Source organism: Paenibacillus aceris, from assembly GCF_017874035.1.
Classification (GTDB): domain Bacteria; phylum Bacillota; class Bacilli; order Paenibacillales; family NBRC-103111; genus Paenibacillus_E; species Paenibacillus_E aceris.
Genome location: NZ_JAGGKV010000010.1, coordinates 57,672 through 167,997, shown reverse-complemented (window position 1 = coordinate 167,997; position 110,326 = coordinate 57,672). Strand labels below are relative to the sequence as shown.

Sequence of the window (110,326 nt, the reverse complement as noted above, 5' to 3'; positions counted from 1 at the left end):
CGAGTTCCAGGCCAAGATCGGTGTTTAGCAGCGTTTCATAGCCTTCGCGGCCGCCCCAGAAAACGTAGTTTTCAGAGCCAAGTTCTTTCGCATGATCCAAAGCTTTCTTCACTTGCGCAGCAGCGTAAGCAAAAACGTCAGCGTTATTCGTTGTAGCAGCGCCATGCACGAAACGTGGGTTCGTGAACATATTTGCAGTGTTCCACAACAATTTTTTGCCGGTAGCTTGCATTTTGTCTTTGATCAGAGCAACGATTTCATCAAGGTATTGGTTCGTTTCTTGCAACGTGCTGCCTTCTGGCGCAATGTCGCGGTCATGGAAGGCAAAGTAGTCGACATCGAGAATGTGCAGAAGCTCGAAGCAAGCGTCAACGCGTGCTTTAGCAAGTTCAAGGCCGGCGTATTGATCCCAAGCGCGAATCGCCGTGCCGCTGCCGAACGGGTCGGAGCCATTAGCGGAGAAAGAGTGCCAGTAAGCGATTGCAAAACGCATATGTTCGCGCATTGTTTTACCTAGAATCACTTGGTCAGGGTTATAAAATTTAAAAGACAGCGGGTTCGTCGATGTGCGGCCTTCGTACTTAATTTGTTGGATGTTCTCAAAATAGCTCATAAATTCAGCCTCCAAAATTGGATTAATAAATGCTTATGAAGCCATCATAACATCATTCATAAAGTTTGTAAATTCATTAAACAAACTTAGTTAGTGCGTGTGGAAGTCTTTCGTGTTAAAATCAGTTCAATTACTTAAGAGAAGCTATTGGAGCGTGGGGGCTAGTTATGAAACAAACAGGCGACTTGAATTTAGTGAAGAAAATAAATAAATCCATCGTGCTCCACCATATTCGCACGGATTCGCCCATATCCCGCGCACGGATCGCGGAGATTACAGGGCTAACGAAAGCGACGGTATCCAGTCTCGTAAACGAGCTGATCGAAAGCAATCTAGTCGATGAAATCGGTGCAGGCGAGTCTAGCGGCGGACGTAAGCCAATGATGCTGCTATTCAATGGGACGGCGGGATACGCCATCGGTGTGGATCTGGGCGTTCATGATATTCTCGCAGTTTTGACTGACTTAACCGGTAAGGTGATCAGCGAAAAAAGGGTCCTGCATGACAATGCGTCTGTTGAAGCGGTCATTCAGCTCTTGAAAAAGACGATCCGCGAGCTGATCGATAGCGCGCCGGAGAGCGTCTATGGGATCATCGGCATCGGGATCGGTGTGCCAGGCATATGCGATGAGGACGGCAATCTGCTGTTTGCTCCGAATTTAGGTTGGGAGAATGTGCCGCTGCAGAAGTATATCGAGGATACGTTTAATATCCCTGTCGTCATTGATAATGAAGCCAATGCAGGAGCTGTTGGAGAGAAGCAGTTCGGCGCGGGAAAAGACACGGCGAACCTGGTGTATATCTCTATCGGGATCGGGATCGGCGCCGGCATCATCATTAAGGGGGAGCTGTACCGTGGCGCGACTGGCTTCTCCGGAGAGATCGGACACATTTCGATCCAGCATGACGGACCGAAGTGCCGCTGCGGCAGCTTAGGCTGCTGGGAACTGTATGCATCCGAGCATGCGCTGCTGGAGCAAGCCCGCCAGGAGCTGGGTGAACCTGCTCAGCTTGATACGCTGTTAATCAAAGCGGAAGCCGGAGACAAAACGGTGATCGCCCTTTTCGAGCGGCTGGGGTATTACCTCGGTGTGGGCGTCGTCAACATCATCAACGGCTATAATCCCGAGTTCATCATTCTCGGAGGCCGGTTGGCCGGTGCCGAGAAATGGCTGATGAAGCCGCTGTTGAACCTGTTGGAGAAGCGTTCCCTGCCGCATCCGCGCAAGCTGCTGAACGTGGAGTTCTCCCAGTTGAGCGACCGTTCGACCGTGCTTGGTGCCGCCTCCTTTGCGGTGGCAAAGTTTTTTGCCTCAACGACCGTCTCCGTAGACCGGAATTAACCCTGAAAATTGCAATTGACCATCCTCTTGGATCTTAGGTAAAATAAGAAAGGCTTAGTAGCAGGCTGAGGCTTGCTGCTTCTTATTACTTACCACAAAGGACGGGAACCAACGATGCTTCTGCGTTCATTCATCATTTGCTGCTACTTAATGGGAGCTTATTGGGCATCCTACCATTTTCCATCGCTGAAGATGGTTTTTTATCCGACACTAGGTGCGTTCAGCTTCCTGTTCATGCATCGCGTAGACCAAATTAAAGATGTCGGCCGAATTACAATAGGTGCTATTATTGCTGTAACAATCGGGAGTGTGATGTACAGCGTGAATCACGGCGCCGTCTCCTTTTTCCTTACGGCCATTGTTACGATCTCACTCATACAACTTTTCAAATGGAATGCAGCTCCGATTTTGGCTGTGTCGTTCGTGCCCTTTTTTGCGCATCCGACTTCAATTTGGGCTCTGCCATCGGCCGTTCTGGTTTCATTGCTTGGTCTAATGGTGTCTGTGTGGCTCATTGGGAAGGTGGAGCAGATGCCGGTCATCTCCAAATGGTCGGAGGCCCTTGCGCTGTTCCGCAGTAAAGTAACGCCAACGCCTGTCAAAAAAGAATTGTAAACAAATAAAAGCGATCAGCAGAAGAACTGCTGTCGCTTTTTCTCATAAAGGAGACCGAATATGAGGCTGCACAAAGGAGAGACGCTGTTCCGTCAAGGGGAAGCAGGAGGCCTGTTTCGACTAAAAAGCGGACTGCTCAAAATTGTCCGTGTCCACGAGGACGGCCATGCCACACTCGTCAACATTATTGTGCCGGAGGAGACGATCCCGCATCATTCTTTGATCAGTCCCAAACCTTACTATGGGACAGCCATCGCGCTTGCGGCTTGTGAAATTGAAATCATTCCGGCTGAGGAGTGGTACCGTCAATTGGAGAGCAACCCCGAGCAATACCGCAGGATTGCCGAGCAGCTGCAGGATAAGCTTAGAATGATGCAGCAGCGGATTGATCAATTGACGGAAGTGACTCCTGCTATGAAGCTTAAGAAGCTGGAGCGTTGGGTACACAGCTATCTGGGCACCACCGTTTTGACTGAGGTGTTAACGCAGGAAGAAATCGGCCAATTGATCGGGCTTCGCCGAGAGACTGTGAATCGCCTTTTGCGAGAGCAGGCCACCAAATTCTAAAGTCATAAACTTCCGGCAGGGCCGAAAAACTCATAATGCCGATCCTCTTCAGGGACCCCCCATTCGCGCAGCGCGCTGTTTACAGCCTTCATGAAGGGAACGGGACCGCAGAAATAGAAGCTGGCCGCTGGTGTAGGCACCACGCTTTGAAGCCAATCCAGATGAATGTGGCCTTCTCTATGAAAAGCATTCTCTGCCCGATCTGAGGCTGTCGGTTTATCGTAGCACCAATAAACACTCAGTGCAGGATACTGCAAGGCCAGCTCCTCGATTTGCCGCTTGAAGGCATGATGTTGGCTATTCTGAGCGGCGTGAATGAATGTCACTTGGCGCTTCGGATTAGTGGCCGCCAACGTATACAGCATGCTGACCATCGGGGTCAGTCCGACACCGCCGCTAATGAGAACGACAGGCCGGGTATCTTGCTGCTCCAGTGTGAAATCTCCGGCTGGCGCGGATAGCAGCAGTACGTCACCTTCCGTTGTCTTCTCATGCAGGAACACCGAAACCTTGCCGGCGGGGCGGTCCGCCATCAGATCCTCCCGTTTCACGGAAATCCGGTAGTGAGGCTTACCTGGCGCATCTGAGAGGCTATACTGCCGAATATGCGTATACTCGTCACCGGGAATCTCAATTTTGACACTGACATATTGCCCCGGTTCAAAAGCAGCGAGTGGAGCTCCATCCTCAGGCATAAGATAGAACGAGGTAATCACATCGCTTTCTTTCACCTTCCGAACAATTCGAAAACGTTTGAAATCCGCCCAACCGCCCTTTTGAGCTTCCGCCTGATGATACATATCCGCTTCAACTCCGATAAAAGCATCGGCAATGATGCCATAGGCTTCGCCCCATGCCTGCAAAATATCCGGTGTAGCCGCGTCACCAAGCACATCTTGTATAGCGGCAAGCAAATGCTGTCCGACAATTGGATAATGTTCTGGTTTCACCCCTAGGCTGCGATGCTTGTGTGCGATTTGTTTCACAACCGGCAAAATGGCCTCGAGCCTGTCGATATGCAGCGCAGCCGCATAAACGGCATTGGCTAGAGCCGTTTGCTGCTTGCCTTGTTTTTGATTCGCATGGTTGAAGATGTTCAGCAGTTCCGGGTGCGAGGTGAACAACATGTCGTAGAAGCGTTTCGTAATGGTTGTGCCATGTATCTCTAACACGGGAACAGTAGACTTAATGATGTCGATCGAATGTTGACTTAGCATAGAGACTCGCCTCACTTCAGAAAGTTTTGATGGTTATGAGGTAAGTATAGTAGAAGGTAAGCGCTTGGGGAGTGATTGTAATCACACGAAAAGACAACAATCTGTGTCTGTATTCATTTTCAGCCTTTTCGCGTTATACTAGAATGAAGAAATTTCCATATCATTATAAGAGACAGGAGCGCTTCGATGCCTGACTGGTCTTATCATTCGATATTTAAACCACTTTTGTTTGGTTTGCCTCCCAAGCTCGCAAGAAACCTTACCTTACAGGCGATGGGCGGCTTAAGCCGCATGCCCGGAGGAGCCTTCGTGATCAAAACGATGGGCCATTTCGAGCAGTCGGCAGTGCTCCACGACGAAATCGCGGGCGTGCAGGTCTCGTGCCCCGTCGGCTTGAGCGGCGCGCTCGATCTTCAGGGTACAGCGCACAAAGCGCTGGCGCAGCTCGGGATCGGCTTCATCGAGCTCGGCCCTGTCACGGTGCGCGAAGTGCGCTGCGACGGTCCGATCGCGCGCGTCCCCGAGCAGGAAGCCATCGTGTACCCCGATGGCTACGCTAACACAGGCGCGGATGCGATCACCGCGCGCCTGCGCAAGGGCACGGGGCATCGCCTGCCGCACTTCGTGCGGCTTCGGCCGATGCCGGGCAGCACGCCGCGCGAGGCGCTGCTTCAGCAGCAGGAGCTGCTGGAGAAGCTGGCACCGTACGCGGCGGGCTTCTACATCGATGGCCTTGCCGAAGGCTGGCCACCGGATGAAGCCATGGCGTACCTCACGGAGGTACGCCAGCTGGCAGCAGCAGCGGGCAAGCCGGCGCTGCTGTACGTGCCGCCGCAGCTGCCCGAAGGCACGCTGCGGGAACTCGCCGCCCAGCTGTCGAGCTGGAGCGGGGTCGTCGTCGGCGAAGCGCTGCGCGAGGAGGGCAGCCGCCGCGTCCGCGTTGGCGGGAGCGATGTCCTCAGCGCCCAGCTGAGCCTGGTTCGCCGGCTCCGCTCGGCAGGGGCGGCCACGATCGTTGCGGCTGGTGCTGTCAGCCAGCCACAGGATGCTCTGGAGCTATTGGCGGCTGGCGCGAATAGCGTACAGCTGCACAGCGGGCTGGTGTATGCCGGGCCTGGACTGCCTAAGCGAATTAACGAAGCGATCTTGTATGATCGCATTCGCGAGACGGAAGAGCCCCAGCCACCGTCATTTTGGGCGAATTGGGGCTGGATGAGCCTGCTCGGCTTCAGTATGATCATTGGTGGTCTACTGGCATGGCTCATTGCCGCGACCAGTGTGCTTTTGCCTTACGATGAAACCTTTCTTGGCGTAAGCCGAAGTGTCATAAATCGATTTAACGGGCATATTATACACTTCATGTCCCATGACCGTATCACCTTGGCCGGGACGATGATTTCACTCGGCATCTTTTACAGCCAGCTAGCTAAGCATGGTCTGCGCTTTGGCTTGCATTGGGCACGCACCGCACTGCTGGCTTCGTGTACGGTCGGCTTCAGCAGCTTCTTTCTTTATCTTGGCTACGGCTATTTTGATCCGCTGCATGCTACTGCTGCCGCCGTGCTGCTTCCGATGCTGCTGCTCACGCTGCGCGGTTTGAAGGACTACCCCTCACGCAAGCCGCCCGGCTTGACGAATGACATCGTCTGGCGCCGGGCTCAATGGGGGCAATGCTGCTTCGTTGTGCTTGGAATCGGTCTTGCGTTTGGAGGACTAACGATCGCTTTCGTTGGAATTACGAGCGTCTTCGTGCCGACCGACTTGGCTTATCTCGGCTTGACCGCCCGTCAGCTCGCTGAATGGAATGAGCATCTGATTCCGCTGATCGCGCATGACAGGGCGGGCTTTGGCGGGGCATTGTTTTCGCTGGCGGTCGCTATAGCGGCTTCCGCGCTCTGGGGAGTCAACCAAGGCGAAAGTTGGCTGTGGTGGACGTTTCTTTGGGGCGGTACCCCGGGCTTCGCTGCCGGGTTGCTGGTGCATTTTCATATCGGCTATACAGATTTCATTCATTTGCTTCCTGTTTATATAGCTGTGCTGCTGTATGTGGCTGGCCTGTATCTGATGCATCCTTTTCTGGTTCGAGGGGCAGGCACGGGGACGGAACGAACGAGAACGACAACAGCGGAACCATTTTAACATAAAGGCGGGTGCGGCTTGATGGAGAAAATAGCCCTTATTTCAGATATCCATGGTAATATGCCTGCATACGAAGCGGTGATGAACGATATTCAGGAGCGGAATGTAACGCAAATCATTTGTCTCGGAGACCTCGTCGGCAAGGGGCCGCATTCTGAGCAGATCGTGGACCGTGTGCGGGAAACTTGCGAGATCGTTATCCAAGGAAATTGGGATGATTTCATTGGGAACAAGGCGACAGATCCGGTTTTACTTTGGCAGCAGGAACGGTTGGGGCAAGAGCGGATGGCGTATTTGAAAGAGCTGCCGTTTTGCTGCGAATTTTGGATGAGCGGTAAGTTCGTGAGATTGTTTCATGCTTCGCCAAGAAGCGTTTATGAGCGCATCCAGCCGTGGGATTCTATGGAGAGCCGCTTGTCGATGTTCGAGTCCTCTGAAGCCTGCGGAGAGCAGCGGGAAGCGGATGTAGCGGGCTATGCCGATGTCCACAATGCTTTCCTGCAAATTCTCAAGGGCCGGATGCTGTTCAACACGGGGAGCGTTGGTAATCCGCTGGATATGACGCAAGCTTCCTATGTGTTGGTGGAAGGGCATTATGCCAGCAAGCAGCCCGGTATGTTCAATCTTCAGCATGTAAGAGTTCCTTATAACATCGAGCTTGCTGTACAGCATGCCAAAGATGAGCGGATGCCTGACGCTGAGGCTTATATTTTGGAGCTGCGGACTGGGCAGTACCGGGGGCGGAAGAAGTAGTCAAAAAAGCTAAGCAGACCCGTGTCACGGGATTGCTTGGCTTTTTCTTATGGCGTGGAGCGGTGGGCACATTGCAACGCCGCTATTCCTATGTCCGAAAGAAAAAATGTGAGGCTGGTTTTCATCCGCCAGTCTGTCTGCGCGAAAAGGTCTGTTCACCGATGGTGAAACAGACCTTTTTAAGACCTTTTTAGTACCTCGCCAGAAGCACTTCGTTAGAAGCTCTTCGCCAAATCCTTCGCACGAGCGATCGCTTCTTCTTTTATTTGCTGCGCCTTATCAGGGAACTGGTTATGTCCTTCCACAAAAATCCCCTGGAAGTCGGTAATTCCGAAGAATCCCATAATAATGCTTAAATAACGATGCCCCATTTCCATAGCTGCTGCGGGGCCCTCCGAATACACACCGCCTCGGGCTTGGATATGCAGCGCCTTTTTGCCAGGCAGCAAGCCGACAGGACCGTTTTCCGTATATTTGAACGTTTTCCCGGCTGTACACAGCGAGTCGATATAAGCTTTCATGATTGGAGGAAAGGAAAAGTTCCACATCGGTGTAACAAAAACATACTTATCCGCCGCGACAAACTGATCGGTTAATTCCCCGAGACGGGCTACTTTGGACTGTTCATCTTTGCTGAGCGAGGAAAAGTCCTGACCGCCACGTAATTTCCCCCATCCGCTGAACACATCGGCATCAATGTGCGGTACCGAAATGCTGTACAAATCGATAGGAATGACTTCATCGTTAGGATTGGCTTCTCGATAAGCATCGATAAAGGCTTTTCCTACAGCCATACTGTAAGAGGTTTGATGATCATGAGGGTGTGCGGTAATGTGTAAAATAGTTGCCAAGTTCGTCCATCCTCCCTATTGTGTGCTGCGCTTTTCAAGCCTTTTTAATGTTCATTTAACGGGAGCAAACTATACAAAGCGAATTTTGGATGGACTTTTGCCGGACATTGGAAGGACCCTGGCAGAAGATCGTTGCTAAAATTGTAAAGCTCTGTACATTGAGCGAAGGCTTCTTTTGTTATATGATGAAAGACGGTGCATTTTGGCCTCAAATTCGTATAATCAGGATCAACCCAATAAATTAATATAAAGTGAGATGGATGAAAAACATGAAACCTAAGGATTTACTCTATAAAATGCCGGCAGAATGGACAACACATAAACGTACTTTCATTTCCTGGCCTGTACAAGCTTCCATGGTGTACCCAGAGGATCATGCCGTTGTAACAAAGGGATATGCCGATTTGGCAAAAGCCATCGCTGAGTTCGAGCCAGTAACTGTGATCGTAAACCCTGCGGATGCGGAGCAAGTGAAAACGATGTTTACAGAGCCTAACGTAGATTTCCTGACAATTGAGCATAACGATGCTTGGTTCCGTGATAATGGCCCAACCTTCTTGTTGAATGAGCAGCAGGAGCTTGCCGCGGTCAATTGGAAATTCAATGCATGGGGCGGCAAATATGCCCCTTGGGATCTGGATGATAATGTGGCCCCGCAAATATTGGAGCATCATGGGGTGAAACGTTTTGACGCTCCGCTCGTGATGGAAGGCGGCTCCATTCATGTCGATGGGGAAGGCACACTTTTGACAACAGAAGAATGCTTGCTCAATACGAACCGGAATCCGGAGTTGAGTCGTTTGGAAATCGAGGAGCTCGTTAAGAACTTCGTCAATGTTGAGAAAATCATCTGGCTGAACAAAGGACTCGACGGTGACGAAACGGACGGCCATGTCGATAACATCGCATGCTTCGCCGCTCCGGGCAAAATCATCCTGCAAGTATGCAACGATCCATCGGATGCGAACTATGCGATCACACAGGAAAATCTAGAGATTCTACGCAATGCGACAGACGCAAAAGGTCGTTCCTTCGAGATTATCCAAATCGAACAGCCTCCGATTACGTTCTTTGAAGAGCAGCGTTTAACGCTAAGCTATCTGAACTTTTATTTCGTAAACGGCGGCATTATTTTGCCGGTGTTCGGCGGGACTGCGGAAGAAACGGATCGCAAAGCAGAAGAAGTGCTGAGCGCGGCGTTCCCGGATCGTAGAATCCGCAAAATCAACGGTATGTCCATTATCAAAGAGGGCGGCAACGTTCACTGCACAACGCAGCAAATGCCAGCAAGCCAGAAAGGGTGATTGATCGTGAGAAACGTAAAAGTAGCAGCAACGCAAATGAGCTGTTCCGATAACATCGAAGAAAACATTCGCAAAGCCGAGGCACTGGTTCGTCAGGCGGCCGCGAAAGGTGCGCAAATTATTTTGATTCAAGAGCTTTTCGAGACGCCTTATTTCTGCCAAAAAGAAAAGTCCGACTACTACCGCTACGCGACGGAGCTGGAGAACAACAAAGCGATCAATCATTTCCGCGAAATTGCCAAAGAGCTTGGGGTCGTTCTGCCGATTTCTTTTTATGAGAAAAAGAATTATGCACGCTACAACTCGCTAGCTGTGATTGACGCCGATGGCCAAGTGCTCGGCACTTACCGCAAAAGCCACATTCCGGACGGTCCGGGGTATGAGGAAAAGTTTTATTTTAATCCCGGCGACACCGGCTTCAAAGTGTGGAAAACACGCTACGCCAAAATCGGCGTCGGCGTTTGTTGGGATCAGTGGTACCCGGAAGCTGCGCGCGTTATGGCTCTGATGGGCGCTGAGCTGCTGTTCTATCCGACCGCAATCGGCTCAGAGCCTCAGGATGGCTCTATCGACTCGAAAGATCACTGGCAAATGTGTATGCGCGGACACGCTGCGTCGAACCTGATGCCGGTTATTGCATCGAATCGCATCGGTAAAGAAGAAGACGAGGATTCCAGCATCGACTTCTACGGATCTTCCTTCATTGCAGGCCCGCAGGGCAATATGATTGAAGAAGCAGGCCGCACGGAAGAAACGGTGCTTGTCGCCGAATTCGACCTGGATCAGCTGGAAGTTCAGCGGATCGAGTGGGGCATTTTCCGCGACCGTCGTCCGGATCTATACAAAAAAATTGCTACCTACGATGGAGACCAGGTGCTGTAAACCATGCTCATTCCATTGTTGAAAGGTATTTTACTAGGGCTCTCGATCGCAGCGCCGGTCGGGCCCATTGGTATTTTGTGCATTCGGAGAACGATCACCTTGGGGCGGTTGCATGGCTTTTTGTCAGGGCTGGGGGCAGCGACGGCTGATGCTTTCTATGGTTTTATCGCCGGTTTCGGTCTAACGCTGATTACCTCCTTTCTCTTAGATCAAAAAGTGCTCTTGCAAGCGGTCGGTGGATTATTCTTATGCTACTTGGGTGTGCAAACCTTTCGCTCCAGGCCTGCGACCGAGGCGGCTAAAGCCTCCGGCGATACGCTGTTCAAATCGTACGCGTCGACCCTAATGCTCACCATTACTAATCCGATGACCATCATGTCTTTTCTCGGCGCTTTTGCCGGTTTAGGCATGGGCGGCGCACAAACCGGTATGGCTGCGGCCATTGCTCTGGTGGTTGGCGTATTCACAGGCTCTGCCTTGTGGTGGTTGGCACTGAGCTTCGTGATCGGGATGTTGCGCGATCGTATCCATGCTTCGGTCTATCGGTGGATTAACCGGATATCGGGTGTTACATTAACCATATTTGGCCTCGTGGCCATCGTTGGGCTGCTCCTTGGGGAGTAGCCTTTTTGGTTTTGATTTGCTGTTGTAGCATCGATTAACGCAATGCAGTCTGGACGAGGTGAAGCTCAGCAAGAATTGCCTGAGTAATTCATTTGAGGGAACTATGGTCCGTTAAATATGGAATCATGCGGTTTTTATGAGTTCGCGAGGAATTACAGGGTTCTATTTCGCCGATTTCGGGTGAACCGCAACCTTGGAGGTAGAAATAAGGGAATAGGGGCTCCATAAATGCTCAAAAGTGGCAGTTTTAGCGGGAATAGCGGATTACAGTGCCCTTTATCTAACCTCCGAGCCCGAACATGGGCTAAAGTTGAGGCTGTTTCCGCCCGCAACCGCGTCCCCAACCCGCGCCCCAACCCAACCCCAGCTCCGCCCGCCTTTAGACTAGTCACCCGTAACCTTATCCCCAGTCCCCTGTGATATGGATTTAGCCGAGTGCATTTGATAGTGGTATAATTGGAATAAAATAGTGGGTGGAGCCTATTAGGAGGGGATTTGACTGAGTGCTAAGCTGCTAAGTTTCTTGTTTTGCTGCGCCTTGCTTCTTTCCGCCTGCGGTAAAAACATTGAAAAGCAAATTGAAGAGGATCTTGTAACTATTACGACGGATCCTAAGTTGCAGTTTTCCAGCAATCCATATGTTAATATTACAAATAACAAGAAATCCTATGATGATATCGTTAGACATGGAGAGCCTGCCCTTCCGTACTTGGTCCAAACTCTTAAAGCCAGTGAGAATAATGGCCTCAAAGAGTGGGTTATGGCTTATGCTTGTATGGACATTTTAGGAGAGAAAAACCCTGTCAAAGAATGGGCCACCGGCAAGGAATGGTTGAACAGCTACGAATTAGGGAAGTAAGGGTGAAGCCTTGAGCTGTCCTTTTCCACCAATTAAGAATGGAGTGATCGCGAATGGACGCTTCTAAATACCAAAAATATTTCACGCCGGACGGCTTCTGGTCCAAGTTAAAAAAAGGCGCTAAAAAAGCAGGCAGCAAGGTAATTTATAGCGGCTTGCTGCTCTTTTACGCGGTGGAAAGTCCCAAAACACCACTTCGGGTAAAGGTTCAAATCTACGGAACACTCGGGTATCTCATTCTGCCGCTAGACCTCGTGCCCGATTTGCTGCCGATTGTCGGCTATGTCGATGATTTAAGCGCGCTTGGATTAGCTCTTGCCGTCGTCGCCAAAAGCATCGACGAGGATGTGAAGCTGAAAGCAAAAAATAAGCTGCGCGATTTTCTTGGGGAGGATGCGCTAAAATCCAAGGATATCATCGACATTGACGGAAAGCTCGTGGTTGATAAAGAGAAGGACGTCGATACTGAGCGGCGGTGAAGCTGGGTGGGGAGGCCGACGCTTCTTCGGCATTGAGAAGCATCGCTGGAAGCCTGACCGTGCGAGGAACAAAAAACCTTTCACTCCACGAAGTGGAGTGAAAGGTTCTTCATCGTTCTATATGATCTAACAAGTAACCATCCAACCATGCTTATCCGCGATCCGGCCATATTGAATGCCTGTGATCGTGTCATAAAGCCGATGAACGAGTTCCCCAATCTGCCCCTCATTAATGACCATCGGCGTTCCTTGCCACAATAGGCTGCCAATGGGCGAAACAACAGCGGCCGTACCGGTGCCGAAGGCTTCTTCCAGCGTTCCGTTTTCGTAAGCATGAACGATTTCGTCGATGGAAATTTTCCGCTCTGTGACGGGGATCCCCCAATCATTCAGCAGATGAATGATACTTTTGCGGGTGATTCCCTCCAAGATGGAGCCGCTAAGGCTTGGCGTGACAACTTCACCGCCAATTTTGAAAAAGACGTTCATGCTGCCGACTTCTTCCAAGCTTTTTTTGTCGATGGCGTCTAGCCACAGCACTTGCGCACAGTCATGCTCCTTTGCAAGCACTTGCGCCTTCAGGCTTGCCGCGTAATTACCCGCTGCTTTGGCACCGCCGGTACCGCCTTGAACGGCTCTGGCGTAGTGGCTCTCCACAAGAATTTTGACGGGCTGGAGTCCTTCCTCATAGTAAGCGCCCACTGGCGACATAATGACAACGAAGGAATAGCGCGATGAAGGGCGTACGCCTAACCCGGCCTCGGTAGCAATGACGAAAGGTCGAATGTATAAGGAAGCGCCTTGTTTGCTCGGTACCCAGTCCGCATCTACACGAACGAGCTCCAGAATGGCGTTCACAATAAACTCTTCATCGATAGCCGGCATATTTAGCCGCTCGCTGGAGCGGTTTAACCGTTTGGCGTTTTGGTCGGGACGAAAAATTTGGATCTCATTGCTATCTGTTCTAAAAGCTTTTAATCCTTCAAAAACAGCTTGCCCATAATGAAAAATCATCGCGGCGGGGTCATAGGACAGAGGCCCATAAGGAATAATGCGCGGGTCATGCCAGCCTTGCCCATCTTCATAGTCCAACACAAACATATGGTCTGTAAAATGACGCCCAAACCCTAAATCATCATGAATACCGGGTTTTGTTTTGCCTTGCGGATTGCGTTCAAATCGAATCTGTCCATACATTGCGAGCAACCACCTTTCGTTTACGATCCTAATCGTTATTCTATACTATAGAAAAATAACAATCATTGATCAATTATGAAATTTCAATTACGATCATAGTTAATCGCTATGAACGGGGGCTTACGAGGATGGATTATCGGTTATTGGAATATTTTTTGGCCGTTTGTGAAGAACTTCATTTCACGAAAGCCGCCGAGAAGCTGGGCATCAGTCAGCCGACGTTAAGCCAGCAAATTCGCGCGTTAGAGCAGCGAATCGGATCACCTCTTTTTCAGCGCCTCGGTAAAAAAGTTTACGTGACAGAAGCGGGAGAGATTCTGCTTAAGCACAGCCGGAACATTTTCCATGAGCTCGAGCAAGCGCAGGCTGCTTTCAACGAGATTCAAGGGATGCAGAGAGGAAGGCTGCGAATCGGTTGCTCCGGCAATCATTTGCTCACCGAGACGATGATGGCTTTTCATGCCCTATATCCGAAAATCGAACTGTCGGTAGCTGAACTGGCAACCGAGGAGACGATAGAGGGTCTGTTAAACAATCAACTGGACTTGGGCGTTGTATTTTTGCCTGAGGCGGATGACCAGCTTGTTCGTATTCCGTTATATAAGGAAAAACTGCTTTTCGTAGTTTCGTCAAATCATTCATTGGCAGGTAGCGAGGCGATCCGTCTGGAGGATCTTGTTCAGCTTCCGGTAGCGATGCTGCCCAAAAAATTTTACGTCAGGCACATGATAGAGGCATGCTGTGAGCAATCAGATTTGGTGTGTAAGCCAATATTAGAGCTTTCTACCTTGGAATCTTTGCTGCAAATGGCCAAAAACAATGTCGGCGGAGCCGTTTTGCCCGGTTCGTATATGGAACATATTCAGAGCAGTGATATCCGGTGTATTCCGATTGTAGACCCTGTGCCTCAGAAGGACGTCGGCATTGTGTATCGCAAAGACATGTTCCTGTGCCAGACGACCAAAACGTTCATGAAGCAGGTCATGCACCAGTTCCTTGGCGAAAACAATAACGCCCCGGCATAAAATAGATTCAAATGAGGGATATGACAAACATGGAACACTTATATATTTACGCCTGCCACGAAGACGAGCAGGCGTTGTGTCAGTTAGAGCTGCGCACCTTACTAGGCGCAGAAGCCGTGCTCGGCGCGGGCTTCGCCGTCAGTGCGCACCGCGTGGAGCCGAGCCGCAGCCCGTTTCTGAAGCTGCGGCTGGATGTTTTGTTCGAGGCCGGCAGTTTGCCGGAGCTGGCCTCGCAGGTTCAAACGTTGACCGTGCGCGGGTCAACGTTCAAGGTCGCGTTCGCGGAGACGGACACGCCGGTCAGCTATGACCGGCGGCGTGAGATCGAACGCGAAATAGGCCGGCATCTCCGCGGCAAAGCCGAGATGCGGAAGCCGGAGCAGTGGTTCGCCGTGACGGAGCTGGGAGGCCGCTGGTTGTTCGGCGACTGCGTTCACGGCGAAGCCGTTTGGCTGCTGCATCAGCAGAAGCCGCAGAACTACTCCACCGCCCTCAGTACGCGCGTAGCGCGGGCGGTGGTGAACATCGCCGTGCCCTTCACGGAGGGCACGCGGGTCATCGACCCGTGCTGCGGCATCGGCACGGTGCTGGTGGAGGCGATGTCGATGGGCATCGACATCGTTGGCAGCGACATGAACCCGCTGGCGGTGCGCGGCGCGCGGGTGAATCTGGCCCACTTCGGCATGCCGAATGTGGTCACGCTGGCGGACATGCGGACGCTGGACTTGCCCGTGCCAACGGATGCCCTTGCACCTGCCCTTGCACCTGCCCTTGCGCCTGCCCTTGCACCTGCCCTTGCGCCTGCACCTGCGTCCGCACCTGACGCCAGCTCGCAGAACCGCTACGACGCGCTCATCCTGGATATGCCGTACAACCTCTGCTCTAAGCTGCCGGAGGACGAGCAGCTGCAAATGCTGCAGTCTGCCCGCCGATTAACGCAGCGTGCGGTTATTATTACGACGGAGCAGATTGATCCGCTCATCGAGCAAGCAGGCTTTCGCATCGCAGAGCGCTGCGCTGTCCACAAAGGGAAATTCAGCCGGCAGATTATCGTCTGCGTTTAGCTGAACATTTTCCCCAGCGGACCGTCCTCGGCGATGATGTCTTGGAGGGCGTACACGGAAATAGGGAAGTAAAGAAAGCCATACACATAAGCGGCCAACTCATAGACTTGGAAATAAATGACCAATGATTTATCTGCGATATAAAAATCCTGATCAGGCCGAATCGCCTTAAAATCAACCAGCAGCGGAATATTTCGCACTTTAATTTCTGCTTTAATGATTTCGCTTAGCTTGCCGATATAATCGCTGCCTGGCTTAAATAAGTCTTTTAAAGCGTAAGTCTTACCTGTTTCTGTATTAAAAGTTAAGGCGTTTTGGATCGTGAGACCGTGCGCACCGCCCGAAAACGCATAATTCCATAACGTCAGACTGAGCACGCCCCTTTGATTGTTTTTCAGTTCATAATAGGCGGTAACGTCTGTCATCGGATTTTTCGGATAGCCTTGATCGTGAAGCTGCTTATTAACGGCATTAACAATCGTCGTGTTCATGGCATGTTCTGCCGTGTATGGCGTGTGGTGTATAACGGCGGGATACAGAAGCTTCAATTTATCGTGAAGCACTTGATAGGTTTGTATACTAACGGGGTGATCCAATTCGTCCATGCTGCTCATCCATCCCTAACATTTTTCCTACAATTTATTCGGCGGTTGGGCGTTTGGTTCATTGTGTAGCCACGGTAGTCATCGTAAGCCATCCTACATACAAAAAGAGCTCTCCCTCGGTCCAGAAGGACCTGCTGGGAAAGCTCTTTTTATGTCTGCGCTTAGGGCAAACGGTCTCATGTAAAAATAGCGGTGTGACTACTCTTCAGAGGACGTATCCTCGTTGGCATTAGCGGTTGAGCTTTGAAGCAGAGAGCTTAGCTCCTCTACCTGCTGCTGCGCTTGGCTGTCTTCCGCATTGGCCTCGGCGGCATTAATGGCATGACTTACTACATCATTTTGATTGTTCGCTGACATGAACACTCACCTCCTCGTTTTTCAACTAACTAAGTATGCCTCCATATGGGCGAAATCATACAAATAATTTCCATGTATCTGAATTTGGATCAGAGCGACTCATAGGTTTTAACTATAGAGGTCGTCTAATTAATGTATTTCACAAATATAGTGAGGAGGAGCATAATAGAAGAAAATGGAAAGGTGGCGAATCTTGATGGGAAAATCATTCAAGTCCATACTGCCGGAGCATGTGGCATTTATTGCGAAGCAGCACATCTTTTTTGTAGGGTCGGCCCCTCTGTCGGGGGAAGGGCACGTGAATTTATCACCGAAGGGCCATGATGTGCTGCGCATTTTGAACGAAAATGAAGTGGCCTATTTGGATTTAACCGGGAGCGGCAACGAAACGAGTGCGCATCTCGAAGAGAACGGGCGAATTACCATCATGTTCACTGCATTCGAAGGACCTCCGATGATTTTGCGCTTGTATGGACAGGGGCGCGTCGTCTTGCCGGAAACCCCGGGGTGGGAGACATTAGCACCCAAGTTTACCTTGCTGCCTGGAGCTCGGCAAATCATTGCTGTGAAAGTCCATGAGGTCAAGACTTCCTGCGGCTTTAGCGTTCCCTTTTACAACTATGAGGGTGAGCGGAATACGCTGCAGAAATGGGCTGTCAGTAAAGGAGACGAAGGTCTGCTAGCGTATTGGCAGGATAAAAACATGACCAGCATGGACGGCATGCCAACGCCACTTGGGCAAAAGTTATCCACAAGCAACCTGTAAATCGTTCTTTTTTAGCTAAAATGTTTCCGCAGCGCTTCCGGCGCTTCCACGCTTTTGCGTGTCGAGCTGTCCATGGTGACGCTGGTTACCAAAGCATCCGCGCATAGCTCTCCATGCTTGTTGTAGATCTCTTGCTTCAGCACGTAGCTGGAACGTCCTATTTTGTCCGGACGGCAGGTAATGGTTAGGTGTTCTCCCTGTTTGCACTCTTTTTTGTAATTAATATTGATGTTCACGGTAACAGTCTGGATGCCCATCGAGCCAAAAGTCTCATAGGACAGCTCGGAGAGCTCGTACCACTCCTCACGTCCCCATTCCAGATACTCCAAGTATTTGGCATTGTTGACGTGGCCGTTCACATCGATTTCCGTCGAGCGGACGATGATCTCAAGTCTGGATTCCATGTGTGAGAGCTCCTTTGTTGTGTACCTGCTCTAGGCACGTGTTTTTGTTACCTTAATTATAGCTCGTTTGCTGTGGCGAAAACCAGTTTATGGCTCATAGTGCTCCATCAATTGGGTAAACTATGCTTCATGTGTTTGACGCTAGTCAGCGATGGGTTAACAGATAGTAACGGCGTGCAGCGCCTATAAAGGAGGATATATAGATGGAGCAGCAATACCGGATTGAACGAGATACGATGGGGGAAATCAGAGTACCTGTGGATAAGTTGTGGGGCGCTCAAACGCAGCGCAGCTTTGAAAATTTCAAGATTGGCACCGAGCGGATGCCAGAGCGGTTGATTGGGGCTTTTGCTTTGTTGAAAAAGGCCGCGGCACAAGTGAACCGTGAACTTGGCGGATTAACGCCGGAGAAAGCGGCGGCCATCTCGCAGGCAGCGGACGAAATCGTACAGGGCCGCTGGAGCGGAGAGTTCCCGCTCGTCGTTTGGCAGACCGGCAGCGGGACGCAGTCGAACATGAACGTCAATGAGGTGATTGCGCATCGCGGCAGCGAATTGCTAGGGGATGGCGCGCGTATTCATCCCAATGATGATGTGAACCGTTCGCAGAGCTCGAACGACACGTTCCCTACCGCGATGCACGTCGCCGGCGTCCTCGCAGTGGAGCAAGAACTGCTGCCTGCTCTGGAGCTTTTGCAGGCGACGCTTCACAGTAAGATGGAGGCCTATGCCTCCATCGTTAAGATTGGCCGCACCCACCTGCAGGACGCGACCCCGCTGACGCTGGGGCAGGAAATTAGCGGCTGGTGGGCGATGCTGGAGCAGAGCTCGCGCATGGTGCGCAGCAGCGTGGATACGATGCGCGAGCTGGCCATTGGCGGCACGGCGGTCGGCACCGGGCTCAACGCGCATCCGGAGTTCGGCGCGCGCGTTGCCGAGCAGCTCACGAACGAGACGGGCACGCGTTTCGTCTCGGCCGCGAACAAGTTTCATGCGCTGACCAGCCATGATCAGATCGTTTACGCTCACGGCGCGCTGAAGGCGCTCGCAGCGAACTTGATGAAGATAGCCAACGATGTGCGGTGGCTATCGAGCGGTCCCCGCTGCGGGATCGGTGAAATCACGATCCCCGAGAACGAGCCCGGCTCCTCGATTATGCCGGGCAAGGTCAACCCGACCCAGAGCGAAGCGATGACGATGGTCGTGTGCCAGGTCATGGGCAATGATGCGGCCATCGGCTTCGCCGCCAGTCAGGGCAATTTCGAGCTGAACGTGTTCAAGCCCGTGATCATCCACAACTTCTTGCAGTCCGTGCGGCTGCTGGCTGATAGCATGCGCTCGTTCAACGACAACTGTCTCGTCGGGATGGAGCCGAATCGCGAGGTGATTCAGCGCAATCTCGAGCAGTCGCTCATGCTGGTTACAGCGCTCAACCCGTATATCGGGTATGAGAAAGCGGCCAGCATTGCCAAACAAGCCCACAAAGAGGGGCTGACGTTGAAGGAGTCAGCCGTGCGCAGCGGCCACTTGACGGCGGAGCAGTTTGACAGCTATGTGCGGCCGGAGGATATGGTGCAGCCGAAGGCTTGACGCGGCGGCGTGGTACCGATCCTCGATTTCCCATCTAATCCTGCATAAGGTACATCAAATTTAGCGGTTTGCGCCCCTACTTGGGGCTAAACGGGCGAGTTTGATGTGCAATTTGCGGGATTTCTCTTTGAAATCGAGGGAAACACGTGTTCTGCTGCACTTTTTGCATTTGCTTTGCTTGCGTTTGGCACGTGTTACTTAACCGGAGAGAGCGGGCACAAGCTGTATCTCGTGTACCCCGTGTACCCCGAAGCGGCTATGCAGCCCTTCAGAGGGAACTATGGTCCTCTATTTGCTCCCATAGCAGTCCCTTTGGCTTTGAGGGGGAACTACGGTCTGCTATTCCCCTTTTTTTGGAAAAAAGGCTGCTTCGGGAGCAAATAAGGTCCTGTAGTTCCCAATTGGTGTGGAAATAGGCCGATTTTGCCTAAATAGAGGACCACAGTTCCCTCGGCGAGAAGTAAGAAGCCTGCATAACTGACTGGACGTAAAAAAGGCTGAACAGGAGGATTGTCCTGTCCAGCCTTTTTCATTATTGAATCGGATCCGGGATCAGATTCTTCTCCATTAGCTCGCTGTTGGTCTTCATGTGTTTCATTTCATTGCCGAGCTTCTTCATTTCGTCCAAATCCTGGGCCATGGAGCCGTTGTTGGCTTCTTCCAGGGATTTGCCGGAGGAGCCGTTGCACAGCCGCTCTAATTCGATCAGCTTGTCCAGCGCAGCACGACGGACTTCCAGCGGAACGAAGGTGTTCTCTGGAAAGTTGGCCTCGTGGAAGTGCACGGTAGTATTTCCATGCTCTGAGGTAAGTACCGTTAACGTAAGCGGATAGGAGGCAGCTGTAGCCTCATACTTTTATCCATCCCAACCCACTCCTTTCAAATGATAGCCGGCAGTTTAGTGCCGAATGCTCAATAAGCCGGTTTAGCCGATTTTGGCAGACGCTCGGCAAACTCCTATGCCTTACCACCAGCCATCTCTATCGCTTTATCGCCTGCCGTCCTAGCCATCCCTCGCGTACTATCGCCGACTTTTTCGCCGACTCCAGCACCTTAGTTGTCCAGCTTCCTCAGCAACTCCTACGCCTTACCACCAGCCATCTCTATCGCTTTATCGCCTGCCGCCTCAGCCATCTCTCGTGCTCTGTCGCCTGCAATCCCAGCGACCTCCCGCACTTTAGCGCTAGTCTTCTCACCAAATTCTTGGACTTTGTCACCAGCCATCTCAGCCATCTCCTGGGTTTTCTCGCCCAGCTTAACAGCTGCTTCTTCGGTTTTGTCACCTGCTTTGGCAGCTATTTCCTGTGTTTTTTGACCTAGGGCTGCGGCGAATTGGTTCGTTTTATCATAAAAGGTGCGATAGGTTTCCGATAGGTCCTCACGCAGCTCGGCTCCCTTTTTAGGTGCTAATAACAATGAGGCTACAGCGCCAACAGCACCGCCGATTACTAAGCCTAACCATAGTCCGTTTTTGTTTGCTCCGACTGTTTCACTCATGAGTCATCTCTCCTTTAATTGGGGTATAGTTGGTCATGCCTTATACTAGGATATAACCTAGTCACGACTTTTTGAAACAGGCAGGGTATTTTTACTGGGTTTGTTCTGTTTAATCTTGTTCTTGTCTTGTTCTTGTCTTATTCTTGTCTTGTTCTTGTCTTATCTTGCCTTGTTTGTTCTTGTCCTGTCATTCTTGATTGCTTTATTTAACTTTGTCTTGTCCTTCTTGGTTGTTTTTTTGTCTTAACCTTCTTGATTGAAGTTTTCACGAAACGGGTAGTAGAAAGGGAAGATCTTTATTTTTGAACTATGGTAAACTAGGTGAGGGTTCCTGTTAACTTTTACCCGAAAGGGGTTATGACGACGATGAGTATTGTCATTGTGGACGATAACGCGACCAATTTGTTGATAATTGAAAAAATCCTGCTCAAAGCCGGATACACAGATCTCTTGACGGTGTCCTCGGCGAAAGAGTTGTATGCTTTATTAGATATGAATTCACCCCGTCCGGCTGAGGTGCCGGTGGATTTGATTTTGATGGATATGATGATGCCGGAAATCGACGGGGTGGAAGCTTGCCGCACGATTCAAGCTGACGAAAGGCTGCGGGATATCCCGATTATTTTTGTGACGGCGATGGGAGATTCGAATAAGCTTGCTGAGGCGTTGGATGCCGGGGCGCTTGATTATGTGATGAAGCCGATTAATAAGGTGGAACTGCTTGCCCGAATCCGTTCGACGCTCCGCTTGAAATATGAGAAGGATTGGCACAAGGAGCGGGATAAGCGGATAAAATATGAGCTGGACTTGGCGAAACAGGTTCAGCGCAGCGTACTGAGCAATCCGATCGAGAAGGAAGACATTCATATTTCAGCACTCTATAAGCCCTCGTCCGAATTGGCAGGAGACCTCTACGCATGGTACCCGATTGGGCCGAATCGGTATGGGATTATTTTGCTGGACATGATGGGTCACGGTATTTCATCTTCGCTTGTGTGTATGTACATTTACTCGGCTTTGAAGGATACCATTACGCAGATTTGCGATCCGGAAGGCGTCATGCGCGAGCTGAATGGCCGGATGCATCAACTGCATCAATCGGATAGTCTGATTAATTATTATTTTACGGCGATTTACATGGTCCTGGATACGGAACAGCGAACGATTGAGTATGTGAATGCGGGACATCCGGCTGGCATTGCGATGTTGGACGGCGAGGTCAAGCAGTTGACGGAAGGCTGCTGCGCCATTGGTTTTTTTGAAAGCATTGAAGTGGCAAAAGGTGTGTTTCAGTACGAACAAGAAGCTCGTATTGTTTTATTCACAGACGGTCTGTCGGAATGGCTCGATGATGAGGAGCAGGACGGTATCGTGAAAATAAAGCAAGGCCTGCAGTCCGCAAGCAGCCACGATCCGATGGATTTCGTGGAACGTATCTCTCCGTTTGATAAAAGCGAACCCCCGCAAGACGACATGTGTTTGGTCATGGTCAGTATTCCTTAACGGTCTAAATAAAAAGATGCACAAGTTCATCCTAAAAACAGGGGAACTTGTGCATTTTTTGTTTCAATAGCCGCGAATGGGTGTAATAACTTTATAAATGCAACAAGCGAGGAGGAAAAGGGATGTCAACCATGGCCTCGGCACCCAGTTCTGACGCTTTATATTTGTTACATGAGGGGACGCAATATCAGAGTTACCGGTATCTGGGCTTTCACTTGGAAGAGAAGGATTCCGTGAGGGGAGTCCGTTTTGCCGTCTGGGCGCCCAATGCGAAACAGGTGAATGTATCGGGCAGCTTCAACGGCTGGGATGGCCGGAACATGGCATGACGATGTCAGAAGGGGTGTGGACGCTGTTCGTTCCCGATCTGGACGAAGGCACGCTCTACAAATATGAAATCGTTACTCTGGACGATGAATGTTATTTGAAGTCGGATCCGTATGCTTTTTCTTCTGAGCTTCGTCCGGGAACCGCTTCCATTGTCACATCGCTAGACGGTTACGTATGGCAGGATGAAGCGTGGTTGGAGGGGAAAACCCCGCATCAATTTTTGCAACAGCCGCTCCTGATCTATGAGGTGCATTTGGGAAGTTGGAAGCGCAAGCAGGACGGCGGCTTTTATAGCTACGGGGAAATGGCTGAGCAATTGGTCGATTATGTCGTGGAGCATGGTTTTACGCATATCGAACTTATGCCGCTCATGGAGCATCCGCTGGATAAATCCTGGGGCTACCAGGTAACCGGATACTACTCGGTGACGAGCCGCTTCGGAACGCCGAAGGATTTCATGTATCTGGTTGACTGCTGTCATCAGCAGGGGATCGGCGTCATTCTGGACTGGGTGCCGGCGCATTTCTGCAAAGACGCTCACGGACTATCCCGATTCGACGGGACGCCGCTCTATGAATATGGTGACAGCCGTAAAGGAGAGCATCCGACGTGGGGGACCCGCATTTTCGATTATGGGAAGCCCGAGGTTCTCAGCTTTTTAATCTCCAATGCACTGTTTTGGATGGATGTTTATCATATCGACGGCTTGCGGGTGGATGCGGTGTACAGTATGTTGGTGCTGAATTTCGACAGGCCGGAGGAAGAGTACATTACGAATGACGAGGGCAGCGAATTCGGTCAGGAGCAGGAATGGAACTCGGAAGAGGCACTCCAGTGGGAGCTCCTGCAGGAGCAGGAACATGGTCGGTTTCAATTTTTCACGAAAACACTGCATCATTTTTACATAGCGGAAAATGCTTTATGGGAGGTGGACTTCTCCCCCAGCGGATTTGAGTCCATTGACCTTGAGGATACGACGGACGGCTTGGTGCTGTTTGGCCGGAAGGCGAAGCCTGGTCGTGTCAGGATCGTCCATACAGCATGACGGTAACCATACCGCCATTGGCGGCTGTCATATTCCAAAAAATCAAAGCGAAAGGATGAGATGAGGATGAAAAAGCAGGAATGTGTAGCTATGCTGTTGGCTGGCGGTGAAGGCAGCAGGCTTCGCCCGTTAACGAAGGAGATGGCGAAACCGGCCGTTCATTTTGGAGGGAAATACCGAATGATTGATTTCTCCTTAAGCAACTGCCGTCATTCAGGAATCGGTACAGTCGGTGTGCTGACGCAGTATAAGCCAGCAGTGCTGCATGCGCATATCGGGAGCGGGGACATTTGGAAAGTGGATGGTGACTGTGAGGGCTTATCTATTCTGGAGCGGCAGCCCAGTGCGCCTAATGCGTATTCGGGGACCGCAGATGCCATTTATCAGAACTTAGCCTATCTGGAAGCACATAACCCTAGATATGTGTTAGTTCTCTCAGGCGATCACATTTATAACATGGATTATCGGACGATGCTGGCACATCATCAGGCAACCGGCGCGGATGCAACGCTTTCGGTTATTCCTGTGAAATGGGAGGAGGCGAGCAGGTTTGGGATTGTTAGCGCGGATGAACAGCACAGGATTACCGCTTTTGCGGAGAAGCCGTTCAAACCGGCCAGCAACTTGGCCTCTATGGGGATTTATATATTTAACTGGGAGGTCCTGAAGTCCTGTTTAGAGCAGGATGCGGCAGATCAGGCGTCGAGCCACGATTTCGGCCACGATATTATTCCCGGACTGCTAGCCTTGGGGGCGCATGTGTCCGCCTTTCCTTTCGAAGGATACTGGAGGGATGTCGGAACGATCGAAAGCTTCTGGGAATCGCACATGGATTTACTTGGTTATCATCCGACGCTGCAATTAAATCAAGAGGCATGGCCTGTGCTGACGGCAAAAAGCAACTTCCCCCGAAGCCATGTAGGTCTGGATGCACGAGTTAATAATGCAGAGCTTGGAAACGGCGTCTCCATCTACGGCAATGTCAGTCATTCCGTATTGTTCGATGGGGTGACGGTTGGTGAGCACAGCAGGGTGTTAAACAGCATCATTATGCCCGGCGTTCAGATTGGGAGGCATGCGCTTATCATCAATGCCATTATCGGAGAAGGCTCAATCATTAAAGATGGTGCAATCGTAGGGAAGCCGGAAGATCCGGGCATCACTGTGATAGGCGAGAAAGCCGTGATCGGACGGCATTATCCGGCTACCATCCCTGCTAAGCTGACCGGTACGAGGCTGAATTTCGTTTAAGCTTTTGTCCAGGCAAAATTCGTAGGAGGAATGCCTTATGGAGAACGTTCTCGGTATGATCAATCTCATGAATGAACAGGATGATGATTTATCCGCGCTTACGCGTGACCGGTGTGTGGGGGCTGTGCCTTTTGCCGGACGGTTCCGGTTGGCGGATTTTGCACTTTCCAACATGAGCCATGCAGGCATACAGCAAGTCATGGTGCTGGCGAGTCCGAAGGCGGACTCGCTGCTCCGCCATATCGGAAGCGGGCAGCACTATGGCCTGAAGGCGGTCGAGGCGCTGACGGTAGAACATGGCGATCTGCTTCATCTGTACAGCCGACTTGATTATTTGAAATCGCGCCCGGAAAAGTACGTCTTGCTTGCGCCCAGCAGCGTTATTTATCACTCTCATTACGAGCGAATGGTCGATTACCATGTTAACAGCGGAACGGACATTACGGTTCTCTTCAAGCCTGTAAGCGAGATGGACGGGCATGCGCATATAGGACAAGCCTATAGCTTGGAGTTGAATGATCAAGGACGCGTTGTTGGCGCTAACCCGACTTTCCATGCGCTGCCGAGTCTAGCCTCGCACAATATCGATTTGGACACGATGGTATTGGAGCGGGATCTGCTGATTGATCTCATCCTGAAAAGTATGAAGCAAGGAAGAGATATTTATCTGAAAAATGTCATCTGGGCGCAGCTGGACCTGCTGCATGTGCAAGGGTATGCGAACCATGGATATATGGCTATCATGGACTCTGTCGACAGCTACTATGCGCACAGCATGCAGCTTCTACAGCCGCAAGGTTGGAGACAATTCATGAGGCATCAAGAGTCTGTCTATACGCGCAAAGAAGACGAACCCGCGATTGCATGTCACCGGCAAGCCTTGATCCGCAATGCGTTCGTCGCTCCCGGCTGCCGAATCGAGGGCTGCGTGGAGAACAGCATTTTGTTCCCCGGCGTGACCGTTCATTCTGGCGCACATGTCAAAAATAGCGTCATTATGCATGAATGCGTCATCGAGGCAGGGGCATATTTGGACAAGGTTATTTTGGACAAACAGGTGATTGTAGAGCAGGGGGCAATGATTTGCGGCCAATACGCCCATCCTTTTGTAGCTGAGAAGAGCGGTGTGTTATAAATGGAGCTGGCCAGCTTAGCCGGCTTCTCAGCATGTCCGCAAATGCCCGGAAGATCAGGCCTTTGGGCGTGAAGCTTGTGTAATACTTAAGCGCTTGTTACACTTAAAAGAGCAAATCACGTAAAAGGAGTGTGACTCATGCCAGTAGAAAAGTTCCAGATTGATCAAGAAGAGTTGGAGAAATCTATACAGCTTCATATCCGTGGGGAACTCGATTTGGCAGCGGCATTAACGTTCCGTCATGCGCTTGAAGCGGTCGTTCATCGGAAGGATAAAGCGCTAGTTATAGACGTAGGTGAGTTAACATATATCGACAGCACGGGGATTGGTATTGTGGTCTCCGCTATGAAAATTCGCGATGAGTTGAAGGCACCGTTCGCTGTCCGACATATTCCGCCCGGCATTAAGCGGCTTTTTGACCTTACGGGCATCTCCGGATTTCTAAACGAAGGGATCGAAGGAAGCGCATGAATGACGTACGCCTGCACATCCCCGCAGCAGCGGAGTATTTGGATATCGTCAGACTCAGTCTCTATGGGATTGCTTCCAAGTTGGGATTCTCATATGAGGACATCGAGGATATGAAAGTAGCGGTTTCGGAAGCCTGCAATAATGCGGTGCTTCACGGGGAGACGTCTGCCACTCTGGGGCAAATCCAGATTAGCTATGAGCTGGGTGACGGCAAGTTGACCGTGAAGGTGAAAGATGATGGCCCAGGTTTTGATTACGAGGCTCAAATTGGGCATTCGCAACCGCCGGTGGGCGATTCGCTTAGCGAGCTGCAGTCTGGAGGCCTCGGCATGTATCTGATGCAAGCGCTGATGGATGAGGTGACGGTGAACACCGATCAAGGCACCGAAATCACGCTCGTTAAATATGTAACAAACGAAAGGGACGGTCTCTAGAGGTCAGGAATGACCTGATAGAGATAGTCCCTTTTGTCGTGTAGGAACAAAGGATAGGCATTCCCAGAAGACATACTGTGAACGCAAAAAAAAAGGAGCTAAGCATGCATAAGCCGCTTAGCTCCTTTTTCCTTTAGCTGCCGAGGAAAGCCTCCAGCATCCAACTGTGCTTCTCTAGCGAAGCGCGAATCCGGATCAGCATATCAGCCGTCGGCTGGTCCTTGCTTTCTTCGGCTATCGCGATGCCCTCGGTCAGCTCCGTGCAGACCAAGGTGAAGTCGCTTGCCAGCTGCTTCACCATCTCTCCTGCGGAAGCCCCTTTGCCTGCCTCTTTGATGGAGGCCAGCTCTAGATGCTCCCGCAGGGTGGCTGTCGGCACGGCTCGCAGCGAAAGCATCCGTTCTGCGATAACGTCCAGATGCTGCGCAGCTTCCAGGTATAATTCTTCAAATTTTACATGCAGTGTGAAGAAATTTTGGCCTTTTACATACCAGTGATAATGATGCAGTTTCGTATAAAGAATTGAGAAGTTAGCAACCTGCTTGTCTAATAGTTCGGTTAGGGCATTTACTTCCGTTGCGGTTTTCACCATGGGGAATTCCTCCATTTCAATTGTAAGATAGCTTGATACTATTGCATTACCCGGCCTTGTCCTTGTTGAAACGGAAGACAAGAACTTTTGAACAATTATGGAGGGGATGTTTCATCTGTGGAGCATGAGGGTAACTATAAGTAATTAAGCAAACAGGGGTGATTGAAATGTTAGTCCAACTGAGCGCAGTCCTTGCTGCCATAGCTTTCGTATTCCTTGTCTTCTATTTAATTCAAACGTTGAAATCACTGAAGCTTTCCTTGGATCAGATCACGCTGACGATGGGGCAAATGAAGGATGAGGTGACACAAATTTCTTCGGAAGTGCAGGATGTTATTCTCAATACCAATGAGATGGCCATAGATGTTCGTGCCAAGCTGGCTAAGCTTAATCATCTGTTTAGTTCCGTGAATGATGTCGGTCAAGCCATTCATGAGCTGACGTCTTCGGTGAAACAATCGGCCACAGGCTTCATCGACGCGGTGAAACAAACCCGTATAACGAAAAAAACGCCGACACTCAGCCAGCGATGGCAGACCATTTTGCATGGCGCGGCGGTTTCTATGGAGATGTGGAAGCATTTAAAAATGAAAAAGTCACCGTCGATCAACGGCATGGAATAGAAAGGGGTTATCTTTGTGAACATACGTAAATTTACAGTGTATAAGCAATCGAATGGGAAAGAAAATATCATATACTTAAGTGGGGAGCTCGATTTGTCCGCAGCGTCTGAGCTGGCAGTCGTATTAGACTCCGTCGTAACACAGGGCGATCAGCAGCTAACCTTGGATTTAAAAGAGTTGCGTTACATTGACAGCACCGGTATCGGCATGTTCGTCTCTGTACTCAAAGTAAGAGCTGCGATGGGTGCAGCCTTCCGCATTCAGCATATCCCGAGCAGAATTCAGCGTTTATTCGAAATCACAGGTGTTGCCCGTTACTTTGAAAATGGGGAGCTGCAAATTCATAATCAAGGCAAAGCAGAAAGGAAAGAAGAAATCATATGAGACCATACATTGGCCTTACGATCCCAGCACAGGCGGAATATTTGGATATTGTTCGACTTACTCTATACGGTGTGGCCTCTAAAGCGGGCTTTTCGTTTGAAGACATTGAAGATATGAAAGTGGCTGTGGCGGAAGCTTGCAACAATGCAATCCTGCATGCGTATGAGCACGACCAGCCAGGATCGGTAGACATTCAGTTCGAGCAGCAGGATGGTTTTCTGCAAATTACCGTTAAGGATGAAGGCAACAGCTTTCATTATGTGCAGACGGATTCCGAAGCGGTTACTTTGCATCATAAATCCATTAGTGAAGCGGCGGTGGGGGGCTTAGGTCTGTTCCTGATGCAAGCTTTAATGGACGATGTTCAGGTGCTAACGCACAGCGGCAAGGGCACTGAGGTTGTTTTGAAGAAGCAGTTGGCAGGGCAGCTGAATAGAAAAGAGGAAATGGTATGAATGTAAATGCATCATCCTCCAAGCCTCTATATGACATGTATGTGAAGATGAAGATATATAAAGAGACGGCTTGCCAAGAGACGGCTACGGCACTTCTGCTGCACTACGAACCTATCGTTCGTATGGCGGTAGGTAAGATGTCACGGAGCCGTCCGGATTTATATGAAGATCTGTTTCAAGTCGGGCAGATGTCCCTCCTAAGGCTGTTTACCCAGTATGACAGCACGCTGGAAACCCCTTTTGAGGCTTATGCGATGAAAAGCTTAATCGGTCACCTCAAAAATTATTTGCGTGACAAGTCATGGTACATACAAGTTCCAAGACGAATTAAGGAAAAAGGCGCTCTCGTCCAGCGTACTCTGGATGAACTCACTGTCAAGCTTGAACGCTCGCCGAATATCGATGAAATGGCGGCTTATTTGGAGCTGAGTACGGAAGAGACGATTGAGATTTTGGCCGGCCGTGATTATTATCACTACACTTCGCTGGACACCCCGCTTACAAGCGAGGGAGACAGCGCGACGATCGGCGATATGATTGCCGGGTCAACTGATGAGTATCAATCGCTGGAAAGACGCATGGATCTGGAAGAAGCGATGACTTGCTTGAAAGAGGAAGAACGGAAAGTCATTCATCTTATCTATCAAGAAGGAAAATCACAACGTCAAATTGCCGAGCAGCTGGGGATATCCCAGATGAGCGTCTCCCGTATCCAGAAGCGGGCCATCGTGAAGTTAAAGACGGTTTTAACCCCAAACGTGTAGAAGGAGGGGGCCGGGATTGGGCCGTACTGAAAATAGCTGTAGAAGCGCAAAAGTGCATGAATTTAGCGTATCCGGCATCTGATCCGGAGCTTGATTTATTACTAGAGGAACTACAGGAATAGGGCAGTCTTTTTCTCTCAACCTCCGCAACTATGGTATAGTGAGAGTAGTAGAATGTTAATATAACGTTCTCTATGAACTGTACGAGGAGGTAGCTATGGGTAAATTTTTTCGTATGAATATACGATCAAAAATCATAATGGGATATGTATTTATTATCATATGCTTAGGGATTGCCATTCTAATCGTAAGCGGTCGTGTCAGCGCACTGCAGAAGGAAGTGGATTTCGTATCGACCCACGATTTGGAGGCGCACGATCTGATCAATGCGATACAAAAAAACATGGTGGATATGGAAACGGGCATGCGGGGCTTCGTCATTACTGGAGATACCCAGTACTTAGAACCGTATGATACTGCTAATAAAACATGGCTCGATAACTATAATCAGCTTCTGCAGTTAGTCAGTTATAACGCTGCTCAAAAGGAGAGCTTGGAGCAGATCAAGCCGACGATCCAAAGTTGGATTCGTACGGGCGGCGATAAAGTCATCCAGTTAAAGAAAGAAAACAATCAAGCGGCCGTCGAAGAATATTTCAAGCAAAACTCAGGGAAAAAACTGATGGATCAACTGCGTACGCAGTTTGACACTTTTCTTAAAGCCGAAAAGCAGCTCACGACGGCCAGAGCCGAACAGCTTGCTCAAAGTAACAATAATCTTAGAATTGTCCTTTTTACCCTTTTGGGCATCATTTCTATTTTTGCTATTGTAGTAGCACTCATTCTGTCCAACTCTATTACTAATACAATAAAGCAAGTTACGAGAATGATTCGTTATATTACCTCTTCCGAAGGGAATCTGGCGTCCAGAATTGAACTGACCAGCCATGATGAAATAAGGGAGCTGGCAGAAGCGACCAATGATATGCTGGAGGGCTTGGAGAAAGAAAACTGGATTCAAACGAATATCGCCGAAGTCGCCACTTTGTATCAAGGGATTAGCGATATCGGCAGTTTGAGCAGGACCTTTATCAGCAAGTTGGCACCAATGCTTGAGAGTGTGTACGGTGTTGTCTATCTTCGTGAAAACGTCGGGGACGAGGCTCGTTATGTTAAGATAGCAGGTTATGCGGCGTCCGGCCAGGACCCTTCTGCGGCTGCTTTTCGACTGGGGGAGGGTCTGGTTGGCCAGTGTGCGTTGGACCAGCGCATTTTCCTTATCGATAACTTGCCGGAGAACCACGTGAAGCTAACATCCGGATTAGGGGCCTCTGCACCACGCAGCCTGCTGGTGGCTCCTATTCTTGTGGATGGTCAAACAGAGGCTGTAATTGAATTAGCCTCTCTGCATCCGTTCCAGGCGCAGCATCTGACGTTAGTTGATTCACTGCAGGAGAAATTCGGCTCGGCCATTACGAATGTACGCGGTCGAATGGAAGTGGAACGCCTGTTGTCCGAGTCGCAGATGCTGACCGAAGAACTGCAAGCGCAGTCCGAGGAATTGCAGACGCAGTCGGAAGAGCTGCAAATGCAGCAGGAGCAGCTGCGGATGACGAATGAGTTCCTTGAGGAGCAGAATCACTTTTCCGAACAGAAGGCGTTGGAATTAAAGAAAGCAAAAGACGAGTTGGAGGAGTATTCACAAAAGCTGGAGACAAGCTCGCAGTACAAATCCGATTTCCTTGCGAATATGTCGCATGAGCTTCGAACGCCGCTGAACAGCATTATGATTTTGTCCCAGATGCTCGCGGAAAATAGTGGCGACTTGCAGATGTCGGAGATTGTGGAATATTCGCGCGTGGTCAATGCAGCTGGCAAGGATCTGCTCGCGCTGATCGACGATATTTTGGATTTATCCAAGGTCGAGGCAGGCAAAATAGAAATTATGACGGACGATTTCAATGTGACCGAAATGCCGCAATTGATGAAGCTCATGTTTGCCCCTGTTGCGGAGAAAAAGGGATTGGATTTCGATGTCATTCTGGAGCCGAATGTGCCGAATGTCATTCTGACGGATGGTCAGCGCCTTCAGCAAATATTGAAGAATCTGCTCTCTAACGCGTTTAAATTTACTGAAAAGGGCTCCGTCACGATGAAAATAGCGCTGGCCGACCCGGTTCGTGTCAAAGAACTCCTGCACCGGGATCCGGAAGAAAAGGTGCTTGCGATCTCGATTACGGATACCGGCATAGGGATACCGATCGACAAGCAGCAGGTTATATTCGAAGCGTTCCGTCAGGTCGATGGCACTACGAACCGCCAATACGGCGGGACAGGGCTTGGTTTATCCATATGCCGGGAGTTTACGCGCCTGCTTGGCGGCTCCATTGTTGTGAAAAGCGAGCTGCACAAAGGCAGTACGTTTACGCTATATGTGCCAAATGCAAGTGAAGCGGAGCCGGAAACGCCTGGGAACGGCCGCCATCAGGGAGAGATTGCAGCCACCTTCGAGGAGCGTCCCATCGTTTCCACGCAACCGGTTGCGCAGACTACAGCTGAAGCGCCGCCGATGGAGTTGATCGTGTCGGAGGTCCAAATCATCCATTCGGATGCGCAATTGTTCCACGGCAAAAGAGTGCTGCTCGTTGACGATGATGCGCGCAATGTCTTCGCGCTCGTTACAGCGCTGGAGACGAAAGGAGTTACCGTAGATGTGGCGGATCACGGGAAGGATGCCCTGGAAATGTTGGGGGCACACGCCGACTACGATCTCATCTTAATGGACATCATGATGCCGGTTATGGATGGCTATGAGGCCATGCAGGCGATTCGAGGCGATCTGAACTTGCGTGATTTGCCGATCATTGCCCTTACCGCCAAAGCGATGAAGAGTGAGAAAGAAAAATGTCTGGAAGCCGGCGCTTCCGACTATATTACGAAGCCGCTAAATATGGATCAGCTATTTTCGCTCATGCGCGTATGGCTAACGAAGCAGGTGAAGAAACATTGAGTCTTACGTCCATAGAGGAGCCTGAAGATTTCGCGAAACCGTCCTATGAAGACGAATTGCAAAATATTGAGATTAATCTGCTTTTGGAAGGCTTGTATCAAATGTACGGGTTTGATTTCCGCCATTACGTGCGGTCTTCCTTGCGCAGGCGGGTGCTCAATCGCATGAAAGCGGAGAAGCTGCCCAATGTTACCGCACTTTTGGAGAAAGTTCTGCATGAACCCGGTTTCGTGGATCGCTTGCTCAATGACATGTCGATCCGGGTCACTGAGATGTTTCGGGACCCTAGCTTTTTCCGCGCTTTTCGCAGTTTGGTCGTGCCCCAGCTGAGGCAGTATCCCGAGATTCGCATCTGGCACGCTGGCTGCGCAACGGGAGAGGAAGTATACTCCATGGCGATCCTGATGCAGGAAGAGGGGCTGGCGGAGAGAACGAAGATTTATGCGACGGACATGAATGAGAAAGCGATTGAAGCCGCGCAAAAAGGGGCTTTCCCGCTGAAGCAAATGCAAGCTTTCACCAAAAATTATTTGGACTCCGGCGGAATGAAGGCCTTCTCGGAGTATTACACGACAGACCACCAGTACGCCTATTTCCAACCGCTTATGAAAGACAATCTGATGTTTGCTCAGCACAACCTTGCAACGGACGGTTCCTTTAACGAATTTCATGTGATTCTGTGCCGCAATGTCATGATCTACTTCGATAACAAGCTGCAGACGCAAGTACACAGTCTGTTTCATGGCAGCCTGGTATCTGGAGGGTACCTGGGGCTGGGCAAGAAGGAGTCCATCTTATTCGTGCCTGAAGGCGTGCACTATGAGGAGTTTGTTCCACTGGAACGCATATACCGTAAGCGATAAAATCATTTTGGACGATGTTGTGATCGTCCAAAATGGTTTTTTTTGCTGCAGGCAAGTGTGCCGTGAGGCAGCGGCAGTCCCACTGTTTCGCCCGCAGCGCCGGCGGTTAAATGATGTGTATACGCCGCAGAAAGAAGGGAACCCAATGAGCGAAGAAGGTGGAAAGAAATCTCCCAGTGAACACATGCCGGAGAAACTTTTTCGAGAGCTCGATAACGATACGAATACGAAGCTAAACATAGAACAATTAGCCCGGATCACCGCTATGGTCAAAGAGTATCAGGGGAATATCAAGTCGCATCTGACGAAGCAGCAGGCCATTCTCGATTTTGCGATTAATTACCGGGCGGAGCAGGAGAACATGGAGATGAAGGAGCTGCTCGAAAGGTTGGACCAGAGGCTGGAGAGAATTGAACGGCAGGTCTTAAAGCAGGAAACCCCCTAATTTATGGTGATTTGTGTTTCATTTTAGGGCCAAGCGGTTAATAGATATCATAGCCAAGCAACATAAATTAAGATGAAGAGAGGGTGTTTCCTATGTTAGGCTGGGCTGTTATGTTTCTAATCATTGCGCTGGTAGCTGGAGTATTCGGATTTTTTGGGATTGTTTCAGCGGCTGTAGGAATTGCCAAAGTACTTTTCTTCGTATTCCTGATTATGTTTGTCGTATCGCTGATTTTCGGCAGACGCCGAGACTTCTAGCCCGCATCTCTCCCACAGCTACAACTGCTTAACCCTATACAAACAATCGAAAGAGGAGGAATTACCATGAGTATTTTTACGAGAGTGAGTGTGACGTCCAATCTTCAAGAAGCGCAGAATAAAGTGCAGCAATTGTACAGAGAAGGCTTTGCGAGAGAGCATATTTATGTGCTGACTCACAGTGCTGAAGGTACCGATTTCGTCGCGAACTATACGGGTGCAGAGCAAATTACGATGGAGGAGGAGGGCATGCTTGCGGCGATTGCGAATCTTTTCCGTTCTCGCGGTGAGGAGCTGCGGGCCAAGATGAAGGCGCTCGGCGTGCCCGATGTAGAGACCAGTCGTTTGGAAAGAGAGCTGGATAAAGGAAAAATCCTCGTTCTGGCGAAGCCTTCCGGTGAGTACAGGGCCTATGATGAAGCCGATTTTCAACGTACGATTTTATAAAAATGGACAAGGGACCCCTTCGCGGGTCTCTTTTTCATGAGAAAAGCCCTATTTATCTCCAAGTACGGAGACAAAAAGGGCTTCGGGTACTGCCGTAGGCTGCTATTACTTATTATCGCCTGCTGCTTGTGTTCGATAAGGTTGGGAGCATCTTTGAATCCTTGACCATGGCAGAATGACAAATCGGGCATTCTGGACTTTCGGCGAATGAAAAGTTATCTCTCATCCAACATGAGCACTGTTCTGTGCTGCAGGTCCAAATGTTGGTTTGCTCTTCAGGCACAGGTTCCATCGATTTCTTTGAAAAGTACATGTGAACTCCTCCTTGTCATAGTAGACTCAGACTCGCAAGCAGTTTATAGCAATATGTGGTAAGGACTACAGCTTGACTACATTTTCAGCTTGCGGTCCGCGGTTACCTTGAACAACTTCAAATTGTACGCGTTGGCCTTCATCCAAGCTTTTGAAACCTTCCCCTGTGATTGCACTGAAGTGAACAAACACGTCATTGCCGCCTTCCACTTCAATGAAACCAAACCCTTTTTCTGCATTAAACCATTTTACCGTACCTGTTTCCATGTAGACATAAACCTCCAATAATTTGTTCCTGCGTATTGCTCTTGGTTCATGTAGAACCTGACAGCTTGTTAACGCAGCTTTGATAATATATCCAATTGGAAGGGAGCTTATTCCAATTTCATGAAAATTTCATTTCCACACGGATTAATACATTACCATAAATTCCCTATATCGAGGCAAAATACAGCCGCATCACATAATTTCATAGTTCGTATAACCTCGATAATTCGCAACCAAAAAAGCTCGCGCTTCAAGGTCTCTACAGACCGGATGAGCGCGAGCTTTCTTTTTAGGCAAGCAATAAAATAACTAACAATTCAAACAGAACTAACGTCAGAATTTGATTGTATTGAGCCGGTGTATAAATAGGTCTGAGGTGATCGTGATGATGGCCGCTGATTTGCAGATGAGCATGGTGCCCGTCTACGTTAATCAATACACCTTCAAATGTATGCCCATCGATGGTCGTGACGCGAATCGTACGCCCGACATGGGGGTGAAGCGCACCCATGATCATATCTCTCTTGTGCCTCATTTGATGCTGCCAATTAGGCTCTGCTTGATAAATCATTTGGGGTCCGTGATGCCCGGGGTGTTGCGATGGATTCATATACATAGCGTTCGCTCCTTTTTCGTTCGGCTGCGCGCAGCGGTAGGCATTTTGCCTAAGTTCACTACTAGACTATTCAGCCGTCCGAAAAAGGTGCAATTGCCTAAACAACTAAACTGACATGCTAATCGCGTTTAATCGTTACCACGCGAGTCTCATCGTTGAATGATACCTTGCCGCCAAGCGACTCTGCGATGAAACGAATCGGCACGAACGTAGATCCATTATGGAGCGTCGCCGCACTTTCGAGCTCAATTGCAGCACCATTAACACTGGCAATCTTACTGTCCAGCTTCAGGATAATCGTTGTTCCGGATAATAGGTCTTTAATGGTAACTTCCTGCAGATCGCCATTCCAGCCGACCTCCGCACCAAGCTTCTCAGAAATAAAACGTACGGGCACCATCGTTTTGTTATCTTGATTAATAAATGGCTGTGGCGTATCACTTGTCGAACCCGCATCGCCGGCATTCAATTTCAGGTTAACTTCTTTCTTCGTCACTTTCACATCTTCGCGCAGCATTTTGTAGAAAAGGGATTGCTTATCCAAATTATTCAGTACGTGATAAATAGAGGAAGCTTCCGTCCCAATTTGGACGGCACCGCCAGAGATATCAATCGTTTGTGCCGTTACCGGCTTATTCGTATTCCAAGTTTCACTTACGAAGGAGAGTTTAAGCTCTGCAACGCCAGTGCCCCGATCTGGAAGAGGCATGCTCAGCGCCAGTGCTTGCTTGCGAACCAGCTTGTCGCTATCTATGTAAATATCAGCCTGCAGCGTGGACTTGCCGTCAAATAAGCCATGAACGGGCAGTGAGCCCTGCTCGTCATCTTCGGCAATGGCTTTCTCTAAGGAGCCAGCCGTTGTCTCCAGGAAGTCACGGATTGGCTGATAGACCAGTCCGACCGCTAATTGTTTATTGCTCAAAATCTTTAAGGCAAAATCGGCCGATCCAGCCTTAATCTGATCTTCAATTACAGGTGACAGGGCATCGTACAGTTGGCTAAGCAGGTCTTTCAATCCGGCTTCATCCGCAAGAATGTTGCTGAAAAGCTTACGGAGCAGGGAGGACAGTTCAGTGCCGTTTAGTTCAATATGCGCTTTTTGGAGTGAGAGGTCGGCACCGTTCACTTTGTCCGTGACGGCAGAGACCGAAATGTTTGAAGGATTTGCTATATTCGCTAAAATAAGTCCGATAATCGCGGGCTTAACCTCCGCTATTTTACTTCCGAACTGTTCTTGAATCACTGCAGGCAGCAATTTCATGAACGAAACGTTAGAACCTCCAAAGAGATCAATAACAATCGGTTTTTTAGCGCCTTCGATACTCAAGATGAGCTTTGAGTTTTCCGTTGCAAGTTTGAATGGAATAGCGCCTTTCCCGTATGTAATCGAACCATCTGCCGAAAGCTGCTGTGCATTCTGAGTCTTAACGTTCGTAAGCTCGATTTTCACGTTTTGCAAAGCGCTGAGCGACTTTTGCTCGTCCGCAGTCAGCTTGGAGGTGTCGCCGGGTACTAACTCGATTTGCAGAGTGCCGTTGGATTCGGAGGACTTTACAGCTGCACTGTTCTTAATCGCCGCAGCAATGTCTAAGCCTTGTACAGCTTGGCAACCTGTCAATGCAAGCAGCAGGAGTACCAGTGCGGCGGATAACCACCAGGTCATTTTCTTTTTGTACATGTGCTAATCTACTCCTTAGGTTTAATAGAAATAACAAATAAGATGTCCAATGATTATACGCGACGTCAAGAAGAAGGATTCGCATGCAAACGGATATTTTTTGTGCGAAACCTTTTATTACCAATTTCGTCTATATTTATTAGATGTAAAATGCTTCCTTAAGGAAGCCCGAAGGAGGTGACATCTATGATGACTTTGTTTGCCGTATGTTTTTTTGTAGGTCTTGTACTTACGGTTCTTGTTACATTTTTTGGCGGCGATTTCTTTGAGATTCATGGGGATACCGGGGGATCCCATAGCCATGGGGGACCGTCTTTTTTTAATTTGTCTTCCCTCTTGGCCAGCCTGACGGTATTCGGCGGAATCGGGTATATGCTGAATGAGTTAGGGATGACCAGCAGTTTATTTATTCTGCTTATTGCCGCAGGTGCAGGTCTTGTCGTGGGATGGCTGTTCTTCCTCTTTTATGCCAAAGTCATCTATAAGCATGACGACAGCATGAGGGAAAGCGATTTTGACCTGAATGGGCAGCTTGGGAAGCTGATTGTGCCGATTAACGGGAATGGCATCGGTGAAATGGTGATTGTGATGCAGGGAACCAAGCGGTCCATCAGCGCACGATCGGAGCTCGGAGAATCAATAGCCAAAGGCGCGAGGGTAGTTATTTTGCACATGGACAAAGGTGTTGCTACAGTCAGTCAATTCAGTGAATGAGCTTGCAGGTACGAATAACTTCTGGGAGGTAATACAGTTATGTTGACAGTTTTGTACTTGGTTGTTGCTATTGTAATTGTTGTTTTCATTTTACTTACTACGATTGTTAGGGCTTATAAAAAAGTACCGCCAAACGAGGCTATGATTGTATTCGGTTTAGGCGGCAAACGCGTCGTACAGGGCGGGGGGACCTTCGTAATTCCGGGCTTTCAGAGCTATAAGACGATTTCCATGATGCTCATGAGCTTTGATGTAAAGCCGGATCAGCCCATGTTTTCTCAGCAGGGGATACGGCTCAAAATCGAGGCGGTTGCCCAAATCAAAATTCAAAGCGACCCCATCGCTATAGCGACAGCCTCCGAGCAGTTCCTGGACCATACGCTGCTGGAGCGGGAGATGATGATTTTGCATTCCGTAGAAGGACATCTGCGTGGCTTGGTAGGACAATTAACGGTGGAAGCCATTCTCAAAAATCCGGATGAACTGAATAGCAAGATGAGGGAAACGTGCTCGGAGGATTTGGATAAAATGGGGTTGAGCCTGATCTCCTTCGTACTCAAGCGTGTGGCCGACGATCAAGGCTACATAGAGAACCTTGGCGTGCCGGAGGTTGAACGTGTCCGCAAAAGCGCCAGCATTGCCAGAGCCGAGGTGGAGCGGGACATTCAGATCCGACAAGCCGATACGGAAAAGGAATCCGCCATTCGCATCGCTGAGGCGCATCAGCTCAAAATCGAGGCGGAAACGGTTGCATCTGCGAAAGAAGCGCAGTACCGCAAAGAGCTCAGCATGAGGGAAGCGGAGTTTAAACAGGAAACGACGAGCCGGCAGGCTGAAGCGGATTTGGCGTATGAACTGAAGCAGAAGCAAATCCAGCAATCGCTCGTAACGGAACAGGTGAAGATTAGACAGATGGAAGCTGAAGCCAATAAGACCGTTCGGCAGATTGAAGTTGAGCTGAAGCAAAAGGAACTCGAGGCATCTGTCATCAAGCCGGCCGAAGCGGAAAAGCTGGCAGCGATTATGCGTGCCGAAGTGAACAAGCAGCGGCAGATTCTCGAAGCCGAGGCTGACGCTGAGTCGACGAGAAAGCGCGGAGAAGCGACGGCGGAAGCGGAGCTTGCCAAAGGAAAGGCGAATGCGGAAGTCGTTCGCTTGGCAGGGCTTGCGGAAGCCGAGGCGCTGGAGAAGAAGGCGGAGGCTTACAAGCAGTATACGCAGGCGGCGGTGACGGTGGAGATTCTTCGTATTTTGCCGGAACTGGCGGAGAAAATTGCGGCACCACTTAGCAACGTGGATAAAATCACGGTGATCTCCCAAGACGGCGCGACGTCCGGCGTAAACCGGGTGACAGGCGACATTGCCAAAATGATCGCCCAAGTGCCCGAGATTACACAAACGTTAACGGGCCAAAGCGTTACGGAGCTTGCGCGCGCCTTCCTCGGCAAGGAGAATTTGCCTAATTTGAATAAAGAAACGGAATGATTCCAGACAGCAAATGTCCTCGGCCTATAAGCTATAAGCCGGGGGCTTTTTTTAACAAAGCACGCCAGGCTTCCCCTTATTCCATGCGGCGGCGATGGCTGGTTTCGAGGTAGCTCGGACAGGTAGGGGAACTACAGGGCGCTATTATGCCCAAAACAGCCCCTTGAGCGAGGTAGCGGGAACTAGGTTCCGCTATTTCTCCGTTCTAGACAGTTATTTGGGCGCCTGGGGTGAAATAAGATCCTGTAGTTCCCCTTCCGAGTCTAAAGTTCTGCTTTTCGCATAAATAGGAGACCGGAGTTCCCTTATTTATGGCGGGGCATCCATGCACTAGTCCGAACAGTAGTTCCACGCACACGGATTAGCTGCAGGACGGGGTAAGCGTATAAGTTTTTTGCTCTTGCTTCGCATCAACCTTGACAAACGCGATCGTCCTAAAAGGACGATGAAGTCGTTTTTCCTTGTAAGCGCAAAGTGTCGAATCGCAGTGGGATCCCCGGTACGCGCAGACGTTTATTGACGCTTTCATGCAAACGATTCCGAATCATGCTAAAAGGACATCAAATGCAAGCTAAGCTGGTGAGTTTGGGAGCAAATGAACAAATCATGTAGAAGTCATATTTTCCATAAAAAGGGTCTGTTCCCAGCTAAACTACATAGCTGGGGAACAGACCCTTTAATGTTTATTCGCTTAACGCTACACGATTATCCGTATCCGGCGTTAAATAACGGTCAACCTTGTCGATCCACTCTTCAACGTAATGATCCGTGGCCCACTGTGCCATAACGAGCTGCTCGCCGGGAAGCAGATCCAGGACTAGCTGCGGATCATTGCCAGGTGCCTGGCCGTAAGGATAGAACTTGAGCTTGCTGTCTTCAAAGATGACGAGCATATCGTTCATCGGAGAAGTCAACGCGTCGGTCGCTTTGGGCCAGGAGGACTGAATGCCGCTCCAGGTGCAGCACAGGTCGTCGTGGTTTACGACTTTGTCGGGCAGCTCCCGAGGGAAGTCGTGCAGCACATAGCTGTCCGGCGCTGCAGATCCGGCCTCAGCATGCGGCGTTTCGGCGACCTTGCCGACCCAGTGGCCCGGTTCGCGCTGAACGGTCCAGCTTTGCCCTGAGATCTCTCCACGCAAGCTGCTGGCTACACTAGCCAGCACACCGCTGACGTTCGTATTGGTTCCGTAAACATCGGAGATGGATACATGATTCTTGTCCACCGGCTTGTTATAGAACTGTACGGTGTGGCCTTCTTTTAATTGAGGCAGCGTGCGGACCCAGATGCGATCCGCCTGATAAGCTGCGCCGCCTCGCAAGGTTGTTTCCGATTCGGCAATGGATACATATTGATTTCCTGCAAACAACAGGGTTTCTGTACGGTTTAACTGTCCGCCCTCTTGCTCAGGAAAAGCTTCCGGCTTCATGGGCTGATCCGCCAAATGAGCGGATAAGTAACGGAAATCCTCCGTTTTGGTTCGATGAACTTGCGAATCAATTTTCCAAAAATTTTGTTTGTAAGGCATGAGAATGCCTGTTCCCTCGGCCGTTTTTTGCAGCTGTCCGCGGACAGGCGCGATCAACATCGTGCGATAGGTGCTGTAGCGCATGGGTTTCAGCGTGCGTCCAGGCTCGCTGCCGGCAGGCTCATGCTCAGTCCTTAAACCGATGAGCAGCGCCGTGGTGATAGGCGCAGGAGAATGGCTTAAGGACGCTGCTGTTGCCGTAACCGCTGCATCCGTCGCGGGGGCGGCATCACTTTGGGTATGTAGCGTACTCCAAGGGAAAAGCATGACCGCAGCAGCGATCGCGCCGACTCCGGCGAAGCAAAGCACGGGCTTGACCCTTGGCTTGGCTCGTTCCTTGCGTTCAACCGCTTCTTCAATGTCACGCTGAAGCTTGGAAGTAAATCCGGGGCGCTCAAGCGGTCCTGATTCCAATTGCTTGCGTAAATCATCCGGATCAGGATTGTTCAAGAGCCTCACGCTCCTTCAATTTAACCACCTTGAGTCTGGCGTGATGAAGCCGTGATTTAACGGTTCCCTCCGAGATGTTGAGGATAGACGCCATTTCTTTGGTTGAGAGCTGATAGTGGGCATGCAAAATAAGAATTTCCCTATATTTCGGAGGAAGGGAAATTACCTTTTTCCAAATATCGCTGGCATATAATTTCTCCATGGCTTCTGTTTCAGCAGAGTTGGATGTGCCTGTTGATTGAATGAAGCCAACAAGCGTAACTTTGCGCCAGAAAGCTTTGCGTAGATAGTCATAAGTTGTATTGCGTGTAATGGTAAGAAGCCAAGTTTTGACCGAAGCCTCGCCGCGGAATGTAGTAAGATTGCGATAAACTTTTAAGAAAGCGTCTTGGGTAATATCATCGGCTAAATCCGAGTTGCGACAAATGCTGAAAGCATAGTTCCAAACGTCGTTTCCATAGGTCTCCATCAAATTGCGAAGAATTACTTTTTGATCAGTTGTTTCAGATACGTACTTTAAATATTCAAAAACATGGACACCGGTCGTCTCCATTCTCTCACCTCTCTGAATTAGACGCTCGAAGGTTAAAAAAAGTTCGAAATGCGCCCAAAAAATATATGATGGCATAATCTCATACCTATAAGATTCGTAAGAACGTTAAAACATGAGTCGTTATGGATGAATATTGTAAAACGTGTAGAATTTCGTCGAAATTAAAAGGATTTTCTTATTGAGCCATAGAATAGTTTTCGTTAAAATTCGGAAGGCGGTGGTCCTCTTGACTTCTTTTGTACATTCCATAAGGTTAAAGTTTCTGATTAGTTTTATCGCTCTGATCTTGCTGTTCATAGCCTCAGCTGGGCTTTCCTACCGAATGATAAGTTCCACGAAGCTTAGCGTGGAGGAACAGACGGAAAGTATGAATAACGAGAAGCTGGCTCTTTCCTTGAAAAGCATGGTGGGCGTCCTGTACAGCAATCAGGCTGACTTGAAAATCAACAACAATAGTGAAGTCATAGAGGATTATAAGAAGCAGTTGAAGCCATACGAGGAACTCGTCGAGCGAATAACCGCATCGGCGCAGACCGAAGAAGAGCGGCAGAGGGCGCAGGAGATTGTAAAGCAGAGTCAACAACAATCAAAATAAGTATACAGTGCAGCAGTTAAAAGTGGAATACAAAAAAGTGGATGACGAGGCGGATGAAGCCAAAAACCGCATCTATGAGATGACAGGCGCTATGGTCGCAGCCTACGAGGGAAAGCAAGAGGCATCTCAAAATCAGTTGAATGCCGACATATCTCTTATGGTAAAAACTTTGCTGATCTCCGGCGCAGCGATCGTAGTTATCGGGTTAACCCTTGCTTTTATATAAATACGGCTTCGGTTCAGCAATCGGGCGGCGAGTTGGGGACGCAAGCCCGGCGCAAGGTGCTCGCCAGCAGCGAAATCGCGCATGCGGTTGATAGGGTTGCTGCAGGGACTGCGGCTCAGGATCATGGCGCATCGGAGAGCGCGAGAGCCTTGGAAGAGATGGCGGCAGGAATTCAGCGCATGGCGGATTCTACGGCTGCGGTAGCGGCCGCAACGATCGATGCCAGAGAAGATGCGATACGGGGTGATGTCTCTATTTCGGAAACGATCCAGCAAATGATGCGCATCGAGCATTCCGTAGAGAATTCTACGCACGTCATCAACCGGGTAGGGGACAGGTCGCAGGATATTCATCATATCGTGGATATCATCGCAGGGATTGTTTCGCAAACCAATTTGCTTGCGCTAAACGCTTCTATATAAGCTGCACGCGCAGGGGAGCATGGCCGCGGCTTTGCGGTCGTAGCGTCTGAGGTCAGGAAGCTTGCCGAGCAGGCGATCCGCTCCAATTACTTGCGATGGAAGCGATAGATGGCTCGGTCATTCACTTGGCCGAATCGGCGGAAGCGCTGCAGCGCGTGGTTCAACAGTTCAAGGTGCAATCATAGTTCGCGGGCGCTCGATTTTACCCACCGTAATAGCTTTGTAGCGCCAAAATGTTTGTTGGATGAAGGAAGCCTCTTCTTCATTTAGATACTGTACAAGCACCGTCACTTCCGGAAGCTTATGCTTTTGACGGGGGAGACGGTGCTTGGATTTGATCATGTGACCGAGGCCAAATCCAAGCAGGAAGCCGCCGAAACCGAAAATGAGCCCCCAAATAATAGGGCCCCATTCTAAGACAAAGCCAAGGCTGATCCCCAAGACACCGCAGGCTGTTGCGCTGGCAAAGCCAATTTCAACGGATTTTGCCGTGCCATCAAAGCGTTGATCAACGATTGTTAACGATTTGTCTGCATGGGCGTCCATGAGGACGGGTTGGATCCGGCTTGGATGAATGCCGCTATGTTCCAGTATGCTTAAAGCTTGTTCTATTTCCGTGCAATGCTCAAATGTGCCTATCATCCATAAAGGGGAGTTACGTTCGGTTCCATTCATTGAATCTATCCTTGCTTTCTCATAATAATCGGTTAAATATTGGCGCTGGGTAATGCGGAAAAGCCGATTTTGTTCAATCGCGCTTGTATATGAGTGGTACATAGCTCCTCCGAGCACGGATGGCATGAACATGAGCCACTGCGGATTCAAAATACTGACAACCATGCGGTTATGTCCCAAGATGAGAGCCATCAGCGCTTCATAGAAGTGGGAAAATGTGATATAAATCCACCACCAGAAAATCCCGTAGAAACCAAGCCAAATATGCTTATTATATAGCTGTCCAAGACCTGGAAAAATAAGCGAGCAGTAGGCCGCAACAAGAGGTCTCTTCTTTTCAAGAAATTGGATACCGGTTGAACGCATTAAATGCACAGGAATTCGTCCATTTTCCAGTATAGCGAGTTCGTAGTGTTTATTGGCTTCAATGGAGCAACGGTAGCTGTCCCAGATCGCAAAGAAATAAATAAACATATAACCGAATAGCCATTGTGGATGCAAGACTTGCTTCGCCATGGCGAAATTGCCGCTAAACGAATACACCATAGCTAAATTGATTTTTGCCAATGAATTAATGATGACTTCAGAAAGCGTTAACAGGATACCTGTCGTATTTTTGTACATGAGCAGATGACCGAAGCCAGGAAAGGATGCAGACCACCATGCGACCATAAGGGGGTTTCGTCGCTGCACGTAGATAATATCGAACCTTCTGACAGCAGCCATCGTCCATCGGGGTGTGGAATTTGTTGGCAAAAGAAATCCTTCCTCTTCACTTCAAAATGTCTTTGGACTAGTATCGCAACAATTGGTACTTTTTATGTAAATAATGGAACGCATATGAATTGCGGTCTTGACAATAGAAGGCGTTAGCACGCAATATGAAGGAAGGATACTGAGGTAAAACAGGTCCTTCGGAGAGGAAGAACACGATGAATTTCGTTGAGTATATCATGGATCACCTGCGATCTGGTGTCATAAACAATTACCCTCAGCCGGTTGCTTTGAATATGGGCTTAGCGTACACCGTTAAACTGGAAGACAGGAAGACGAATTTAATTTGGCTGCCATTCGAATATACAGGTCTTGCCTATGTCGATATGGGACGCCAGGTGAATGTATATCCTTATTATAGAGGCGTTATTTTTGAGGAGATTGAGCTCTCTCGGGGAACGGATCTTCATAAGCCGCAAACGGAAGAGGCCTTTGTCAAAACATTATTTTTGAAAAGCTGGGAGATGCATCAACTGCTGCAAGAGGAGAAATACAGCTATCTGCAGGGGAGTGCGCCGGATTTCTTAATGAAAATGTTGTATATAACTGATTGGCTGCGTTATTATAATTCAACGAAAACAGTAGGCGCTGGCAGGAAATTAGGCTAGTTGTTGAATAGTAGGACCATATTTTCTGCATGTGTAGATAAATATGGTCCTTTTTGATGCGCAGAAAGACGGATTTGGCGTTATTCGAAAAAGCTGCTTCCTGCGGCTATAGACCCAAGTCCAATAGTGCTTGCAGCGCTTTCTTTCTAGGCTTTAAGCCTGTTCTCAAAGGCGAATAGAAGGATTATTCTATAGAATGGTACAACTTGGTATCAAAAAATGTAGAGAAGCGGAGAGTTTTATGATGAGGCAGTTAAATAAATGGATAACCATAGCAGCGGTATGCTGTGTAATGACAATAGGTGTTGGACAAGCACGAACGGAAGCGGCAAGTATGACCGACGTGCGAGGTCACTGGGCTGAACCGACAATTACCCTGATGGCGCAGCAGGGGCTGCTGGACGGCTTTCCGGATGGGACATTTCGGCCTGATGATGCAGTGACGGCTGACCAATTCGTGAAAATCGTATTGCTGGCTTTTACAGATAAGTTTCCGAATGGCGAGCGCAATTGGAAACCAAGTTTTCTGCAAGCGCTGAGCGCGGGCAATAAGAGCATTCTGCAGCAGGATTACCGGGACTTCAATTTCAAGCCGAGCACCGTCGGGTATTGGGCGAAACCGTATTTGGATTTAGCCAGCGATCTTCATTTCATCAGCAAAGGCCAGTTCACGGACTACAAGGCGAAGCTGAAGCGAGAAGATGTAGCGGAGATTTTGTATTACTTACTGAAGGAAACCGAGTATTTGGAAGATGAAGTATACAGCCTCAAAGCGGCTTCCCAATTTGGGGATCTGCAAAGCGCGACAAGCAGGCAGCAAAAGTTTATCGGCGAAGCGATGACGAAGGGCATCATGGAAGGATACCCGAATGGGTATTTTGGTGTGGGACGAGATGTTACTCGTGCGGAAGCACTGCAAATCATTGCCCGACTGCAGACGAAGTCCAAGCGGATCAGCGTGAAAAACGAGGGAGAGGCTTTCGTTAAAGTCGTTCCTACTAAGGATGGCAGCTATAAAAAACTGATATTCCCTGACCAGCGTATGCTCGATGCTTATGGTGTCATGGAGGATGCCGGCAAGCTGCGGGGTACGAATTACGACCTGGAAGAAACAACACTGCGACTGTTCCGGGATGCGGATGCCAAAGCGCTCGCCGTAAACGGCGCGACAGCCGGTGTGCGCAACAGCAATGAGGCCTCGTTGTGGCTGGATCCTCAATTTCTGACTTATGGTGTGACCGTTCGTCTTGAGGATGGGACACTGGCACGCAATATGGAAAGCATCCGGAAGTTTACGGATTTCCTCTTTGGCTATGATGCGGACATCTTCTACCGTCATTTTACGGATGCGTGTGAGCGTGCTGCAGCGAAAGGCGTTTTGGAAACGACGACGAAGCAAATCGGCAGTTTCTCCGTAGAGACGCGTCTGGAGTCGGATGGCAAAACGATTATTTTTTCGATCATCCATACTTAATCATTAATGGCATAAAATAATGAGGTGTACATACAAGTTGTACGCCTCAAACTTTATCTCGCGACTATCTAGATAACATGTACGTACAAGTGTATAATAGAACATTATACGTTCATTCATTCGGAAGGTGTTGAGAGAGAGTGTTGGAAAATTTGAAGCAAGCGGTGCTGGAAGCGAATTTGGATCTGCCCAACTATCGTCTCGTTACGTTCACATGGGGCAATGTCAGCGGGATTGACCGGGAGCAGGGGCTCGTCGTGATCAAGCCCAGCGGTGTACCTTACGAGGATTTGAAGGCTGAGGACCTAGTCGTTGTCGATTTGGAAGGCAGGATCGTTGAAGGCAAGCTGAAGCCTTCCTCGGATACGCCGACCCATCTGGCGTTGTACCGCGCATTCCCGACGATTGGCGGCATCGTGCATACCCATTCGCCGTGGGCGACAAGCTGGGCACAGGCCGGAAGAGGCATTCCGGCGCTGGGTACAACGCATGCGGACTATTTCTATGGGGAGGTCCCCTGCACGCGTCTCATGACGGAGGCTGAGATTAAGGGAGCCTACGAGCTGGAAACGGGCAACGTCATCATTGAGACGTTCAAGGACTTGGACCCGGCCATGGTTCCGGGTGTGCTGGTGAACTGCCATGCGCCGTTCAGCTGGGGCAAAGACCCGCACAATGCGGTGCATAACGCAGTCGTGCTGGAGGAGGTAGCGAAAATCGCTTACCACACCTTCCAGTTGAACCCGGCGATTCAGCCCATGGACCAAACGCTCCTGGACCGGCACTTCCTGAGAAAGCATGGAGCTAAAGCATATTACGGGCAAACATAATGAAAAAGACAGTTGGCATTTTCGATCATGCCGGCTGTCTTTTTTAACATAGATGCCCATAACTAACTGCCTGTCACTGCCTGTCACAACACAACCCATCACAACCCATCACAACCCATCACAACCCATCACTGCCAAGAGGCACAGCTGCAGGCGACAACCTTCGTTGTACATTGTGCAATAAAAATACTGCATTCCCCCTGCAACCTCTCCCTCCATTGTATAAAATACAATCATTTTAGCGGAAAAAGCCCAAATCAGTCCTATTCCCGCCAAAATGTTGTACATAGTACAATGAAGAAGAGTTCTAGGGACCATTCTTAGCAATATCGTTGTACAAAATACAATATAACAAGGCTGTTCAATGCCGGCCGTTGCTCACGTGAGTGAATTAAATCAACACAGCTGTCCTCGAGCACGCAACGAAGCTGCAGTTGCACTTCAACATTAGAAGTTATTTCCTGGTGATCTTACCCTTTGGCGGGATCAGGCTCTTTTTGGTATGATGAGAGTGAATGATAAGGGGAAGAAGGGTGATCATCGATGTTTGCGAAGTCAAGCTACGAAGGAACAAGAGAAGACAATTATACCTTGCTGATTCAGCAAGTTGAAGCATTGATACATGACGAACCGAACCGAATTGCCAATTTAGCGAATGCAGCGGCGCTGCTCGGACAATTTTTGACCGATATCAATTGGGTGGGGTTCTACCTGCTGGACACTGACCAAGAGAAGGAAGAGCTCGTTCTGGGGCCTTTCCAGGGCTTGCCGGCTTGCGTTCGGATTCCGCTCGGTAAAGGAGTATGCGGTACGTCTGCCGCGCGTCGGGAAACCGTGCTTGTACATGACGTTCATGCATTTCCCGGCCATATCGCCTGCGACGCCGCCTCCCAATCGGAGATCGTCGTTCCGATCCTTCGAGGGGAAGAGCTGATCGGAGTGCTGGATATCGATAGCCCAAGCCTGAGCCGTTTTGATGAGATCGATCAGCGCTACCTGGAACAGTTCGTCCAAAAGCTTGCTGCCGCTATGTAATGTCGTAGGTCGTTGAGAAAATGTCCGACATGTCTGCATCGGAGCAGAAGCTGCAGCTAGCCAGTACGTTGGTATGCCTTAAACGAGAACCTAACAGAATCAGATGACTAGTCAGCTGCTGCTCGAGAGTCGGATCTGCGATGCTGAATTCAATCCCATATTCATAGAGGGAGGGCTTCAGCATCGTTTTTCGTTTAATGACACCTAGTATTTTCATTTCCTGATGAAACAGATGAAAAGTAAATTCCAGCAGCAGGCTCATCTCGGTAGGAAGGTTCAGAGGGGTATGCATTCGAATACCGCCGGAGCTGATATCCTTGATCATGATTTTGGAGTGTTTGGTGTCGGTGGCTTTATTTTTGATCCCTATAATTTTGAATAGGGCGGTTAATGGTATTTGGAGATGAATTCTGAAGCTGGAGCGTTTATTAAATTGCGTCATGGAGATGCTCCTCTATGTTAATAGGTATATTATACTATAAAAGTAGATATTTTGGACCATGATTATGAAAAGAAAGCCCCCTATTTGAGCTTAGGGAGCTTGGCTATGAAAGCATTCAGATCTTCCTCTCCATTAACAAAAAGCCGTTTCAGCAGGTAAGGGGACTGCTCGTTCGTCGCAAAGCCTTGTTCGGTTGTAAAGGCATATCGAAACCCGTGATGCTTAAGAAGTTTAAGCGTCGTTTTGTTATGTTCGCCATACGGGTAGCAGAAGACATCCGCTTTGGTTCCGAGCCGCTCTTCAATTTGCTTTTTGGCCTCCACGATTTCATAGGCTTGCTCGTCTGCCGAAAGTTTGGGGAGGTGTGGATGCGACATGCCGTGCGGCTGAATATCCCAGCCTCCTGCTTGCATTTTCTTAATCTGCTCCCAAGTGAGATAGCCGTCCTGTTCGGTCATGCCAGGGGAAACGAAGAGGGTGGCGCGGAAGCCGTATTTCGCCAGAATGGGCATCGCCTGCTCGTAATTATCGAGGTAGCCGTCGTCGAATGTGAGCAGCACCGGTTTCTCCGGGGCTTTTTCGGAACTGTCTCCTTCCAGGAGACGTATAAATGCTTCCAGTGAAAGCGGCGTGTAGCCATGATCATGCAAGTACGCCATTTGGGCATCCAGTTTGTCAGGGGGAATAACGACGATATTCCCTGGATCTATCGCTACACTGTGGTAGTTGAGCACAGGAATGCTGATTTTTGACGAAGGCTTGCCCGACTTGTCCGGTTTGCTCGCAGGCGGAACTATAGGAACGTAAGTATCCGAAGTAACGGTAGGCATCGCGGGTTTCGTGTCCGCTGCGAGCGGAAGAAACAGGGTGTATCCTACGTTTGAAGCTTGCTCGGGTCCAGCGCCAGGTTCATTTCCAACGGGAGGGTCAGCTTCGGGCTCGGACTTGTCCGCTTTTAAAGCGGGGAGCTCTTCTGGCATGTCTGATAGAGCTTCAGTTTCGGTCGGGATCAGGGCTTGGCCTGCATTCGTGTATGAAGCGGCAGGTAAGGCTCCCTTAGTCCCGTTGTTCGCAGCCGAAAGGCAGCTGGTTAAGAGCAGCAGAGTTATCGTGAAAACCGCGATAAATAACGAATACCCTAGGATTTTCTTTCTAGGAAAGCTCATCGGCACACCAACCATTTCTAGAGGAATATTCTATTACTCTATTTGTAAGCAATGGTTGGGAGAATTATACCTGAGCGGCAGGGGGAGAATTCTGGAAATAAAAAACTGACAGCCAGTCGGCAGTCAGTCCCAATATCAGTTATGTAGAAGAAATGCTGTTGCATTCGCATATATGGATGCGCGCGGTTAATCTTTGCTTTGAATGACAAGAAGAAGGCCTGTTTGAAGCTCGATAAGACCTTCCGGCTCTTGGAGAATATTGCTGATGCCGAGAGACTGGCCGATCTCGAGTGTCGCTTCGTGAAGCGGATATGCGAAGCCGTGCAGCGTGATGCCTGTTACTTTTAAACTAAGCGGAAGCAGAGAGATGTGTGTGTAGCTCCCGCGTTCAATGCGAGTCGGTTGATTCATAACGAGGATTTGATTGTTAGAATCAATAATAGAGCACGAAATGCCAAGCTCCGTACCTTTGCGAAGCAAATGTACATTAGCTAGCGAGTGATCAAAGCGGGTGCCTAGCGCCCCTAGCAGGATAATCTGTTCCGGCTGTTCGGCGAGCGCCCAATTGAAGGCCATCTCTGTGTCCGTCAAATCTTTGTAAACCGGGTCGCATTCGATGAACGAAAGGCTTGAAGAGCGAATGAGGCTTAATTCCTCAGCCGTTACCGAATCAAAATCCCCAAGTGAAATATGCGGCTTATAGCCATGTTGAATCAAATACAAAGCGCCGCGGTCAGAGCCCACCAATATATCGTTCTTTTGAATGACTCCCAGGGCCCAATCGCCAAGTGTGCCGCCAGTCACTATAATAATGCGTTTCCCGTTCATGCTTGTTCCTCCAGCGCTTAATATCATCCCCTTAGTATACCATAATGAGGCAAAAAACCGAGCCGCATTCGTCGCAGCCCGGTTCTAAGATTAGGTTCGGTTATCCGCACGCTTGCGCATCGGATTCAGCTCCGTTTGATCGTGGTCAATTTCGGCCTCTTCCGCAAAGCCCTGTAAATCCCAAGTTGTGCGGCCCAGTACGAGGTCCGCAGGAAATTCATCACCGCGTTTGAGAGTAACCTCTTGCCCTGCCTCATTGGCATAAATACCGTCTGTCTCCACCGTATCGCCTGTCATCGGGTCCATCGATTTGTCTTTAGACATGCCGTATTCCTCCTTTCCTGTTGCTTATCCATACCATTTCCAAGGAGGGAGGAAATTATGAGTCGAATCGTGTAGAATGATAAGGTTGTCATACACGGATTACAGACTTTGTTAGACAGAAGGGAAATGAACAGAATGGCGTTATGGGGGACGATAGTGAATGCTATCGCCATTATTGTTGGGGGATTATTAGGGATGCTGCTGCCTCGCATCTCGGAAGGCATAAAAAGCACAGTGATGCAGGGCCTGGGGCTCGCGATCACTGTGCTGGGGATTACGATGGCTCTGAAGTCGAGTCAAATCGTTCTTGTCATAATAAGCCTCGTCATCGGAGGCATTCTTGGAGAACTGCTTCGCATCGAATACCGTTTAGGTCAGCTCGGTGACTGGCTGCAGGCCAAAATGCGCAAAGGCGCATCGGATCAACACGGGAGCGTCTCCGAAGGATTCGTAACTTGTACGCTTGTCTACTGCATCGGGGCTATGGCGATCCTGGGTCCACTGGACAGCGGCCTTCGCCATAATCATGATATTTTGTACACCAAATCATTGCTGGATGGATTTCTATCCATTATATTCGCTTCGACCTTAGGGGTCGGCGTGATCTTCTCAGCTGTGTCCGTGTTCGTCATGCAAGGGACGGTTGCACTGGCTGCAACAGTGATCGCTATGGCATTCAGCCAAGCCTCTCTGGATGCGATGATCATTCAAATTACAGCCGTCGGCGGCGTACTGGTCATTGGTGTAGGCATCAATATTCTTCAAATCAAAAAAATCAATGTCGCCAACATGCTTCCGGCTCTTGTCATAGCGGCAGCCGCTGTTCCTTTGCAGAATTACTTCTCGGCATGGTGGGACCGATTGTTCTAGACCGCAGAACCGTTAAACTTGTAGCCGACACCGCGTACGGTAATAATGTACCGAGGCTCAGCTGGATTCGCTTCAATTTTCTTGCGCAGATTGCTAATATGTACGATGAGCGTTCGCGGGTCACCCATACTATCCAGGCTCCAGATAAGCTCAAACAAGTGCTCGATTTTGTAAACCCGATTCGGGGTTTTGGCCATTAAGGAAAGCAAATCGAATTCCTTGGCCGACAGTGAGATGGTCTGTCCATTGACGCGGACGATGTGGCTGACCAGATCGATCTCGAGCCCCGGAAACTTCACGAGCTGCGGGTCGTCCTGATGCTGTTCGCGGATGGAATTACGGCGTAGAAGGGCCTTCACCCGTGCCACAAGTTGACTAGGACTGAAAGGCTTCGTCATATAGTCGTCGCCACCCATGCTTAATCCGAGAATAATATCAATATCTTCACTTTTGCAAGAGATGAACAGAATTGGCGTATTGCTTGTTTTGCGGAGTTGTCGGCAAACTTCTATGCCATCAAGTCCTGGCAGCAGAATGTCCAGAATAATAAGATCGGGCTTGTGTTCCTTTACGATCTCAAAGACATCTTGTCCATTGTTGGCGCTGATGACCTTGTATCCTTCCCTAACCAAATAGAGCTGGATCAATTGGACAATTTCCTGCTCATCATCCACAACTAAAATTGTTTCACCTGCCATACTAGAAATCCTCCTCAGCAACGGAACGGCTCATGATGGGAGCGGAGTTCCCGCTCGCAAATACTACTATATTATAGAACGATTCTCCCAAAAATTTCTATCCTTTTATTGACAAATGGTGAGATTTGGTCCTGTTTCTGATAGAAAGAGGCACTTTGGAAGGTCAATAGTCCCGAATAATGGCGAAACATGATGAAAAAAGGTGGAAAATTGCATTAGTTGACGCAAATTTAAGTTGGTTTTTATGAAATCTTTATGTTCCCGTGCTAATCTACCCTTGTCTCTGTGCTTCAGTAGAGAAAGGGGCGACGAAAGTAATGAGTCATTCGGCTGATTTGAGTCCTGTTACACATCCATGGTTGCAGAAGGACATCTTCGTTCGCCAATTCATTGAGCAGGCTTGGGATCTCTTTTGCATATTCGATGTTCATGGGAATCTGACCTATGCGTCTAAGAGCTTTAACCCGGTAATCGGCTTTATACCTGAGGATTTTCAGCAAGTTGCAGATTTCATCGATTCTGAATACCGTATGGATTTCCATAAAATGTTTATCAAAACCTTGCAGACAAGCACCAGCAGTAAGCTGGAGTTTCGGATGAAGGGGACGAGCGAGAGCTTCAACTGGTTTGAATGCACCGCGCTGCCCATCTGTAACGAGGACGGAACGCTTACGGAGATTTCATTCGTGCTTAATGACATTACGCTGCGCAAAAATCATGAGAACCGGTTAATCGCCATGGCGTTCCATGATCCCCTGACAGGTTTGCCAAACAGGCGGCTGTTCAAGGAACAACTGCAGCAAATGCTTTTGCAGGCCAAACGAACGAATAGGCCTTTTGCGCTTTTATATATCGATATTGATGATTTTAAAATGATAAATGATAAATGATACGATGGGGCACGATGTGGGGGATGCCTTCCTGCAGAATTTTGCCCACCGCATTCAAAGCTGCTTACGCGATGTTGATATGTTTGCCAGGATGGGCGGCGACGAGTTTACGATTCTTTTGCCGGGCGTAGAGTGCGAGGAGCATGTGAAAAACGTGGCACAGAGAATTCTGCAGTGCGTGGATCAGCCCTGGGAAGTTCAGGACCAACAATTTAGAGCTACGGTCAGCATGGGAATTACGATGTATCAATCCGATAAAACAGAGGCTTCACACATGTTGAAAGAAGTGGACGTCGCCCTCTATCAAGTGAAGGGGAAAGGCAGGAATCACTTCCAATTCTATCAACAAGATTTGGATAAATATCCGTAGAACAACGAACCGCTAGAGGGGCTCATCGCCCACTGTATAGCGGTTTTTTTGCGTTTACCAATATTTATTCCTAGCCTATTTATTGGTTTTCTAGGATGATAGAGTAATGACACTATGTTTAAAAAGGGGATGAGTAAAATGCGCACCAAAAGGCGATGGCGTAAAGTCGTTGTGACATTAGCAGTTGCGGGGATACTAACGATAGCGACAAGCACGGGACCGCATGATGCTCAAGCCCAAGCAAGCTCCACCCAAGGTAAATTCAATATGTCTTATATGTATTTCGGGAATCCGAGTTCGTATACGTCACAAGTGGATAAAAGCGGACAAACTCTTGATGTCGTTGCGCCTAGTTATTTTCATATAAATGCAGATGGCAGCCTGCAGTTATCGGATACCCTGCAAGCTTCTTTCATCACGGACATGCATCAGAGAGGAAAGCGGGTTGTTCCTTTTCTTAGCAATGATTTTGATCGGATACTTGGGGGGAAAGCGATTGATGGCCGCGAAGCTCTGGCGGATCAAATTGTTAAGGCTATTAAGGATAACGACCTCGACGGTATTCAATTGGACATTGAGAATGTGGATGCCGCCTACCGGGATAAATACACCGATTTGGTTAAAATACTCCGTGAAAAGCTTTCGAACGACAAGGAAGTTTCCGTTGCAGTGGCCGCCAATCCAACCGGTACGACAACGGGGTGGACTGGATTGTATGATTATAAGGCGTTAGCAGCCGTAAGTGATTACTTAATGGTCATGGCCTATGACGAAAGCTATCCAGGAGATCCGACACCCGGGCCTGTGGCTAGTTTGCCCTTCGTGGAGAAATCGATTCAATATGCGGTTTCTCAGGCACCTTCAAATAAAATTGTGTTGGGGGTTCCTTTCTACGGAAGGTACTGGAATCAAAATGCAGCTGCTAACGGCTCAGGCATATCAGCCCAAACGCTTAGCAAACTCATTACTACGTACGGTGGATCTGTTCGTTTTGATTCTGCCAGCCAGTCACCTGTCGCCACGTTTACAATCCGTCCTACCGACGTAGAGTCTAGCATTAATGGCAATAAGCTAGAGACAGGGGATTACACCGTTTGGTTCGAGAACGAACAATCGTTGAAGGAAAAGCTGAAACTGGTCAGCAAGTACAATTTGAAAGGCACCGGGAGCTGGAGCCTGAATCAAGAGACAGCCGATACCTGGGATTATTATGGTCTGTGGTCGGACGGCTTCTATTTCAGTGACATGCAAGGGCACTGGGCGCAAGAGGCCGTTCTCGCCGCGGCGAACCGCGGCTGGATGCTAGGCCCCGCCGCAGACCGGTTCGCGCCGGACGCGGCGCTCACGCGAGCAGAAGCCGCGACGATTATCGTGCGCATGCTCGGCTTAAAAAACGAGGCCGCTGGCAGCAGCGCCTCGTTCACGGATGTGCCAGCCACCCATTGGGCGTGGCAGGATATCCAGATCGCGAAGCAGAGCGGGCTGATCGAGGGGATCAGCGACGACCGCTTCGCGCCGGATCAGATCATGACGCGGGAGCAGATGAGCATGCTGCTCTCCCGCGCTTTGCACTTGACTTCGCAGAGCGGTTCTACCGCTGCGAAGCGCTTTTCTGACGTGCCGGCAGGAAGCTGGTCGGCGGAGGCTATTGCTGCGATGAGCAGCAATGGCCTTGTCGACGGCTTCGCGAACGGCACGTTCCGCCCTAGCGCGTCTTTGACGCGCGCAGAGATGGCGACGCTGCTCAGCCGTGTCCAGCCGCTGCTCACGAAGTGAGCACCGCTTAAAGAACCGCTCCCATTGGGGCGGTTCTTTGTTTTGCCCGCCTCATAAGCCAAGCGGAGGCTTGATGGCAGGCAGGACGCCGCCGATGACATCCTCGCTGCCCAACTTGAGGAAGGTTGTTGGTTCTTGAGGACCAGGTTTATTGGTGACGAACTGACGGATGTTTTTGACCCGGGACTCGCCGCCGATGATGCGATTGCTGCCAATCTGGAGCACTGAGGTGGAATTAACGCCTAGAATACGAATGCCTCTCACCCGAATATATGATCCTAAGTTATCCACACACATTGTGAAAGGCTCAGGTGGTTGAGGAACGGGAATTGGGCGACGATAGAAAGGATATGCCTTGAAGCTGCCCTCATTCCCGTAATAGATTGGAACTTCGCGTTGTACGGCGAAGACATTGGTTTCCAAAGCAGTGGTAACGTTGTCTCCCACCTGCATGACGCTGCTGGAGCCGATGGAATTTACATAGACGTAGCCAACGATAGAGAGGCGAGCCACAGCTCACCCCTCTCCCGGCACAGGGATGTACGGCGATATGATGACGGCTTCCGGAGGCGTATCGAACATGGAGGATAAGGAGATCACTTCCGTATCGCCAATGAGAAAGACGGAGGAGCTGGCTACCCCGACGATTCGGACATCGCCTACGAAAATCTGTTTGTTTTCCACATGCAAATTGAACATAATTAGCCCTCTTTTCTTGGTAGACTTGATATGTAGCTTTCAATCGCGCTGATGATGTCTTGCTTGGTTTTATCAATAATGCTGGTCGTTACGGCCTCCATCGGTTCTTTGAATCCAACGCCGCGGTATTGGTTGACATAATGCTGGATACGGGTATCCAGTTGTTTACGAATATCTTCAACAATGAGATCTTTGTAATCTTCATCCAGATGGTACTGGTATTTATTTTCCAGATTTAGCATGTCTGATTGGAGCCCATACTGCAGATAATGGGCAATGCTATCAGAAACTTCCTGCTGCATGCCACCCCCTGATTGAACTTGCCTTAGATCTGACCTCTGTTGCTTTGTCATCGGCTCTTGTCTATAGCCAGCCTGTTCAGGCCCGATTCCGAGTTCCTGTCCCTGCCCTTGACCCTGTCCCTGGGCAAAAGGATTCTGATTCTGATCCTGATTCTGATTCTGATTCTGCCCAGCATCCTTGCCTACTGAGGCACCATTGACTGTGAAGTCGTCGACATTATCCAGCGAACTAGGGCTGATGCCTATGGTTAAGGTTCCGTCCAGCTTTTCGACTTTGAGCTGATCAAAGTTATATTCGATTTTATCAATGTGGATTCGTTTTTGATCCTTCATGGCGTCGAGGTCGGATTGCAGTTTTGTGACGGTTTGCTCTAGTTTATCGATACGTTGTTTCTGCATTTCAATATAGGCGGAGAGTTGCTGGGCCCATTGCTGCCATGTGATTGAGTTATGCATATTATATGGCACCTCCTTCCGGTTTTTATTAGGAAAACCTGTAGGGTAGGAATGCTTTTTTTCCATGGTACTGGCTCTCGTCAGGTTGGAGGAGGCAAACGCACGAGGGAGACTGGGTTTACTGCACTCGAACCAAGCTCTGGCGTAGGCTCAACAAAGCCGCCTGTATTATACAGATTGGATAATGAACGAATGGATCCCGCGGTGCCGATTTGGAGGACGGAGGAGTTGGCAACGGAGTTCACTTTCAGCTGTTGAATCATGATGGTTTGATGAATGATCATGTTCATAGTGGAGGAACACCTCGCTATGCTTGAAATCGCTCAGCCTAGACGATCAATCCGCTAGTGGCGTTCGCTTCGATGAGATCCGAGTCGTTCGTGACGGTGGTACTATATGCATTATAGATGCGGGGGAAATCACCCGTATTAAAGGAGCCTGCTCCAGCAAATGTTTTGGAAGAACTGTTTGGCGCGATGATGAAGGTGTCGCCGAAGTGGACGACTGAGCTAGACCCGACGCTGATGATCTTCACATTTCCTACGATAGATGGCATACTAGGCCTCCCTTGCTTCAGGCTTATCACACTTTCAGTATATGAGGTATTCGCCCAGAGGTGATCTCAATTTCAGATTAGTGTCACATCAGGGCATAGGCACATATACTGCAAGAGAAAACGAGGTGATAGGCTTGAGCGGGTTTAATCGCCATCCTTGGCTAAAGTGGGAGCACGTAGAAAAGTTTCTTGGGCAAAAGCTGCCTTTCGGTGAAAAAGGGCAGACCTTTCTAGATAATATGACGTGGGTTGAGGGATATGTACAGGACATGCTGAAAAAAGCGATGCCGGGCATGGATGCGAGCGTTTCTTCCCAGGAAGCCTCCGGCGCGGAAATTTTTGAAACGCATGAACATGTCATTATCAAAGTGAAAATAGCTAAAGGCGAAGACCCTAGGGCTCTTCGAGTTTTTGTGAAATCGAATCAGCTGAAGCTGAGCGGCTTCCAAAGCGGCAAGAGCAAGATCGTGAAGATGCCGACACTGGTGCTGCCTAGAACGGCTAGAGTGAGCTACAAGCAGCGACTGCTGCAGATTAAAGTGCGAAAACGCGGCTTGAATGAAAATTACGTTGAAGCGTATATACGTTATTAAGGGGGGAGTTTAGAGCGCAGCAGTGGATGCCAAAAATAAAGGAGCTAAGCAGGTACAAGCCGCTTAGCTCCTTTTCGTCTCGCTCTATTAAAGCACGCGGCGAGCGGTCATATAACGGGATGACCAAGTACCGCTATGAATGTTGGTAATACGTACACCGCCGGCACCGTAAGTGTGCAAGAGATTGCCGTTCCCCATGTAGATAGCTACATGATTAATTACGCCCGGTTTGCCCGGAATGGAGAAGAATACAAGATCGCCTGCGCGAAGGTTGCTTCTGGAAACGTAGCTGCCCACGTGTGCTTGGTCCTTGGATGTGCGCGGCAAGTTAACGCCTGCACGCTTGAACACGTATTGGGTGAAAGACGAGCAATCGAACGTGCTGGTTTGGCCTGCTCTTGCGCCGAATTGATAAGGTCTTCCCAAATAGTTCTTACCAATACCGATGACTTGGCTTGCGCGGGAAGTAGCCGTAATGGATGCTTCGATGGTTGAGTTCGTCGCTGCATCAGCTTGATGAGGTGTGGAGATCATTCCTGCAGAAAGTCCTATGGAAACGGTCAGGGCCGTAATGGCTAATTTTTTGTACCAGTTATTTTGGTTTTTCATCTTGGTTTCCCCCTAGAGTTGAGTTGTTTGGAATTGATTTCGCCAAACTCTTCTATATGAGTAACTTGCGGCTGTTTCGTTGACATGCCCCAAGTATACCAGATGAAAACCCGCCTATTATTTACCTTGTAACCCCTTTCTCTATGGTACTGCTGGATTATTCCTACTTTCTGAGAGAACCGTGAGAATCCTATTAAAATGTTTTTATTGACACGTTACAGGCAGCTTCACAATAGCCGAAGTCCCTTCTCCCAAGCGGCTTTGGAGCTCAATAGTACCCCTATGCTTCTGCACGATATGCAGGGCGATAGCCAGTCCCAAACCCACGCCGCCTTGTTTGCGGTTCCTTGCTTTATCGCTGCGATAGAACCTGTCGAAGAGGTGGGGAATATCATTTTCGGCAATGCCGATGCCTTGATCGACGACTTTAAGAATGACCCATTTATCCTCGGTAAGACTTATGGAAAGTACGACTTTTTGTTGGCTGTACTTTAGAGCATTATCAATCAAAATAATGAGCAGCTGCTTAATTTTATAAGAATCGCCCGCCATAAGAAGCTCTTGCCTGTCCGAATCCAGCTGTACCTCAATGTCTCTGCCGGATGTGATGCGAAGCGAAGCTACGGTTTGCCGGGCAAGTGGAAGCAGGTCAAAGGAAACGTTCTGCTCACAGTTTTCCCGGACAACGTCCGTAAGGGAGAGTAGATTTTGCGTGAGCACCTTCAGCTGGGCGGATTCGGAAATGATAGCTTCGAGAGCTTCCTCCCGTAATTTCTCATCATGGAAAGCCCATCTTCGCAGCAAGCTGGCGTAGCTTTCAATGATCGTGAGCGGTGTACGCAGCTCGTGGGAAGCATCGGCAAGAAACTGCTCCTGCTTTTGGAACATGTCCTGCAGCCTGTCGATCATCCTATTGAATGTGGCTCCAAGCATCATCATTTCGTCGTTCGTCGCCTTCATTGGCAGGTTGATATGCCGGAAAGATCCGCTTTGCTCAATGTTCTGCATCGTGCTTGCAAAATAATGGAGGGGACGGAAGAGAACATTCGTATAGAAATAACCACCGACGAGAGCCAAAATCAGCGTTCCTGTGGAGGTTAAGAGAAGGACAGAGATGAGCATGTTCGCGTATTGGTCCAATCTGCGCAGGCTGCGTCCAATTTCCAAAGTTGCAATCTGATGCCCTTCTTTAAAAACAGGCATTTTCACAAAAACAAAAATTCCGTCTGATGCGGTTTCTACGATGACTGTATCTTTGTTAACATAAATGACGGGGTAGCGAAGCAGGTTCTCATCGGAATAGATTTGATAAATGACTTTGGCATCCGGAGAAATATAGCGGAGCATTTCCTGCGGGATGAGGAGCTCTTCCATCTGGGAATTGTCCCGCCAATACTCAGGATGATTCGGCAAATCCTTCAACAGCAGTGTTCGGGCTTTTTCTTTGAGCAAATCGGCTTCGCCTTTGGTTGTCACTCGAATGAACATATAGTAGACAAAGGTGAAGCTGATAAAAAGGATCAACATAAGACCGACAGTGACGCCCAATGTAATTTTCAGTTTTAGACTCATAGGGGCTTCTCTTTGGGGACATCTCCGCCTGCTGCATCCTCTGGTGAAGACTCAACCTTTATCAAATAACCGACCCCGCGAATGGTCTGTATCAACTTGGAGGAGAAGGGCTTGTCCACCTTTTGCCGCAGATAACGAATATAGACGTCAACCACGTTCGTATCCCCTACAAAGTCATATCCCCAAACCTCGGAGATGATCTGTTCCCTCGTCATGACTTCGTCTTGATGTTGAATAAGGAATCGCAGCAGCTCAAACTCCGTTGGCGTCAGCTCAATCGTAGTTCCTTCACGGACAACGGACCGGCTTTTCAAGTCCATCGATAAATCGTCGATTTTCAGCAGATGAGGCTGTTCGGCCGGCTGGTCCTGCAAACTTCGCTGTCGCAGCAAGCTGCGGATACGTGCCAACAGTTCAACCGTGGCAAAAGGCTTCGTAACATAATCGTTAGCGCCTTGATCCAATCCGCTGACCCTGTCCGACACGGCATCGCGAGCAGTCAGCAAAATAATCGGCAGTGTAGGATTTACCTGGCGTATACGGCGCAAGACCTCAAGGCCGCTTAGCTCAGGCAGCATAACGTCCAGCAGTATTAGATCCCATTCGGGCTCAGTCAGAGCAGCGTCCAGCCCTGTGCGCCCGTCAGATTTGGTATGTACTTCATAACCCTCATGCTCAAGCTCCAGTTTCAGCACGCGGGCGATCCGTTCTTCGTCCTCGATCAGCAATATGCGGCTCATGCGAAAAGATATTCACTCCCAGCTCCAACTAAGATAGCGGCGTCGATTCATCGTCTTAGTTTCTCAGGTTAGGTGCTTTTACATACATGTGTACGCAGGCTCTTATAGCCCAGTCTTTCATAGAGTGATCATTTGCCTAGTCCGCGGTCACCCTTCCCGACATAAACTAGCACAGAGAAAACGGATAAAGGAGCAAAACAGATGAGCATATCACCGGATAAAAAAACAGGCGACAAAGCCATACAGAGAGTGGCGATCTTGCTGCAGGACCAGGATGCTGCCGGAAGAATTTATGTGGAAATTGAAGGCGGATTAAAGTCGCGCGAATTGATGGTCGAAGCTCTCAAACGTCTAGAGAGCGGTTTGATTTACTCAGATGAGGAATGTAAACAACTTATTGACAGTGAGTATATAGAAGTATTCCGCAAAAAGGGGAGCGCCCGCAGGGAGGGAGAGGAATTTACGTTCCTCATTGACCGGGAATATGCAGAGGACTACGTCGTGGCAGCTAAAATTATCAAATAACGCTTGTACCTGCAAATGCTAAAAAACCCCTTGCTGATCCATTCGAAGGCGATGCCTTAGGAAGGGTCGACAAGGGGTTTCATACTTAGAGCGGATTAACCTTTAGTAACAGGTACGGTCTCAACGGAAGTCAAACGGTCATAGAAATCAACGAAGTTATTTCTTTCCGCGGAGCTGAGCTGCGCCATCGCTGTACGCGGATGCTCATCAAGCGCTCCGACGATCATGTAAGGAATAAGGTAACCCCAATCCCATTTCTCGCGCATAGTAATCATGTGTTTCTCAATGATTTCGAGCACCGGACGAATGTCGTAGCGCGCGCCTTTCAAGTAGCTGAGCAGCAATTCTGTTGTACAGTTTCCTGCTGCGCGGCCCATTCCGTATACGGAGGAATCCAAGAACGTTACGCCTCTGGATGCGCCAGTAATCGTGTTGGCAAAAGCAAGCTGCATATTGTTATGCATGTGCAAGCCGAGCTCTTTTTCAGGAAGCAGACGCTGGAATTTCGTTACGAGGTAATCGATATCCTTAGGAGCCATGCTGCCATAGGAGTCTACGATGTAGACAACGTCAACAGAGCTTTTGTTAATTTCTTCGAACGCCTCAACAAGCTCATTTTCCATTACATGAGACAGAGCCATAATGTTTAGGGATGTTTCATAGCCCATGTCGTTGAATTTTTGAACAAGCTCAAGACCCTTGTCCACATCCTTGATATAACAAGCGACACGGATTAGATCCAGCAAGCTGTCTTCACGAGGCAAAATGTCTCTTTCATCGACGCGGCCGATATCTACGAGTGCAGACAGCTTGGTATCTGTCTTTTTGGTAATGACATCACGCAGGAAAGCTTCATTCAAAAATCTCCAAGGGCCGGATGCGCCGCCTTTCAGCAGTTTTTCCGAGTTTTTGTAGCCAATCTCCATATATTCTACGCCGGCTGCACTTAAGCCGCGATACATGTCTTGGACAAACTCCACGCTAAAATCCCAATCGTTCACCAAACCGCCGTCCCGAATCGTACAATCCAAAATCTTGTGTTGATGATGCTTTACCATGCTCGTAATGCCCCTTTCGACTGCTCATATCGCTTAAGATTTTGCTATATTATCACTTATGAAGAGGCTGCTTGTCAATGTAGGAAGCTTCATACAAGGTAACTTTCACTGGGGACATATGGTAAAATGGGTACAACTAAGAATGTTTATATGAAGGGGCTTGGGGATATGAATCCGAACGAGTGGTCATTAGCTAGAGAAGTTGCTGTAAAAGCGGCGTCCAAAGCAGGGAATCTGGCAAGAGAACGCTTTGGCAGTAAGTTGAATATTGAGCATAAAGATGAGCGCGGCGATTTGGTAACCGAGGTTGATGTGACCGCAGATCGGTTGATTGTGGATGAGATCTTGGCGGTTTTTCCGACTCATCGTATCTATAGCGAAGAAGCTGGTGAAGGCGGCGCGGAAAGCGATTGGGTGTGGCATGTGGACCCGCTGGATGGAACGAATAATTTCGCTTTGGGAATACCGCTTTATGGGGTATCCGTCTCATTAAGCTATCAGGGCCGTATTGTGCTTGGCGTTATCCACGATTCTGCGCTGGGGCTTAATTATGCTGCATTGAAGGGAGAAGGCGCTTGGCAGGAAGATATGAGGCTTGCGGCGAAGCCGAGCGGAGCGTTGGTTAAATCCACCATTTCGTGGATTCAGGGTCATGCTGTTGGCAAAAACGATCAAGGAGCGCTGGAGCTTAGGCATCATCTTGAGCAATCCGTGAAAAGGGTGCTGCGCATGTGGGCCCCGTCTTTGACCTGGGCTATGCTGGCTAGAGGCGACCTGCACGGCATTGTCTTGTATAACTCCGAAGGCGAGGATTTGTATGCAGGTTTGTTGCTTGCGCAGGAGGCGGGCGTGAAGGTGACCGATTTTGACGGTAATCCGCTTGCGCTGCTGGGCGGGGCGGGTATAGGTTCAAGGGCAAACAGAGGCGCGAGCGTCGGCGCTGGGCAGGGGGCACCGGCTTACATCGTGGCTGCTGTGCCTGAATACCACGAGGAACTGCTCAAAATCGTGAAGCAAGCCATTAAATAGAATAGGCTGAGAACAAGTTGCAGAAGCTAATGGCAGACTTTTCATTTGGAGGAAGAAAGGATGCTATGCGATGAAGAACTTTGTTCCTATCTTTTTTGAATTCGATAAGGAGCGGGATGCGCTGTTAGCGCTCGATACCCTGGAGGAGCTTGGCTATAAGCCTGAGCTGCTGGAAGGAGAGGGGACGACGCTGCACATCCATCTCGACGATCAGGAGATGACCTCGGCGCTCGAGATCGCGCAGTCGCACGGCGGCCGCCTAGTGGAGCGGGAGCCGCTGCAATCCGAGCCGTCGACCTTCGCCATGGCGTACGATCTGGAGGGCTCTATCCGCATCCCGGCGCACACCGTGAATGAGGATTGGCCCGACAGCTACGCCTCAGCGCGTGACGCTGACGCCGTGCCAAGCGAGGAAGAGGCGGCCTTCGACCCGTCCTCGGATGACTATAATCATTTCAGCGCCGGTATCCGGATCTGAAATGGGACTGCTGCTTCGGCTCATGGATCCGAGCCGGGAGATTGGGATAAGAGCCTCTAGAGGCTCTTATTTTGTTTTTTTTCTGCCATTGCAGCCCACAGGGCAACCGAAAACGGCCGCTACCCAAACCCTACTCCATGGGCAATAGCCTTTTTTATTGTAGATGACGCAGAACTTGTAACTTCCCAAGCATTGGATGCGTCTGGTGAGTATAAGGAAGTCAATGACATGGAGGAGTGGGTATTATGGGGGGACGCATGGCAGGGATTGTTCTGGTAACGGCTTTAGTATGTGTGATGGCAGGATGTATGAAGGGGCAAGCAACTAGTGGAACTATAAACACTGGCACGAGCACAGGCACGAATACGAGTGGAAGCACAAGTTCAACCGCAAGTCCTAATGCAGTACCAACAAACACAAATTCCTCATCCGCGCCAACTACCACTTCATCTCCCGCAGCCAGCACGACTCCTTCTAATACGCCAACTACAGCTGCCGGATCACAACTGCCAACTAACTCAACGAAGCCAGCGCCTACCTCTTATGCCAAGGAATCCGATGCCAAGAAAGCAATTGAGCAGCGAGCGAAAGAAACGATACAAGTGTTGAAAGAGAAGGATATGGATAAACTGGCTGCGCTAATCCATCCGAAAAAAGGCGTTCAATTCTCGCCCTATTCCCATATTAATGTAACCAGTGATATCAAGGTGACGGGCAGCGGGCTAGCCGCACTTTGGGTCAATACCAGCACCGCGCATTGGGGGGAGTATGACGGATCAGGCGATCCGATTGATCTTACTTTTCCGGATTATTGGGATAAATTCGTATATAATCAAGACTTCGCAGCTGCGCCGCAAATCAGCTATAACGTGATTCTCGGCAAGGGAAACATGATCAATAATGTGTTCAGCATTTACCCGACATCAGCGTTCATAACGGTGGAATACCATTTTCCCGGCTTTGATCCGCAATATCAAGGAATGGACTGGACCAGTTTGAGACTCGTTTTCGAGAATTCGGGCGGGTCGTGGTACTTGGTCGCTGTCGTTCATGATCAGCATACAATGTAATTTTTGTTCGTGTTTACTCAAACATTGTGCATGAAAACCGCATTTTATCTCTTGTTTTCGAGGGTGAAATTCGGTTTTTTTGATTTTTTTAAAATTAACCATTGACATGTAACTTCTAATGTCATATTCTTATCCCATTAAACCAAGTAACCTCGTAGGAATTAAGGAGATGATTCTAGTGCAAAACAACCTAGTCACCGCATTTTCATCGAACTGGGTCAGCTTAGTCGTATCAATAATAATAATTGGTTTGCTCGTTTTCTTGGGGAGAAAAAGAGTAAGCTTCGGTAACCGCGTATTCATCGGTTTGGGTCTTGGTCTTGTGGCCGGCGTAGTGTTTAACCAATTGCATTTGGAGTACAAGAGTGTCAGTACGATCGGAACGATTTATGTTAACTTGATCAAAATGCTCGTTATGCCTCTAGTCCTTATCTTAGTTATTAATAGTATTTCTTCTTTATCGAGCCTGGGTCAACTTCGTAAACTAGGTTTGAAAACAATCGGCTGGTTCTTGCTAACAACAGGGATTGCATCCATCATCGGTTTGGTCGTTGCCCTGGCATTCGATCCGGGTAACGGGATTGCGCAGGCTGTACCGAAAGATTTTAAAGCAAAAGAAATTCCGACGTTCTCCCAAGTTATTCTGGATCTGGTGCCTTCCAACCCGATTAACGATATGGCGACAGGAAAGGTCGTACCGGTTCTGATCTTCGCGATCTTCGTAGCAGTAGCGATTGTACACGTGGGTTCCAAAAAGCCGGAAAGCGTAGCAGCCGTTAAATCGTTTATTACATCAGCAACAGCTGTGATGCACCAGGTTGTTAAGTATGTTATTCGTCTGACACCTTATGGTGTATATGCCTTGATCGCAGGGATGGCGTCGAAGTATGGTCTTGAAACACTTGCTCCGCTTGCCAAAATTATCCTCACTTCTTATGTAGCATTAATCATTCACTTCGTCTTGATCTTCGGCGGCTTGGTGCTGCTGGTAGCGAAGGTTAACCCTATTAAGTTTTTCAAAAAAGCGTATCCGACGATCGCTGTCGCATTTACAACACGCAGCAGCTACGCTACGCTGCCTGTGAACTTGGAAGTTATCACGAAGCGTCTTCGCGTATCACCGCGTATTGCCAGCTTCGTAGCACCGCTCGGCGCGACAATGAACTTCAACGGCTGCGGCGGCGTGTGGCCGGCGGTTGTAGCGATTTTCGTAGCGAAGGTTTACAATCTTCCGCTTGGACCGTCTGAGTATTTTATCCTTGTCTTAGTAAGCATAATTTCCTCCATTGGTGTTGCCGGGGTTCCGGGACCAGCTGCGATTTCCACGACAGTTGTACTGACAGCACTTGGTTTGCCGCTAGAAGGTATGGGTCTTGTACTTGGCGTCGAAGCGCTGATCGATATGGGTCGTACAGCAGTTAATGCAACAGGTACAACAGTTACAGCATTGCTTGTAGCAGAATCCGAAGGTGAATTCGACCGTGCGGCATTCGATCGTGACGAGGAAGATGACCTCGAAGCGGTAACAGCTTAATCAGATAAAAAGAAGAAGGACCTGCATCCAATGGATGCAGGTCCTTTGTAGTATTAACGGGAAATTCCCCCGTTATTTCAAGCACCGAGTTGATGAGACCCTCTTGCGACTACTGCTGCGCCGCGCTTAGGCCAGCCATATATCCAGTCGAGAAGGCAGCCGTAATGTTATAACCACCTGTATAGCCATGAATATCGAGGACTTCTCCGCAGAAATACAGTCCGTTCACCAGCTTCGACTGCATCGTGCTGGGATCGATTTCTTTGAGATGCACGCCTCCGCCTGTGACGAAGGCTTCTTCAATCGAAAGCGTTCCGTGAATATGCACGGGGAAGGCTTTCATGAGCTTGCACAGGTCAAGCCACTTTTGTTTCGGAATGTTATCGTACGTGAGCTGATCGTCCAAGCCGGACCGCTCCAGCAGCATCGGGATCAGCCGCTCGGATAAGAGCGGCTTCAGTACGTTTTTGATCGCTTTTTTGGCATCAGCCTTCGCCAGCGCCATGCTTTCCTTATACAAGTCATCCATGCTCAGATCGGGGAAGAGATCTACAGTGAGCAGAACTTCCCTGCGCTCGGTTTTGGCAAGCTCCTTCACAACGAATTGGCTGCATCGCAGGGCAATGGGACCGGACAAACCGAAGTGGGTGAACAGCATATCTCCCCTATGAGAGATCACGACCTTCCCTTTGGCGTTCCACACGGACAGCGTTACCTCCCGCAAGGAAAGCCCCTGCAGCTCACGGCTGCGGATAAAAGCTTCCTTCGAGGTCAACGGCACCTCGGTTGGAAAGAGCTGCGTGATCGTATGTCCGCCGGCTTCAGCCCATGCATAACCGTCTCCTGTGGAGCCGGTGTGCGGGACAGAACATCCACCTGATGCGATGACGACAGCGCGGCTGTTCATCTTCTCGCCGGAGTGGAGTAGGACGCCTTGGACGCTGCCGTCCTGATACAGGACCCTTTTGACCGGACTGCTCATCCGGATCTCCACACCCTGCTTGCGAACTTGGCCGATCAACGCGTCTACGACGGTTTTGGCCTTGTCGCTGACGGGGAACATGCGACCGTTATCCTCTTCTTTCAGACGGATCCCGAGTCCTTCAAAAAAATCGATAATGTGCCTGTTGCCAAACTGCGTCAAAGCACTATATAGGAAACGCCCGTTGCCCGGGATATGTTTAATAAGATCGTCCATGTCTTTGTTATTGGTTACGTTGCACCTGCCTCCACCGGAAATGCCGAGCTTGCGACCGAGCTTATCTCCTTTATCCAGGAGGAGAACCTTGGCTCCTTGGCGGCTTGCCGCAATACTGGCCATGAGGCCAGCCGAGCCTCCGCCGATGACGATAACATCATAAGTCATTCGAATACCTCTAGTTCATTTTTGAAAAATTGTATCATGATTTCGGTATAAACCCAAGTAACAGGGGGGATAAGCGGAAGGCTGGCCCCCTATTTGGCTGTAACAGAATAGTAACATACTCACAACCTGTGGATAAGTTGTTGATAAAATCGCCATGTTTGTGGGTAAACCAATTCTTCTTTGTGGATAATGTGAGCAATTATGTGGATAAAACATCCAATGCCTTAGGATACCCTATCCTGAAAGTGATAATGATCGATTCGCATATCCAGCCACCTTCGTTGGAGCGAGGCCTTTTTCCCGAAATAATGAAGCTCCTGTTTGGCTGTCAGCACTACAGCTTCGCACACGGAGGTGCGTCTAGCGAGCAGCGCCAATCCTTCGTCTACGCCAAGTCTTGCCAGGGTTCTTGCCCATACTTGGCACTCTATGAGATCTTGCCCGGCGACGGTGCACTGCACGACCTCATTTGCTGAGCTTGCGTCCGGCTCTTCCAGCAGGCTGTAGGTGGACAGGGAGCCCTCAGGTAGAGCGACGGCGCCCAGCTTGGTGCCTTGCCACGGACTTTGAATGCCGACAATCCACGGATCTACGCCCTGCGAGCCTCGGCCCCACACGGTGATTTCTCCTCCCGCGAGGATTAATCCTTGCTCCAGGGAAAGCTGTTTTCGCATATATTCAGCTAGTCGTTTGACCGCCCAACCGTGATCTAGACCTCTTAAATGGATATTGGTATCCTGAGGGAGCTTAATCGATTTATTAGCCGGGTCCACTTCCCACTCTAAGAGAGCGGCGGCCTGCTCGCCGTTATTAAAAAGAGGATTATAGTAGCCATCGGTTACGGCTTGATACATTTCGGCTAGAAAAAGAACCTCCAGCATTGTATTAGAAACCAAGCAATTTTCGCCGGCTAATGTATTTAGTAAAGAGATTTCACTGTCGGCGAGGATGGGGCTGAAACGCTTCTCGACATTGCGAAACCAATCATCGGTTAACTTTGTAATGAGTGTGCGATCTATCTCGTCACAGCGGAGCAGCAATTCGATTTCAGATTCCAGCGCCTGGAAATGAAACGAATGAAAGGATGGTGTAATAGGCTCCATTAGGCTTTCCTCTTTTCTCTGGTGTCCATACGTTGATAGTCCTAATTATAGAGGTGTTACCTGAGATTCAATTGATAGTTAGCTGAAAAAATACTGAAAAGTCTGAGCCCAATTGTTCCAAATGGGTTTGTTCGGCTTGTCTTCAAGAACCTTCAGTAGGGCGATGCATGTGTAACGGAGAACAATATTCAGCAACCTTTCAGCATCTGCTCAGGTTGCTTTTAGGCAGGATATGGGATACTGACTATAGAAATTGTCTAAGTATTGAATCGAACACGGAGGGACCACCCCATGCGCCAATTAAAAGGAATCAAAATTCTGCTCGTTGACGACGAGCCTCATATTTTGGAGTTTTTGGAATTAGGCCTGACGAACGAAGGCTTCGAGGTTATGACCGCAACGGACGGTCTTTCAGCTATTACGACATGCAACAAATTTCAACCGCATATCGCGATTTTGGATGTGATGATGCCGGGGATGGACGGATTTGAAGTATGCCGTATGATCAAAAAAACGGAGAATGTCGCGGTTATTATGCTGACAGCGAAGGACGAAATCGATGATCGCGTAAAGGGGCTTACCATCGGGGCAGACGATTACATGGTCAAACCGTTCAGCTTTGAAGAGCTGTTAGCCCGCATTTATGCGCGGATTCGAAATCATTTTCCAAACCTGTTCGGCGAGGTTGTAATCGGACCGCTTCGCATGGATGACCGGCGCAAGGAGATTAGTCTGCATGACAAAGTGCTGGAGCTGTCCCCTACGGAGTACGAGCTGCTTAAATTTATGGCGATCAATCATGGACTTGTGCTGAGCAAATCGATGATTCTCGATAAGGTTTGGGGCTATGACTTTGGAGGCGAGGAAAACATCGTGGAGGTGTACATACGGTCGCTGCGCGATAAGCTGAACGATAAGGAACATAAGCTGATTCGTACGATTCGGGGAGCAGGCTACCGGATGGATCTGACATGAAGAGGAAGAGCCGTTTTGCCGACCTTTTTGTGACGGGCTCTTTGAAGTTTCAACTGCTGTCCAGAACCTTGCTGGTCCTGTCTGTGCTGCTGCTGCTCATCGGTGTTTTTCAGTACGTGGTCATGCAGCGGTTCATGTATCAGAACAAAGCGGATACGATCCGCAATCAGCTTGCGGCGCTTCCCCCCAACATGTGGCGTTTGGGGATGGGATCGGGAGATGCGCAAAATCCTTTGTTCCCCAAAGAAGGGAACCGTGATAACCGTCCTGGTTTTGGGGGCGATCAGGAGCGGATTTTCGTATCGGAGTTATCGATTGCTTTTATCGATGACAAAGGGAATTATAAGCTCATTTCCTCCCCGTTTGAGCAGCCGACTCCTCAGTTGAAGCAAGAGGAATATCTGGCGCTCATGCAAAAGAAAATGAAGCTGGACCACCGCATCATCAAGGATGAAAAAGGCAATGATCAGCTCGTTGTCTTTCATCAGATAGGCGGAGAGTCTGAACGATCCCGCGGCGGCCCTGGCGGGCCAAGTATACAAGGCCTCATTCAAGCGAGCATCAGTGTCGCGCCGATTCGCGATGTGCTGCTGCAGCAGCTGTTGACTTTTATTTTTCTATCTTTGTTAGCCATGGTGTTTGGTTTGTTAGGCTTCCTCCCCGTCCTGCGGCGAACGCTGGTTCCGCTCTCTAATATGGTGGAAACCGTAAAGCAGATTGATGCAGGCAATCTCAACGAGCGGTTCCCTGCACATCAAGGGCAAGTGGAAGTGGATCGACTGGCGGCCTCTTTTAACGGGATGTTAAAGCGGTTGGAGGTTTCTTTTGAGGCGGAAAAAGAAGCGAAAGAGCAGATGCGCCGTTTTGCTGCCGACGCTTCGCATGAGCTGCGTACACCGCTGACATCCATTCACGGATTTCTGGAGGTACTGCTGCGCGGGGCGTATCAACAACCGGAACAGTTGTTGAAAGCTTTGAAAAGCATGCATGGTGAATCTGTAAGAATTAACAAGCTAGTCGAGGATCTCCTTCTGCTGGCTAGGCTTGATCGTTCGCCCACTTTTCAGAAGACGGAAGGGGTGCTCGACGAGATGCTGCACGAGATGGAGCCTCAGCTTCGTCTACTGGCAGGAGACAGAACCGTTACCTTCAACTTAGAGCCTCAGACCCGGTGCCTGTATGATCCCGATAAAATCAAGCAGGTTGTGCTCAACTTGTTTCACAACGCCGTTCAGCATACGCACCCGGTGACGGGGCAGGTCGGGCTGACTCTGGCGCAAACGCCGTCCGGCGTAGAAATTACGGTTCATGACAACGGAGAAGGGATTGCTCCTGAACATCTCCCTCATTTGTTTGACCGGTTTTACCGCATCGATACCTCGCGTGCACGGCGAAGCGGCGGTGCAGGTTTGGGCTTATCGATCACCCATTCCATTGCGCAGCTTCATGGCGGGTCGATCGAAGTGGATAGTGTAGTGGGAGAGGGCACCACATTTAAAGTGCTGCTCCCTGCGATGAAATGAGAAGAGTCCTATCTCGGCGTGAACGGTGCCGGGGGAGGGCTTTTTTTGCTGTTTAGGTGTGACTTCACTTTTAACGGGAAACCTCCTGTTAAATATGCCGTACATCCCGATCCGGTTCGAAATAGCTGGAGTTTCTCCTAATACAGGGGACGACTGTTTCGTTCATGCGCTACACATCCGCTACTTTAACGCTGTTGACGCTCTTAAAGTTGCCAACTCTCACGTTCAGCCCAAGTTAACGCTGTAGAACAGCCTTAACTGTCACCTCACGTCTTGCACCTCACCGTTTGATCTTGTGGGAACCATAGGACGCTATTTGAGCAAAATTGGCGGTTTCGGGTTCTGGAGGGGAACTGCAGGGTCTTATCTGTCCATCAAAGTCTACGTGTAAGCTGAAATTGGAGAAATAGCGGATCGTAGTTCCACTCAACGGCTTGAAGGGGCGATTTCATGAGAAATAGAGGACTGTAGTTCCTCTCTTGAGACACTTCCTTTAATCCAGATGGTGATGGTTGATACTTGATAATTCGATGCTTTCGGCTCATTCCGGAGCTAGCATCCTAAATAGCGGTAAATTTTGCAGGAACCTTAAGCGAAGGGATGGCGTTGGGCAGATTCATGCAGCGAGGCTATGCGGGTCCGCGCCTGATTTATCGCTAATGAAGAATAAGGCAAGCCGATTTCCTTTTTCAGCCAATTCTCAGAAACTTCTCAACCAACCTTCAGTTTATACTCAGATCAGATTCAGGTTAGGCGCCTATACTTGGTTTTGTAAGCAAGAAACAAACAAAAATAATTCAAAAAGGTGGAAACAAACGATGAAAACTATCTCCAGAAAAATTCTTACAGGTTCATTGATCGCTTCTTTTGTACTTGGTGTCGGTTTTGTTGGAGCCCTACATAATCAGGCATACGCAGATACAGTAACAAGCACCTCCACAAGTGCAACGGCTCAAAAAGCAGGTCCGGGAAAAGGGGTTAGAGACTTTGGAGATCGCGGCGGCTTCCGCGGCGGGAACGTAATGAAAGAAACAGCAACGATCTTAGGTGTTGAGGAAAGCGCCGTGCAGGAAGCATTGAAATCCGGCAAAACATTAACGGCATTTGCAGAAGAAAAGGGCCTGACGAAAGACGACTATTTGCAAAAACTGGTTGCAGCAGAGACAGCATCGATCACAGCCGAAGTGACTTCGGGTAAAATTACGCAAGAGCAAGCGGATAAAATTGTGAGTGGCCTCTCCGATCAATTAACGAAGCAAATTGACGGAACCGGGTTCAAGGGCGGGTTCAAAGGTGGTTTCCCAAGCGGCGACCGCGGAGGAATAGGACATGGCAGCAATCTCCTTGAGCAAACGGCAACTATTCTTAGCGTAGAGCCAAGCGTTGTGAAGGAAGCTTTGCAGGCAGGCAAGACTTTGTCAGCTTTCGCGGTGGAAAAGGGCTTAACAGAAGCGGACTACGTAGCGAAGCTGGTCGCAGCGGAAACAACAGCGATCAACGCTGAGGTAACAGCGGGCAAACTTACGCAGGATCAAGCGGATAAAATGCTTTCCGGTCTCTCCGATCGCATCACTAAGCAAGTGCAAAGCACTCGCCCAGAAGGCGGTGAAGGAGGCTTTGGCGGCGATCACCGCGGACCTGGCGGCTTTGGCGGCGGATTTTTCGGAAACTCTGAAGCTGTGACAACCATTCTGGGTATCACGCAAGAGGAACTGAAAACGGAGCTGGAAGCGGGCAAATCTCTTGCTGACGTGGCTGCTGCCAAAGGAATCAGCGAAGATGATCTGATCAGCAAAATCAAAGACTCCATGACAGACAGCATCAAGAAGCAAGTCGAGCAAAAAGGCTTCGGCCATAAAGGCCAGCAGGCCAAGCCTTCCACAGATGGAGCAGCGCAGGCTCCTGCTGCAACGAACTAATAGAACTGCTTTCTATCCAAGCAGCGCACATGCAAAACGCCGCATTCCTTTCCCCATTAATACGGGGCACAGGAGGCGGCGTTTTTATATATTGACACCTAATGTAAGATGGCATATAGTAGTAACAATCTTAATTCCGAGTTAATATATAGGAATAATACAAATTAATATAATTTTGAAGTAATGGGGGCTCTCCATGAATATCGAAAATATAGAAGCATTCGTTTACGTGATCCATTACGGTAGCTTTAACAAGGCGGCGGAAGTATTGTTCCTGTCCCAGCCTTCGGTCACAGCACGCATACAATCGCTTGAACGTGAGCTTGATTGCCGGTTATTCGACCGCATCGGGAAACAGGTTTCTTTGACGGATGAGGGGAGAAGGTTCCTGCCTTATGCGCAGCAGCTTCTGCAAACTTTTCAAAAGAGCAAAATCCAATTAAAGCAAAAAAGGACGCTGCCCAATGAGCTCCGAATAGGCTGTACGGTTTCTGTTTCGAACTATGTCATTCCCGAATTAGTGCCGAAGATGAAGCGTAAATATCCGGACGTCAATTTCAAGCTAACGACTGCCACTACGGAGGATATCGTTAATAAGGTACTGAATCGCGAATTGGATGTGGGCTTTGTTCGAAACATAAGTCATCCTAACCTCCTTTCGACGAAGGTTTATGAAGATCCAATCCGTTTATACGTGTATGAGGATCATCCATTCATAGGCAGCGGTATTGTTTCAATTGAGGAGATTGGCGAGCACCCGCTTGTCTTTTTCGAATGTGGTTCTTTGGACTGGATGCGCATCCACCGACTATTTGCCAGCATGAGCCAGCCCCCCAATATTGAATTTCAAACGGATAATTTGGAAACGGCTAAGAAACTGGTGCTGCAGCGCGTAGGCATCGCCTTCCTGCCAAGTTTATGTGTCGAACAGGAAGTTCGGGAAAACAAGCTGTTTCCGATCGAATTTCCCGAAACCTCGGGTATTTCCTTGCAGACGAACATCATCGCCCTGAACGGAGAGAGCGGACTTTTTTTCAATAACGCATTGGATATATGCAAAGGAATCACGACCGTGAAATAAGGAATGATTCGATTATTGAATATGTATATAGAAAAACTCTATTATCCAGTTCTGGAACTTGATGATAAATTAAATGCATAGCAATAATTCATACAAAACAGGTAGGAATTATAAAGATTAAAATAGATAGATCATACGGAGGGATTCACGATGAAGAAACTAACAACACTTGTGGTAACCACATTAGCTTTAACACTGGTAGCTGCAGGCTGCGGCTCGAAGAGCACGGAAACGGGGGCATCCCCCAAAGCAGCTGCGGCTGAAGGGGCGAAAGCGCCTGCCGCCACATCTGCTGAGCCGGTCAAGGCGAAGAAAATTATCGTTGGAACAGGCACTCAGTTCCCTAACGTTGCTTTCCTGGATAAAGACGGTAAGCTTACCGGTTACGATATCGAATTAGTCAAAGAGCTTGATAAGCGCTTGCCGGAATATGAATTTGAGTTTAAAACGATGGACTTCGCCAACCTGCTTCTCAGCCTAGAAACAAACAAAATCGACTTCGTAGCCCATGAAATTGAGAAGAACAAGGAGAGGGAAGAGAAATATCTGTTTAATAACGAGCCGTACGCATATTGGAAAACCAAAGTGATCGTAGCTAAAGATAACACAACGATTAAGTCGATTGATGATCTGAAAGGGAAGAAAGCTTTAACGACGGCAACGAGTGCAGAAGCAACTCTTCTTGAGAATTACAATAAGGCAAATAATAATGCAATCAAAATTGTATATCAAAGCGGCGCAGCTAACGATTTAGTGAACCAGTTGACGACCGGGCGCGTGGACGGCGCGTTAGGAGCGGATTTCCTGCTTCCGCTAGTGGATCCGCAAAGTAAATTGAAAGCCATCGGTCCTATTATTGAAGAAGCCGAAGTTCGGTTCTTATTCCGCAAAAACGATAAAGACGCACAGGTTTTAGCCGATAAGATCGATACGGCTCTGAAAGCCGTCAAGGCAGACGGCACGCTTTCCAAGCTAAGCACACAGTGGTTGGGCGGCGACTTTACGAAGAAAGAAGACACGAAATAGTCTTAAGCTAAAGAAGATAAAAGAAAGGTGAGATCGCCATTATGGCAAACCAATTCGATATCACCTATGTATTCGACTTTTTGCCCAAACTGTTGTCCTACATCAACATTACGTTATTCATTGTAGCTTGCTCTATGGGGCTCGGACTCGTTATTGGGTTTATAGTAGCCCTGCCACGGCTGTATAAAGTACCGATCCTTCAGCGAATCTCACAAATTTATGTTTCCTTCTTTCGGGGAACGCCGATACTGATTCAGCTCTTCCTTATTTATTATGGACTCCCGGAAATGCTGAAGGTTCTCCAGGTGGACGTGTCCAAAGCGCCGGTGCTGACTTTCGTCATTCTTACGTTTGCGCTTCACTCCGGAGCTTATATCTCGGAAGTGATCCGAGCCGCTGTCAAAGCCGTTGACCGGGGGCAAATGGAAGCAGCTTACGCCATCGGGATGACGGGGTATCAAGCTTTTACACGAATTATTATGCCGCAAGCAGTGGCTATTGCCCTTCCCAATTTTACAAACTTGTTGATTGCAAACTTGAAGGATACCTCGCTTGCCTTTTCGCTAGGGGCCATGGAGCTAATGGGGAAAGCGCAGACGCTGGGGAGCGCCACGCAGCACTTTATTGAGACTTACATCTCCTTGTCCATAATTTACTTTGTGATTTGTTTCGGGCTAGAGAAGCTGTTTGTGTATATCGAGAGACGATTGCTCCAGCATGAACAACCGATCGTTTCCCAAGGGCGTCAGCCGCTTACGCGCAGATGGTGGAAGGGGGTCTGGGCTTCGCAGCCTGATAAAGGAGGTTATCAAGCATGAAGATCGATCCCGCGTTCATATGGACGGCTTTTATTCAATTGTTAACCGCTCTGCCGACAACATTAGTCATAACCGTAGTATCTGTCTTCTTCGGATTCCTTATTGGAACAGTCACAGCGTTAATCCGACTATACCGGGTTCCTTTTATACATTATCTCGCGACTGCGTATGTAACCTTTATCCGTGGAACTCCGATGCTGATGCACCTGCTGCTTATTTATTTCGGATTGCCGATGATCATTGACTCTGTTGCAGCAGCTCTAGGCTGGAGCTTTCGGTCGGTGTCGATTCCGATGATTGTCTTTGCCTTCCTCTCTTTCTCCATCACAGCTGGGGCTTACCTGGCTGAGGTCGTGAGATCGGGCATTGTCGCCATTAACCGAGGACAAATAGAAGCAGCCTATTCTATCGGTATGACCACGCCGCAGGCGCTGCGCCGGATTGTTTTGCCCCAAGCGCTGGCTGTCAGCTTACCGAACTTATCCAATACGTTGATCGGCATGCTGCATGGATCGACGCTAGCCTTCACCGTCTCCGTGGTCGAGATCAATGCCAAAGCGCAAATTGTGGCAACGACCAACTGGAAGTTTTTTGAGGCCTATATGGCTGCAGCACTCCTGTTCTGGGGCATCACGTTCCTTATTGAAAGAGCGACGGGACTACTGGAGAAACGAATTAATCTGTATAACCGGGGGGGCGTAGCATGATTCAAATGGCGAATATCACCAAATCATTTGGCAAGCATGAGGTGCTGAAGGGCATTAATCTAACTGTGAAAAAAGGGGAAGTTGTCTGCATCCTAGGCCCCAGCGGCTCAGGCAAAACGACCTTGCTTCGCTGCATGAATTATTTGGAAAAGCCGAACGACGGTGCGGTGACCATCGGGGATTTCACGGTGAACTGCAAGCGCCCTACCAAACAGGAAATCCACACATTACGTCAAAAAACAGCGATGGTCTTCCAGCATTACAATCTGTTTAAGCACAAAACCGTGCTGGAAAATGTGATGGAAGGGCTCGTCATCGTCCAGAAGCAGCCCAAAGAAAAGGCGAGGGAAACCAGCGTGAAGATGCTGGAAAAGGTCGGCTTGGGAAGCAAGCTGGACGCATATCCAAGCCAGTTGTCCGGTGGACAGCAGCAGCGGGTAGGCATTGCGCGCGCGCTAGCCCTGAACCCGGAAGTGATATTATTCGACGAACCGACTTCGGCGCTTGATCCTGAACTGGTTGGCGAGGTGCTGGATGTCATTCAGAAGATTGCCAAAGAAGGCATCACGATGATTGTTGTCACACATGAGATGAACTTTGCCAGAGAGGTGTCCAATCACGTGGTCTTCATGGATGAGGGAGTGATCGTTGAGGAGGGCAAGCCGCAGGATATATTTGGCGGCGCGAAGGAAGAGCGAACGAGACAATTTTTGAAGCGAATTACGCCGGAGTGGAGCTATACCATATAACGTCAAGTCAGATTGGAGTGAAGATCTTGGGGATCAAGCTTAGTATTTTGGACCAAAGTGTCATTTTTCCGGGGGAGAATGCTTCGGATGCTTTTCAACATACGATTTCACTGGCACAGCAAGCTGAAGAACTGGGATACCACCGTTTCTGGGTGTCTGAACATCATGACTCGGAGCAGGTAGCCGGCTCATCGCCTGAAGTGTTGATTGCTCATTTGCTGGCCAAAACAGAGCGCATTCGCGTAGGATCAGGCGGCATCATGCTGCAGCATTACAGCCCTTATAAGGTGGCTGAGAATTTTAATGTATTGGCCTCGCTTGCCCCTGGCCGGGTTGACCTTGGCGTAGGCCGGGCACCGGGCGGACTTCCTCGTTCTACCCAAGCGCTGCAGCAGGGCGTTGTCGAGGCAGCTTCCTTATCGGACAAATTAAGCGAGCTTCAGCAGTTTGTTCAGAACCGGATCGATGATGAACATCCGTTGAAGGGCCTGCGTGTTTCACCGATTCCTGCAGTCCCGGCGGATATTTATATCCTCGGAACGAGTGTAGCTAGCGCTCAGTTGGCGGCCGAAGCCGGCCTTCCCTATGTTTTTGCTCAATTCATTAATGGAGATCATGCGATTGCCGAGGCGGCTTTTGACGCTTATCAGAAAGGCTTTAATTCCGAAAAAGGCACTAAGCCGAAGCTGATCCTCGCTCTCTCCTTAATCGTTGCGGATACGCAAGAGGAAGCGATTGAACTGGCAGGCGAGTATAAGAATGTCAAAATCCATTTAGAAAATGGCAAAACTTTAACGGTCGGCACTCTGGAACAAGCAGAGGAATACGGCCGCCAGACACAAGCCAAGTTCACCGTCGAGGTCAAGCAAGCTGAAATTACCAAGGGAACGAAGGAAACTGTGCGCCAACACTTGTTGGATGTACAGAACAAATATGGCATCGACGAATTTATCATTACCACGTCTGTGAAAGATTTTGGCAAAAGGCTGCGTTCCTTCGAACTGCTTAGCGAAGCTTTCTCGGAATTGCCGGTCTAGAGGGAAAGGAGGACAAATGATGAGCCCATCCAATTCGGAGCCGTTATGGACGGATTTCGACCGCAAGCTGATCGAGATCAGACGACATTTACATCAGAATCCAGAATTGTCGCATGAAGAGTTTCAAACCACGGAGGCGATTCGTGCTTGGTTATCGGAAGCGGGCGTTCGAATTGCCGATTACCCGCTCAAAACAGGCCTGGTTGCGGAAGTAGGGGGCATTCAGGCAGGGCCGATCATAGCCCTCCGAGCAGACATCGATGCACTGCCGATCCACGAGGAGACGGGATTGCCGTATGCCTCCAAGACAGCCGGTAAAATGCATGCCTGCGGTCACGACTTCCACACGGCGGCAATACTTGGCGCAGCCTTGCTGCTCAAACAGCAGGAGAATGAACTGCGGGGAACGGTTCGAATCATTTTCCAGCCCGCCGAAGAGAAAGCGCAAGGCGCGGAGCAAGTGATTCGCAGCGGAGCATTAGAGGGCGTGCGCGCAATTTATGGCATGCACAATAAGCCGGACCTTCCCGTCGGTACGATTGGTATCAAAGCAGGGCCATTAATGGCTGCCGCGGATGGTTTCGTAATTGAAGTGGAAGGAACTGGAACGCATGCAGCTGTACCGGAAGCGGGGATCGACCCCATTGTAACAGGCGCGCATATCGTGACCGCGCTGCAATCCATTGTTAGCCGTAACATAAGCTCGCTCCAAAGCGCCGTCATCAGCGTGACGCGCATCCATAGCGGGACTGCCTGGAATGTGATTCCGGATAAAGCTATTTTGGATGGCACGCTGCGAACGTTCGAAGAAAGCGTAAGAGAGTTGGTTATTGCCCGGCTAGAGCAGGTAGTTCATGGCGTGGCGGCAGCTTATGGGACGAAGGCTTCTGTACGTTGGATTAAAGGTCCGCCAGCGGTCTCTAATGATGCGCAGTTAGCCCAACTGGCCACCCACGCTGCTGAGCAGGCAGGCTTGCAGGTTGTCTCTCCGCCGTCATCTCCGGCAGGCGAAGACTTTGCTTTTTATCAGAAAAAGGTGCCAGGCGTATTCGTCTTTATGGGGACTTCGGGGCCTCACGAATGGCATCATCCGGCATTTGATATCGATGAACGGGCTTTGTCCGGCAGCGCGCGCTATTTTGCCGTTTTGGCTGAACGGGCTTTAAAGGAGCTTACATCCGACATTCCACTGGAGGTATCGACATGAGTCATTCCATTCCTGATCTTCAATCCTATTTGCAAACACATGACCAATTGCAGACTGCCATTCAAGGCCTGAATGCAGAACAATTAAGTTGGAAATCTTCGCCGGATCAATGGAGTGTAACCGAGGTTCTCTCTCATTTGGCGGATCACAATATCGTTGTTTCGTTTCGGATACGTCAAATTTTGGCGGGGTCCGCTGTACAGCTTCCGGCATTTGATCAAGATCCATGGGTAAGCGGTGCGAAGGCAAATGAGGGGTCAGCCAACGATATTCTAGCTGTTTTCCAGGCGCTGCTCCTTTATAACCACTTATTGTTCCAACGCTTATCAGCGGAAGATTGGGTGAAAACAGGCATTAATTTCAAGGGGCAAATACTGTCATTAACGGATGTGGTTCAATCCTTTGTGGCACATGTACAAGTCCATCTGGCGCAAATTTCACGTATTAAGAAAGCATTGGAAGCACAAAACGCACGCGTTTAGGGAGGGTTTGGCTATGGCGGATATACAGGACATTCAAATTCGTGAAGCTAATGAGGGAGACCGGGATGCCATTCGGAAGCTCCTGACAGAAGCCTATGGGCAGTATCAAGACGTGCTGCCTCCTGAAGGATGGGAGCAGTATAAAGAAAATATTGTCGCTTCCGTGGATGGCGGTGAGCCCACAGCCCGCATTATCGCTTTGTCTGGCGGTGAAGTTATGGGAAGCTCTCTCTTGTTCCTTTCTTCCGAAGCAGCTTACGGGCTGCCAGAGTTAGGTATTCAATCGCCGATTATTCGGTTATTGGCCGTTTCACCTAAGGCGAGAGGGCGAGGCATAGCTACAGCGCTTATCAAAGAAAGCGCTAGGCGCGCTATTGAATTAGGGGCAGCAACGCTGCATTTGCATACATCCGACATGATGGAATCTGCGATAAAGCTCTATGAAAGGCTGGGCTTTGAACGCGCCTACGATAAAGATATACAAAAAGGCGAGATACTTGTAAAAAGCTATCGGCTGCAGTTGCAAGCTGCGGCCATACTTTGAAAGGATGGGGATAGCATGACAAAGCAGAAAAAAATCAAATTGGGTGCCATTATTCATGGGGTAGGCGGTCATGTTTCGGGCTGGAGACACCCGGATGCGATTACAGACGCCAGTGTAAATTTTGGATTTTATAAACAGCAAGCGCAGAAAGCCGAGTCCGGCAAATTTGATCTCGTATTTATTGCGGATGGCCTCTTTATCACGGAGAAATCGATTCCTCACTTCCTGAACCGATTCGAACCGATTACGATCTTGTCGGCTTTAGCAGCTGTTACTTCGCATATCGGGCTTGTCGGCACGTTATCCACCTCGTACAGCGAACCCTTCACTGTGGCAAGACAATTTGCCTCCATTGATATGATCAGCGACGGGCGTTCCGGTTGGAATGTCGTCACCTCACCACTTGAAGGTTCCGCCAAAAACTATAGCAAAGAGCAGCATCCGTCACATCCGGAGCGTTACCGCATTGCGAATGAATATTTAGAAGTCACGCGCGGGCTTTGGGATTCATGGGAGGATGATGCATTCGTTCGCGATAAAGAGAGCGGTGTTTTCTTTGATCCGAGCAAAATGCATACGCTGAATCATAAGGGCGAATATTTCTCTGTTCAAGGTCCACTCAATATCGCTCGCTCCAGACAGGGGCAGCCCGTTATTTTCCAAGCTGGGGCTTCTGAGGATGGCCGGGCATTTGCAGCGAAGGTAGCTGACGCTATTTTTGCCGGGCATGAATCGATTGAAGAGGCGCAAGCGTATTATGCAGATATTAAAAAGAGAGCCGCCGAGAACGGTAGGAATCCGGATGAGGTTGTCATTCTGCCGGGCATCTCGCCGATTATCGGACGAACCGAAGAAGAAGCGGAGCGTAAGTATCAAGAAGTTGCCAATCTCGTTACGATTGAGAAGGCGCTGGATTACCTGGGACGCTTCTTCGAGCATCACGATTTCTCGCAATATCCGCTTGATGAGCCATTCCCTGAGTTAGGCGACTTCGGCAGCAACAGCTTCCGCAGCGGAACGGATAGAATCAAACAAAATGCCAAAGAGAAAAATTTGACGCTGCGCCAAGTGGCTTTGAGTGTGGCGACGCCGCGCACGGAATTTACGGGAACTCCGGAATATGTGGCGGATCGCGTGCAGCTGTGGTTCGAGCAGAATGCGGCGGATGGCTTCATCATTGCTGCAGCGCTGCCGAAAGGCTTGGACGACTTCGTAGATCTCGTTGTGCCGATTCTGCAGGAGCGAGGGATCTACAGGACGGAATATGATTCGGATACGCTCCGCGGTAACTTAGGCATACCGATTCCTGCTAATCGGCATGTGAAGGTTGAAGTTTAAGGAAGTGGGGGAACGGCTCTCTTCGATTTCATTGGATGAAATCAGATTTCTACAATGGAAATAGCTCTTACATGCAAAAAGACTGCCAGACACTAGGCTATGGAGCCTGATGTCTGGCAGTCTTTTTATCTTTTTTAATTGACGTCGTAGCCTTTGGCGATGGAGGGCTCAATCCACCGCTTCGTGGTGTGCTCGCGACGCAGAATGACCACGCGGTCTTTGAAGACGTCCACGACGAGACTCTGGCTGATGCCAATCGTCTCCGGTTCGTTCTGCGCGTTCCATACCTCGCGGATGGAGGCGCTGGAAGCGGCCACAAACTTCAGCTGCTTGACTTGGTTGGTCGTCTCCAGGTTCCAGTGGGTATGGCCGCTGAACAGAATGACATTCGGGTGCGCATCCAGCAGCTCCCGCAGTTCCTGGTGCTGGACGACGCCCAGCTCACGGTCCGTGCCATCCAGCGTCTGCGGCAGCGGCTGATGGAGGAACACGAACACAGGCTTGCCGGCATCCGCCGCGCCCGCAGCCGCAAGCCGGTCGCGCAGCCATGCGAGCTGCTCGGGTGAGAGGAACGCATCCTCTTTGTAGGATGCGTTCACGTCACGGTACGCTTCCCCGCTAAGGAAGAGGAAGCGGTAGCCCTCCACGATAAGCTCGTGATACGGCTTATCGTAGCCCCACACGCGGTCGAACAACGCGACCGCTTGCTTGCTGGACCAGGCTGGATTCATCTTCGATGTATCCATGCCACCCTCCGGCGTGCGCCACACGCCGTAGTAGTCGTGGTTGCCCATGGTCGCGTGCACAGGGGCATGAGGTTGGCTGCTGAGCAGCGCCATCAAGCTGCGATAGTCGCCCTCGCTGCCGCCCGTCAGGTCGCCGTTGAGCACGAGCAGCTTGCTCTCCGGGCGCAGCTTGCGGTGATCGGCCAGCGCGCGGCTGAGCAGCAGCTGGGATACTTGATCTGTGGCCATGATATGGGTATCGCTAAGCACGGAGAAGGAAAAGAGCGGCGACGCCTGGAGTGGAGGGGCAAGCTCTTTTGCGCTATTTTCAGCTTCGTGGTCTGCACGGCTTTCCGTTCGTTGCGTTTCTCGCGCCCCTGACTCCGCACTGTAGGCTGAAATCGGAGCAGCTAAGAGCAGCAGGGTAACTAAGGTTAGACGTATTTTTGATAAAAACATAGGCTGATTTACCTTTCATGGGAGTAGTAGATGACGGTTTGTTCTAGTGGTATTCCCAGTTTTGAGGGGATTTATGTTGGGCGAGTACCCAAAATACGCTGTGCCCGTTGACAATTAAGTGCTTTGGTTGTATGGTTAATTACATGAGTAACTAACCAATGTGGTGGTGAGGAAATGGGTTTGACGATGGATGACAGCCGCCCGATTTTTGTACAGATCGCGGAACGTATTGAAGATGACATTATTGAAGCAAGGATGCCGGAGGAATCGCAGGTGCCTTCTACGAATCAGTTTGCAGCCTTTTATCAAATTAATCCGGCGACCGCGGCGAAGGGTGTTAATTTGTTGGTAGACCAAGGCATTTTGTATAAGAAACGCGGGATTGGCATGTTTGTAGCGGAGGGAGCGCGAACGAAGCTGATGGAGAAGAGAAAAGAATTATTTTATGAGCAGTATGTCGTGGCGATGGTGAAAGAAGCTGAAAAGCTTGGCATTACGGTGGAGCAGCTAACGGAAATGGTGCGCAGAGGAGGAAAAGTGTGATGACCAACATTGTGGAAGTAAACGGGCTGACGAAGTCCTATGGGAACGTAACAGCGGTAGATCATGTCAGCTTCAAGGTAGAAGCGAACAAAATCTATGGTTTACTAGGCAGGAACGGTGCCGGGAAAACAACGATCATGCACATCCTCTCGGCCCAGCAGTTCGCTACCAGCGGCGAGTTAAAGGTATTCGGTGAAGCGCCCTTTGAGAACAGCCGCGTGCTGAATCAAATTTGCTTCATTAAGGAAAGCCAGAGATACCCGGAGAGCTTTCGTGTCGCAGATGTGATGGAGATTGCCAAAACGCTCTATCCGGAATGGGACGATGCGTATGCCAAGTCGCTGATTGAAGATTTTCGTCTGCCTCTGAAAAGAAGAGTAAAGAAGCTGTCCAGAGGGATGCTGTCCTCTGTTGGGATCGTGGTTGGTTTGGCCAGCCGCGCGCCGCTTACGATATTCGATGAGCCTTATCTGGGCTTGGATGCCGTGGCCAGAGCGTTATTTTATGACCGCCTGCTGGAGGACTACGCGGAGTATCCGCGAACGGTAATCTTATCTACGCATCTGATCGACGAAGTGAGCCGCTTGCTTGAGCATGTATTGGTTATTGATAATGGCCGGCTGATACTCAATGAAGATGCGGATGCTCTTCGCGGCCGCGCCTGCACGGTCTCTGGTCTGGCAACAGCCGTGGAAGCATTCTCACGAGGCAAGGAAGTGCTCGAACGTCAGTCTATTGGAGCTGCTGCAACAGCTACATTCTTTGGTGTTTTAACTGATCGTGAACGGAGAGAAGCCGAGTCGCTGGGGCTGGAATTTACACCGGTATCGCTGCAGCAGCTCATTGTGCATCTGACACGTACGCCACTTGCGGGAAAGGGGACTGAGCAGGCATGAATCGAGTAAGCAACGTCATTAAGCTTCATATGAGGAACAAAATGTCGTGGTTATTAGTTCCGTGGATGATTCTTGGCTTAAACTTCTTGATCAGCTTTGTTATTGCGCTGTCGCTGAATGAGGAAGAAACGATGAATACGGGCGGCCTTATTTCCATATTCATTTACATGTTAGTGACAGGCGCAGTGACCATTAAGGATACGTTCCCTTTTGCTTTGGGGCTCAGCATCCGCAGAAAGGATTACTTCTTCGGAACAGCGGCAACGACTTTCCTTTTTAGTATCTGTACAGCGCTGCTGCTCGTGATTTTGGCATTTATCGAAGAGGTCACCGGCGGATGGGGAGTTCGCCTCCATCTTTTCAAAGTCGCCTTTTTGGGAGATCTCTCTCCGATCGCGGTTTTCGGTATATATCTGATTCTCCTGCTGCATATGTATTTTCTTGGATTTGCCATTTCCAGCATTCACAGGCGCCTCGGCGCTGCAGGCTTGTTAATCTTCTTCGTTGTAACACTTCTGATAGGTACAGGAGGCTCCTTATTGCTATCCCAATTCGGGATATGGGGAAATATTTTCTCATGGATTGGTCATCATTATTTGGAGTTATTCTGGTGGATGGTGCCCTTAGTTGCCATTTATATGGCAGCCGCGTATGGGTTGCTCCGCAGATCGGCGGCCTAATACGATGTGAGCGGAACGCTTCAATATTGATTGCAGGGGCAGGGGAACTACAGGGTGCTTTTATGGATAAACGGACTGAATCCTAGGTCCTGAGGGAACCACAGGGTCATATATGTCCTCATCCCCCTGTATTTGGGTTGAAATTGCTGGAATAGAGGATCGTAGTTCCCTCTCACACGCCAAAGTGGCGCACTAAGGGGAAATAGCGGATCATCGCATAAAAGAAAGAACCCGGGAACTTGTTCCCGGGTTCTTTGTGTTACACCACATTATTGGTATTGTTATCAATCAAATCCGGGTCAATTGTGTTTGTACTGCCGTTTAGAACATTCTGGACACTGCCGAAGCTATCCCCGGGGGCAAATGAATTGGCACCCGCGTAAATTTTGGCATTGCTCGATAACCGTATTAAGGCAGTATCACCGAACTGGACATTCGAACCCGAGTTCACACTTAGAATTTTGACACCGCCATAGACCACTGAAGGCATAGGTTCGGCCCCCTTCCCAATCACTACTTATTGTATGTACACCGCAGCCTATCTGCCACCGCATTTTTTTAACATCGAGGGTGTTTCACCTCGCGGCTTGGTTGTCCGCGTTCTCGATATGCCGCAGCACAGTATATGCTGCCTCCGAACAGAGGTCGTAGTAGCGCCCCGACTAAGGTCTAGGATCAAATACCGTCCGCGGTCCGTTTTGGAAAAGCTCGATTTTACCTAGAATAAAGACATGAACAAGAGCACAGCACATAACGAAAGGCGGTGACGAAATCATGAAAAGAAACACAGGCTTAGCCGCTCTGCTAATCGCATTCGGCGCACTGATTCTGCTTAACAAGCTGGGACTTCACTTGGGACCCTTTATTGGCTCGGTGATGGGATACCTGATTCCGATTGGTATGGTCGGTCTAGGTTATATCGGGATTCAGAATGGCAATAAATTCGGTTGGATTATTGCAGGGATTGGCGGTGTGATCCTGGTTGGTAAATTAGCCGGTTGGATTATTATTCTCTTGGCGATTGGATTGATTGGTTACGGGGTTTCGATGTTGACAAGAAGAACCGTGTAAATAGGGAATTGTTGAATTGTGGATGGAAAAACAGAGAGTGAAAAAGGTGGTATGAGAGATGAGCCTATTGAGGCGTATGAGAGACATTACCGTAGCATCCCTGAATGAACATTTGGAACGGGCCGAAGATCCGGTTCGCTTAATTGATCAGTACTTAGCTGCACAGCGCGAACAGCTTCAGCAATCCGAGAGGTTGTACCAACAATGCGTTACTCACGCAGCGTCGCTCCGGCAGCAATACCTGACGGCGCTTGAAACCAAAGAAAAGCGTGAGCAGCAAGCGCTCCTGGCTTTGAAAGCCGGCGAAGAACATATGGCACGGATTGTGCTTCAAGAGAAGCTGCAAGCCGAAGAGAAAAGCGAGCAATACCGCGAATTGTATGAGCAAGCTAAGCAATCCATCCTAGACTTGGATGAAGAGTTGCAGCAGCTCAAAGCGGACTATAAAGAAGTGGCAGATAAACGCAGCTACTACCTGGCACGAATGGAATCCGCCCGCTTGCAGCAAAGATTACATGCTCGCAGCAGTGTGTCGCAGGATGCGTCACCACGGATGTTCGGCCGCCTGGAAGAGCGCGTATCCGATATGGAGCTTCATGCAAGAACGCTTCGAGATGTACGACGCATGGGCCGCGAAAGCTACTACGGCGCGGGAAATCCGGCTGTAGACGCTGAATTGGAGGCTCTGCGAAATAGGCTTAATCAGGAGGGAACAAATAATCATGAGCAAACTATACCGCTCACGAAGAGATAAAAAAGTTACCGGTCTTTGCGGCGGACTCGCCGAGGCTATGAATGTAGATGCAACGCTTTTGCGGTTGTTAGTGGTGATTACGACATTTTTCACTGGAGGAACGGTCATTTTCATCTACTTTATCGCTGCTATCGTAATTCCGAAAGAACCTGGCTACGACCAACCGCCTTATGATCCTTATGCCGGCCCGTATTCCCGCTCACCGTACAATGGCGGTGGATGGAACACCAATGCTCATAAGCCGCACGCAAGCCACGTGCCGCCGCACCATGCAGGTTATAACGCACCGTACGAGGCAAGCAAAACAAACAATATCGATGAAATGATGAAAGATATTGAGAAGAAAGCTTTGCAAAGAGAAGTGGAAGAACTAAGAGCCAAAGTCGCTCGTTTTGAACAACAACCAATTGATATTAAAAAAGGAGACGTGTAAACCATGGGAGTATTTACAAGAATGAAGGATATGACAAAAGCATCAATTCACGAGGTATTGGATAAAATCGAGGATCCGATCGTCATGTTGAATCAATATCTGCGCGACATGGAGCAAGAAATTGCGCAGGCTGAAGTAACAGTAGCGAGACAAATCGCAAGCGAACGTAAGTTGAAGCAGCGCCTTGAGGAGTCCGTTCGTCTAGTAGCTGATCGTGAAGCGAAAGCTTCAGCAGCGATCAAAAACGGTCAAGAAGCTATCGCTCGCCAAGCCGTTGAAGAAAAATTGTACCACGAAGATAAAATTGTCGAATACACGGATTTGTATGCTTCTGCCAAAGCTCATGCCGATGAATTGACGCAACAGCTTCATGAAATGAAAGATGAGTTCTACAAAATGCGCAACAAACGCAACGAGCTTGTATCCCGCGCTCAACTGGCTAAAGCCAAAAAACAAATGGCGCAAGTTTCCTACAACGGTGTGATTGAAAGCGGCAACGCATCCCGCGGCTTCCAACGTATGGAAGAGAAAATCATCCAATTGGAAGTAGAAGCCGAAATCGCTCGCAAACCTTACGTGCCTGCAGGTTCAGTAGGTACCTACACACCTGTTGACGTTGCAAAGCAAGCAAAAGTTGATGAGCAGTTGAACCTGCTGAAAGAGAAATTAAACGGTAACGCCGCCGAGTAAGCGGCTGGATACGAAGGGACTATCCTTAGGTGAAATTTTGCCTGAGGATGGTCTTTTTTTGTGCGGACTAATGAAGGGACTGGAAACTTAGTTTCCAGGGGGATAGATGAGGTATTGCTCGCTGTTCCTGTCGGATTTCCCGGGAAATATTGGGTTTAATGTCGAAAGCGAGGAAAGCCATACTAAAAAAGCTCAGGATTTGCATGATGAGGGGGAGCTTGCATGGGGGATCGGATACGCAGAACGAGTGTTTATGTAATGGGGTTAATGATTAGCGTCAATTTGGTAGGCTGTTCGACTGCACAAATACATACGGAGGAAGACAGTGAGGTGCCGCAGCAGTTGTCAGGAGAAAAATCACGCATTGTCTCCGATGGCAGCCAGACTCCAGCAGCAGTGGACGATTTAGATACAGCCATTGTGGAGACGAGGCATTTTTATACAGGTCCTCCGCACTTGCCTCACCCTGCCGGGGATAAAATCGCTTATTTGACCTTTGATGACGGACCTTCAGCGAGTACAAGGACGATCCTGCGTATTTTAAAAAACAATGGAGCAGTCGCGACTTTCTTCGTTATAGGCAATGAAACGAGTGAAGGGAAATCGCTTTACAGAGAAATCGTAGCGGAAGGGCACGCACTGGGGAATCATACATTTTCACATGACTATAACCGAATTTATAAAACCCCTGAAGCCTTCATGAGGGATGTGCGCAAGCTGGATCAATTGCTGGAGAGAACGGTCGGGTATCGACCAGATATTTTACGGTTTCCGGGCGGTTCAAACAATCATTTGAGCTGGAAATCCGGCGGCAAGGGAGTCATGAGTAAGGTGGCTGCCGTGGTGAGGGAGGAGGGCTACCAGTATTTTGACTGGAACGTAAGCTCGACGGACGCGGCGGCACCGGTGCAGGATAGAGACATGATTATCGACTCCGTGCTGAGCGCAAGCAAAGGGAAGAAGCGTATTATCGTACTTATGCACGATAATACGTACAAGACGACAACCGTAGAAGCGCTTCCCGTTGTGATCAGTAAATTGAAGGCCGCTGGATTCCGCTTTGACAAACTGCAGAAAGCTTCGTTTACGTTTCAGTTTCTGGAGCCGTGATAGTTGCACATTTCGTCTCCTCTCGTTACGATGGAGGTAATTGAGAGAGAGGGGCTGGCGCTTGTTATGCCTGATGTGTTGCAAATTGGACCTTTTCAGCTTCAGGGGAAACTGGTGGCTTTGCTTCTGGCTTGTGCTCTGGGCTTATGGCTTATACGAAGAGCGGCGCGGTATGCGGGGGAGTTGACTAGGGAAAGGGATCACGTTCGTGATCAGGGAGAGCTCCCGACGACAAAGCCAATTGATGATATTGTGTTTGGCGGAGCTATCATCGTAATTCTCACTTGGAAGCTAGGCATACTTGTGACGCAACCCTCCTTGCTATGGACAAGTCCATTGAAACTGCTGATGGTCGTTGGCTCCAGCTTAGAAATTACGCTTGGATTGCTGCTGGCATGCGCCTACATGTACTTTCAAATACGAAAGCAGCGCATTCCGCTGTACTTTTTTCTAGACATTGTCGTGATAGGTCTGACTGCCGCTGCATTCCTCTACTGTGCGCTGGTTCCGGCTTACGGACTGCCTACTGCATCGCCATGGGGCATTGGCGTCAAAGGCACTGTGTCCCGTTTTCATCCCTATCATGCTTATATATCGCTGCTGCTTGTGCCGCTGCTGGTTTGGCAAATTGGGTTTGAGAGGCGTCGGAAGAGCTTCGGTTGTGGCTTTTTGCTGAAATACTCGCTGATTTATGGAGGCGCGGCAGGAATGCTGGCTAGTTTTTTTGCCGCTGCTAAGCCGGTATTGCTTTATTTAAGCTTGTCACAGCTGATCTTCCTTTTCATGCTTGTATTTGGAATGCTCCTCCCTGCTTTGGCACATAATACTGGCAGAAGGGAGCTGAGTGCAATGAGTCAAAACGATTCCAAGACCCAAATCCAGCAAGAGCAGCAAAACAAAGAGCGCGAGAAGGCGGCATCAGGCGCAGGTAAAGAGGGCTTCGTGGACAAAAAACTGGACGGACCCAACCGGCCATCGACATGAGCAAGGATCCGAAGAAATCTGTTCAAGCCGCTCAGGATCAAAGCAATCTCGATCCATTCGAGATCGATTTTCTCCCGCAATTTGAGCAGGGACGTGGTCCGCGAGAAGCTTTTGTGAACGAACATGGCGTCGTCATCGGTGATCATGAGTATGAATCGGACAACTCTCCGCTTGAGCAATGGACGGCAGAGACCGATCCTGAAGTCATGGCTGGAGATGAATGGGTTCATCCTTATAAAGACATTGGATTTCAAAGTGCAGAGAACCGCGATTATTTCGAAAAAGGCATCGTGCCGCAAAGCGGAATTTTTACGCACCCGGATAAAGATGTTTCATTTGAGCCGGGAGAGTCTTCTAGCACGAAGAAGAAGGATGAGGCGGAAGCTTAATAGCTTTCGCTTTATTTCTATTTGTGCTACAGATGGTTATAAGGACTTTGCATTCATCGCCATCGGATGTATAATATAAGTTGTAACGATTACGTTTTGAGAGTAACTATTAAATCCTAAGGGGTGGCACATATGGCAATGTCTTTTGATTCCTACATGAAAGATATGGTTAAACCGATGAGGGAAGATTTGACTCGTCTGGGAATTACGGAGCTTCTGACTCCAGAGCAAGTGGACGAAGCGATTGAGAAGTCCAAAGACGGAACTATGCTGTTGGTTATCAATTCCGTTTGCGGATGCGCAGCAGGTCAATGTCGTCCAGGTGTAGCAAGAGCACTTCAAAACGATACACTGCCAACTTACACATACACTGTGTTCGCAGGTCAAGAAAAGGATGCAACAGCGAAGGCTCGTGAATATTTGGCACCATACCCGCCATCATCCCCATCCATCGCATTGTTCAAGAACGGTGAGCTTGCTCACTTCATCCAACGTCACCAAATTGAAGACCGTTCCGCGGATATGATCGCAGGCGATTTGATCGGTGCTTTCAATCAATATTGCAAATAATGAACGTATAAGGTTTTGACTCGCTATTGCAGCTGATGCATGGCGGGTCTTTTCCTTTTTATGGGCGAAAAATTGCGATTATTCTTTGAAATTTCAAGGTTGAAAGTCTATACTAGATTTCAAAGAATGTTGGTTTCACATTATAGAAAAGGTGGAGAGAGGCATGAGTTTGCAAGCAGAAATTATCGCAAAGCTCGGCGTTAAGCCGGAAATTGATATTGATGAAGAAATCCGTAAACGCGTGGAATTTCTGAAAGGTTATGTGCTTGGAGCGAACGCAAAGGGTCTGCTGATCGCAATCAGTGGTGGGATCGATAGTGCAGTTGCGACAGGTCTGTGCAAGCAAGCGACGGATGAGCTGACAGCGGAGAAGGGCACTGAGTACAAAACAGTCGGCGTGTTTCAACCATACGGTCAGCAAGTGGATATCGAAGATAGCTACGCGGTGGCCAAAGCGTTCGATTTGAAATATCAAATCGAGAACAACATTGAAGAGGCCGTCGACGAAATCGCGATAGAAGTTGAGTATGGGCTCAAGCATATCGGCGTCCACCAGCATGTCAGCCGAGGCGGCAAAGGCAACATCAAAGCGCGAACACGTATGGTGATGCAGTATGCGCTGGCGTTTGAGCTGGGTCTGATCGTTGTGGGAACAGACCATGCCTCCGAAGCGATTACCGGATTCTTCACCAAATATGGCGACGGTGCCGTCGACATCACGCCGCTGAGCACGCTGAACAAGCGGCAAGTGCGTGCCCTTGCTGCAAAACTGGGCGTTCCACAAAGCGTGCTGGATAAGGCTCCGACAGCCGGACTTTGGGATGGCCAGACGGATGAGAATGAGCTCGGCATTACATATGGCGACAACAGCGACTACTTGGAAGGCAAGCAAATCGATCCGGCTGTCCAAGAGAAGCTGGAGAAGCAGTATCTCAAAACGGAACATAAACGCATCCCGATTCCGGGCATTTAAGCTCGTGATAAGTAACCCCCAGCCTTTTGAGGTTGGGGGTTTTGTGCTAGCGAGCATGAGAGATTCGTGGAGCTGGAGTGTTAGCGCGATAAGGGACGGATGGAGGTGCAGAGGTAAATGTAGATACAGATGCAGATGCAGATGTTAGCTGTAAACATAAACTCAAAAAAAGGGCTGAGGCTACAAGCCCTCAACCCTTTATCAACCTATGGGACGCGTACACCGCGTGAGCTTTCAAGAAGCGTGTACCACTCTTCGCGCGTCATGTTCTCAGAGGCGCGCAACGCCTCACGGCAGGCTAGCACGCGCTCAGGCGAGGAAGTTCCGATGACCGGCTGGATACGAGCAGGGTGCTTCATTAGCCAGCCGAGTACGATGGCCTCGGGTGTCGTTTCTTTCTCAGCCGCCAGTTTCTGAACGAGGGCTGCCGTCTGCTTGATGTTGTCAGGCTCGTCCTCGATCGCTCTACCGGAGAATTTGCCTTTAGCCAGCGGGCCCCAAGCTTGAAGTTGAATATCCGCCATCTGACAGTGCTCCAGGATGCCATCGGCGAAGTTGACGCCTACTCCGGCCTTTTGGTTGACCAGGATGCCTTGCTCAATCCAGTCCAGGCGAGCCAGGCTCAGCTCCAACTGATTTACCACGAGCGGTTCAGGCAGGGAATTTTGAATGAAGCGCATTTGGGCAGCGGTCATATTGGAGACGCCGAAGTGACGCACTTTGCCGGCTGAACGCAAAAGATTAAAAGCTTCCGCGATCTCTTCCGGTTCCATAAGCGGATCTGGACGGTGAAGCAGCAAAACATCCAGATGTTCCACGCCCAGGCGGCTAAGGATGCCGTCGACAGCGGGAATGATATGGCTTTTGCTAAAATCAAAGCGCTGTGGATTCACATCGTCCTGAAAGCGGATCCCGACTTTGGATTGAAGAATGATTTGATCGCGAAGATCAGGTCTTTTCTTAAGGACTTCGCCAAAAACAGTTTCGGATTTCCCTCTTTTATAAATATCAGCATGATCGAACATGGTAATGCCGATGGAAAGAGCGGCTTCCACAGCTTTCTCGGCAACGAGATAATCTTCCTTGGTCAATGGAGCCGCAGTCCAATCCCCGCCAAGTCCCATACATCCAAAAACAATTCGGCTATTCGATATTCCACGCTTTTCAAGTGGCATGATTCTCATTCGTGTTGGCCTCCCAGCTTGTAATCTATGTCCAGTATACGCCTAGTTAACGCCTGGCAGAAGAGCTGAAAATAGTGTTACTTACTTACCTGGAAGTAAGCAATCCCCTTAATTCTTGACCGTGAGGGATGAATCGTGTACAGTGTACGCAAAACGCTGGAAGAAAAGTGGTGATGATGAGTAATGATTATCGGCGTCGGAACGGATTTAGTTGAAATTGCGCGTCTTCGTAAAATGCTGGAAGGTTCTGCGGGTCCAAGATTTTTGGAGCGAATTCTGACGCCTCAGGAGAGAGAGCTTGCGCAAAAACGCAAGGGGCGGCTAGCGGAGTTTGCTTCCGGACGCTTTGCGGCGAAAGAAGCGATTGTCAAAGCAATCGGCTGCGGCATCGGCAAGCAGATTGGTTTTCAGGACGTGGAGGTGCTGCCGGATGAGCTGGGCAAACCGGTATGCCGGGTGCGTGAGGAAGCGCTGCAGCGGGCAGGCCTAATAGGCAGTCACCGGATCCATATCAGCATTACGCACACGGAATCGATGGCTGCCGCCTATGCGATTGTGGAGCAGCTGTAAGGCTGCTATTTCTTGGAGCTGAGCCAGTCGCTCAGCAGTCCGATTTCTTCTTTGGACAGCTTATTGCTATAAACGGGCATGCCGCCTCCGCCGTTTGCGATCTGGTCTGCAATTTGCTCTTTGGTCATCTTGCTGCCGACCTTTTGCAAATTCGTCTTGGCGCCGACTTTGCCGGACAGATCCACGCCGTGGCAGCTGATGCACTTGTTCGCGGTGAAGAGCTCCTGCGCCTTCACGAACGCAGGGTTGCTCTCGCTTGCTGCGGTAGCAGCCGGAGCCTTCGGCGTGGCTTCGCCACTCGAAGCTCCGCCGCACGCGGCTAACGCGAGCACCATCGGCGCGACGAGGAGCGCGCCGATTTTCCGCCGCCATGCTGTTCGCAGCATGGCTTCTTTATTTTGCCTCATAGCGAGTGTCCTCCTATTCATGCTGCCGTCCCCAAACGCGAAGCATATATCCGCTCACGATAAGGCTTATGCCGCCCATGCCTTCAAGTACAACAGCGGAGTAGCCCAAATACCAAATGCCCATCAAAGCGGACAGGGCGAACAGCCATAGTCCCAAATAAATCAGCGGTCTGCCCAGCAGTAACCCGATCTGTACGAAACCAATCGCGAGAATGAACGCTCGCAGCACAGGGGTGAATAAAGGCCCGATGGCGCCAATGGCCTCGAGCAAAGCGACAGCGGCGATGAGCATCACGCCCGGCAGCAGCAGCAGGGCCGGATGCCCCCAGCCGCTTCGGTCCATCAAGCCCCTGCCTTCCTCGCCCGTGCGGAAATCCTTCCGTAGGCTCCACAGCTGAATCAAGCTTGCTATGACAGCGGTAAGGAGTGCGGCTTGCTTCAGCCAATCCAGATCGCGCCAGTATATCGCGAAATCCACAAGCGCGCTGAATATCCACTCCGCGCCCCAGATGAAGAGTAAGGGAATGAGGGCGCGGGCTTCGCCGATCCATATTCTCCTTTTATTTGCCAAATCGCTATGCTTCGTATTGTTCAAATCCTTTTGCTTCGTGTTTTGCATACATTCACCTCTAGTTTTATGTTCCGCAATTCTCGTATAATGGAGTCATGTCCATTCATTCATTATAACTGGAACGCGCCCCATAGAGAAGGAGAGCTCATGTACAGTCAAGAACAAATGCTTTATTTTTCCGAAAATCTGCTGGATTGGTACCATACACATAAGCGGGACTTACCCTGGCGAAGAAGTAAAAACCCTTACTATATATGGATTTCCGAAGTCATGCTGCAGCAAACCCGTGTGGATACGGTGATTCCGTATTTCCATCGGTTCATCGATCAATTCCCGACCGTTGAAGCTCTGGCCACAGCGCCGGAGGAAAATGTTCTGAAAGCCTGGGAGGGACTCGGCTATTATTCACGTGCAAGGAATCTACAAACCGCCGTTCGCGAAGTTCACGAGCGTTATGGCGGTATCGTTCCTCAGACGAAGGAAGAGATTTCGTCGCTTAAAGGAGTTGGCCCCTATACATCCGGGGCGGTACTCAGCATCGCCTATAATAAGCCGGAGCCGGCTGTTGACGGCAATGTGATGCGAGTGCTGTCGCGTTATTTTTTGATTGAAGAAGATATTATGAAGCCCGCAACCCGAACCCGTATGGAGAAGCTGGCGCGCGAGCTCATTCTGGAAGGAACGGCAAGTGACTTTAATCAAGCGCTGATGGAGCTTGGGGCTATGGTGTGCACGCCCCGGTCGCCGCACTGCTTGACGTGCCCGGTCATGGCGCATTGCTCAGCGCGTGATGCCGGCATGGAAGAGGCCCTGCCCATCAAAAAGAAAGCCAAACCGCCGCGTCCGGAACTACGGGCAGTAGCTTTAATCGAAGGCACCGGTGAGTATGAGGGAAAATGGTTGATCAGACAGCGTCCGCAGGAAGGCTTGCTGGCACGTATGTGGGAGCTGCCGCATGTGGCTTGGGAGCCTGAGGCGTGGCTCGCCGATGAGGAGAATAAGGCTGTCTTACGCCAATCGCTTGCAGACCAAGAACAAATTATGATCCAACCCGGCGAATGGTTTATGGATACGGAGCATATTTTCAGCCATATCGTATGGAAAATGAAAGTCTTTCGCGCCAAGCTGGGGAGCGTGACCCCGGCAAGCAGCGGGGGAGAATGGGTCCCTTTCCATTACCGTTGGGTAGGTCCGGACGAGCTCCAGCAGTATGCTTTTCCGAATGTGTTCATCCGCATTATGAAAGAGTGGCAGGAGAGCAACGAGTAGCACGCAGCTTCCCGTAGCCTCCTGATCCCCAGGTGCTATCGAATTTCGGACTTGATAGCCTCCACATTTCTTAATGTGATTAACTTTTTATCAATCTGTATGAGGGCATCGTCCTGCAGCTCTTGCAGCACCTTGGTTACGGACTCCCGCACAGTGCCAACCATATTGGCCAACTGTTGATGAGTGAGTTTAACATTAATCAGAAGGCCTTCCGGTGTCGGGATGCCATGCTGCTCGGATAGGCGGATGATCGTTTTCATAATCCGTGAACGAACACCCAGAAACGTCAGATCGTAGATTTGATCATTGGCCTGACGCAGTCGGCCCATTGTTGTTTCCAAGAGCTTTAGGCACAGCCTAGGGCTCTTTTCCATGTATTGCACGAAGGAGGTGCGTTTCAAAGCATACAGCGTGCAGGCTTCCAACGTCTCGGCGGTTGCCGACCGAGTGAGCCCAGCGCTGATCAACGACATCTCGCCGAAAAAATCCCCGTCACGAAACAGAGCCAGAATGATTTCCTTGGCTTCATCCAACCGATATATTTTGACGACTCCTGATTTGATCAGGAATAACTCCTCGCCAGCGTCGCCTTCCAAGAAAAGTATGCTGCCCTTCTTTACTTTTTTTTCCTCAAATAATGGGGCAATACCAAGTAAATCAGTGTGTGAGAGTTCTTGAAAAAGAGGAACGTTTTGAAGTAAGGGTACGATTGTTTTCACCGGGTTCTCATCTCGTTTCAGGATAATATTGGTTACTATTATCGTACTACTTTCCCGAAAAACCGTAAACAATTTCCATCATCATCCGCTTGAACTCCATCCACTATGCACAAAAAAGCGCCACACCTCCCTGATGCACCATGCGATGCCACAAGGATAAACGACTTCGTCGTCCTTTTAGGACGAGCGCGTTTGTCAGGGTAGATGCGAAGTAAAAGTAAAAAACTTATACTAAAAAAAGGGCTGACCCCAAGTAGATAATTCTACTTAAGATCAGCCTCTTTACATTGCTTTGCTTATTTCGTAGCGTCGTAACGCTTGCCAACTTCAGACCAGTTCACAACGTTCCAGAACGCTGCGATGTAGTCAGGGCGTTTGTTTTGGTAGTTCAGGTAGTAAGCGTGCTCCCAAACATCAAGACCAAGGATTGGCGTTTCGCCTTCCATGATCGGGCTGTCTTGGTTAGGCAAGCTGTACACTTTCAATTTGCCAGCTTTATCAACAGCTAGGAAAGCCCAGCCGGAACCAAAGCGTGTTGTTGCTGCTGCTGCGAAGTCTGCTTTGAATTTGTCAAAGCCGCCAAGCTCGCTCTCAATAGCTGATGCAAGCGCGCCAGTAGGTGCTCCGCCAGCGTTTGGTCCGATAACTTCCCAGAACAAGGAGTGGTTCGCGTGTCCGCCACCATTGTTGCGAACAGCTGTGCGAATATCTTCAGGAAGGCTGTTCAGATCAGCAATCAGGTCGTTTAGGGATTTATCATGCAGAGCAGGATGCTTGTCCAGAGCTGCATTCAAATTAGTCACGTAAGTGTTATGGTGACGGTCGTGGTGAATTTCCATCGTTTTTGCATCGATGTGCGGCTCAAGTGCATCGTTCGCGTACGGAAGAGCTGGTAGTTGATGTGCCATTGTATAAATACCTCCTAAAATTATGTAGATTCAACTTCTTCATTATGAAGGAATTGCGATAATAAAGCAACATCTATGTTTACTAAGTCAGACGCCACGACGTTCAATTTCTTGAATGATTTGGCTGTGAATATGAGTACCCTGCTCGTTAAGCCAAGGGGATAAATCGCTCATTTGCCTGTGGTTAAAGTGGAGCTCAATCTCCGTCCATTCACTGGGCTTCATGGTGCTTAGAACTTGGAAATCGCGAATTTTCCGCGGATATTCTGAATTGGATTCTTCATTGCTAGACATGGTTTCACCTCGCATTCCTCTATACCATCCGAAAAATTCCCACTTTTTATGCATGGGATTTAGCAGAAAGCTGAATTTCTCTAGTCCCTCCAAAAAAATGCTTGAATAATCCATGGAAATTCAAGGGAGAATGAAAGAAACAATGGATGAAGTAAGTGGGTGTACATGATGAGTTTTGTTCGCCGATTATTTCGCTGGACGAACCGATTATTCATTCCGACGGCTGTGCCGGAGCAGCAAGGGAATTTTGCGCCGGAGAGCAGCGCACTGCATACAACTCTTATCGACAATATACTGTTGTTGCAGACTATTTTTAGCAAAGCCCCGGATTTGGTTGTTCGCACATTCATTTATAAACAGACGGAAAGCCAAGCAGCACTTGTGTACCTGTCCGGACTCTCGGATAAGAATTCCATTAACAACAATGTTTTACGTCAGCTTATGTTTCACAAGGTTGATACTGATGGGGCTGAACTGCCTGTAACGCTTGGGCTAATGAACACCATGTCGACGTGGGAGTCAATAGAGACGGCCATTTTGCAGGGGTATAGCATCCTTCTCATAGATGGACTTCCACACGCTTATGCAATGGATACGCAAGGATGGCCGCAGAGGGCAATTTCGGATTCGCAAATAGAAGCGTCTTTAAAAGGAGCTCACCAAGGATTTATTGAGACGGATAGTCAAAATATTGCTTTAATACGCCGGTATATTAGCAGCACGGAATTAAAAATCAAGGAGTACTACATAGGGCGAAGAGCTAAAAGCAAGGTTTCTCTTCTCTATTTAGAAGATGTTGCTCTACCTGATTTGCTGCAAGAAATGGAATCCAGGATAACAAAGCTGGATGTAGACTGTATTTTAAATACAGGCGAATTGGCGGAGTATATCGAGGATAACGCCTTCTCTTTGTTCCCGCAATTTATTACGACAGAGCGTCCGGATACGGCTGCCTCTCAAATATTGCAAGGAAGAATTTGCGTAGTGTTGGACCGCTCCTCGAGCGTACTGATTGCGCCGATGAGTCTTATCTCTTTCTTTCAAGGCATTGATGATTATAGCTCACGATGGCCCGTGGCGTCGTTCCTTCGGCTGCTGCGTATTCTGGCTTGCTTTGTGGCTGCCTTCCTGCCGGGCATCTATATTGCCTGCATTTCATTCAATTATGAATTGATTCCATTAGATCTCATCTTATCTATTGGCCAGTTTAGGGCGGCTGTTCCATATCCACCGCTTATTGAAGCCTTTATCATGGAGATTATGCTTGAAATGCTGCGCGAAGCCGGTATTCGTTTGCCTGCCCCGGTTGGCCAGACGGTAGGCATCGTAGGGGGGATTGTCATTGGTCAAGCGGCTGTTCAAGCGGGGATCGTCAGCAACCTTATGGTCGTGATCGTTGCATCCACAGCGGTGGCTTCCTTCATTCTGCCTAATTATGACATGGCTTCCGCCATTCGGTTGATTCGGTTTCCCGTAATGATTATTGCCTCTCTGTTTGGCATTGTGGGGATCATAGCGGCATATATGATTCTGGTCGCGCATCTTATTAATTTAAAATCACTAGGACAGTCCTACACCTCTCCGATCACACCCATACGCATGAGGGATTGGAAAGATGGCTTCGTTCGTCTGCCGTTGTGGAAGATGATTAATCGGCCCCAAAGTATTAGAACTCTTCAGAAAAAGAGGATGGGCTCAAAACGTAATGAAGGTGATGACAACTGATGCCCACTATAGGAAACACCTATGAAAACAACAAAATTACACGGCTGCAGTTTATCTTCCTGATTCATGGTATGCAGGTGGGCGTAGGTGTGATTGAATTGCCATCCACACTGGCAGGAATTAGCGGTACGGATGGGTGGATGGCGATTTTTTTTGGCTGGGCAGCCTCTGTTTTGGCGAGTTTGGTGATGATTCAGGTTATGAAAAAATACCCAAACGGAACAGTAATTCAATTGGTGAGGCATCATTTCGGCAAATGGTCCGGTACTCTTGTAACAATGGTTTATGCGGTTTATATGCTTGTGTTCGTCTATTTAATTTTTGACAGAATGGTTCTTCTCATAAAAACATGGATTATGCAGCAATCCTACACGTATATGCTCATGCTGTTATTCGTCATCCCTGCTTTTATGATTGCGAAGGGGGGCGTTCGAAGCTTGGGGCGTTTCGCTGAAGTAGTGATTCTAAGCACCATCTGGATGCCGTTCATTCTGTTATATGTATTAAAGGATGCGAACTGGATTCATCTGCTGCCGATTCTAAAAGAAGGCTGGATGCCGATATGGCACAGTGTGAGTTCCACCATTCTTTCTTTCTTGGGCTTTGAAGGTGCGTTGTTCTTTTACCCCTATTTGGAAAACAAGAAGTCGGCATCCGTTAACATGATTATTGCAAATACAATGACTCTAGCTGTCTATTTATTTGTAACGATCATTTGTTTTGTTGTATATAGCCCGGATGAAATCACCCTGTTTCATGATGCGCCTCTAACCTTAGCCAAAATCATCGAATTCCGCTTTCTTGAAAGATTCGATATTGTTTTTTTAACCGTGTATTTGCTGCTTATTTGTAAAACATGGATTCCTGCTCTTCATATTGCCGTACAATGCACCGGGCAGTTGGTCGCCAAAGAAAAAGCAAGCGCTCATTTGATTGTTGTTCTGGGTTGCATAGTAGCGATAACCTTCTTGTGGGATCCAAGTTGGAATCAGAATAAAAATTGGTTTAAGGTTTTCAATCAGTTTGGTTTAGGAGTGGCCTATTTGCTTCCCTTTGGTTTATTGGGACTTCTTATGGTGAAAAATTGGATGGCGAGGTGGCGGAACTGATTCGGCTGCGTAAAATAATGCTGCTCCTGATGGCCGTGATCTTGCTGCTTCCAGGGTGTGATGATCGGATGGATTTGGAAAATATCTCACTTGTTCTCATGATGGGAATTGACCTGGATAAGGATGATAATCTGGTCTTCTATTCCTCGAGCCCTGTGTTCAATAAGGAAGCAAAAGAAAAAAATGAACAAAGCAAGGTACGCGCTATTACGGGGCGAGAATCAAGAAATAAATTAGATGCTCGAGTTTCAGCCCTTATCAGTAACGGGAAAATCCAGAGTATTCTTCTTGGTAAACGCCTCCTCGAGCATGAGGAATGGTTCAAGCTGCTGGATGTCTATTTTCGGGATTCGAAAGCAAATAGTTTTGTCAGGATTCTTGCCATTGATGGTCCTGTTGAGGACATCATGTTCTTTAAACCGGTCGATAAGCGGCGGCTCCCTCTGCATGTGGCCAAGCTCATTGATACGTCAAATTCGAGAAATCTTGCGGCCGATACCACTCTTTTTACACTTCATCGTCAAATGTATGAGAAGGGAATAACGCCATATATTCCGCAATTACGTAAAAATGAGGAAATTATCGCGACGGGAACTGCGCTGCTGAATAAAAAAGGAAAGTATTTAACATCATTAAATTTGAAGGAAAATGAACTGCTTACGCTGCTGCAGGATAAAGTGCAAGGGAGTTTGTCCTATACAATTCAATTACCGAAGGAGAGTAAGGAAGATCTGTTTTCTGCCGGTGCTGTGACCTTTTATGTCCTGCATTTCAAAAGGAAGGTTCACGTGACCTATTCGCAGGATCAGTTCCATTTCGATGTTGAGCTTGATTTGCCTCTTCGTTTGACGGAGAAATTGTTTGCTTTGGATGTGGAGAGTGAGGGCAAGAAACTGGAAGAAATGATTAATAAGGAGCTAGACAAGCAAATGAAGGAGCTCATCGCCAAATTCCAGAAGTATCAAATCGACCCGATCGGACTCGGTTTATTCGCGCGTGCTTATCAATATGACGCATGGAAAAAGGTAGATGATCGTTGGGGAGAGGCTTTCTCCAAGGCAGAGGTAAATGTGCATGTGAAGACAAAGATTCAGGATATGGGTGAAATTAAATAAGAGGAATAGGGCCATCCTGCCTTGGCAGAATGACCCTGATGCCCTCTAAGCTATCTTACCGTCGGAAGGCTAACCTCGATGGTAGTTCCTTCATTTTCTTTACTGAATACGCTTACGGTTCCGTTGTGGTTCTCGATGATCTTCTTGCTGACCATGAAGCCCAGGCCGGTTCCTTTTTCCTTTGTTGTATAGAAGGGGTGACCTAGTCTCGCCAGAATCTGCTCCGGGATTCCGCAGCCGTGATCGATGAAACGCAGAAGCAATCTGTTTTCGTTCATCGGTTTGACTTGAATGTTAAGGATTCCGCCAAACGGCATAGCCTCTATCGCATTTTTAATGAAATTGATGCATACTTGTTTCAATTGGTTCTGATCGCACAGAATGGGGGAGAGATCAGGCTCACATTCCGTTATAATCTCGACATTGTTCAAAATAGCCTGGGATTCAAGCAGCGTAGTTACTTGAGCCAGAAGATTTCGAATATCTTTGCGATCGGAATGGACCATTTGGGGTTTAGCCAAAACCAATAGCTCGCTGAGAATCGATTCAATGCGCTCGATCTCGGAAGACATAATTTCGAAATACAGCTTTTTCTCGGAAACTCCTGATTTCATGAGCTGAATGAAGCCTTTAATCGCCGTAATCGGATTACGGATCTCGTGCGCAATACCCGCAGCCAATTGACCTGCGACTGACAGCTTCTCCGAATTAATCAACAATTGCTCTGCCTGCTTCTTCTCCGTAATATCGTGACAAGTGCCGGCTATGCCAATAATTTGGCCTGTTGTGTCATGAATAGGAGATAGCGTGGTGCTCACGTCTACCAGGGTTCCATCTTTGCGCAGTCTGATCGTTTCGAAGCCGATCACGGAATGTCCGGATAGAACCCGGTCGTGAAGCTCCTTCGTTTGATCGGCTAGATTTGCCGGTATGATAGGCAACGAGTGGTTGATGATTTCTTCAGACTTCCATTGAAAAAGCTTCTCGAAAGCGGCGTTGGCTTCCAGTACCTTTTCGTCACGGTCAATAACCCATATCGCATCCCCGTTGTTTTTGATGAAGGACTCAAGTCTGTCTTTGGTCGCGCATAGCTCATCTTCGGCTTGTTTACGCTTTGTAATGTCTCGGCCGACAGCTACGATTTTGGCGACATCGCCGTTCTCATCGCGAATCATTTTGACAGTTGTCTCGAACCAGACATAGTGACCTTTTTTATGACGCACACGGCAAATAAACATATCGTCATCCGAATTCGCAAGAAGACAACGCTGATCCATAGCAAGCAAATCGTCCGGATGCCATAGATCAACCATTTTGTTCCCCACGAGTTCTTCGATTTCATAGCCAAGCAGATTGCGAGCGACTGGTGAAATATGGCGTGTTACGCCGTCCGGCGATGAAATGGCAATGATATCCAAGGCATGATCTGAAATCATACGGTATAGCTCATGGATTTGCTCCAAATGTTTCATCATGTTGAGACGGTATTGGAGGTCCTTTTCTTGCAGAAGACGTTCTTTCTCGCGCAGTTCGATTTCGGTATACTTTTGATCGGTTATATCAATAACTTGAGATATGAAAAATGGGGAGTCACTTTCTTTATCCTTGACAAGGGAAACAGCCAGAATGGACCATACGATATGCCCGTCTTTATGATAATATCTTTTTTCCATTTGGTAGGAGTCCCGTTTACCCGAGAGCAGTTCCGCCATTAATTGCAGATCAAGCTCTAAATCCTCCGGATGAGTGATCTCTTGAAAGGTAATCGTGTATAGTTCTGATTCCGAATATCCTAAGATAGAGCAGATGGCTGGATTAGCTTTGAGAACGCGCCCATTAGGTGCAACCAGAACCATGCCAATCGGAGCATACTTAAAAGCTTGTGTAAATAAAGATTCATTTATCAGTCTCTGGTCTATGGACATTGCCAAAACTACCTCCGGTACAGGGCTTAACTCAAGATTCCAATTGAAACGTTTCTACCAGGAGCAGGTCTATTCCTGCCTATTTCAATTAATATTTTAGGTGGAAAGATCTATGTAGAGGCAATAATCCTGAAAAACTGACAGTTCTTTACATCGCTTCTACCAAATTATACAATTATCGCAAACTTATTTATGTACGGAGCTGTCTGAAATGATAAATAATCCGAAAAAGAAATTTCGCTTAAGTCCGCCTCAGGTTCTGGCTCTTGGATTTATCCTGATGATCTTGGCCGGGGCTGTCCTGCTGTCATTACCGGTTTCGTTATCGGGGGAAGGCAAAATGATGTGGACCGACGCCCTGTTTATGGCGACCTCCGCCACCTGTGTAACCGGGCTGTCTGTGATTAATACAGGGGCGCATTTATCAGCCTTTGGGGAAGTTGTACTTATTCTGCTTGTTCAAATCGGCGGTCTTGGCTTTATGACCATGTCCACGCTTATTGCGCTAGTTCTGCGCAGGCGTATCTCTTTCCAAGAGCGTCTTATTCTGCAGGAAGCGATGAACCATGAGTCCACGGAAGGAATCGTTAGGCTTGTTCGCAAAGTGCTCATCTACGCACTCTACATTGAGCTGGCAGGCGCGGTGCTGTTTGCAATCCGTTGGTCGTTTGAACTGCCGATAAGTCAGGCCGTGTACTTTGGCATCTTCCACAGCATCTCGATTTTCAACAATGCCGGGTTCGATCTGTTCGGCAGCTTGCCTGACAGGCCAGGATCTCTGATGCATTATGTCGAGGATCCTTTCGTAAACATTGTTTCTATGATTCTAGTCATTCTCGGCGGGATCGGGTTTATCGTGATCTCTGATTTGCTGACATATCCCAAGAATAAAAAGCTTACTCTGCACAGCAAGGTTGTGCTCAGCGCATCCGCGGCACTAATTTTCATTGGCGCACTAGTCATTCTTGTGTTCGAGTTCACTAACACGCATACCCTGCAGCCTCTCTCCGCCATGGGCAAGCTGCTCAGCTCGCTGCTGCAGTCGGTGTCGTCCCGCTCAGCGGGCATTAATACAATCGATATTCCTTCGATGCGGCAGGCGACGCAGTTTTTCATCATTATTATGATGTTTATCGGAGCGTCGCCCGGTTCCTCCGGCGGAGGCATCAAGGTGACGACTTTCGTCATTCTCGTCGGCGCGGTGATCGCGATGATGAGGGGCAATGAGGAGATTGTGCTGTTTCGCCGGCGTATTTCAAAAGACCGTATTTATAAGGCGATTACATTTACGCTGCTCTCCTTCTCTTTAATTGTCGTTTCAACCATCGTACTCACGATAACAGAGAGCTTTCCGTTCCTTGGCGTATTGTTTGAGGTCACATCGGCTTATGCCACCGCGGGGATGTCGTTAGGATTAACGTCGCAGTTGACGGAATTCGGCAAAGTGTTTCTAGTCATTCTGATGTTCGTTGGACGGCTTGGCCCTGTCACGCTCGCCTACATATTGATTCCACTTCCGGAGAAAGAGCATTTCCGCTACCCGGAGGGTAAAATTACAATTGGATAAGCCTGTACATACAGAACCTCGGAGGCATTACGAGGGGGAAGAGGTTGTCCAAAGCCGCTGTTGGGACAACCTCTTTTTGTGCATCATGAATCCAAAATTTCTACTATCGGGCGAAAGATGATAAAATAACGTTATCGCAAGCAGGGTACTCGGGAGAATGGGAGAATCGTTGAGCACGCAAGTGCAATATGAAACATCAGGGGGAAAGCACATGGAATTTTCTTGGAAGCGAAATCTGGTTACGTTATGGATCGGTGTTTTTTTCTGCGGGATGGCCTATACCATTTCCATTCCGTTCTTGCCGATTTTCCTGCACACGGAGCTCGGGATTGATAAAGGGCTCGAAGCATGGTCAGGCATTACATTTGGCATCACCTTTTTAGCCAGCGCTTTAATTGCACCCTACTGGGGATCGCTTGCCGACAAATATGGTCGCAAACCGATGCTCATCCGTTCGGGGTTCAGTTTAAGCGTTCTTTATTTTGCGACCTTTTTCGTTCACGATCCTTATCTTTTCTTAGTTGTTCGAATTTTGCAGGGGCTGCTAGCCGGCTTCGTTCCTGCCTCGATTGCGCTGGTCGCCACGAATACGCCGGAGAAAGAAGTCGGGTATGCCCTTGGCGTCATGTCGACGGCAGGCGCAGCCGGAAGCGTGATCGGCCCGCTGGTCGGCGGCTTTGTCAGCCATTGGGTAGGGAACAGGGAGTCCTTCCTCGTTTCCGGCTGTGTCGTCTTGGTTGCGGCTTTCATCGGGCTGTTCGGCGCCAAGGAAAAAAACTTCAATCGCTCGGCTGTGAGGTCCGGCGTCCTGGATGATTTGAAGTCGGCTGTGCATAATAGATCTTTTATGGCTATCCTCGGCGTCACCATGTTGGTAGCGACCTCCGTCATGATCGTTGAGCCGCTGCTAACCATCTATGTTTTACAAATGGGAGGCAGCCAAAGCTCCGCGTCCCTAAGCTCGGGCATCATTTTCTCGGCAGTCGGCGTAGCGACAGTCATCGCCGCGCCGCGATGGGGCAAGCTTGGGCAGAAATTCAGCTACTCCAAAACGCTGTTCATCGGACTGTTGGGCGGCGGTATCGGGAATCTGCTGCAGCTGGGCACCCATCATTTGCTGGCATTCGGTATTTTGAGGTTCAGCTATGGGCTATTCTTTGCGGCAGTTTATCCGGCGCTGAACGCATTAATTGTGAAGTTCACTGATCCCAGCTTTCGGGGCAGGGCATTTAGCTTGAATCAATCCGCTACGCAATTAGGAACGATGAGCGGGCCGATCATCGGCGGTTTCTTGGGCGGCTGGCTCGGAATTCCACTCGTTTTTGCCATAAATGGTCTGGCGCTCATTGGTGTCGCGTTTTTCTACAAATATCGGGGGCCTAAGCAGGCACTCGTGGAATCAAGTGTGACCTAGCTGCTAGCTATAGTTGCAGGAAAGGGGTAAGCGGAGCTTGCCCCTTTTTTTCGTGCGGAGACGTTCCGTCTCAATGCCTCACGGGCATTTAGAGGAACTGCAGGGCACTGTTTTGCCGAAAACAGCCATTTGTGCGATGGGAAGGGAACAGGGTCCGTTATTTCTCCAGATGGACAGGCATTTGGGGGATTGGGGCGAAATAAGCCCCTGTAGTTCCCCTTCAACCGCCGAATTTAGCTTTTCGGCAAAATAAGGGAACGAGGTTTCCCAAAATGGGGCGGGGTTCTAGGCGCGCACTCCCATACACTGGCCTGACACTTACGTCTCGCGTATGTACAATTCCAACACAATGGCTCCAAAACATACGTCTGGCACACGCTCAATACCAACACATTTTCGCTAAAACATATGCCCGGTACATGCACAAAACCAACACACTGGTAAAACAAGTACATCCCGCGTACGCACACTCCCAATCCACCTCACCTCAACACACATCCCGCGCACGAGTTAGAAAGTGACTGAATCTCTAGTCCAACGCAACGATACGAAAGTAGACGATTAAGGCGCAATTTGTTGAAAACGCTTGCATTTAAGCGCTTTCAAGAGGTTTTTAGAAAAAAACAAAGATTTTTGTGAATTTTAACACATTTTCAGCAGGATTCCGTCCTTTTTTGTCGTATTTACTAAAATACCATAAAATTAATCCTAACAAATCAATAGGGGATTGGGAGAGAACCGTATGCATGTTCGTTCATTTCAGCTTGGTGATACGTCTTTGGTGACATCACTTTTACAGGATGTTTTGTCGGAAACCTGCTATGAGGAAACGATGGAAGCATTTGCTCGTCAACTTTCTTGGGATACGGAGCTTGTGCTAGTTGCACAGGAAGAATCAGAAATCGTGGGCATGATTATTGGCACCATCGATAACAACAACGGCTATTACTATCGAATTGCAGTTGCCACAGAGTATCAGCGTAAAGGTATCGGTAAAGCTTTGATCGAAGCAATGAAAATGAGGTTCCTCCAACGGAAAGTGAACAAAATTATGGTAACGGTCGACGTCCATAATGAAGTTGTACTCCCTGTTTATGAGTCAGCAGGTTACAGTACATCAGATTTTTCCCGTGCAGCACATCGGTTAAGCATTGTGAAAAAAGTCAGCGTGTAGTCACGGTTTACACGAAGTGGAATTGAATAGCTATGAATTGAGGAAAGCATATCGGTGCCGCCATTGCAATTGGGGGTCAGATATGCTTTTCTATATAATAGGGGAACTTATCGGCAGCTATCAATAGAGGAGCTTTGAGACATGGATAATTTCGCGCCTTATGTGATAAAAAGCTTCAAACATGACGGACATTTACACCGGATGTGGCTCACGAATTGGCGGGTGCCGCCGCACATCCTTCATCTCGATCATCTCCAGCAAGAGATGATGGTGTTTATTAATAGCCAGACGAAGATTCAGGAGGCTGACGGCAAGGAATGGGTCAGCCGTATTCCGGGCGTCTCATTTTTTATTCCCAAGCAATGGTTTAACATTGTTGCCCTTATTGAAGATACAGGCGTGAGATATTATTGCAACGTGGCTTCGCCCATGTATATCACTCAGCAAGTGTTGACTTATATCGACTACGACCTTGATGTGATTCGAATGCCGGATCGTTCCGTGCATATCGTCGATCAAGATGAATATGAACGTCATAAACTGAATTATCACTATTCGACGCTTGTCGAAACGAAGGTGCAGGATGGGCTTGCCGCTGTATTAGAGTTGGTGAACACGGACAAGCCACCTTTTCAAGAT

The 110,326-nt window shown here is 49.2% G+C and carries 123 protein-coding genes and 2 pseudogenes (2 of these 125 only partly in view); 82 read left to right on the top strand and 43 right to left on the bottom strand.

From position 1 onward, the window contains the following. Positions 1-613, bottom strand: partial view of a xylose isomerase gene (xylA, locus tag J2Z65_RS19425; protein ID WP_167053000.1) — the 5' end (the start) only. Its footprint begins 707 nt before the window's first position; 613 of the gene's 1,320 nt are visible here — the first part of the coding sequence; it begins with the start codon at positions 611-613; its stop codon lies beyond the left edge, outside the window. A 167-nt stretch (positions 614-780) separates the two neighbouring features. On the opposite strand from xylA, the gene J2Z65_RS19420 reads away from it, so the two are divergent. The 3 genes from J2Z65_RS19420 to J2Z65_RS19410 all read left to right on the top strand — a co-directional run bounded on the left by J2Z65_RS19420 (position 781) and on the right by J2Z65_RS19410 (position 3,138). Beyond that, positions 781-1,956: an ROK family transcriptional regulator gene (locus tag J2Z65_RS19420; protein ID WP_167052998.1), complete on the top strand. Its 1,176-nt coding sequence runs from the start codon at positions 781-783 to the stop codon at positions 1,954-1,956. 114 nt (positions 1,957-2,070) lie between these two features. Next, complete coding sequence (locus J2Z65_RS19415; RefSeq protein ID WP_167052996.1) at positions 2,071-2,571, top strand: hypothetical protein; 501 nt, start codon at positions 2,071-2,073, stop codon at positions 2,569-2,571. Positions 2,572-2,631: 60 nt separating this feature from the next. After that, complete coding sequence (locus J2Z65_RS19410) at positions 2,632-3,138, top strand: Crp/Fnr family transcriptional regulator (RefSeq protein WP_167052994.1); 507 nt, start codon at positions 2,632-2,634, stop codon at positions 3,136-3,138. 2 nt (positions 3,139-3,140) lie between these two features. Here J2Z65_RS19410 and hmpA read toward each other — a convergent pair whose 3' ends face one another. After that, positions 3,141-4,355 (bottom strand): NO-inducible flavohemoprotein, encoded by a 1,215-nt coding sequence (gene hmpA / locus J2Z65_RS19405; RefSeq protein ID WP_167052992.1) that lies wholly within the window; start codon positions 4,353-4,355, stop codon positions 3,141-3,143. Between the two features lie 282 nt (positions 4,356-4,637). Beyond that, entirely contained in the window at positions 4,638-4,964 is a 327-nt protein-coding gene (locus J2Z65_RS35900) for a hypothetical protein (RefSeq protein WP_338111551.1), read from the bottom strand. A gap of 153 nt (positions 4,965-5,117) precedes the next feature. On the opposite strand from J2Z65_RS35900, the gene J2Z65_RS19400 reads away from it, so the two are divergent. Both J2Z65_RS19400 and J2Z65_RS19395 read left to right on the top strand, forming a co-directional pair. Beyond that, on the top strand, positions 5,118-6,494 hold the full coding sequence (locus J2Z65_RS19400; protein WP_240159504.1) for a dihydroorotate dehydrogenase: 1,377 nt from the start codon (positions 5,118-5,120) through the stop codon (positions 6,492-6,494). A gap of 21 nt (positions 6,495-6,515) precedes the next feature. Beyond that, a complete protein-coding gene (locus tag J2Z65_RS19395; protein ID WP_167052987.1) occupies positions 6,516-7,247 on the top strand; it encodes a metallophosphoesterase family protein in 732 nt (243 codons plus the stop codon). A gap of 215 nt (positions 7,248-7,462) precedes the next feature. Here the strand turns inward: J2Z65_RS19395 and J2Z65_RS19390 are convergent, their stop codons facing one another. Further along, positions 7,463-8,098, bottom strand: a complete 636-nt coding sequence (locus tag J2Z65_RS19390; protein WP_167052985.1) for an FMN-dependent NADH-azoreductase — start codon at positions 8,096-8,098, stop codon at positions 7,463-7,465. Between the two features lie 269 nt (positions 8,099-8,367). Between J2Z65_RS19390 and J2Z65_RS19385 the strand changes: the two genes are divergently transcribed. The 5 genes from J2Z65_RS19385 to J2Z65_RS19365 all read left to right on the top strand — a co-directional run bounded on the left by J2Z65_RS19385 (position 8,368) and on the right by J2Z65_RS19365 (position 12,246). Continuing rightward, positions 8,368-9,402 carry an agmatine deiminase family protein gene (locus tag J2Z65_RS19385; RefSeq protein ID WP_167052983.1) on the top strand — a complete coding sequence of 345 codons (1,035 nt, stop codon included), beginning with the start codon at positions 8,368-8,370 and terminating at the stop codon, positions 9,400-9,402. Positions 9,403-9,408: 6 nt separating this feature from the next. Further along, on the top strand, positions 9,409-10,284 hold the full coding sequence (gene aguB / locus J2Z65_RS19380) for an N-carbamoylputrescine amidase (RefSeq protein WP_167052982.1): 876 nt from the start codon (positions 9,409-9,411) through the stop codon (positions 10,282-10,284). Positions 10,285-10,287: 3 nt separating this feature from the next. Then, on the top strand, positions 10,288-10,908 hold the full coding sequence (locus tag J2Z65_RS19375; protein ID WP_167052980.1) for a LysE/ArgO family amino acid transporter: 621 nt from the start codon (positions 10,288-10,290) through the stop codon (positions 10,906-10,908). A gap of 523 nt (positions 10,909-11,431) precedes the next feature. Next, positions 11,432-11,767: a hypothetical protein gene (locus J2Z65_RS19370; protein WP_167052978.1), complete on the top strand. Its 336-nt coding sequence runs from the start codon at positions 11,432-11,434 to the stop codon at positions 11,765-11,767. A 53-nt stretch (positions 11,768-11,820) separates the two neighbouring features. Then, positions 11,821-12,246: a YkvA family protein gene (locus tag J2Z65_RS19365; protein ID WP_167052976.1), complete on the top strand. Its 426-nt coding sequence runs from the start codon at positions 11,821-11,823 to the stop codon at positions 12,244-12,246. 126 nt (positions 12,247-12,372) lie between these two features. Here J2Z65_RS19365 and J2Z65_RS19360 read toward each other — a convergent pair whose 3' ends face one another. After that, positions 12,373-13,443, bottom strand: a complete 1,071-nt coding sequence (locus tag J2Z65_RS19360) for a branched-chain amino acid aminotransferase (protein ID WP_167052974.1) — start codon at positions 13,441-13,443, stop codon at positions 12,373-12,375. A 128-nt stretch (positions 13,444-13,571) separates the two neighbouring features. Between J2Z65_RS19360 and J2Z65_RS19355 the strand changes: the two genes are divergently transcribed. Further along, on the top strand, positions 13,572-14,468 hold the full coding sequence (locus tag J2Z65_RS19355; protein WP_167052972.1) for a LysR family transcriptional regulator: 897 nt from the start codon (positions 13,572-13,574) through the stop codon (positions 14,466-14,468). A gap of 29 nt (positions 14,469-14,497) precedes the next feature. After that, positions 14,498-15,532, top strand: coding sequence for a TRM11 family SAM-dependent methyltransferase (locus J2Z65_RS19350; protein ID WP_240159490.1), 1,035 nt, complete (start codon positions 14,498-14,500; stop codon positions 15,530-15,532). Here J2Z65_RS19350 and J2Z65_RS19345 read toward each other — a convergent pair. Then, positions 15,529-16,137, bottom strand: a complete 609-nt coding sequence (locus tag J2Z65_RS19345; protein WP_167052970.1) for a DUF3298 and DUF4163 domain-containing protein — start codon at positions 16,135-16,137, stop codon at positions 15,529-15,531. The two genes, J2Z65_RS19350 and J2Z65_RS19345, sit on opposite strands and share 4 nt — an antisense overlap. A 198-nt stretch (positions 16,138-16,335) precedes the next feature. Further along, on the bottom strand, positions 16,336-16,494 hold the full coding sequence (locus J2Z65_RS19340; RefSeq protein ID WP_167052968.1) for a hypothetical protein: 159 nt from the start codon (positions 16,492-16,494) through the stop codon (positions 16,336-16,338). A gap of 196 nt (positions 16,495-16,690) precedes the next feature. Here J2Z65_RS19340 and J2Z65_RS19335 point away from each other — a divergent pair, with 196 nt between their 5' ends. Then, positions 16,691-17,260 carry a pyridoxamine 5'-phosphate oxidase family protein gene (locus tag J2Z65_RS19335; RefSeq protein WP_167052966.1) on the top strand — a complete coding sequence of 190 codons (570 nt, stop codon included), beginning with the start codon at positions 16,691-16,693 and terminating at the stop codon, positions 17,258-17,260. A gap of 11 nt (positions 17,261-17,271) precedes the next feature. Here J2Z65_RS19335 and J2Z65_RS19330 read toward each other — a convergent pair whose 3' ends face one another. Then, positions 17,272-17,664, bottom strand: coding sequence for an acyl-CoA thioesterase (locus J2Z65_RS19330; protein WP_167052964.1), 393 nt, complete (start codon positions 17,662-17,664; stop codon positions 17,272-17,274). Positions 17,665-17,867: 203 nt separating this feature from the next. On the opposite strand from J2Z65_RS19330, the gene fumC reads away from it, so the two are divergent. After that, positions 17,868-19,253: a class II fumarate hydratase gene (gene fumC / locus J2Z65_RS19325; RefSeq protein ID WP_167052962.1), complete on the top strand. Its 1,386-nt coding sequence runs from the start codon at positions 17,868-17,870 to the stop codon at positions 19,251-19,253. A 532-nt stretch (positions 19,254-19,785) separates the two neighbouring features. Here the strand turns inward: fumC and J2Z65_RS19320 are convergent. Together J2Z65_RS19320 and J2Z65_RS19315 are read right to left on the bottom strand one after the other, a co-directional pair. Continuing rightward, positions 19,786-20,037 carry a hypothetical protein gene (locus tag J2Z65_RS19320; protein ID WP_167052697.1) on the bottom strand — a complete coding sequence of 84 codons (252 nt, stop codon included), beginning with the start codon at positions 20,035-20,037 and terminating at the stop codon, positions 19,786-19,788. Between the two features lie 296 nt (positions 20,038-20,333). Continuing rightward, a complete protein-coding gene (locus J2Z65_RS19315; RefSeq protein ID WP_167052960.1) occupies positions 20,334-20,750 on the bottom strand; it encodes a YtxH domain-containing protein in 417 nt (138 codons plus the stop codon). A gap of 366 nt (positions 20,751-21,116) precedes the next feature. Here J2Z65_RS19315 and J2Z65_RS19310 point away from each other — a divergent pair, with 366 nt between their 5' ends. The 6 genes and pseudogenes from J2Z65_RS19310 to rsbW (J2Z65_RS19285) all read left to right on the top strand — a co-directional run bounded on the left by J2Z65_RS19310 (position 21,117) and on the right by rsbW (J2Z65_RS19285) (position 26,919). After that, positions 21,117-22,253, top strand: coding sequence for a PP2C family protein-serine/threonine phosphatase (locus J2Z65_RS19310; protein ID WP_167052958.1), 1,137 nt, complete (start codon positions 21,117-21,119; stop codon positions 22,251-22,253). Positions 22,254-22,384: 131 nt separating this feature from the next. Next, a pseudogene (locus J2Z65_RS19305) lies at positions 22,385-23,319 on the top strand (alpha-amylase family glycosyl hydrolase); the annotation flags it as partial. A gap of 375 nt (positions 23,320-23,694) precedes the next feature. Next, positions 23,695-24,879 carry a glucose-1-phosphate adenylyltransferase gene (locus J2Z65_RS19300; RefSeq protein WP_167052956.1) on the top strand — a complete coding sequence of 395 codons (1,185 nt, stop codon included), beginning with the start codon at positions 23,695-23,697 and terminating at the stop codon, positions 24,877-24,879. 37 nt (positions 24,880-24,916) lie between these two features. Further along, positions 24,917-26,014, top strand: a complete 1,098-nt coding sequence (gene glgD, locus J2Z65_RS19295; RefSeq protein ID WP_167052954.1) for a glucose-1-phosphate adenylyltransferase subunit GlgD — start codon at positions 24,917-24,919, stop codon at positions 26,012-26,014. A gap of 138 nt (positions 26,015-26,152) precedes the next feature. Then, complete coding sequence (locus tag J2Z65_RS19290; RefSeq protein WP_167052952.1) at positions 26,153-26,485, top strand: STAS domain-containing protein; 333 nt, start codon at positions 26,153-26,155, stop codon at positions 26,483-26,485. Then, positions 26,482-26,919 (top strand): anti-sigma B factor RsbW, encoded by a 438-nt coding sequence (gene rsbW / locus J2Z65_RS19285; protein ID WP_167052950.1) that lies wholly within the window; start codon positions 26,482-26,484, stop codon positions 26,917-26,919. Before J2Z65_RS19290 ends, rsbW (J2Z65_RS19285) begins: the two co-directional genes overlap by 4 nt. Positions 26,920-27,052: 133 nt before the next feature. On the opposite strand, the gene J2Z65_RS19280 is transcribed toward rsbW (J2Z65_RS19285), so the two are convergent. Next, positions 27,053-27,511 carry a Dps family protein gene (locus J2Z65_RS19280; protein ID WP_167052948.1) on the bottom strand — a complete coding sequence of 153 codons (459 nt, stop codon included), beginning with the start codon at positions 27,509-27,511 and terminating at the stop codon, positions 27,053-27,055. Between the two features lie 167 nt (positions 27,512-27,678). Here J2Z65_RS19280 and J2Z65_RS19275 point away from each other — a divergent pair, with 167 nt between their 5' ends. From J2Z65_RS19275 to J2Z65_RS19235, 9 genes are all read left to right on the top strand, one after another. Then, positions 27,679-28,134 carry a DUF948 domain-containing protein gene (locus tag J2Z65_RS19275; RefSeq protein WP_167052946.1) on the top strand — a complete coding sequence of 152 codons (456 nt, stop codon included), beginning with the start codon at positions 27,679-27,681 and terminating at the stop codon, positions 28,132-28,134. A gap of 15 nt (positions 28,135-28,149) precedes the next feature. Continuing rightward, positions 28,150-28,518: an anti-sigma factor antagonist gene (locus J2Z65_RS19270; protein WP_167052944.1), complete on the top strand. Its 369-nt coding sequence runs from the start codon at positions 28,150-28,152 to the stop codon at positions 28,516-28,518. Next, entirely contained in the window at positions 28,515-28,973 is a 459-nt protein-coding gene (rsbW, locus tag J2Z65_RS19265) for an anti-sigma B factor RsbW (RefSeq protein ID WP_167052942.1), read from the top strand. The genes J2Z65_RS19270 and rsbW (J2Z65_RS19265) overlap by 4 nt, the downstream gene beginning before the upstream one ends. Beyond that, positions 28,970-29,737: a sigma-70 family RNA polymerase sigma factor gene (locus tag J2Z65_RS19260; RefSeq protein ID WP_167052940.1), complete on the top strand. Its 768-nt coding sequence runs from the start codon at positions 28,970-28,972 to the stop codon at positions 29,735-29,737. Before rsbW (J2Z65_RS19265) ends, J2Z65_RS19260 begins: the two co-directional genes overlap by 4 nt. Before the next feature lie 217 nt (positions 29,738-29,954). Next, positions 29,955-32,747 carry a CHASE3 domain-containing protein gene (locus tag J2Z65_RS19255; RefSeq protein WP_167052938.1) on the top strand — a complete coding sequence of 931 codons (2,793 nt, stop codon included), beginning with the start codon at positions 29,955-29,957 and terminating at the stop codon, positions 32,745-32,747. Next, positions 32,744-33,610, top strand: coding sequence for a CheR family methyltransferase (locus tag J2Z65_RS19250; RefSeq protein WP_420850761.1), 867 nt, complete (start codon positions 32,744-32,746; stop codon positions 33,608-33,610). The genes J2Z65_RS19255 and J2Z65_RS19250 overlap by 4 nt, the downstream gene beginning before the upstream one ends. Then, positions 33,567-34,055 carry a hypothetical protein gene (locus J2Z65_RS19245; protein ID WP_167052936.1) on the top strand — a complete coding sequence of 163 codons (489 nt, stop codon included), beginning with the start codon at positions 33,567-33,569 and terminating at the stop codon, positions 34,053-34,055. The genes J2Z65_RS19250 and J2Z65_RS19245 overlap by 44 nt, the downstream gene beginning before the upstream one ends. Positions 34,056-34,147: 92 nt before the next feature. After that, complete coding sequence (locus J2Z65_RS19240) at positions 34,148-34,312, top strand: DUF1328 domain-containing protein (protein ID WP_167052934.1); 165 nt, start codon at positions 34,148-34,150, stop codon at positions 34,310-34,312. Positions 34,313-34,378: 66 nt separating this feature from the next. Further along, positions 34,379-34,759, top strand: a complete 381-nt coding sequence (locus J2Z65_RS19235) for a YflT domain-containing protein (RefSeq protein WP_167052932.1) — start codon at positions 34,379-34,381, stop codon at positions 34,757-34,759. A gap of 112 nt (positions 34,760-34,871) precedes the next feature. On the opposite strand, the gene J2Z65_RS19230 is transcribed toward J2Z65_RS19235, so the two are convergent. The 4 genes from J2Z65_RS19230 to J2Z65_RS19215 all read right to left on the bottom strand — a co-directional run bounded on the left by J2Z65_RS19230 (position 34,872) and on the right by J2Z65_RS19215 (position 37,632). Further along, positions 34,872-35,072, bottom strand: a complete 201-nt coding sequence (locus tag J2Z65_RS19230) for a cold-shock protein (RefSeq protein WP_161406717.1) — start codon at positions 35,070-35,072, stop codon at positions 34,872-34,874. A gap of 65 nt (positions 35,073-35,137) precedes the next feature. After that, entirely contained in the window at positions 35,138-35,338 is a 201-nt protein-coding gene (locus J2Z65_RS19225; RefSeq protein ID WP_167052930.1) for a cold-shock protein, read from the bottom strand. A 289-nt stretch (positions 35,339-35,627) separates the two neighbouring features. Then, positions 35,628-35,954 carry an LSm family protein gene (locus J2Z65_RS19220; protein WP_167052928.1) on the bottom strand — a complete coding sequence of 109 codons (327 nt, stop codon included), beginning with the start codon at positions 35,952-35,954 and terminating at the stop codon, positions 35,628-35,630. A gap of 118 nt (positions 35,955-36,072) precedes the next feature. Further along, complete coding sequence (locus J2Z65_RS19215) at positions 36,073-37,632, bottom strand: copper amine oxidase N-terminal domain-containing protein (protein ID WP_167052926.1); 1,560 nt, start codon at positions 37,630-37,632, stop codon at positions 36,073-36,075. A gap of 186 nt (positions 37,633-37,818) precedes the next feature. On the opposite strand from J2Z65_RS19215, the gene J2Z65_RS19210 reads away from it, so the two are divergent. Then, entirely contained in the window at positions 37,819-38,346 is a 528-nt protein-coding gene (locus J2Z65_RS19210) for an NfeD family membrane protein (RefSeq protein ID WP_167052924.1), read from the top strand. A gap of 39 nt (positions 38,347-38,385) precedes the next feature. Beyond that, on the top strand, positions 38,386-39,831 hold the full coding sequence (locus J2Z65_RS19205) for a flotillin family protein (protein WP_167052922.1): 1,446 nt from the start codon (positions 38,386-38,388) through the stop codon (positions 39,829-39,831). A 683-nt stretch (positions 39,832-40,514) separates the two neighbouring features. Here the strand turns inward: J2Z65_RS19205 and J2Z65_RS19200 are convergent. Together J2Z65_RS19200 and J2Z65_RS19195 are read right to left on the bottom strand one after the other, a co-directional pair. Then, the gene (locus tag J2Z65_RS19200) at positions 40,515-41,807 is read right to left on the bottom strand and encodes a hypothetical protein (protein ID WP_167052920.1); all 1,293 of its coding nucleotides are present in this window, start codon (positions 41,805-41,807) and stop codon (positions 40,515-40,517) included. Next, a complete protein-coding gene (locus tag J2Z65_RS19195) occupies positions 41,794-42,360 on the bottom strand; it encodes an RNA polymerase sigma factor (protein WP_167052917.1) in 567 nt (188 codons plus the stop codon). Before J2Z65_RS19195 ends, J2Z65_RS19200 begins: the two co-directional genes overlap by 14 nt. Before the next feature lie 226 nt (positions 42,361-42,586). On the opposite strand from J2Z65_RS19195, the gene J2Z65_RS19190 reads away from it, so the two are divergent. The 3 genes and pseudogenes from J2Z65_RS19190 to J2Z65_RS19180 all read left to right on the top strand — a co-directional run. After that, positions 42,587-42,955, top strand: a complete 369-nt coding sequence (locus J2Z65_RS19190; RefSeq protein WP_167052915.1) for a hypothetical protein — start codon at positions 42,587-42,589, stop codon at positions 42,953-42,955. A gap of 22 nt (positions 42,956-42,977) precedes the next feature. Further along, positions 42,978-43,181, top strand: coding sequence for a hypothetical protein (locus tag J2Z65_RS19185; RefSeq protein WP_167052913.1), 204 nt, complete (start codon positions 42,978-42,980; stop codon positions 43,179-43,181). A gap of 158 nt (positions 43,182-43,339) precedes the next feature. Beyond that, positions 43,340-43,675, top strand: a pseudogene (locus J2Z65_RS19180) (methyl-accepting chemotaxis protein); the annotation flags it as partial. A gap of 96 nt (positions 43,676-43,771) precedes the next feature. Here J2Z65_RS19180 and J2Z65_RS19175 read toward each other — a convergent pair. Beyond that, positions 43,772-45,034, bottom strand: coding sequence for a hypothetical protein (locus J2Z65_RS19175; RefSeq protein ID WP_193580766.1), 1,263 nt, complete (start codon positions 45,032-45,034; stop codon positions 43,772-43,774). A 176-nt stretch (positions 45,035-45,210) separates the two neighbouring features. Between J2Z65_RS19175 and J2Z65_RS19170 the strand changes: the two genes are divergently transcribed. From J2Z65_RS19170 to J2Z65_RS19155, 4 genes are all read left to right on the top strand, one after another. Beyond that, positions 45,211-45,660: a hypothetical protein gene (locus J2Z65_RS19170; RefSeq protein ID WP_240159487.1), complete on the top strand. Its 450-nt coding sequence runs from the start codon at positions 45,211-45,213 to the stop codon at positions 45,658-45,660. Positions 45,661-45,901: 241 nt separating this feature from the next. Continuing rightward, the gene (locus J2Z65_RS19165; protein ID WP_167052911.1) at positions 45,902-47,134 is read left to right on the top strand and encodes an S-layer homology domain-containing protein; all 1,233 of its coding nucleotides are present in this window, start codon (positions 45,902-45,904) and stop codon (positions 47,132-47,134) included. A 140-nt stretch (positions 47,135-47,274) separates the two neighbouring features. After that, entirely contained in the window at positions 47,275-47,964 is a 690-nt protein-coding gene (gene araD / locus J2Z65_RS19160) for an L-ribulose-5-phosphate 4-epimerase (protein ID WP_167052909.1), read from the top strand. A gap of 543 nt (positions 47,965-48,507) precedes the next feature. Further along, the gene (locus J2Z65_RS19155) at positions 48,508-48,999 is read left to right on the top strand and encodes a GAF domain-containing protein (protein WP_167052907.1); all 492 of its coding nucleotides are present in this window, start codon (positions 48,508-48,510) and stop codon (positions 48,997-48,999) included. On the opposite strand, the gene J2Z65_RS19150 is transcribed toward J2Z65_RS19155, so the two are convergent. The 4 genes from J2Z65_RS19150 to J2Z65_RS19135 all read right to left on the bottom strand — a co-directional run bounded on the left by J2Z65_RS19150 (position 48,992) and on the right by J2Z65_RS19135 (position 51,759). After that, positions 48,992-49,441, bottom strand: coding sequence for a PilZ domain-containing protein (locus J2Z65_RS19150; RefSeq protein WP_167052905.1), 450 nt, complete (start codon positions 49,439-49,441; stop codon positions 48,992-48,994). The genes J2Z65_RS19155 and J2Z65_RS19150 overlap by 8 nt on opposite strands. A gap of 80 nt (positions 49,442-49,521) precedes the next feature. Then, positions 49,522-50,607, bottom strand: coding sequence for a polysaccharide deacetylase family protein (locus J2Z65_RS19145; RefSeq protein WP_240159486.1), 1,086 nt, complete (start codon positions 50,605-50,607; stop codon positions 49,522-49,524). A gap of 186 nt (positions 50,608-50,793) precedes the next feature. Then, entirely contained in the window at positions 50,794-51,435 is a 642-nt protein-coding gene (locus J2Z65_RS19140; protein WP_167052901.1) for a thiamine diphosphokinase, read from the bottom strand. Positions 51,436-51,525: 90 nt separating this feature from the next. Beyond that, a complete protein-coding gene (locus J2Z65_RS19135; protein WP_167052899.1) occupies positions 51,526-51,759 on the bottom strand; it encodes a hypothetical protein in 234 nt (77 codons plus the stop codon). A 135-nt stretch (positions 51,760-51,894) separates the two neighbouring features. Here J2Z65_RS19135 and J2Z65_RS19130 point away from each other — a divergent pair, with 135 nt between their 5' ends. After that, positions 51,895-52,629 (top strand): DUF554 domain-containing protein, encoded by a 735-nt coding sequence (locus J2Z65_RS19130; RefSeq protein WP_167052897.1) that lies wholly within the window; start codon positions 51,895-51,897, stop codon positions 52,627-52,629. On the opposite strand, the gene J2Z65_RS19125 is transcribed toward J2Z65_RS19130, so the two are convergent. Then, positions 52,626-53,327 (bottom strand): response regulator transcription factor, encoded by a 702-nt coding sequence (locus J2Z65_RS19125; protein ID WP_167052895.1) that lies wholly within the window; start codon positions 53,325-53,327, stop codon positions 52,626-52,628. The genes J2Z65_RS19130 and J2Z65_RS19125 overlap by 4 nt on opposite strands. A 317-nt stretch (positions 53,328-53,644) precedes the next feature. Here J2Z65_RS19125 and J2Z65_RS19120 point away from each other — a divergent pair, with 317 nt between their 5' ends. The 3 genes from J2Z65_RS19120 to J2Z65_RS19110 all read left to right on the top strand — a co-directional run bounded on the left by J2Z65_RS19120 (position 53,645) and on the right by J2Z65_RS19110 (position 56,363). Then, a complete protein-coding gene (locus J2Z65_RS19120; protein WP_167052893.1) occupies positions 53,645-54,217 on the top strand; it encodes a sensor domain-containing diguanylate cyclase in 573 nt (190 codons plus the stop codon). Further along, positions 54,207-54,587 carry a diguanylate cyclase domain-containing protein gene (locus J2Z65_RS19115; RefSeq protein WP_167052891.1) on the top strand — a complete coding sequence of 127 codons (381 nt, stop codon included), beginning with the start codon at positions 54,207-54,209 and terminating at the stop codon, positions 54,585-54,587. Before J2Z65_RS19120 ends, J2Z65_RS19115 begins: the two co-directional genes overlap by 11 nt. 138 nt (positions 54,588-54,725) lie before the next feature. Next, entirely contained in the window at positions 54,726-56,363 is a 1,638-nt protein-coding gene (locus J2Z65_RS19110) for an S-layer homology domain-containing protein (protein ID WP_167052889.1), read from the top strand. A gap of 51 nt (positions 56,364-56,414) precedes the next feature. Here J2Z65_RS19110 and J2Z65_RS19105 read toward each other — a convergent pair whose 3' ends face one another. From J2Z65_RS19105 to J2Z65_RS19085, 5 genes are all read right to left on the bottom strand, one after another. After that, positions 56,415-56,876, bottom strand: a complete 462-nt coding sequence (locus tag J2Z65_RS19105; protein WP_167052887.1) for a spore germination protein GerPE — start codon at positions 56,874-56,876, stop codon at positions 56,415-56,417. A gap of 3 nt (positions 56,877-56,879) precedes the next feature. Then, positions 56,880-57,062, bottom strand: coding sequence for a spore gernimation protein GerPD (locus J2Z65_RS19100; RefSeq protein WP_193580765.1), 183 nt, complete (start codon positions 57,060-57,062; stop codon positions 56,880-56,882). Between the two features lie 2 nt (positions 57,063-57,064). Beyond that, the gene (gene gerPC / locus J2Z65_RS19095; protein WP_167052885.1) at positions 57,065-57,820 is read right to left on the bottom strand and encodes a spore germination protein GerPC; all 756 of its coding nucleotides are present in this window, start codon (positions 57,818-57,820) and stop codon (positions 57,065-57,067) included. A gap of 80 nt (positions 57,821-57,900) precedes the next feature. Beyond that, positions 57,901-58,110 carry a spore germination protein GerPB gene (locus J2Z65_RS19090; protein WP_167052883.1) on the bottom strand — a complete coding sequence of 70 codons (210 nt, stop codon included), beginning with the start codon at positions 58,108-58,110 and terminating at the stop codon, positions 57,901-57,903. A gap of 38 nt (positions 58,111-58,148) precedes the next feature. Next, the gene (locus J2Z65_RS19085) at positions 58,149-58,376 is read right to left on the bottom strand and encodes a spore germination protein (protein ID WP_167052881.1); all 228 of its coding nucleotides are present in this window, start codon (positions 58,374-58,376) and stop codon (positions 58,149-58,151) included. Between the two features lie 134 nt (positions 58,377-58,510). On the opposite strand from J2Z65_RS19085, the gene J2Z65_RS19080 reads away from it, so the two are divergent. Then, the gene (locus J2Z65_RS19080) at positions 58,511-58,969 is read left to right on the top strand and encodes a hypothetical protein (protein WP_167052879.1); all 459 of its coding nucleotides are present in this window, start codon (positions 58,511-58,513) and stop codon (positions 58,967-58,969) included. Between the two features lie 87 nt (positions 58,970-59,056). Here J2Z65_RS19080 and J2Z65_RS19075 read toward each other — a convergent pair whose 3' ends face one another. From J2Z65_RS19075 to J2Z65_RS19065, 3 genes are all read right to left on the bottom strand, one after another. Continuing rightward, entirely contained in the window at positions 59,057-59,578 is a 522-nt protein-coding gene (locus J2Z65_RS19075) for a C40 family peptidase (protein ID WP_240159485.1), read from the bottom strand. 204 nt (positions 59,579-59,782) lie between these two features. Then, complete coding sequence (locus J2Z65_RS19070; protein ID WP_167052877.1) at positions 59,783-61,150, bottom strand: sensor histidine kinase; 1,368 nt, start codon at positions 61,148-61,150, stop codon at positions 59,783-59,785. Next, positions 61,147-61,890 (bottom strand): response regulator transcription factor, encoded by a 744-nt coding sequence (locus tag J2Z65_RS19065; protein ID WP_167052875.1) that lies wholly within the window; start codon positions 61,888-61,890, stop codon positions 61,147-61,149. The genes J2Z65_RS19070 and J2Z65_RS19065 overlap by 4 nt, the downstream gene beginning before the upstream one ends. Before the next feature lie 201 nt (positions 61,891-62,091). Between J2Z65_RS19065 and J2Z65_RS19060 the strand changes: the two genes are divergently transcribed. Further along, positions 62,092-62,415 carry a hypothetical protein gene (locus J2Z65_RS19060; protein WP_167052873.1) on the top strand — a complete coding sequence of 108 codons (324 nt, stop codon included), beginning with the start codon at positions 62,092-62,094 and terminating at the stop codon, positions 62,413-62,415. A gap of 95 nt (positions 62,416-62,510) precedes the next feature. Here J2Z65_RS19060 and J2Z65_RS19055 read toward each other — a convergent pair whose 3' ends face one another. Beyond that, positions 62,511-63,473: an aldolase catalytic domain-containing protein gene (locus J2Z65_RS19055; protein ID WP_167052871.1), complete on the bottom strand. Its 963-nt coding sequence runs from the start codon at positions 63,471-63,473 to the stop codon at positions 62,511-62,513. Between the two features lie 126 nt (positions 63,474-63,599). Between J2Z65_RS19055 and J2Z65_RS19050 the strand changes: the two genes are divergently transcribed. The 4 genes from J2Z65_RS19050 to J2Z65_RS19035 all read left to right on the top strand — a co-directional run bounded on the left by J2Z65_RS19050 (position 63,600) and on the right by J2Z65_RS19035 (position 67,584). Beyond that, positions 63,600-64,502, top strand: coding sequence for an inositol monophosphatase family protein (locus J2Z65_RS19050; protein ID WP_240159484.1), 903 nt, complete (start codon positions 63,600-63,602; stop codon positions 64,500-64,502). A gap of 70 nt (positions 64,503-64,572) precedes the next feature. After that, positions 64,573-64,980, top strand: coding sequence for a hypothetical protein (locus tag J2Z65_RS19045; protein ID WP_167052869.1), 408 nt, complete (start codon positions 64,573-64,575; stop codon positions 64,978-64,980). Between the two features lie 245 nt (positions 64,981-65,225). Then, on the top strand, positions 65,226-66,050 hold the full coding sequence (locus J2Z65_RS19040) for a hypothetical protein (RefSeq protein WP_167052867.1): 825 nt from the start codon (positions 65,226-65,228) through the stop codon (positions 66,048-66,050). A 178-nt stretch (positions 66,051-66,228) separates the two neighbouring features. After that, on the top strand, positions 66,229-67,584 hold the full coding sequence (locus tag J2Z65_RS19035) for a cation:dicarboxylate symporter family transporter (protein WP_167052865.1): 1,356 nt from the start codon (positions 66,229-66,231) through the stop codon (positions 67,582-67,584). A 109-nt stretch (positions 67,585-67,693) separates the two neighbouring features. On the opposite strand, the gene J2Z65_RS19030 is transcribed toward J2Z65_RS19035, so the two are convergent. Together J2Z65_RS19030 and J2Z65_RS19025 are read right to left on the bottom strand one after the other, a co-directional pair. Continuing rightward, positions 67,694-68,950, bottom strand: a complete 1,257-nt coding sequence (locus J2Z65_RS19030; RefSeq protein ID WP_167052863.1) for a BaiN/RdsA family NAD(P)/FAD-dependent oxidoreductase — start codon at positions 68,948-68,950, stop codon at positions 67,694-67,696. A 224-nt stretch (positions 68,951-69,174) separates the two neighbouring features. Continuing rightward, on the bottom strand, positions 69,175-70,053 hold the full coding sequence (locus tag J2Z65_RS19025) for an FAD:protein FMN transferase (protein ID WP_167052861.1): 879 nt from the start codon (positions 70,051-70,053) through the stop codon (positions 69,175-69,177). Between the two features lie 291 nt (positions 70,054-70,344). Between J2Z65_RS19025 and J2Z65_RS19020 the strand changes: the two genes are divergently transcribed. The 13 genes from J2Z65_RS19020 to J2Z65_RS18960 all read left to right on the top strand — a co-directional run bounded on the left by J2Z65_RS19020 (position 70,345) and on the right by J2Z65_RS18960 (position 83,459). Next, positions 70,345-71,028 (top strand): response regulator transcription factor, encoded by a 684-nt coding sequence (locus J2Z65_RS19020; RefSeq protein ID WP_167052859.1) that lies wholly within the window; start codon positions 70,345-70,347, stop codon positions 71,026-71,028. Further along, positions 71,025-72,551: a sensor histidine kinase gene (locus tag J2Z65_RS19015; protein WP_167052857.1), complete on the top strand. Its 1,527-nt coding sequence runs from the start codon at positions 71,025-71,027 to the stop codon at positions 72,549-72,551. Before J2Z65_RS19020 ends, J2Z65_RS19015 begins: the two co-directional genes overlap by 4 nt. An 818-nt stretch (positions 72,552-73,369) precedes the next feature. Then, the gene (locus J2Z65_RS19010; RefSeq protein ID WP_167052856.1) at positions 73,370-74,470 is read left to right on the top strand and encodes a hypothetical protein; all 1,101 of its coding nucleotides are present in this window, start codon (positions 73,370-73,372) and stop codon (positions 74,468-74,470) included. Between the two features lie 196 nt (positions 74,471-74,666). Beyond that, on the top strand, positions 74,667-75,551 hold the full coding sequence (locus J2Z65_RS19005; RefSeq protein WP_167052854.1) for a LysR family transcriptional regulator: 885 nt from the start codon (positions 74,667-74,669) through the stop codon (positions 75,549-75,551). Between the two features lie 150 nt (positions 75,552-75,701). Continuing rightward, the gene (locus J2Z65_RS19000; RefSeq protein WP_167052852.1) at positions 75,702-76,577 is read left to right on the top strand and encodes a transporter substrate-binding domain-containing protein; all 876 of its coding nucleotides are present in this window, start codon (positions 75,702-75,704) and stop codon (positions 76,575-76,577) included. A gap of 41 nt (positions 76,578-76,618) precedes the next feature. After that, entirely contained in the window at positions 76,619-77,395 is a 777-nt protein-coding gene (locus J2Z65_RS18995) for an amino acid ABC transporter permease (protein WP_167052850.1), read from the top strand. Continuing rightward, complete coding sequence (locus J2Z65_RS18990; protein ID WP_167052848.1) at positions 77,392-78,102, top strand: amino acid ABC transporter permease; 711 nt, start codon at positions 77,392-77,394, stop codon at positions 78,100-78,102. Before J2Z65_RS18995 ends, J2Z65_RS18990 begins: the two co-directional genes overlap by 4 nt. Next, the gene (locus tag J2Z65_RS18985; protein ID WP_167052846.1) at positions 78,099-78,851 is read left to right on the top strand and encodes an amino acid ABC transporter ATP-binding protein; all 753 of its coding nucleotides are present in this window, start codon (positions 78,099-78,101) and stop codon (positions 78,849-78,851) included. Before J2Z65_RS18990 ends, J2Z65_RS18985 begins: the two co-directional genes overlap by 4 nt. 26 nt (positions 78,852-78,877) lie before the next feature. After that, complete coding sequence (locus J2Z65_RS18980; RefSeq protein WP_167052844.1) at positions 78,878-79,888, top strand: LLM class flavin-dependent oxidoreductase; 1,011 nt, start codon at positions 78,878-78,880, stop codon at positions 79,886-79,888. A gap of 19 nt (positions 79,889-79,907) precedes the next feature. After that, the gene (locus tag J2Z65_RS18975; RefSeq protein WP_167052842.1) at positions 79,908-81,095 is read left to right on the top strand and encodes an amidohydrolase; all 1,188 of its coding nucleotides are present in this window, start codon (positions 79,908-79,910) and stop codon (positions 81,093-81,095) included. Then, positions 81,092-81,577, top strand: a complete 486-nt coding sequence (locus J2Z65_RS18970) for a DinB family protein (protein ID WP_167052840.1) — start codon at positions 81,092-81,094, stop codon at positions 81,575-81,577. Before J2Z65_RS18975 ends, J2Z65_RS18970 begins: the two co-directional genes overlap by 4 nt. 13 nt (positions 81,578-81,590) lie before the next feature. After that, positions 81,591-82,121, top strand: coding sequence for a GNAT family N-acetyltransferase (locus J2Z65_RS18965; protein ID WP_167052838.1), 531 nt, complete (start codon positions 81,591-81,593; stop codon positions 82,119-82,121). A 15-nt stretch (positions 82,122-82,136) separates the two neighbouring features. Next, positions 82,137-83,459, top strand: a complete 1,323-nt coding sequence (locus J2Z65_RS18960) for an LLM class flavin-dependent oxidoreductase (RefSeq protein WP_167052836.1) — start codon at positions 82,137-82,139, stop codon at positions 83,457-83,459. 134 nt (positions 83,460-83,593) lie between these two features. On the opposite strand, the gene J2Z65_RS18955 is transcribed toward J2Z65_RS18960, so the two are convergent. Beyond that, positions 83,594-84,643 carry a metallophosphoesterase family protein gene (locus J2Z65_RS18955; protein ID WP_167052834.1) on the bottom strand — a complete coding sequence of 350 codons (1,050 nt, stop codon included), beginning with the start codon at positions 84,641-84,643 and terminating at the stop codon, positions 83,594-83,596. Positions 84,644-84,817: 174 nt separating this feature from the next. Here J2Z65_RS18955 and J2Z65_RS18950 point away from each other — a divergent pair, with 174 nt between their 5' ends. Genes J2Z65_RS18950 through J2Z65_RS18940 form a run of 3 tightly spaced genes read left to right on the top strand, consistent with a single transcriptional unit; the run spans position 84,818 to position 86,762 of the window. Then, positions 84,818-85,186, top strand: a complete 369-nt coding sequence (locus J2Z65_RS18950) for a GntR family transcriptional regulator (protein WP_127458717.1) — start codon at positions 84,818-84,820, stop codon at positions 85,184-85,186. Continuing rightward, positions 85,186-86,082, top strand: coding sequence for an ABC transporter ATP-binding protein (locus tag J2Z65_RS18945; RefSeq protein WP_193580763.1), 897 nt, complete (start codon positions 85,186-85,188; stop codon positions 86,080-86,082). The genes J2Z65_RS18950 and J2Z65_RS18945 overlap by 1 nt, the downstream gene beginning before the upstream one ends. Next, a complete protein-coding gene (locus J2Z65_RS18940) occupies positions 86,079-86,762 on the top strand; it encodes a hypothetical protein (protein ID WP_167052831.1) in 684 nt (227 codons plus the stop codon). Before J2Z65_RS18945 ends, J2Z65_RS18940 begins: the two co-directional genes overlap by 4 nt. A gap of 259 nt (positions 86,763-87,021) precedes the next feature. On the opposite strand, the gene J2Z65_RS18935 is transcribed toward J2Z65_RS18940, so the two are convergent. After that, positions 87,022-87,252: a spore germination protein gene (locus tag J2Z65_RS18935; RefSeq protein WP_167052829.1), complete on the bottom strand. Its 231-nt coding sequence runs from the start codon at positions 87,250-87,252 to the stop codon at positions 87,022-87,024. A 284-nt stretch (positions 87,253-87,536) separates the two neighbouring features. Between J2Z65_RS18935 and J2Z65_RS18930 the strand changes: the two genes are divergently transcribed. From J2Z65_RS18930 to nadE, 9 genes are all read left to right on the top strand, one after another. Continuing rightward, positions 87,537-87,833, top strand: coding sequence for a LiaF transmembrane domain-containing protein (locus J2Z65_RS18930; RefSeq protein ID WP_167052827.1), 297 nt, complete (start codon positions 87,537-87,539; stop codon positions 87,831-87,833). A gap of 58 nt (positions 87,834-87,891) precedes the next feature. Next, the gene (locus tag J2Z65_RS18925; RefSeq protein ID WP_167052825.1) at positions 87,892-88,587 is read left to right on the top strand and encodes a PspA/IM30 family protein; all 696 of its coding nucleotides are present in this window, start codon (positions 87,892-87,894) and stop codon (positions 88,585-88,587) included. Then, positions 88,556-89,020, top strand: coding sequence for a PspC domain-containing protein (locus J2Z65_RS18920; RefSeq protein WP_167052823.1), 465 nt, complete (start codon positions 88,556-88,558; stop codon positions 89,018-89,020). The genes J2Z65_RS18925 and J2Z65_RS18920 overlap by 32 nt, the downstream gene beginning before the upstream one ends. Before the next feature lie 3 nt (positions 89,021-89,023). Continuing rightward, the gene (locus J2Z65_RS18915; protein ID WP_167052821.1) at positions 89,024-89,710 is read left to right on the top strand and encodes a PspA/IM30 family protein; all 687 of its coding nucleotides are present in this window, start codon (positions 89,024-89,026) and stop codon (positions 89,708-89,710) included. Positions 89,711-89,932: 222 nt separating this feature from the next. Then, complete coding sequence (locus J2Z65_RS18910) at positions 89,933-90,820, top strand: polysaccharide deacetylase family protein (RefSeq protein WP_167052819.1); 888 nt, start codon at positions 89,933-89,935, stop codon at positions 90,818-90,820. A gap of 3 nt (positions 90,821-90,823) precedes the next feature. Continuing rightward, positions 90,824-91,804 (top strand): prolipoprotein diacylglyceryl transferase family protein, encoded by a 981-nt coding sequence (locus tag J2Z65_RS18905; RefSeq protein WP_167052816.1) that lies wholly within the window; start codon positions 90,824-90,826, stop codon positions 91,802-91,804. After that, a complete protein-coding gene (locus J2Z65_RS18900; RefSeq protein WP_167052814.1) occupies positions 91,801-92,193 on the top strand; it encodes a DUF3905 domain-containing protein in 393 nt (130 codons plus the stop codon). Before J2Z65_RS18905 ends, J2Z65_RS18900 begins: the two co-directional genes overlap by 4 nt. 132 nt (positions 92,194-92,325) lie before the next feature. Next, positions 92,326-92,763: a BrxA/BrxB family bacilliredoxin gene (locus J2Z65_RS18895; RefSeq protein WP_167052812.1), complete on the top strand. Its 438-nt coding sequence runs from the start codon at positions 92,326-92,328 to the stop codon at positions 92,761-92,763. Between the two features lie 163 nt (positions 92,764-92,926). Further along, positions 92,927-93,736 (top strand): ammonia-dependent NAD(+) synthetase, encoded by an 810-nt coding sequence (gene nadE / locus J2Z65_RS18890; protein ID WP_167052810.1) that lies wholly within the window; start codon positions 92,927-92,929, stop codon positions 93,734-93,736. A gap of 206 nt (positions 93,737-93,942) precedes the next feature. On the opposite strand, the gene J2Z65_RS18885 is transcribed toward nadE, so the two are convergent. Next, entirely contained in the window at positions 93,943-94,920 is a 978-nt protein-coding gene (locus J2Z65_RS18885; protein WP_167052807.1) for an aldo/keto reductase, read from the bottom strand. 183 nt (positions 94,921-95,103) lie between these two features. Here J2Z65_RS18885 and acpS point away from each other — a divergent pair, with 183 nt between their 5' ends. After that, on the top strand, positions 95,104-95,490 hold the full coding sequence (acpS, locus tag J2Z65_RS18880; protein ID WP_167052805.1) for a holo-ACP synthase: 387 nt from the start codon (positions 95,104-95,106) through the stop codon (positions 95,488-95,490). A 5-nt stretch (positions 95,491-95,495) separates the two neighbouring features. On the opposite strand, the gene J2Z65_RS18875 is transcribed toward acpS, so the two are convergent. Then, on the bottom strand, positions 95,496-95,918 hold the full coding sequence (locus J2Z65_RS18875) for a c-type cytochrome (protein WP_240159483.1): 423 nt from the start codon (positions 95,916-95,918) through the stop codon (positions 95,496-95,498). Next, positions 95,911-96,516: a hypothetical protein gene (locus J2Z65_RS18870; protein ID WP_167052803.1), complete on the bottom strand. Its 606-nt coding sequence runs from the start codon at positions 96,514-96,516 to the stop codon at positions 95,911-95,913. Before J2Z65_RS18870 ends, J2Z65_RS18875 begins: the two co-directional genes overlap by 8 nt. A gap of 99 nt (positions 96,517-96,615) precedes the next feature. On the opposite strand from J2Z65_RS18870, the gene mutY reads away from it, so the two are divergent. After that, positions 96,616-97,737, top strand: a complete 1,122-nt coding sequence (mutY, locus tag J2Z65_RS18865; RefSeq protein ID WP_167052801.1) for an A/G-specific adenine glycosylase — start codon at positions 96,616-96,618, stop codon at positions 97,735-97,737. 35 nt (positions 97,738-97,772) lie between these two features. On the opposite strand, the gene J2Z65_RS18860 is transcribed toward mutY, so the two are convergent. The 3 genes from J2Z65_RS18860 to J2Z65_RS18850 all read right to left on the bottom strand — a co-directional run bounded on the left by J2Z65_RS18860 (position 97,773) and on the right by J2Z65_RS18850 (position 99,658). Continuing rightward, positions 97,773-98,456, bottom strand: a complete 684-nt coding sequence (locus J2Z65_RS18860; protein ID WP_167052799.1) for a cyclic nucleotide-binding domain-containing protein — start codon at positions 98,454-98,456, stop codon at positions 97,773-97,775. Positions 98,457-98,752: 296 nt separating this feature from the next. Next, on the bottom strand, positions 98,753-99,364 hold the full coding sequence (locus J2Z65_RS18855) for a superoxide dismutase (RefSeq protein WP_167052797.1): 612 nt from the start codon (positions 99,362-99,364) through the stop codon (positions 98,753-98,755). An 87-nt stretch (positions 99,365-99,451) separates the two neighbouring features. Beyond that, entirely contained in the window at positions 99,452-99,658 is a 207-nt protein-coding gene (locus J2Z65_RS18850) for a hypothetical protein (protein WP_167052696.1), read from the bottom strand. Between the two features lie 168 nt (positions 99,659-99,826). Between J2Z65_RS18850 and J2Z65_RS18845 the strand changes: the two genes are divergently transcribed. Genes J2Z65_RS18845 through J2Z65_RS18835 form a run of 3 tightly spaced genes read left to right on the top strand, consistent with a single transcriptional unit; the run spans position 99,827 to position 103,607 of the window. Beyond that, positions 99,827-101,383 carry a spore germination protein gene (locus J2Z65_RS18845; protein WP_420850764.1) on the top strand — a complete coding sequence of 519 codons (1,557 nt, stop codon included), beginning with the start codon at positions 99,827-99,829 and terminating at the stop codon, positions 101,381-101,383. Next, entirely contained in the window at positions 101,383-102,492 is a 1,110-nt protein-coding gene (locus J2Z65_RS18840) for a GerAB/ArcD/ProY family transporter (RefSeq protein ID WP_167052792.1), read from the top strand. Before J2Z65_RS18845 ends, J2Z65_RS18840 begins: the two co-directional genes overlap by 1 nt. Continuing rightward, positions 102,480-103,607 carry a Ger(x)C family spore germination protein gene (locus J2Z65_RS18835; RefSeq protein WP_167052790.1) on the top strand — a complete coding sequence of 376 codons (1,128 nt, stop codon included), beginning with the start codon at positions 102,480-102,482 and terminating at the stop codon, positions 103,605-103,607. Before J2Z65_RS18840 ends, J2Z65_RS18835 begins: the two co-directional genes overlap by 13 nt. Positions 103,608-103,657: 50 nt before the next feature. Here the strand turns inward: J2Z65_RS18835 and J2Z65_RS18830 are convergent, their stop codons facing one another. Further along, on the bottom strand, positions 103,658-105,532 hold the full coding sequence (locus tag J2Z65_RS18830; protein ID WP_167052788.1) for a PAS domain S-box protein: 1,875 nt from the start codon (positions 105,530-105,532) through the stop codon (positions 103,658-103,660). A gap of 211 nt (positions 105,533-105,743) precedes the next feature. Between J2Z65_RS18830 and J2Z65_RS18825 the strand changes: the two genes are divergently transcribed. From J2Z65_RS18825 to J2Z65_RS18810, 4 genes are all read left to right on the top strand, one after another. After that, a complete protein-coding gene (locus J2Z65_RS18825) occupies positions 105,744-107,099 on the top strand; it encodes a TrkH family potassium uptake protein (RefSeq protein ID WP_167052786.1) in 1,356 nt (451 codons plus the stop codon). A 211-nt stretch (positions 107,100-107,310) separates the two neighbouring features. Beyond that, positions 107,311-108,513, top strand: a complete 1,203-nt coding sequence (locus J2Z65_RS18820; protein ID WP_167052784.1) for an MFS transporter — start codon at positions 107,311-107,313, stop codon at positions 108,511-108,513. Between the two features lie 742 nt (positions 108,514-109,255). Further along, on the top strand, positions 109,256-109,687 hold the full coding sequence (locus J2Z65_RS18815) for a GNAT family N-acetyltransferase (protein WP_167052782.1): 432 nt from the start codon (positions 109,256-109,258) through the stop codon (positions 109,685-109,687). Positions 109,688-109,828: 141 nt separating this feature from the next. Beyond that, positions 109,829-110,326, top strand: partial view of a DUF402 domain-containing protein gene (locus J2Z65_RS18810; RefSeq protein WP_167052780.1) — the 5' portion only. Its footprint extends 57 nt past the window's final position; the window shows 498 of its 555 coding nt (coding positions 1-498); its start codon is at positions 109,829-109,831; its stop codon lies off the right edge, out of view.

What these genes read in the sequence shown, in the direction of transcription:
- J2Z65_RS19120 (WP_167052893.1), top strand. Translation starts at nt 53,645, where the DNA reads ATGAGTCATTCGGCTGATTTGAGTCCTGTTACACATCCATGGTTGCAG.
- J2Z65_RS19400 (WP_240159504.1), top strand. Translation starts at nt 5,118, where the DNA reads ATGGCGTACCTCACGGAGGTACGCCAGCTGGCAGCAGCAGCGGGCAAG.
- J2Z65_RS18940 (WP_167052831.1), top strand. Translation starts at nt 86,079, where the DNA reads ATGAATCGAGTAAGCAACGTCATTAAGCTTCATATGAGGAACAAAATG.
- J2Z65_RS19100 (WP_193580765.1), bottom strand. Translation starts at nt 57,062, where the DNA reads ATGTTCAATTTGCATGTGGAAAACAAACAGATTTTCGTAGGCGATGTC.
- J2Z65_RS19060 (WP_167052873.1), top strand. Translation starts at nt 62,092, where the DNA reads ATGAGCATATCACCGGATAAAAAAACAGGCGACAAAGCCATACAGAGA.
- J2Z65_RS18925 (WP_167052825.1), top strand. Translation starts at nt 87,892, where the DNA reads ATGAGCCTATTGAGGCGTATGAGAGACATTACCGTAGCATCCCTGAAT.
- J2Z65_RS19030 (WP_167052863.1), bottom strand. Translation starts at nt 68,950, where the DNA reads ATGACTTATGATGTTATCGTCATCGGCGGAGGCTCGGCTGGCCTCATG.
- J2Z65_RS19225 (WP_167052930.1), bottom strand. Translation starts at nt 35,338, where the DNA reads ATGGAAACAGGTACGGTAAAATGGTTTAATGCAGAAAAAGGGTTTGGT.
- fumC (WP_167052962.1), top strand. Translation starts at nt 17,868, where the DNA reads ATGGAGCAGCAATACCGGATTGAACGAGATACGATGGGGGAAATCAGA.
- J2Z65_RS19025 (WP_167052861.1), bottom strand. Translation starts at nt 70,053, where the DNA reads ATGGAGCCTATTACACCATCCTTTCATTCGTTTCATTTCCAGGCGCTG.
- J2Z65_RS19150 (WP_167052905.1), bottom strand. Translation starts at nt 49,441, where the DNA reads ATGACGCAATTTAATAAACGCTCCAGCTTCAGAATTCATCTCCAAATA.
- J2Z65_RS19280 (WP_167052948.1), bottom strand. Translation starts at nt 27,511, where the DNA reads ATGGTGAAAACCGCAACGGAAGTAAATGCCCTAACCGAACTATTAGAC.
- J2Z65_RS19005 (WP_167052854.1), top strand. Translation starts at nt 74,667, where the DNA reads ATGAATATCGAAAATATAGAAGCATTCGTTTACGTGATCCATTACGGT.
- J2Z65_RS18975 (WP_167052842.1), top strand. Translation starts at nt 79,908, where the DNA reads ATGAGCCCATCCAATTCGGAGCCGTTATGGACGGATTTCGACCGCAAG.
- J2Z65_RS19410 (WP_167052994.1), top strand. Translation starts at nt 2,632, where the DNA reads ATGAGGCTGCACAAAGGAGAGACGCTGTTCCGTCAAGGGGAAGCAGGA.
- J2Z65_RS19240 (WP_167052934.1), top strand. Translation starts at nt 34,148, where the DNA reads ATGTTAGGCTGGGCTGTTATGTTTCTAATCATTGCGCTGGTAGCTGGA.
- J2Z65_RS18985 (WP_167052846.1), top strand. Translation starts at nt 78,099, where the DNA reads ATGATTCAAATGGCGAATATCACCAAATCATTTGGCAAGCATGAGGTG.
- J2Z65_RS18910 (WP_167052819.1), top strand. Translation starts at nt 89,933, where the DNA reads ATGGGGGATCGGATACGCAGAACGAGTGTTTATGTAATGGGGTTAATG.
- J2Z65_RS18935 (WP_167052829.1), bottom strand. Translation starts at nt 87,252, where the DNA reads ATGCCTTCAGTGGTCTATGGCGGTGTCAAAATTCTAAGTGTGAACTCG.
- J2Z65_RS18825 (WP_167052786.1), top strand. Translation starts at nt 105,744, where the DNA reads ATGATAAATAATCCGAAAAAGAAATTTCGCTTAAGTCCGCCTCAGGTT.
- J2Z65_RS19125 (WP_167052895.1), bottom strand. Translation starts at nt 53,327, where the DNA reads ATGGCAGGTGAAACAATTTTAGTTGTGGATGATGAGCAGGAAATTGTC.
- J2Z65_RS19420 (WP_167052998.1), top strand. Translation starts at nt 781, where the DNA reads ATGAAACAAACAGGCGACTTGAATTTAGTGAAGAAAATAAATAAATCC.
- J2Z65_RS19355 (WP_167052972.1), top strand. Translation starts at nt 13,572, where the DNA reads ATGGATTATCGGTTATTGGAATATTTTTTGGCCGTTTGTGAAGAACTT.
- J2Z65_RS19110 (WP_167052889.1), top strand. Translation starts at nt 54,726, where the DNA reads ATGCGCACCAAAAGGCGATGGCGTAAAGTCGTTGTGACATTAGCAGTT.
- J2Z65_RS19330 (WP_167052964.1), bottom strand. Translation starts at nt 17,664, where the DNA reads ATGGAATCCAGACTTGAGATCATCGTCCGCTCGACGGAAATCGATGTG.
- J2Z65_RS19310 (WP_167052958.1), top strand. Translation starts at nt 21,117, where the DNA reads ATGAGTATTGTCATTGTGGACGATAACGCGACCAATTTGTTGATAATT.
- J2Z65_RS18875 (WP_240159483.1), bottom strand. Translation starts at nt 95,918, where the DNA reads ATGAATAGGAGGACACTCGCTATGAGGCAAAATAAAGAAGCCATGCTG.
- J2Z65_RS18900 (WP_167052814.1), top strand. Translation starts at nt 91,801, where the DNA reads ATGAGCAAGGATCCGAAGAAATCTGTTCAAGCCGCTCAGGATCAAAGC.
- J2Z65_RS19215 (WP_167052926.1), bottom strand. Translation starts at nt 37,632, where the DNA reads ATGTACAAAAAGAAAATGACCTGGTGGTTATCCGCCGCACTGGTACTC.
- J2Z65_RS19335 (WP_167052966.1), top strand. Translation starts at nt 16,691, where the DNA reads ATGGGAAAATCATTCAAGTCCATACTGCCGGAGCATGTGGCATTTATT.
- J2Z65_RS18820 (WP_167052784.1), top strand. Translation starts at nt 107,311, where the DNA reads ATGGAATTTTCTTGGAAGCGAAATCTGGTTACGTTATGGATCGGTGTT.
- J2Z65_RS18840 (WP_167052792.1), top strand. Translation starts at nt 101,383, where the DNA reads ATGCCCACTATAGGAAACACCTATGAAAACAACAAAATTACACGGCTG.
- glgD (WP_167052954.1), top strand. Translation starts at nt 24,917, where the DNA reads ATGGAGAACGTTCTCGGTATGATCAATCTCATGAATGAACAGGATGAT.
- J2Z65_RS18930 (WP_167052827.1), top strand. Translation starts at nt 87,537, where the DNA reads ATGAAAAGAAACACAGGCTTAGCCGCTCTGCTAATCGCATTCGGCGCA.
- J2Z65_RS18895 (WP_167052812.1), top strand. Translation starts at nt 92,326, where the DNA reads ATGGCAATGTCTTTTGATTCCTACATGAAAGATATGGTTAAACCGATG.
- J2Z65_RS19255 (WP_167052938.1), top strand. Translation starts at nt 29,955, where the DNA reads ATGGGTAAATTTTTTCGTATGAATATACGATCAAAAATCATAATGGGA.
- J2Z65_RS19020 (WP_167052859.1), top strand. Translation starts at nt 70,345, where the DNA reads ATGCGCCAATTAAAAGGAATCAAAATTCTGCTCGTTGACGACGAGCCT.
- J2Z65_RS19145 (WP_240159486.1), bottom strand. Translation starts at nt 50,607, where the DNA reads ATGAGCTTTCCTAGAAAGAAAATCCTAGGGTATTCGTTATTTATCGCG.
- acpS (WP_167052805.1), top strand. Translation starts at nt 95,104, where the DNA reads ATGATTATCGGCGTCGGAACGGATTTAGTTGAAATTGCGCGTCTTCGT.
- J2Z65_RS35900 (WP_338111551.1), bottom strand. Translation starts at nt 4,964, where the DNA reads ATGCCCCGTGCCCTTGCGCAGGCGCGCGGTGATCGCATCCGCGCCTGT.
- J2Z65_RS18885 (WP_167052807.1), bottom strand. Translation starts at nt 94,920, where the DNA reads ATGAGAATCATGCCACTTGAAAAGCGTGGAATATCGAATAGCCGAATT.
- J2Z65_RS19360 (WP_167052974.1), bottom strand. Translation starts at nt 13,443, where the DNA reads ATGTATGGACAGATTCGATTTGAACGCAATCCGCAAGGCAAAACAAAA.
- J2Z65_RS19085 (WP_167052881.1), bottom strand. Translation starts at nt 58,376, where the DNA reads ATGCCATCTATCGTAGGAAATGTGAAGATCATCAGCGTCGGGTCTAGC.
- J2Z65_RS18945 (WP_193580763.1), top strand. Translation starts at nt 85,186, where the DNA reads ATGACCAACATTGTGGAAGTAAACGGGCTGACGAAGTCCTATGGGAAC.
- J2Z65_RS19245 (WP_167052936.1), top strand. Translation starts at nt 33,567, where the DNA reads ATGAGGAGTTTGTTCCACTGGAACGCATATACCGTAAGCGATAAAATC.
- J2Z65_RS19135 (WP_167052899.1), bottom strand. Translation starts at nt 51,759, where the DNA reads ATGTCTAAAGACAAATCGATGGACCCGATGACAGGCGATACGGTGGAG.
- nadE (WP_167052810.1), top strand. Translation starts at nt 92,927, where the DNA reads ATGAGTTTGCAAGCAGAAATTATCGCAAAGCTCGGCGTTAAGCCGGAA.
- J2Z65_RS19315 (WP_167052960.1), bottom strand. Translation starts at nt 20,750, where the DNA reads ATGAGTGAAACAGTCGGAGCAAACAAAAACGGACTATGGTTAGGCTTA.
- J2Z65_RS18815 (WP_167052782.1), top strand. Translation starts at nt 109,256, where the DNA reads ATGCATGTTCGTTCATTTCAGCTTGGTGATACGTCTTTGGTGACATCA.
- gerPC (WP_167052885.1), bottom strand. Translation starts at nt 57,820, where the DNA reads ATGCATAACTCAATCACATGGCAGCAATGGGCCCAGCAACTCTCCGCC.
- J2Z65_RS18920 (WP_167052823.1), top strand. Translation starts at nt 88,556, where the DNA reads ATGAGCAAACTATACCGCTCACGAAGAGATAAAAAAGTTACCGGTCTT.
- J2Z65_RS19220 (WP_167052928.1), bottom strand. Translation starts at nt 35,954, where the DNA reads ATGTATATGAATCCATCGCAACACCCCGGGCATCACGGACCCCAAATG.
- J2Z65_RS18960 (WP_167052836.1), top strand. Translation starts at nt 82,137, where the DNA reads ATGACAAAGCAGAAAAAAATCAAATTGGGTGCCATTATTCATGGGGTA.
- J2Z65_RS19375 (WP_167052980.1), top strand. Translation starts at nt 10,288, where the DNA reads ATGCTCATTCCATTGTTGAAAGGTATTTTACTAGGGCTCTCGATCGCA.
- J2Z65_RS19205 (WP_167052922.1), top strand. Translation starts at nt 38,386, where the DNA reads ATGTTGACAGTTTTGTACTTGGTTGTTGCTATTGTAATTGTTGTTTTC.
- J2Z65_RS19195 (WP_167052917.1), bottom strand. Translation starts at nt 42,360, where the DNA reads ATGGAGACGACCGGTGTCCATGTTTTTGAATATTTAAAGTACGTATCT.
- J2Z65_RS19010 (WP_167052856.1), top strand. Translation starts at nt 73,370, where the DNA reads ATGAAAACTATCTCCAGAAAAATTCTTACAGGTTCATTGATCGCTTCT.
- J2Z65_RS19260 (WP_167052940.1), top strand. Translation starts at nt 28,970, where the DNA reads ATGAATGTAAATGCATCATCCTCCAAGCCTCTATATGACATGTATGTG.
- J2Z65_RS19275 (WP_167052946.1), top strand. Translation starts at nt 27,679, where the DNA reads ATGTTAGTCCAACTGAGCGCAGTCCTTGCTGCCATAGCTTTCGTATTC.
- J2Z65_RS19090 (WP_167052883.1), bottom strand. Translation starts at nt 58,110, where the DNA reads ATGAACATGATCATTCATCAAACCATCATGATTCAACAGCTGAAAGTG.
- J2Z65_RS19065 (WP_167052875.1), bottom strand. Translation starts at nt 61,890, where the DNA reads ATGAGCCGCATATTGCTGATCGAGGACGAAGAACGGATCGCCCGCGTG.
- J2Z65_RS19300 (WP_167052956.1), top strand. Translation starts at nt 23,695, where the DNA reads ATGAAAAAGCAGGAATGTGTAGCTATGCTGTTGGCTGGCGGTGAAGGC.
- J2Z65_RS19075 (WP_240159485.1), bottom strand. Translation starts at nt 59,578, where the DNA reads ATGAAAAACCAAAATAACTGGTACAAAAAATTAGCCATTACGGCCCTG.
- J2Z65_RS19045 (WP_167052869.1), top strand. Translation starts at nt 64,573, where the DNA reads ATGAAGAACTTTGTTCCTATCTTTTTTGAATTCGATAAGGAGCGGGAT.
- J2Z65_RS18915 (WP_167052821.1), top strand. Translation starts at nt 89,024, where the DNA reads ATGGGAGTATTTACAAGAATGAAGGATATGACAAAAGCATCAATTCAC.
- J2Z65_RS18830 (WP_167052788.1), bottom strand. Translation starts at nt 105,532, where the DNA reads ATGTCCATAGACCAGAGACTGATAAATGAATCTTTATTTACACAAGCT.
- J2Z65_RS19015 (WP_167052857.1), top strand. Translation starts at nt 71,025, where the DNA reads ATGAAGAGGAAGAGCCGTTTTGCCGACCTTTTTGTGACGGGCTCTTTG.
- J2Z65_RS19040 (WP_167052867.1), top strand. Translation starts at nt 65,226, where the DNA reads ATGGGGGGACGCATGGCAGGGATTGTTCTGGTAACGGCTTTAGTATGT.
- rsbW (WP_167052950.1), top strand. Translation starts at nt 26,482, where the DNA reads ATGAATGACGTACGCCTGCACATCCCCGCAGCAGCGGAGTATTTGGAT.
- J2Z65_RS18965 (WP_167052838.1), top strand. Translation starts at nt 81,591, where the DNA reads ATGGCGGATATACAGGACATTCAAATTCGTGAAGCTAATGAGGGAGAC.
- J2Z65_RS19000 (WP_167052852.1), top strand. Translation starts at nt 75,702, where the DNA reads ATGAAGAAACTAACAACACTTGTGGTAACCACATTAGCTTTAACACTG.
- J2Z65_RS18995 (WP_167052850.1), top strand. Translation starts at nt 76,619, where the DNA reads ATGGCAAACCAATTCGATATCACCTATGTATTCGACTTTTTGCCCAAA.
- J2Z65_RS18850 (WP_167052696.1), bottom strand. Translation starts at nt 99,658, where the DNA reads ATGTCTAGCAATGAAGAATCCAATTCAGAATATCCGCGGAAAATTCGC.
- J2Z65_RS19140 (WP_167052901.1), bottom strand. Translation starts at nt 51,435, where the DNA reads ATGAACGGGAAACGCATTATTATAGTGACTGGCGGCACACTTGGCGAT.
- J2Z65_RS19070 (WP_167052877.1), bottom strand. Translation starts at nt 61,150, where the DNA reads ATGAGTCTAAAACTGAAAATTACATTGGGCGTCACTGTCGGTCTTATG.
- J2Z65_RS19415 (WP_167052996.1), top strand. Translation starts at nt 2,071, where the DNA reads ATGCTTCTGCGTTCATTCATCATTTGCTGCTACTTAATGGGAGCTTAT.
- J2Z65_RS19170 (WP_240159487.1), top strand. Translation starts at nt 45,211, where the DNA reads ATGAATTTCGTTGAGTATATCATGGATCACCTGCGATCTGGTGTCATA.
- rsbW (WP_167052942.1), top strand. Translation starts at nt 28,515, where the DNA reads ATGAGACCATACATTGGCCTTACGATCCCAGCACAGGCGGAATATTTG.
- J2Z65_RS19365 (WP_167052976.1), top strand. Translation starts at nt 11,821, where the DNA reads ATGGACGCTTCTAAATACCAAAAATATTTCACGCCGGACGGCTTCTGG.
- J2Z65_RS18845 (WP_420850764.1), top strand. Translation starts at nt 99,827, where the DNA reads ATGAGTTTTGTTCGCCGATTATTTCGCTGGACGAACCGATTATTCATT.
- J2Z65_RS19235 (WP_167052932.1), top strand. Translation starts at nt 34,379, where the DNA reads ATGAGTATTTTTACGAGAGTGAGTGTGACGTCCAATCTTCAAGAAGCG.
- J2Z65_RS18970 (WP_167052840.1), top strand. Translation starts at nt 81,092, where the DNA reads ATGAGTCATTCCATTCCTGATCTTCAATCCTATTTGCAAACACATGAC.
- mutY (WP_167052801.1), top strand. Translation starts at nt 96,616, where the DNA reads ATGTACAGTCAAGAACAAATGCTTTATTTTTCCGAAAATCTGCTGGAT.
- J2Z65_RS18990 (WP_167052848.1), top strand. Translation starts at nt 77,392, where the DNA reads ATGAAGATCGATCCCGCGTTCATATGGACGGCTTTTATTCAATTGTTA.
- J2Z65_RS19055 (WP_167052871.1), bottom strand. Translation starts at nt 63,473, where the DNA reads ATGGTAAAGCATCATCAACACAAGATTTTGGATTGTACGATTCGGGAC.
- J2Z65_RS19230 (WP_161406717.1), bottom strand. Translation starts at nt 35,072, where the DNA reads ATGTACTTTTCAAAGAAATCGATGGAACCTGTGCCTGAAGAGCAAACC.
- J2Z65_RS19385 (WP_167052983.1), top strand. Translation starts at nt 8,368, where the DNA reads ATGAAACCTAAGGATTTACTCTATAAAATGCCGGCAGAATGGACAACA.
- J2Z65_RS19210 (WP_167052924.1), top strand. Translation starts at nt 37,819, where the DNA reads ATGATGACTTTGTTTGCCGTATGTTTTTTTGTAGGTCTTGTACTTACG.
- J2Z65_RS18855 (WP_167052797.1), bottom strand. Translation starts at nt 99,364, where the DNA reads ATGGCACATCAACTACCAGCTCTTCCGTACGCGAACGATGCACTTGAG.
- J2Z65_RS18950 (WP_127458717.1), top strand. Translation starts at nt 84,818, where the DNA reads ATGGGTTTGACGATGGATGACAGCCGCCCGATTTTTGTACAGATCGCG.
- hmpA (WP_167052992.1), bottom strand. Translation starts at nt 4,355, where the DNA reads ATGCTAAGTCAACATTCGATCGACATCATTAAGTCTACTGTTCCCGTG.
- J2Z65_RS19290 (WP_167052952.1), top strand. Translation starts at nt 26,153, where the DNA reads ATGCCAGTAGAAAAGTTCCAGATTGATCAAGAAGAGTTGGAGAAATCT.
- J2Z65_RS18870 (WP_167052803.1), bottom strand. Translation starts at nt 96,516, where the DNA reads ATGCAAAACACGAAGCAAAAGGATTTGAACAATACGAAGCATAGCGAT.
- J2Z65_RS18955 (WP_167052834.1), bottom strand. Translation starts at nt 84,643, where the DNA reads ATGTTTTTATCAAAAATACGTCTAACCTTAGTTACCCTGCTGCTCTTA.
- J2Z65_RS19155 (WP_167052907.1), top strand. Translation starts at nt 48,508, where the DNA reads ATGTTTGCGAAGTCAAGCTACGAAGGAACAAGAGAAGACAATTATACC.
- J2Z65_RS19340 (WP_167052968.1), bottom strand. Translation starts at nt 16,494, where the DNA reads ATGTCAGCGAACAATCAAAATGATGTAGTAAGTCATGCCATTAATGCC.
- J2Z65_RS19345 (WP_167052970.1), bottom strand. Translation starts at nt 16,137, where the DNA reads ATGGACGAATTGGATCACCCCGTTAGTATACAAACCTATCAAGTGCTT.
- J2Z65_RS19165 (WP_167052911.1), top strand. Translation starts at nt 45,902, where the DNA reads ATGATGAGGCAGTTAAATAAATGGATAACCATAGCAGCGGTATGCTGT.
- J2Z65_RS19130 (WP_167052897.1), top strand. Translation starts at nt 51,895, where the DNA reads ATGGCGTTATGGGGGACGATAGTGAATGCTATCGCCATTATTGTTGGG.
- J2Z65_RS19115 (WP_167052891.1), top strand. Translation starts at nt 54,207, where the DNA reads ATGATAAATGATACGATGGGGCACGATGTGGGGGATGCCTTCCTGCAG.
- J2Z65_RS19050 (WP_240159484.1), top strand. Translation starts at nt 63,600, where the DNA reads ATGGGTACAACTAAGAATGTTTATATGAAGGGGCTTGGGGATATGAAT.
- J2Z65_RS19350 (WP_240159490.1), top strand. Translation starts at nt 14,498, where the DNA reads ATGGAACACTTATATATTTACGCCTGCCACGAAGACGAGCAGGCGTTG.
- J2Z65_RS19395 (WP_167052987.1), top strand. Translation starts at nt 6,516, where the DNA reads ATGGAGAAAATAGCCCTTATTTCAGATATCCATGGTAATATGCCTGCA.